This is a genomic window from Streptomyces sp. NPDC052012 (assembly GCF_040689265.1).
Classification (GTDB): domain Bacteria; phylum Actinomycetota; class Actinomycetes; order Streptomycetales; family Streptomycetaceae; genus Streptomyces.
The window spans coordinates 1-115,343 of sequence record NZ_JBFAXA010000001.1; the positions used below are offsets into that span (position 1 = coordinate 1).

Below are 115,343 nucleotides of genomic sequence, written 5' to 3' on the forward strand. Positions count from 1 at the left end.
TGCCTGCGGCGCCAGTGCGGCTTCGGTGGGGGTGCGCGTAGCGCCTACGGGTGGTGGGTGGGGCGGGGCCGGGGCGGTGGTGTCCGTCCTCGGTCCGGCGCGGAATCGGTCGACTCGAGAAGCGGGGGTGTTGACGCGCCGGCCGCTGCGGGCGGACACCACCGCCCCGTCCCCGCCCCGCCGCGTGCGAGTGCGCCACGCCTACGCCCCGTCGCGGGTGGCCCGCTGCACGCGTCTGCAACCCGTCACACCGGCCCAACTCCGTATCCCGGCAAGCCGTCGTGCCTCATCCCGCGGGCGGCCGGTGTGTCGTCGATCCCGCGGGCAGTCGTGCCGCTGGGGCGGCACGGGTGGGCGCGGACGGTGCCCTGGTGGTGCCGGGCTGCGTGAGTTGCCCCCGGGAGCGCACCTTTCTTGCGGGGTCAGTTGAAGTGTGTGCGCAGGCGGGTCTGGGCCTCTTGGGGGGCGTTCAGGTGGTCCAGGGCCAGTAGGGCCGCGCCCAGGACCGGGCTTTGGCTGACCACCTGGGGGGCCGCCTTGGGGGCCTTGTCGGTGAGGAGGGTGCGGATCCTGGTGTCCAGTTGGGGGTGCCGGGCGGCCAGGACGCTGCCGCCCAGGAGGACCGGCGTCTCCTCGGTCAGCAGGTCCAGGCGGGTCAGGGCCACCGTGACCAGGGCGACGATCTCGTCGGCCTGACGGTCGACGATCGCCCGCGCGACCGGGTCGCCGTCGGCCGCCGTGGTGAACAGGACCGGGGTCAGTTCGTGGCGGCGGGCGGGGGCGATCCGCTCCAGGTGCAGGGCCTCGATGAGGGCCGGCATGTCCGGGAGGCCGAAGTGGGCCGGCAGGGTGTGGGCCAGGGCGGTGGGGGCGCCGCGGCCGTCGTCGGAGCGGGCGGCGTGCCACAGGGCCTCCTCGGACAGGTGCCAGCCGCCGCCCCAGTCGCCGGAGATGCGGCCCAGGGCGGGGAAGCGGGCCGTGCGGCCTTCGTGCATGCCCACGCAGTTGATGCCGGCGCCGCAGACCACGGCGACTCCGCGGGGTTCGGTGACACCGGCGCGGAGGACGGCGAAGGTGTCGTTGCGGACCTCGACGGTGTCTCCCCACGCGCGTGCGGTGAGGGCTGTGGTGAGTTCCTCCTCCTCGACGGGGAGGTCCGCGTTGGCCAGGCAGGCCGAGACGTGGTCCACCGCGGTGACGCCCGCCCTGGTGAAGGCCCGGGTGACGGTCCGGGTGAGGGACTTCATGGCTCGGTCCGTGCCGACCGCGGGCGGGCGGAAGCCTTCTCCGCGGGCCGTGGCGAGGACGGCGCCGTCGGTGGTCGCCACGGCCACGTCGGTCTTGCTGTTGCCCGCGTCGATGGCGAGGATCACGCCCACGCCAGGTGCTCCCGGTTGTGGGCGATCAGCTGGTCGGTGAGGCGGTCGGCGTACGTGTACTGGCCGATCAGGGGGTGGGCCAGCAGGGCCCGGAAGACGCGGTCGCGGCCTCCGTGCAGCGCGGCGTCCAGGGCCAGGTGTTCGTACGTGGTGACGCCGGCCATCAGGCCCGCGTAGAGGGGATCGACCGACGGGACGGGGAGCGGGGTGGCGCCCTTGGGGGTGATGGTGGCCGGTACCTCGATCACCGCGTCGTCGGGGAGGAAGGGGAGCGTGCCCCGGTTGAGGGTGTTCACCACCTGGTAGGGGGAGCCGTGGCCGCCGAGGAGGGAGGCGGCCAGGTCCACGGCCGCCTCCGAGTAGTAGGCGCCGCCGCGTCGGGCGAGGAGGGGCGGCTTCTCGGCCAGGGCCGGGTCGGCGTACAGGGTCAGCAACTCGCGTTCCATCGCGGCCACTTCCGCCGCCCGGGAGGGCTTGGTGCGCTGTTCCTCCACCACCTCGTCGTGGGCGTAGAAGTAGCGCAGGTAGTAGGACGGGACCGTGCCGAGGCGGTCCAGGAGGGGGCGGGGGAGGCGGAGGTCGGCGGCGATGGTGTCGCCGTGGTCGGTGAGGAGCCGGGGGAGGACGTCCTCGCCCTCGGGGCCGTTCAGGCGGACGGCGGTCTCCCAGGTGAGGTGGTTGAGGCCCACGTGGTCGAGGTGGACGTCGGAGGGGTTCACGTCCAGGAGCGCGGCGAACTTGCGCTGGAGGCCGATGGCCACGTTGCACAGGCCGATCGCCTTGTGGCCGGCCTGCAGGAGCGCGCGGGTGACGATGCCGACCGGGTTGGTGAAGTCGATGATCCAGGCGTTCGGGGCGGCACGGCGGACGCGGTCGGCGATGTCCAGGACGACGGGAACGGTGCGCAGCGCCTTGGCCAGACCACCGGCGCCGGTGGTCTCCTGCCCCACGCAGCCGCACTCCAGGGGCCAGGTCTCGTCCTGCTCGCGGGCCGCCTGGCCGCCGACGCGGAGCTGGAGCAGGACCGCGTCCGCGCCGTCCACGGCTGCGTCCAGGTCGGTGGTCGTGACGATGCGGCCGTCGTGATCCTGTGTGGCGAAGATGCGGCGGGCCAGACCGCCGACCAGCTCCAGGCGGTCCGTCGCCGGATCGACGAGGACCAGTTCCTCCACCGGCAGCGTGTCCCGCAACCGGGCGAAGCCGTCGATGAGTTCGGGGGTGTAGGTCGAACCGCCGCCGACCACGGTGAGTTTCATCGTCATCCCTTTACTCCGGTGAGCGTGACACCCTCGACGAACGCCTTCTGGGCGAAGAAGAACACGAGGATCACGGGGGCCATGACCAGCACGGTCGCGGCCATGGTGAGGTTCCAGTCGGTGTGGTGGGCGCCCTTGAAGGACTCCAGTCCGTAGGAGAGGGTCCAGGCGCCGGGGTTCTCGGAGGCGTAGATCTGCGGGCCGAAGTAGTCGTTCCAGGCGTAGAAGAACTGGAAGAGGGCGACGGCCGCGATTCCTGGTCTGGCCATGGGGAGGACGACCTTCACCAGCGTGCGCAGTTCGCCGCAGCCGTCCACCCGGGCCGCGTCCAGGTACTCGTCGGGGATCGTGGTGAGGAACTGGCGCAGGAGGAAGATCGAGAAGGCGTCGCCGAACGCCATGGGGATGATCAGCGGCCACAGGGTGCCGGACAGGTCCAGCTGCTTCGCCCAGAACAGGTACATCGGGATGATGACCACCTGGGGCGGGAGCATCATCATCGAGATCACCAGCATGAGGGTGAGACCGCGGCCCCGGAAGCGGAACTTGGCGAGCGCGTAGGCCACGGGGATCGACGACAGCACGGTGAGCGCGGTGCCGAGGAACGCGTAGAGCAGGGTGTTCCTCCACCAGGTGAGGAAGCCGGCGGTGGACAGGACCTTGCGGTAGTTCTCCCATTCCCAGGTGTCGGGGATCAGATCGCGGGTGAGGGCCTGCTGGTCGCTCATCAGCGAGGTGAGGGCCACGAACACGAACGGCAGGGTGAAGAAGAGGGCCGCGGCCACGCCGAGGGCGTGCACCGCGATCCACTCCAGGAGGGCGCGGCGGCGGGCCGGGCGGTGGGACGCGGGGCGCGTCACGGTGGGTGAGGGCCGTTCCAGCAGCTGGGTCATCGGTCACCTGCCTGGATCAGGCCGCCCCGGCGCCGCATCAGCAGGGCCGTGAACGCCATCGAGAGGGCGAAGAGGACCAGCGCGACCACGCACGCCGAGCCGTAGTCGAAGCGCTGGAAGCCGAGGTTGTAGACGAGCTGGGGGAGGGTGAGGGTCGACTTGTCGGGGTAGCCCGGCTCGAAGGACTGGCCGGAGCCGCCGATGACGCCGGAGGCGACCTTTCCCGCGACCAGCGGCTGTGTGTAGTACTGCATCGTCTGGATCACACCGGTGACGACGGCGAACAGCACGATCGGTGAGATGCACGGGAGGGTGACGTAGCGGAAGCGCTGCCAGGAGGAGGCGCCGTCCAGCGCGGCGGCCTCGTACTGCTCCTTCGGGACGTCCAGCAGCGCGGCCATGAAGATGACCATCAGGTCGCCCACGCCCCACAGGGCGAGCGCGGTGAGGGCGGGCTTGGACCAGCCGGCGTCCGTGAACCAGCCGGGGGCCGGGAGTCCGAGGCCCTCGAGGACGGAGTTGACCGGGCCCGTGCCGGGGTTGAGGAGGAAGACGAAGGCCAGGGTGGCGGCGACCGGTGGGGCCAGGTACGGCAGGTAGAACAGGGTGCGGAAGACGTTCGTCCCGGTCTTGATCTTTGTGATGAGCAGGCCGACACCCAGGCCGAAGACCACGCGCAGGGTGACCATGACCAGGACGAGCCACAGGGTGTTGCGCAGGGCCGGCCAGAACAGCGGGTAGTCCTGGAAGACGTACGTCCAGTTCTCCAGGCCGCGGAACTCCGGGACGCCGAAGCCGTCGTACTTCATCAGGGAGAAGTACGCCGTGGAGATCAGCGGGTAGGCGAAGAAGACGCCGAAGCCGATCAGCCAGGGGGAGAGGAACGCCAGCGTGCGCAGCGCCGAGGCGCGGTGCTTGGAGCGGAGCGTGTGGCTGGTCATGGCCCGCTACTTCGCCTGCTCGATGTCGCGGTCGATCTGCGCGGCGGTCTGCTTCAGGGCGGCCTTGAGGTTCTTCACCTTGCCGGACTCGTAGCGGTAGCCGAGGTCCTGGAGGGTCAGCATGTAGCCGGCGCCGTCGACGGAGGCGGGCGGGGAGTTCGACTCCGGGTGCTGGGCGATGTCCAGGAAGGTCTCGAAGGCCGGGTCCGTCTTCAGGTCGGGGGACTTCAGGGCGGCGTAGGTGGACGGGACGTTGCGGATGGCGTTGGAGAAGGCGACGACCGCCTCGGTGTCGGTCGTCATGTACTTCACCAGCTCCCAGGCGGCGTTCTGCTTCTTGCTCCGAGGGGCGATGCCCATGATCGTGCCGGACAGGAATCCCTTGCCGTACTCGTCCGCCTCGTCGTCGGCGACGGGCAGCGGGGCGGTGCCGATCTCGAAGCCGACACCGGCGTCCTTCGCCATGCCGAGGCGCCACTCGCCGTCGAGCTGCATCGCCACCTGGCCGGTGTGGAAGGGGTGCTTGGCGCCCCACTCGTCGCCGAAGGCGGTGCGGTACTTCTCCAGCTTCGCGTAGCCGCCGAGGTCGTCGACCAGCTTCTTCTGGAAGGTGAGCATCTCGGCGAAGGCCGGGTCCTCGGCGACGGCGGACTTGCCCTCGTCGTCGAAGTAGCTGTGGTCCCACTGGGCCATGTAGTGCTCGGTGGTCGTCTCGTAGCCGTGGTAGTTCGGCATGAAGCCGAGCTGCTCGTAGCTGTTCCCCTCGGGCTCGGTCAGCTTCCTGGCGACCTCCGCGAACTCCGACCAGGTCTTGGGGGGTTGCTCGATGCCGGCCTTCTCGAAGGCGTCCTTGTTGTAGTAGAGGCCGTAGGCGTCGCCGAGGAGGGGCAGGGCGCAGCGGGTGCCCTCGAACTGGGTGTACTCCAGCATCGGCTTCGGGATGATCTTGTCGAGGTCGAGCTCCGACTTCTCTATGAAGGGCTCGAGGTCGAGGAAGGCGCCCGAGGAGCAGAACTTGCCGATGTTGGACGTGGTGAAGGAGGAGACCACGTCCGGGCCCTTCGAACCGCCCGCGCGCAGCGCCTGGTTGAGCTTGTCGTCGTTGATGTTGCCGACGACCTTCACCTTGATGTTGGGGTGGGCCTTCTCGAAGCGGTCGACGTTCTCCTGGACCGCCTTCACCTCGGCGGGGGCGCTCCAGCCGTGCCAGAAGGTGATCGTCGTCTCGGCGTTCGGGTCGTCGGTCGCTCCGCTGCCGGACTGGCCGGTGCAGGCGGTGGCGAGGAGCGTGAGGGAGACGGCCGTGGCCAGCGTGAGTGCCGCGTTTCTGGATGTTCCGGGCATGGCGGAGCTCCGTAGGGCAGGGCGGTGACGGGGAACTGGGCAGGGCGGTGGCGGGGAAGGGGCGGTGCGGGGTCAGTGGGAGGTGGTACGGGGGTCAGCGGGAGGTGTCGAAGACCTCGTCGCGTGTGGTGGCGAGGGCGCTCTCCAGGGCGCCGCGCACCACGGGGTGCTCACGGACGTCACCCAGCACCAGCCGTGGGCGGGAGGCGGCCAGCTCCTCCAGCTCGGCCTGGACGAGGGCGCGCAGCGCCTCGCCGCCGGAGGTGAGGCCGGTGCCGCTCAGGACGACGAGTTCGGGATCGAGGACGGAGACGAGGGAGGCGAGACCGGTCGCCAGGCGGGTCGCGTAGGCCGTGAGGAGTGCGCGGTGGCGCTCGTCGTCCTCCGGGGCCGCCGCGGCGCGTTCGAGGAGGGTGGCGGCCACGTGGGTGTAGTGGCCCTGCGGGATGCCGGTGATGCCCAGCTCGCGGGCCAGCTTCGGGACCGCCTGGGAGCCGGCCAGCTCCTGGTAGCCGCCGCTGTTGGCCTTGGTGACCTGGCGGACCAGGGGCGTGCCCGGCACCGGCAGGAAGCCGACCTCGCCCGCGCCGCCGGTGAAGCCGCGGTGCAGCCGCCCGCCGAGGACCAGGGCGGCACCCAGGCCCTCCTGGTTCCACAGCAGGACGAAGTCCGCGTGGCCGCGGGCCGCGCCCAGGCGCTGTTCGGCCAGGGCGACCAGATTGACGTCGTTCTCGTACTCGAACGGCATCGGCAGCGCGGCGGCGAGTTCGTCGAGCAGCGTGGGGGAGTGCCAGCCGGGCAGGTGGGAGGCGTAGCGCAGGCGGCCGGTGTTCGGGTCGAAGGCGCCCGGGGTGCCGATGACCAGGCGGTGGACGTCGGCGCGGGCCAGTCCCGCCGCCTTCACCGCGCCGTCCAGGGCGTCGGTGACCTGCTGGACGACCGGGGCGGTGGGGCGGCGGCCCGGGGTGGGCAGCTCGTACCGGCCGACCGTGCGGCCGGTGATGTCGGCGACGGCGGCCAGGATCCGCTCCGGGGTGACGTCCAGCCCGGCGGCGTACGCGGCGGCCGGGTTGACCTCGTACAGCTGGGCGCCCGGGCCGGGCCGGCCCTCGGTGGTGCCGGTGGCGAGCACCAGTCCGGCCGCTTCCAGGCGGGCCAGCAGCTGGGAGGCGGTCGGCTTGGACAGGCCGGTGAGCTTGCCGATCCGGGTGCGCGAGAGCGGGCCGTGCTCCAGCAGCAGGTCCAGGGCCGCGCGGTCGTTCATGGCGCGCAGGACGCGCGGGGTGCCCGGCGTGCCGGCGGTTCCTGCCATCGGGTGCGACACCTGCCCTTCTTCGACTGCCCAGCTTCTCAGCGGCCGGCGCGGGGCGTCCATCCGGGGGCGGAGGACGTCCGGGCGTCGGCTGCTCCGACGTCGGGCCGCGCGCTGGCGACCGATCACTGTTAGGAAAGTTTCCTATTCGCTTGCCCAGGAACGTAAGGCCGGGGCGGAGCGGGCGTCAAGAGGGATGCGAAAAGGGCGGCACCCGGAGTGTTCCGGGTGCCGCCCTGAGCGGTGCGCTACTTCGTCGTGCTCGGCGGCGTCAGCGGGGACGCGGCGACCGACTGCGGGGAGACCGAGCTGGCGTAGGCCGACGGGGGCGCGACGGCCGCCGTCGGGTCGGCGCCCGGCTCCGGGTCCTCCGGGGTGGTGGCGCCACCGACGATCCGGATGCCGGCCGCGTCGAAGGCCCGCTTGATGCGCCAGCGCAGCTCGCGCTCCACCGTCAGCGACTTGCCCGGCATCGTCTTCGCCGAGACGCGGACGACCATCGAGTCCAGCAGCACCGAGTCCAGGCCGAGGACCTCGACCGGGCTCCACAGGAGCTCGTTCCAGGGCTCCTCCTTGCCCATCTTCTCCGCGACCTCGTCGAGCGTGGCCTTGACCCGCTCCAGGTCCTCGTCGGAGCGGACCGTGACGTCCACGTTGGCCGTCGCCCAGCCCTGCGACAGGTTGCCTATCCGCTTGACCTCGCCGTTGCGGACGTACCAGATCTCGCCGTTGTCACCGCGCAGCTTGGTCACCCGCAGCCCGACCTCGATGACCTCACCGGAGGCCACGCCCGCGTCGATCGTGTCGCCGACGCCGTACTGGTCCTCCAGGATCATGAACACGCCGGACAGGAAGTCCGTCACCAGGTTGCGCGCGCCGAAACCGATGGCCACACCGGCGACACCGGCCGAGGCCAGCAGCGGGGCGAGGTTGATCTGGAAGGTGCCGAGGACCATCAGCGCGGCCGTGCCGAGGATCAGGAAGGACGCGACCGAGCGCAGCACCGAACCGATCGCCTGCGAACGCTGACGGCGCCGCTCGGCGTTGACCAGCAGGCCGCCGAGCGCGGTGCCGTCCACCGCGTCGCCGGTCCGGGACATCCGGTCGATCAGCTTGGTGATCGCCCGGCGCACCACCACGCGCAGCACCGCGGCGATCACCACGATCAGCAGCACCCGGAGCCCGATCGCCAGCCACGTCGACCAGTTCTGCTCCACCCAGCCCGCGGCGTTGGTGGCGCTCTCCTGGGCGTCCCGGAGCGAGGGCACCTTCGGTGACTCGGACTCCGAGGGCGTCGGCGAGGGGCTCGCGGCCGTCAGGACGGCGTCCGCTACGGGCAAGGACACGGCAGGTACCTCCAGGAGCACGACTCTGCCCCCGGTGCGGCGGTCACGGTCACATCAGTTCGGCAAGATCAGCCGGGTCACGAAAGGGTCACCGGTACGGGCAGAACCACACACTAACGGGGCATTGTGAAGGAACCCGCCCCTGCCGTGAAGAAGAGACGGCCCTCACCTGCGCTTGAACAGGCCATGATCCGGGGGATGACATTCCTGTGTGGTCGAAAACACTCCCAGCCCGTTACCGGGACATGGTGGCGCTTCCACCAGGCATGAGGGGAGACTGACTACGAAATCGTCCCGGCGCGAGCCACGCGCCGCCGGCGTACAAGGAGGCATCCGTGCCGCATGTCCTGGTCCTCAACGCGTCGTACGAGCCACTCGGCGTCGTACCGCTCCGCCGCGCGCTCGTCCTCGTCCTCGAGAACAAGGCCGTATGCCTCGAGGAGTCCGGCGCCTATCTGCACAGCGCAACCGTCACCGTCCCCGCACCCAGCGTGGTCCGGCTCAAGCGTTTCGTGCGGGTTCCCTACCGGGGGCCCGTTCCTCTGACACGGCGGGCGCTGTTCGCCCGTGACGGGGGCCGGTGCATGTACTGCGGTGGCGTCGCAACCAGCGTCGACCACGTCATCCCGCGCAGCCGCGGGGGCAAGCACGTCTGGGACAACGTGGTGGCCTCCTGCCGCCGCTGCAACCACGTGAAGGCCGACCGTCACCTCTTCGAGCTGGGCTGGCGGCTGCGCCACAAACCGGCTCCGCCCACCGGTCTGGCCTGGCGCATCATCGGCACGGGCCATAGGGACCCGCGCTGGCTGCCGTACCTGCAGCCGTACGGCGCGGACGACGCCCTGGCCCGGATCGACGGCATCTCCGCCTGACGACGATCCGGGCCTTCGTGTGTCCCGGCCCAGCGGCGACCGGTCCCGACAGGCCCCGGGGAACCCCCGTTCCCCCGGGGCCGGCCGTGCTCAGGCGTAGCGCAGCTCGGCGGGGTGCACCGAGCGGCGCAGCAGGGGCAGGGCCGTGGCGGCGGCCAGGAGGCAGGCCGCGTAGACCAGCACCGGGACGAGGAGCACCGCCCAGGGCGTCGGCATGCCGCCGCCGTCGTCGGACAGGGCCGCGTAGCCGAAGCCGATCACCGCGCCGCCGATGCCCGCCAGCAGCATCGCGGGAGCCAGCGGCAGCGCCGTCTCCAGCAGCAGCGCCCGGCCCAGCACCGTGCGCGGCACCCCGGCGGCCGTCTGCGCGGCGAGCCCCCGGCGCCGGGTGGCCAGCGACTCGGCGGTGCCGACGGCCAGGCCCGACAGCGCGATGGCGAGCCCGACCGCGATGGCCGCGGCCGTCAGGTCGAGGCCGGTCGTGTAGTACGAGGTGTCCTCGGCCAGGTGCTTGTCCGAGTTCAGTACGTCCAGGAAGACGTGCCGGATGCCCATGAACCCGGAGCCCACCACCGTCACCAGCAGCACCGCCGCGTGCGTACGGGCCGCCGCCCACGGGTCGTCGCGCAGCCGCTGCGCCGCGATCAGGGTCGCCGCCGAGCGGGCCCGGCCCGCCAGCACCCTCCCGGTGATCCGGGACGTCGCCCCGGCCAGCCACACCGCGCCCGCGCCGACCGCGAGCAGCGCGGCGAACACCGTCAGGGGCGTGTGCCATCCCGCCGGGCGGGACCGGGGGCCGGACAGGGAGGTCGCCGCCAGCAGCGCCAGCCCGGCCGTCAGCAGCAGCCCCACCAGGAACAACAGGCCCGCGTTCCGCCCCGGCCGGGCCCCCGCGCGCCGCACCCAGCCGAGCGGTGAGGCCACCACCCGGCGCAGCGCCAGCGCGCCGGCCGCCGAGCCCAGCACCGGCACGCCCACGGCGACCAGCGCCATCACGGCCCAGGTGAGCGCCGTCGGCCGCTCCCACAGCCGCAGCAGCGTCAGCACCGAGAAGACGGTCGCGACCGCCGAGCCCAGCAGACAGGCCAGCCCCGTCTCCAGCGCGGCGATCCGCCGCACCTGCCACGGTGACGCCCCCGCCAGCCGCAGCCCGGCCAGCCGCCGGTCCCGGTGCACCGCCCCGACGCGGGCGCACTGCCCGAGGAACCCGAGAACCGGGACCAGCAGGAGCAGCAGGGCGAGGATCACTCCCGAGCGCGTGCCGGGTTCGTCGAGCAGGCCCTCGGCGAGGGACACGCGGAAGGAGTCGCCGCGCAGCGAGGCCAGGACCCCCGCCGCCAGCGCGAAGCCCGTCGCCAGGGCCGCCCCCGTGGCGGTGAGGGTGATCCGCCACCACTCGCGCCGGTCGGAACCGCGGGTGAGCTGCCAGGCCAGACGCAGATCGGAACCCAGTGAGCTCACGCGGTCACCTCCAGCGGGGCCACGGCGCCGTCCCGCAGCTGCACCTCGCGGTCCGCGTACGCGGCCACCTGGGCGTCGTGCGTGATCAGCAGCACCGCCGTGCCTGCCTCGCGGGCCGTGTGCACCAGAGCCGTCATCACCTGCTCACCGGCGAGCGAGTCCAGCGCGCCCGTCGGCTCGTCCGCGAACACCACCTTCGGGCCGGTGACCAACGCCCGCGCCAGGGCGGCCCGCTGCGCCTGACCACCGCTCATCTCGCCGGGCCGCAGCTCCTCCTGCCCGCGCACCCCGAACCGCTCCAGCCACTCACCGGCCGCCGAACGGGCCGCCGCGCGGCCGGTGCCCGCCAGCATCAGCGGCAGCGCCACGTTGTCGAGCGCCGTCAGTTCCGGGATCAGCTGACCGAACTGGAAGACGACGCCGAACTCGGTCCGGCGCAGCTCGCTCAGCCGCTTCTCGGGGAGCCGGTCGAGCCGCTCCCCGCCGTACGTCACCGAACCGGCGTCCGGGCGGACGATCCCCGCCAGGCAGTGCAGCAGCGTCGACTTCCCGCTGCCGCTCGGGCCGGTGACGGCGAGGATCTCGCCGGCGCGCAGCTCGATCGAGGCGCCGCGCAGGGCCTCGGTCCTGCCGTGCGCCTTGACGAGGTCACGGGCCGCCAGGAGCGGCACTGGGTTGTTCATGCTGCGTCGACCTCCGCGGTCAGGGTGGTGAGCCGGGCCGCCGTGGTCGTCATCCAGCGGAGGTCGGCGTCGAGGTGGTTGAGGGCGTAGTCCGCCGAGAGCACGGTCGCCAGGTCCGCTCCCTTGGCCGACTTCACCGCGGTGAGCTCACGCATCCGCGCCATGTGCGCGGCACGCTGGGCGCGCAGGTAGGCGGCCGGGTCGCCGCCGGACAGGATGGACAGCACGACCTTGGCGAAGATCTCGTTGGTCACGAAGGGGGCGGGCGGGGCGATCTCCCCGGCCCAGCGGGACAGTTCACGCGACCCCGCCTCCGTCGAGCGGTACGTCGTCCGCTCCGGGCCGCCGTCCGCGTCGGTGCCCTCGATCTCGGCGAGACCGTCCCGGACCAGTCGCTGGAGGGTCGTGTAGACCTGCCCGTAGGCCAGCGGGCGGGCCTGCGGGAAGCGTTCGTCGTGGCGTCGCTTCAGGTCGTAGCCATGGCTCGGCCCCGAGGCGAGCAGGCCCAGCAGGATGTGGCGGGTGCTCATGGCGATCATTATGTACTGCGTACATGTACTGAGTGAATAGTGGGCGGGGAGATTCTTGCAGCCCGCGGTGCGGCGGGGAGGGGATCAGTCGGCGACCGCCTAGGCCTCCACCGCCCACAGCGAGTACCCGCAGCGTCTCCCGGCCGCCGCGGCCGTCCCGCACACGGACCGCCGTGCGCCAGCCGCGGCCCTCCTCCGAGACCTCGACGCGGTACGCACTCGGGTACGCGTCCCGCCAGTGCAGCGTGAGGCGGCCCAGCCGCACCGGCCGCCGCAGGTCGACCCGCCACCAGGCGTCGTCGTCGGCCGGGGACGACCAGCGCGTCCCCGGGTCGCCGTCGTTCGCCGCCGACGCCGGGAAGTCGGGTGTCTCGTCCGCCGAGGAGCACCCGGCCGGTGCGCGCGAGGTCCGGGCCCCCCGTACGGGGAACGGCGTGCACGGTCGGCGGGCGCCGCACCCCGCCGAAGCCGAGCCGGATCGCGTACGACCCGGCCGGAGTCCCCCCACAGGGCCTCGATCAGCGGGCGCAGATACGCCGACTCCTCGGCCCCGAGCACCGAGGACGCGGCGTTGCCGCCAGCGGACGAGGCCCGCCGCCCTTCTTCCCGCGCCGTTGCTGCACAGGCTCCTCCGGTCGCTCGACAGGGCTGTCGAGCCCACCCACCCTTGCGGTGAACGTGTCAACGAGAGTGGCCGCTGTGCCCGATGTGACCGAATGTGGGAGGAGGGAGCGGGAAGAGAATGTGAGCAGGAGCACGTTGTGCGTGTTTGTGCGTCTGGCCTCGCGCCCGCTGGGTAGGGCTGCGACATAACCCGCCCGACCTGCCAGACGACCCGCACAGCCGTGCCCGACGAGGAGGCCACCCGTGGCTGCACCCGCATACGTCCCGTCCCCGGCCCTGTCCAAACCCTGGGCGGAGCCGTCCTCCGCCGCACCCGAGGATCTGTACGCCTGCGTGTTCAGCGCGGAAGGCCCCTGCACCGAGGTCCCCCTCACCAGCGAACCCCCGCTGCCCGACGCCGAACCCCTCACCAGCGAGCCACCGCTCGCCGACGCCGCCCCGCTGACCAGCGAGTCCGACGGTTTCGTGGACTACGGCACGGACACGGACCCCTCCGGACTCGACGCCTTCCCGGCCCAGTACCGCCCGGAGCCCTAGGTGACCGCGCCGGCCGAGCCCTGTTCCGAGGACCTGTCCCGGCTCGCCGCCCTGCACGGCGTCGCCACCTCCTACAGCCCCTCCCCGGACCGTACGGTCGAGGCCTCGGCCACCGCCGTCACCCTCACCCTGGCCGCCCTCGGCGTGGACGCCGGCACCCCCGAGGCCGTACGCACGGCGCTCGCCGCCCGCGAGCGGGAGCTGGAGCAACGGCTGCTGCCGCCCACCGTGGTCGGCTGGGGCACCGCCACCCCGGCCGCGTTCGCCGCCCTCCCCACGGGCACCCGGCTGGCCATCCGCACCGAACAGGGCGAGACGCGCTCCTCCGCCGAGCAGCTCCCGCCCGGTGTGCACGAGGTGACCGCCACCGCTCCCGACGGCCGTACCGCCCGCGCCCACCTGATCGTCGCCCCGCCCCGGCTGCCCACGCCCGCCGGGCGCTCGTACGGCCTGCTCGTCCAGCTCTACTCGCTGCTGTCGCACCACTCCTGGGGCATGGGCGACCTCGGCGACCTCGGCGAGCTGGCCGCCTGGGCCGGACGCACCCTGGGCGCCGGATTCCTCCAGGTCAACCCGCTGCACGCGGCCGTGCCCGGCCCGCCGACCGATCCCTCCCCGTACCGGCCCTCCTCCCGCCGCTTCCCCGACCCCGTCCATCTGCGGATCGAGGACGTCCCGGAGTTCGCCCACGTCACCGACCACGACCGCGTGCGGTCCCTGCTCCGGCGGGCCGAGCGGCTGCGCGCCTCGGTGCTGGAGCAGGGCGCGCTGATCGACCGGGACGCCGTGTGGGAGCTCAAGCGGGAGGCGCTGGAACTGGTGCGCGAGGTGCCGCTCGGGCCCGGCCGGCGCGCCGCCTACTGCGACTTCCTCGCCGAGCAGGGCCCCGCCCTGGAGGACCACGCGACCTGGTGCGCGCTCGCCGAGGTGCACGGCTCCGACTGGCACCGCTGGCCCGCCGCCCTGCGCGACCCGCGCTCGCCGGAGACCGCACGCGCTCGCGGCGAGCTGATGGACCGCGTCGACTTCCACTGCCGTCTGGCCTGGCTCACCGACACCCAGCTCACCGCGTCCCAGCGCACCGCCCGCGAGGCCGGGATGCCGCTCGGGATCGTGCACGACCTCGCCGTCGGCGTGCACCCCGGCGGCGCCGACGCCTGGGCGCAGCAGGAGCACTTCGCCGCCGGCATGTCCATCGGCGCGCCCCCGGACGCCTTCAACGCCCGCGGCCAGGACTGGGGCCTTCCGCCGTGGCGCCCCGACCGGCTCGCCGAGTCCGGCTACGCCCCCTTCCGCGCCTTGCTGAAGGCCCTCTTCCGGTACGCCGGTGCCCTGCGCATCGACCACGTCATGGGCCTGTTCCGCCTCTGGTGGGTGCCCCACGGCCACCCGCCCACCGAGGGCACCTACGTCCGCTACGACGCCGAGGCCATGCTCGCCGTCCTCGTCCTGGAGGCCTCCCGCGCCGGTGCCATGGTGATCGGCGAGGACCTCGGCACGGTCGAGCCCGGTGTGCGGGAGGCGCTGCGCGAGCGCGGGGTCTACGGCACCTCGGTGCTGTGGTTCGAGCGGGACTGGGAGGGCGATCGCCGGCCCCTGCCGCCGGACAGCTGGCGCGCCGACTGCCTGGCCACCGCCACCACCCACGACCTGCCGCCCACCGCCGCGCGCCTCACCGGCGAGCACGTCGACCTGCGCGACCGCCTCGGCCTGCTCACCCGCCCGCTCGCCGAGGAGCGCGCGGAGGCCGCCGCCGACACCGCGGAGTGGCTGGACCTGCTGTCCCGGCTCGGCATGCTGCAGGGCTCCGGCGGCGGCGCCGACGCCTCCTCGGAGGAGGCCGAGATCCAGGCCGTCCACCGCTACCTGCTGCACACCCCCGCCCGCCTGATCGGCGTCTGGCTCCCCGACACCGTCGGCGACCGCCGCCCCCAGAACCTCCCCGGCACCTGGGACCAGTACCCCAACTGGCGCCTGCCGATCGCCGACGCGAAGGGCCGGCCGGTGACTCTGGAGGACCTGGCGGCGTCGCGGAGACTGCATGCGCTGATCGAGACCCTGAAGGCACCGGACAGCCCGCCCGGCGTCTGAGGACGAGGCCGTTCGCGCCGGAGCGGGGGCCGGGCGGGCGGCGGGCCCGGGACGCCCTCACCGGGGCAAAGCCCTCGTACGGCACCCCGGGCGCGCGGCTCTCAGCGGCGTTCGCTACCTTGTGCAGCGTGGACAAGAAGAACGCCCTGCGCGCCGGCGCCCTGGCAGCCGGTACGACGCTGATGATGCTGCTCATGACGTCCCCCGCGCTCGCGCTCACCCGCGACGACGGTGACGACCCCGGCACGGGCCTGAGCGTCATCGAGACGCTGGGCCTCTTCGTCGTGGCCCCGATCGCCCTGTTCGTGGTGATCGCCGGCCTCGTGATGGTCCTCGACCGCTCCAAGGAGGAGCACCGGGTGACCACGCGCAACATCAAGACCAAGGCCGACGCCAAGGCCTGACCCGGCGCGCCCCCGCGCCCCGCGCACCTCTGCCGAGGGCGCCGTGTCCTGCCGACCCCGGCGGAGACGGCGCCCTCGTCGCTGTCCGGGGGCCTGCGCTACCGCTCGGTGGCGAGCAGCAGGTCCCTCAGCAGGTCGGCCAGGTGCCCCGCCCGTTCCGCGCCGAGCGCCGACAGTGCCTCCGTCTGCACGGCGAGGCCCGCGCCGACCGCCTCGTCGACCAGGCGCAGCCCCTGCTCGGTGAGCGTGACCTTGAGCCCTCGGCGGTCGTGCGGGTCGGGGGAGCGGCGCAGCAGTCCGGCGCGCTCGAGCTTGTCCAGGCGGCCCGTCATCCCCCCGGTGGTGAGCATCAGCGTGGCCGACAGCCCGCGCGGGGAGAGGGCGTAGGGCTCGCCGGAGCGCCGCAGGGTGGCGAGGACGTCGAACTCGCCGCGGGAGATCCCGTAGCCGGCGTACGCCCTCTCCATGCGGTCGCCCATCGCCCGCGCGAGCCGGAAGACACGGCCGAAGACCTCCATGGCGGCGGTGTCGAGGTCGGGCCGGACGGTGGCCCACTGCTCGACGATCGCGTCGACGGGGTCCTTGCGCTGCTCGGGGCGTTCGCTCATGGCCATGAGTATCGGCAGGTGTCCGGTCGTCCGCAAGAAAGTGGCTTGACGATAAGTAGCTTGCAGCTAAGCTACTTACCACTGGCCCACTTGGAAGGGGTACGCCCCATGCCCGCCGACCGCGCCGCACACGCCGGCCTCATCGCGCTCACCGCCCTGGCCCCCGTCTCCTGGGGCACCACCTACGCCGTCACCACCGAGTTCCTCCCGGCCGACCGCCCCCTGTTCACCGGCCTGATGCGCGCCCTGCCCGCCGGACTGCTCCTGCTCGCCCTCGCCCGGGTGCTGCCGCGCGGTGCGTGGTGGGGGAAGGCGGCGGTGCTGGGCGCCCTGAACATCGGCGCCTTCTTCCCGCTGCTGTTCCTCTCCGCGTACCGGCTGCCGGGCGGTCTTGCCGCGGTCGTCGGCTCCCTCGGCCCGCTGCTCGTCGTCGCCCTGTCGGCGCTGCTCCTGGGCGAGCGGCCGAGCGCCCGGTCCGTGCTCACCGGGGCGGTGGCCGCGTTCGGCGTGAGCCTGGTCGTCCTGAGGGCGGCGGGCGCGCTGGACACCCTCGGTGTGCTGGCGGCCCTCGCCTCCACCGCGTCGATGTCCACGGGCACCGTCCTGACCAAGCGCTGGGGCCGCCCGGAAGGCGTCGGCCCGCTCGCCCTGACCGCCTGGCAGCTCACGGCCGGCGGACTGCTGATCGCCCCCGTCGCCCTGCTCGTGGAGGGCTCACCGCCCGCGCTGGACACCCCGGCGATCGGCGGCTACCTCTACCTCGCCCTGGCCAATACGGCACTCGCGTACTGGCTCTGGTTCCAGGGCATCGGCCGCCTGTCCGCCACCCAGGTCACGTTCCTCGGCCCGCTCTCCCCGCTGACGGCGGCGGTGGTCGGCTGGGCGGCGCTGGACGAGACGCTGACCCCCGTACAACTCGCGGGCATGGCGCTGGCGTTCGGGGCGACGGTGGCGGGGCAGCTCAGGCCGCGCGGCATGCGCGCCCGCGCGCGAGCGTTCAGCTCGGCTGAACAGAATCGTCGAAAAGATTCGATGGACGCGAAGGAAGCGGTGCTGCGACGGTAGAACCACCGCGATCACCGACCACCGAAAGGCCCTCTGTGCCCGCCGTCCACCACCGGACCTCCCGCACCGCCCCCGCCACCCCCGACACCCTCAGGACGACGGCCCCCGTGGCCCTCGGCATCGCCCTCGCCGCCCTCGCGACCCTCGTCTGGTCCGGCAGCTTCGTCACCTCACGCGCCCTCGGCGACACCGTGCCACCCGTCCAGCACGCCTTCTGGCGCTGGCTGATCGCCCTGGCCGCGGTCGCCCCGTTCGGCGCCCGGCAGGCCTGGCGGCAACGGGCGCTCATCCGCCGTCACCTCGGGTTCGTCGTCCTCGCCTCCCTGCTCGGCGTCGCCACGTACAACACGCTCGTGAACCAGGCCGGGGTCACCACGCCCGCCGCCAACATGGGCATGATCATGGCGGCGTCACCGGTGCTGATGGCGGTGTTCGAGCGCGCGGGAGGCGTACGCCTCGGCGCCCGCCGCGTCGTCGGGCTGCTCATCGCCTGCGCGGGCGTCCTGCTCCTGATCGGCGGCGTGGACACGGCCGGTCTCGCGGCCGGCGACCTGTGGATGATCGCCGCCGCCTGCTGCTTCGGCGGCTACAGCGCCCTGCTGCGCCGCAGGCCCGCCGAACTGACCGGCGCCGCCTTCCTCTTCACGACCTTCCTGCTCGGCACCCTCATGCTGCTGCCGGCCCAGGCCCTCAGCCTCACCGTCCAGGGCGGCTTCACCCCGGCCCCCGGCACCGTCCTGCCCCTCCTCTACGTCGGCATCGCCTCCTCGGCGCTCGCGTTCTTCGCCTGGAACAAGGCGGTCACCCTGATCGGCCCGAGCCGCGCCGGCGTCGTCTACTACCTCCAGCCCGTCTGCGTGGCCCTGCTGTCCTGGGCCCTGCTGTCCGAACCGCTCGGCTGGACGCAGGCCGCCTGCATGGCCCTGATCCTGGGCGGCGTGCTCCTCGGCGCCGGGGCTCGCAGCTGAGGCCCGGACCGGCGATTAGATTGCCGCCATGGCCGAGTGGGACATCCGGAAGCTGCACATCCTGCGGACGCTGCGGGAACGGGGGACGGTGACCGCGACGGCCGAGGCGCTCAGCATGACCCCGTCGGCGGTCTCCCAGCAGCTGACCAACCTGTCCAGGCAGCTCGGCGTGCCCCTGCTCCGGGCCCAGGGCAGACGGGTCCGGCTGACCGACGCGGCCCGGCTGGTGCTGCGGCACGCCGATGCCGTGTTCGAGCAACTGGAACGAGCCGAGACCGAATTGACGGCGTACGTCCACGGGGAGGCCGGCGAGGTCCGGGTCGGGGCCTTCTCGACCGCCGTGCCCGCGCTGGTCGTCCCGGCGGTGCGGGCCCTGCGTGCGGCACACCCGGGCGTGTCGGTGCGGGTGCGGGAGGCCGAGGCGGAGGAGGTGTACCAGCTGCTGGCGGACGGCGAGGTGGACCTCGCCCTGTCCCTGGCCGCCCAGGCGCCGACCGCGGCGGACCCGCGCTTCACGCGCGTGCCGCTTCTCGCCGACCCGCTGGACGTCGCCCTGCCCCGCGACCACCCGCTGGCGTCCGCCGAGAACCTGCGACTGGCCGATCTCGCCGCCGAACCGTGGATCTTCGGCGGCAGCGGGCCGTGGTCCGACATCACCCGCACCGCCTGCGAGGCGGCGGGCTTCCGGCCCCGGCGTGAGCACACGGCGGCCGGCTGGACGGCGATCCTCGCCATGGTCGAGGCCGGCATGGGGATCGCCCTGGTGCCCCGGACGGCGGCGGTACGGCGCGAGACACCCGGTGACGGTGACGTCGTGATGCGGGAACTGGCCGCGGACCGCCCGGTCCGGCACGTGGTGGCGGCGGTGCGCACAGGGGCGGAGGACGGCGCGGCGGTCGGCAGGGTGCTCGACGCGCTCAGGAGCGTGGCTTCTCAGCCCGCCCGATGAAACACGGGGGCGCCCGGCACGACACCGGGCGCCCCAGGTCACGCGAAGAGCTACTGGCCCGCCGCCGCGTCCGCGGCCTGGGCCCGCAGGGCGCGCTCCACACCCGCGCGGGACTCCGAGACCAGACGGCGCAGGGCCGGGGCCGGGTCCGCGGACGAGAGCCAGGCGTCCGTCTTGTCCAGGGTCTCGCGGGTCACCTGGACGGCCGGGTACAGGCCGACCACGATCTGCTGGGCGATCTCGTGCGAACGGGAGTCCCAGATGTCCTTGGCCACCTCGAAGTACCGGTCCGCGTACGGGGCGAGCAGCTCACGCTGGTCGGTCTGGACGAAGCCGGAGATGACCGCCTCCTGCACGGCGTTCGGCAGCTTGTCGGACTCCACGACCGAAGCCCACGCCTCCGCCTTGGCCTCCTCGGTCGGGCGGGCCGCGCGAGCCGTCGCCGCGTGGCGTTCGCCCGCCGCGGTCCTGTCGCGCTCGTACTCCGCCGCGATGTCCGCCTCGTCGAACCGGCCCACCGCCGCCAGCCGCTGCACGAACGCCCAGCGCAGCTCCGTGTCCACGGCCAGCCCCTCGACGGTCTGCTCACCGCTGAGCAGGCCCTCCAGCAGGTCCAGCTGCTCCGGCGTGCGGGCCGTGGCCGCGAACGCCCGCGCCCACGCCAGCTGGTGGTCGCTCGCCGGCTCGGCGGAGCGCAGGTGCGCCAGCGTCGCGTCGGTCCAGCGGGCCAGCAGCGCCTCGCGGGCCGCCGGGTCGGCGTACAGGTCGATCGCCAGCTTCACCTGACGCTGCAGCGACTGCACGACACCGATGTCCGACTCCTTGCCGATGCCCGACAGCACCAGCGACAGGTAGTCGCGCGCCGCCAGCTCCGCGTCCCGGGTCATGTCCCACGCCGACGCCCAGCACAGGGCGCGCGGCAGCGACTCCGCGAAGTCGCCGAGGTGCTCGGTGACGGCGGCCAGCGACTGCTCGTCCAGGCGGACCTTGGCGTACGACAGGTCGTCGTCGTTGAGCAGCACCACCGCCGGGCGGGCCTTGCCCACCAGCTGCGGCATGGCCGTCAGCTCGCCGTCGACGTCCAGTTCCACGCGCTCGCCGCGCACCAGGCGGCCGTCCGCGTCCAGGTCGTAGAAGCCGACCGCGATGCGGTGCGGGCGCAGGGTCGGCTCGCCCTTGGCGCCGGCGGGCAGGGCGGGGGCCTCCTGGCGGACGGCGAAGGAGGTGATCACACCCTGGGCGTCCGTCTCGATCTCCGGGCGCAGGACGTTGATGCCCGCCGTCTCCAGCCACTTCTTCGACCAGGTCTTCAGATCGCGGCCGGAGGTCTCCTCCAGCGCGCCCAGCAGGTCGGACAGACGCGTGTTGCCGTACGCGTGGCGCTTGAAGTACGCCTGCACGCCCCGGAAGAACTCGTCCTCGCCGACGTAGGCGACGAGCTGCTTCAGCACGCTCGCGCCCTTGGCGTACGTGATGCCGTCGAAGTTGACCAGCACGTCGTCCAGGTCACGGATGTCCGCCATGATCGGGTGCGTGGACGGCAACTGGTCCTGACGGTAGGCCCAGGTCTTCATCGAGTTGGCGAAGGTCGTCCACGAGTGCGGCCAGCGCGAGCCCGGCGCCGCCGCCTGGCAGGCGATCGACGTGTACGTGGCGAACGACTCGTTCAGCCACAGGTCGTTCCACCACTCCATGGTGACCAGGTCGCCGAACCACATGTGGGCCAGCTCGTGCAGGATGGTCTCCGCGCGCACCTCGTACGCCGCGTCCGTCACCTTGGACCGGAAGACGTACTGGTCGCGGATGGTCACCGCGCCCGCGTTCTCCATCGCGCCCGCGTTGAACTCCGGCACGAACAGCTGGTCGTACTTCTTGAACGGGTACGCGTAGTCGAACTTCTCCTGGAACCAGTCGAAGCCCTGCCGGGTCACCTCGAAGATCGCGTCCGCGTCGAGGTACTCGGCGAGCGAGGGCCGGCAGTAGATGCCGAGCGGCACGCTCTGCCCGTCCTTCTCGTACACGCTGTGGACGCTGTGGTACGGGCCGACGACGAGCGCCGTGATGTACGTCGAGATGCGCGGCGTCGGCTCGAAGACCCAGACGTTCTCCTCGGGCTCGGGCGTCGGCGAGTTGGAGATGACCGTCCAGCCCTCGGGCGCCTTCACGGTGAACTGGAAGGTCGCCTTCAGGTCGGGCTGCTCGAAGCTCGCGAAGACCCGGCGGGCGTCCGGCACCTCGAACTGCGTGTACAGGTAGACCTGGTCGTCGACCGGGTCGACGAACTTGTGCAGGCCCTCACCGGTGTTGGTGTAGGCGCAGTCGGCGTCGACCCGGAGCACGTTGCGGCCCTTGAGCAGGCCGGGGAGGGCGATGCGGGAGTCCTTGAAGACCTCGTCGGGGTCGAGGGAGTCCCCGTTCAGGGTCACCTCGTGCACGGTGGGAGCCACCAGGTCGATGAAGGACTCGGCGCCGTCCTCGGCGACGTCGAAGCGCACCGTGGTCACGGACCGGTAGGTCCCGCCCTCCTGCGCGCCGGAGAGATCAAGATCGATCTCGTACGAGTCAACGGTCAGCAGCTTCGCCCGCTGCTGCGCTTCTTCGCGAGTCAGGTTTGTGCCAGGCACGCGGTCATCTCCTCGTTATGTGTGCGTTGCGTCATCCTTCCACGGGACCTCGGAATAGGGCGACGACGGAGCCGGACCATGGGGATACCCCTGTGTCGGACCGGCCCGGAGGGGGGAACGCGACGTCCGGATTCCGCCGGTGTCCAGGGCCGGCGCTCGCGACTCTGGGGGCATGACGACACCGACGACCCACACCGCGCGTCCCCTCCCCGCGTCCGTCCTGAAGGAACTGCTGACCCTCGACGACGCCGGCCGCCCCGCGGTCCCCGTCACCGACGACGAGGGAGGCGCCCCGCTGCGCTGCTGCCTGCGCCGCAGCCGCCCGGGCGAGCGGATCGCCCTCGTCTCCTACGCGCCCCTGCGCCGCTGGGCGGCGGAGACGGGCGCCGACCCCGGCGCGTACGACGAGCAGGGGCCGGTGTTCGTGCACGCCGAGGAGTGCACGGGGCCGGAGAACGGCGGCCTGCCCTTCACCCATGCCCCTCGCGTCGTGCGCCGCTACTCCGCCGGCGGCCACATCCTGGGCGGCCGGCTGGTCGGGGCGCCGGACGGCTTCGAACCGGCCCTGACGGAAGCCTTCGCCGACCCCGAGGTGGCTCTGGTGCACGTGCGGGCCGTGGAGTACGGCTGCTTCCTGTACGAGGTGCGGCGGCACTGACCGGGGCGTGAGCGACGAGCCTGAGGGAGTGAGCGCAGACGCCGGGGCGGCCACCCGCACACAGGTGGCCGCCCCGGACGTCGCACGCGCGGGATCAGATCACTTCGCGGAGAGCTCCTCGGCCACCAGCTCCGCGATCTGGACCGCGTTCAGCGCGGCGCCCTTGCGGAGGTTGTCATTGGAGACGAACAGCGCCAGGCCGTTGTCCACCGTCTCGTCGCGGCGGATGCGGCCGACGTACGACGGGTCCTTGCCGGCCGCCTGGAGCGGGGTCGGGATGTCGGACAGCTCCACGCCCGGGGCGTCCGCCAGCAGCTCGGTCGCACGCTCCACGCTGATCGGGCGGGCGAAACGGGCGTTGACCTGGAGGGAGTGGCCCGAGAAGACCGGCACGCGCACGCAGGTGCCGGAGACCTTCAGCTCCGGGATCTCCAGGATCTTGCGGGACTCGTTGCGCAGCTTCTGCTCCTCGTCGGTCTCGTTCAGACCGTCGTCGACCAGGTTGCCGGCGAAGGGCAGCACGTTGAAGGCGATGGGGCGCTTGTAGACGCCGGGCTCGGGGAAGTCGACCGCCTCGCCGTCGTGCGTCAGCTTCTCGGCGTCGGCGACGACCTTCTGCACCTGGCCGTGCAGCTCCGCGACGCCCGCGAGACCGGAGCCGGACACCGCCTGGTACGTGGCGACGACCAGGGCTTCCAGGCCCGCCTCCGCGTGCAGCGGACGCAGCACCGGCATCGCGGCCATCGTGGTGCAGTTCGGGTTGGCGATGATGCCCTTCGGGCGGTTCGCGATCGCGTGCGGGTTCACCTCGGAGACGACCAGGGGGACCTCGGGGTCCTTGCGCCAGGCGGAGGAGTTGTCGATCACGACGGCGCCCTGCGAGGCGACCTTCTCGGCCAGCGCCCGGGAGGTGGCGCCGCCCGCGGAGAACAGCACGATGTCCAGGCCGGTGTAGTCGGCGGTGGACGCGTCCTCCACCGTCACGCCGTCCAGTTCCGTGCCCGCGGAGCGGGCCGAGGCGAACAGGCGCAGCTCGGTGACCGGGAAGTTCCGCTCCTTGAGGATCCTGCGCATGACCGTGCCCACCTGACCGGTGGCTCCGACGATTCCGACCCTCACGGCGACTCCCTACTGCGTCTCTTTGCGTTCCTGATGCCTGGCGGAGGCTCTTCCATCATGCGGCCGACCACGGCCCGCCTGTCCAATTCTTTGCGCTCACTGCCCGCCCAGTGGGACAGCCAGGCGATGACCGCCGATTGCGGACCTTCGGCCGCCACCCCCCTGAGCTGCAGAAATTCAGCCTCCGGGGGTCGTGGACCGCAAGGTCCCCTGCCCATCCCGACCCCCGCCACACGGAGATGTGACGTACGCCTCTGAACGTTCCGGACGCACCTGGCGTCGTAGGAGAAACAGCGTGAGGGGGTGGCCAGTGCTGCGCGGAAGGACCCGGCGCGGGCGAGGGGCGCATGCCGCCGCGGACGACGACCCGCTGGACGCGGCACAGGAACGCCGGGTGCGGGCGGTGCTCGCACTGGGCGGCGTGCCGCAGGCGGACCTGCCGGACGGGGTGCAGCAGGTCCGCCTGCGGCTGCTGGAGCGCGCCGCGAGCGGGCGGGAGGCGCCGCGGGACGTCTCCGCGTGGGCGGCCGTGGTGGCGTCCAACCTGGCCATGGACTGGCACCGGGCCAAACGCCGCCAGGAGCGCCTCGGCGAACGCCTCGCCGCGCTGCGCCCCGCGGAACTCCCCTCCGGCGAGGAGACCAGCCTGCTCTCCCTCGCTGTCGCCCAGGGCCTCGACGAGCTGCCCGACGCCCAGCGCCAGGTGGTCGTCCTGCGCTTCTACGCCGATCTGCCGGTCCGCTCCATCGCCGAACAGCTCGGCGTCCCGGAGGGCACGGTCAAGAGCAGGCTGCACACGGCGGTCCGCGCCCTGCGCGCCCGCCTGCACGAGGACGAGGTGGTGTGACATGACCGCCGAGAACCCCGGAACCACCGGGAGCCCCGAGAACCCCGGGAACACGGAGTACGACGGCATGGACGCCCTGATGGCCGCGATCCTGGACGAGCCGCTGCCCGCGGCAGCCCGCCGGGACCCGGCGTTCACGACCGCGCACGACGAGGCCGCCGCCGATGTCGCCCTCCTCAGGGAGCAGCTGGCCCTGATCGGGGACACCCTCGCCGACTCGAGTGGTGAAGCCACCACCGCTGCGGAGGCCGGTGCCCCGCCGGGGCGAGACTGGGCCGCACCGGCCGGGAACCGGCCGGAGCCCGGCACCGGTCCGGCGCTCGGCGCGGCGGCCGGACCCCGGCGCGGCGCGGATCCCGGGGGCCCTGCGCCCACCCCGGCGGTGACGCCGCTCGAGCGGCCGGGGCCGGGGAGCAGTGCGGGGGCCGGGAATCCGGCGGCCGCATCCTCGGCGGTGACGCCGCTCGAGCGGCCGGTTGCCGGGCGTTCCCGAACGCGCCGGCCCCTCAAGGTCGCCCTCGGTGCCCTTGCCGCGGCCGCTGCCGCCAGTGTCGTCGTCGGGATGGGGTGGCTCGTCGCGCAGCAGCCCATGGGCTCCTCCGACGACGCCGGGAGTAAGGCTGCTGCCGACAGTTCCGCCGGGGAGCAGGACGGGGGTGGGGTGCTCTTCGGGAGTCCCCGCTACCTCGCCTGTGCCCGTACCGTTGCCGAGGGCACCGTCTCCGCGGTGAAGCCGACGCCGTCCGGTGAGGTCGAGCGCGTCACCCTCACCGTCACTCGGTCCTACACATCCCAGGACAAGAAGACGGAGCTCTCCTTCCCGATCAAGACCGCCGATCAGCCCCGCCTCCACCCCGGTGACCTCGTGCTCGTCGGTATACCGTTGCGGCAGCAGTTCCCCGACACCGTGCTCGTCGGCGAGGAGAACATCGCCCCGGAGCGGTCCCGGCTCACCGGCTCCCTGCCCGAGTCCCGCACCCTCACCTGCGAATGACGAAGGGCGGGCGCCCACCCAGGACGCCCGCCCCTCACCTGAACTCAGCGGACGCGCTACGGCACGACCTTCTCGATCGCGACGCTGCCCACGCCCGCGACCGTCCCGCGTGCGTTGACCAGCTGCACGCGGCCGAAGAACTCACGTCCCTCGGGAGCCGCAGCCGCGGCCGTGACCTTCGCGGAGACCTCCGCGGAGTCACCCGTGCCGAGCTTCACCGGCGCCGCGTCGTCGACCGTCACCGCACCGAGCGTGGCCGCGAAGAACACGTCGCGGTAGTCGTAGTCGGTGGAGCCCGCCGGGACCGAGTAGCCCACGACCTCCACCGTGTACGTACCGGCGGCCGGCTTCGGGACGGAGACGGACTCCTCCGAGTCGCCGTCGGCGGACTGGGCGACCTCGTTGCCGTCCTTGTCGTAGACCGTGAGGTCCAGGTCGGCGGCGGTGTCGGACACGTTGCCGATGGCCACGTCGAGCGAGTCGGCGCCCTCGGGCACCTCCACCGTCGTGGTCTGCTTCTCACCCTGCTTGATCGCCGGGCGGTCCGTCTTCGCCGAGCCGAGCGGCCCGCCGACCAGCTTGCCCTCCAGCGCGGCGAACCGGTTCGTCACCTTCCAGGACGCGGCGGCCGGCGTGCCGACCTTCGCCTCCGGCACGGTCACGGTCTCCGGGTCGAAGGCCGCGCCGAGCACGGCGACGTCCAGCTTGTACGGGTTGTCGAGCAGCGGCGACGTGCGGCGCGACTCGACCTCGATCTCCCACACGCCCGGCTGCGGGTCGGCGTACGAGCGCAGGTCGGGGCGGCAGGTGTTGGCCGGGTTGGTGTAGTTCGGGTAGCAGTTGATCGTCGACGTCGGGTCCGCCGGGACGCCGTACGGGTGGATGGCGATGAACCGGGTCTGGCTCTTGTCCTTCAGCCCGCTCATCGCGACCTCCAGCGTCTTCGCGCCCTCGGGCACGGTGACGAAGTAGGAGGTGTGGCTGTTGCGCTGCACCGAACCGGACGCGGAGAAGGTGTACTTCAGCGGAGCCGAGACGACCACGGTCGTCATGATCTGGCGGTCCGTGCCCTCCGTGCGCGGGTCGTCGACCTCCAGGATCGCGCTCTTGATGCCGGCCGAGCCGGGTGCGGCCTGGACCTTCACGGTCACCGGCTTGTTCAGCGGCAGCGAGACGTCGTCGTCGCCGAGGATGCGGAAGGTGCGGCCGGCGTTGTTCTCGATCTCGAGCTCGTGCCGGATCGCGCGGTCGGGGCCGGACGTACGGGTGATGGTGATGTCGTACGTCTTCTTCTGCCCGGCCTTCAGGCCGCCCTCACGGTCGTACAGGCCCGTGCCGAAGCCCGGCGTCTTCAGGAACTGGTCGATCGCGGTGTCGACCGGCGCCTTCACCGCGTACGTGTGCGCGGAGGCGTCGTCGCGGATGGCGTCCCAGGCGTCCTCGATGTCGATGAGGCCCGCGCCCTCCTCGTAGGCCTGCACGCCCTTGATGTGCTCGGCGGTGGAGGTGAGAGCGGTGCGCAGCGTCGCGGGCGGCAGGTCGATGTCCTTCTGCTTCGCCGCCGACAGCAGCAGCGCCGCGGCGCCCGCGGCCTGCGGGGAGGCCATCGAGGTGCCCTGGAGCATGCCGTAGCCGGGCGGGAGGCTGTAGCCGGCCTCGGCGACCGGGGCGCCCGGCATCCAGCTCTGGATGGTGTTGATCGCGGCGCCGGGGGCGACCAGCGTCGGCGTGAAGCCGCCGTCCTCACGCGGACCGCGCGAGGAGAACGGCATCATGGCGTACTTCTTCTCGACCTGGGAGCCGTAGTTCGCGGCCCACGTCTCGCGGGAGACGGACGCGCCGACCGAGATGACCTTGTCGGCCAGCGACGGGTCGCCGATGGTGTTGGCGCCGGGGCCGGAGTTGCCCGCGGAGATCACCAGCTGGACGCCGTAGGTGTCGATGAGCCGGTTGTACAGCTCGGCGCGGGCGTTGTTGCCGTCGTTGAGCGCCGGCAGGCCGCCGATCGACATGTTGACGATGTCGACGCCGCGCTTGGTGACGAGGTCGATCATGCCCTCGGTGAGCGCCACGTTGGTGCAGCCGCCGGACCAGGTGCAGGCGCGGGAGGAGACCAGCTTCGCGCCGGGGGCGGCGCCGTCCATCTTCCCGCCGAACAGGCCGTTCGCGGCGGTGATGCCGGCGACGTGCGAGCCGTGCTCGGACTCCACGACGCCGATGTTGACGAAGTCGGCCTTCTTGCCGACCCAGCTGCCGCCGTAGGGGTCCATCGGGACGTCCTTGCGGATCTCCACGACGAACGGCTGGCGCTCGGCGATCTCGGTCTTCGGGTCGTCGGTGCCGAAGTACCCGATCTGGAAGCCGTCCTTGTACGGCTTCATCGCGGTGTCGTCGCCGAAGTCCTGGTTGTTGTTCAGGTCCACGCGGACGGTGCCGGCCGCCGCGTCGTAGAGGACGCCCCAGGAGTCGGTGGTGTCGCCGTCGCGGTTGGCGTCACCGGCCGCGTCGCCGCCGGTGGTGTACTCCTCGCGGAAGGTGCTGATCCGGTACTCGCCGGCCGGGGCCTGCCAGGTCTTGCCGTCGTGGGTGAAGGTGGGCCCGGTGACGGTGGAGACCATCGGGCGCCAGGTCCTGTCGTTGTCGACGATCGGGTCGGTCGCCGTCACCCAGTCGACGATCTTCCGCTCGCCGGTGGTGGTCTTCTGCAGTGCCGGGTGGCCGAGGTCCACACCGGAGTCGAGGATGCCGATGGTGACGCCGCGGCCGTCCGCCTTCGGGTTGTCCTCGACGAAGTCGACCGCGCCCGTCTCGAAGGACGGGTTGTACGGGTTCTTCGCGGGGGTGCGCTTGCCGGGGGCCGGGTAGGTGGCGGTGCCCTGGGCGCCGGCCTGCTTCGTGGTGTCCGCGCTCGGCGTCGGGTCGTCCAGCGGGATCTCCTCGCGCAGGTCGATGCCGTGCACGGAGGAGAGCTTGGCGGCGGCGGCGATGGCCGCCTCCGCCTTGCCGGTGGGAACGGTGGCGCGGACGTAGCCGAGCTTGTCGTGGGTCCGGCCGACCGATCCGCCCTTGACCGCGTCCAGCTGCCCGGCGACCTGCTCGGTCTTCCCGGGCGCGGTGGCGATCATCATGGTGACGTTCTTGACGCCCTGGGACTGGGCCTCGGCGAGCAGCTCCGCGTCGTCGGAACCGAGCTTGCCGGGCGCGGACTTCACGTCCTGGTCGGCCGGTGCTGCGGGCGGCGCGTCGGCGGCGAAGGCCATCGGTATCGGCCCGGCCGCGGACAGCGCGGCGACGAGGCCGGCGGCCACGGCGATACGGGCCACGCGTCTCGTGCCCGATATCGGGTCCTGCTGGGGGGAGTGGGTCATCGGCATCCCTTGTGCGTAAAGGAACGATCGTGGAACGACCGGAGCCGATCGGCCCTGGCCGCGACGGTCCGGATGGCGATCCCGGACGATCGCTGAGCTTTACTCAAGGGACAGGTGTTTGGGGAGGGTTGACCGAATCGCAATGGATGCATGGGGAAAACCCCCGATGCGCTTTTCCGGACAGGCCCCCGCGAAGGTGACATGTCGTCGGCCGGCTCCGCCGAACTCGCCGCCTGGCAGCCCTCGGACGCGGTCCCCGGCCTGGTCCGCGCCCGCATGGTCGACATCGCCCCGCGGCTGTGGCGGGAGCGTCCCGCGGCGGGCCGAACACGAGGTTCATGACGGAACGACTTCGTCCGGCGGGGCGTCGGCCGCGTCAGCGCGGTCGACCTGCCGCAGCGCGAGCAGCCCGCCGATGCCCGGAACGACGGCCAGAGCCCTGGCGGCGGTCGTGGCCCCGTCGAGGCGCCAGGTCGCGATCACGACGAACAGGTAGGCGCAGCCGTGGGTGGGGCCCATCAGGGACGAGACGGGTTGCAGGTGGACGGTGAACAGATTGGCCAGCAGCACGACCAACGTGACGAGTTCGGCACGGGCCGCGAGGCGCAGGCCGCCCGAAGACCTGGGATGCATGGTCACGCCCCCGTGGTGGAGCCGGGGCGGACGATCATCAGCACGGTGACCGTGGCCCACAGCAGATTGAAGATGCCGGTGAGCATGGCGAGACGGCCCGGCGACAAGGGGGCGGACGGAGACGACGAGGGCGCGCCGGAGGTCCCCGCCTCGGCCAGCGCACGGTCCTGGGCGGGCAGGATCAGCAGGGCGAGAACGCCCGCGGCGGCCGCCGTCAGCAGGATCGAGACGATCAGCCAGGTGTCGCCCAGGACGCCGAGGCTGCTGGCGGTGGCGAATCCGAACACGGGAACGGCGATACCGACACCGGCGTAGACCCGGCAGATGCGGTGCAGTGTCCGCAGGGCCGTCACGGCCGTCAGAGCGTCACCGTGGCCGGGATCGCCGAGTGCGCGGCGCAGCGTCGCGGGGAACATGCTCGCCGCGACGGTGACCGGGCCGACGGCCACGATGGCGGCCAGGACGTGCAAGGACAGAAGGAGCTTGGTCACGCCCGACGCTCCCCGATGACCTCGGAGGCCGGCAGGCGGCCGGCCCTGGACGTGCCCTGGAGGGTGTCGCAGGTTCCGGTCAGGACTCCGTGGCGCCGAGGGAGTTCGACCACGGCCTTCGTCCTGCCGATGGGTGTGGCGATGGACAGGTTCCAGGTGCCTTCGACGGGCATGCGGATGCTCTTTCTGACGAGATGTCATGGATCGAGGGAAGGGTCGGCGAAGAGCGCGTGCCGAGTTCTCAGAGGGCGGCGGGAGCCGGTCCCTGGGCGCGCCAGACGGTGCCGCGCCGCTCGTGGGCGAACAGTTCCTCGACGGCGTGCGCGATGCGGGGGCCGAGCTCGCGCTCCAGCAGGTGGAGACCCAGGTCCAGGCCGGAGGTGACGCCGGCGCCGGTGACCAGGTCGCCGTCGTCGACGACGCGGGCGCGGACCGCGTGGGCGCCGGTGGCGTCCAGCAGGTCGAGGCCCAGATGGTGGGTGGTGGCGTTGCGTCCCTCCAGCAGGCCGGCCATGGCCAGGACGAGCGAGCCGCCGCAGACGGTGGCGACCGTGACGTCCGGATCGTTCATCGCCTGCTTCAGCAGAGCGGGCAGCCCGGTGGTCAGCGTGCGCCCGAGGAGCACCGGGATGAACTCGTCCTGCTGCCACTCGCCCGCGCCCACTTCTCCGTTCGGGACCTCGCCGGGTTCACCGACGCGGCCGGAGGCGCCGGGCACCAGGACCACGTCCGCCCGCTCCAGGTCGAGGGCGGCCGTGGCGCGCAGTGTCAGCCCTCCGGTGCCACTGATCACGTCACGGGCACCCTCCGCGGACACCAGCTCCACGGTCACCGCGCCGTCCGATGCCATGCCGCCGGCGTACAGCACCTCGTAGGGGGCTATGACGTCGAGCGGGTCGAAGCCGTCGAACAGGACAACCTGGATGTGCATGCGGGGTTCCTTCGGGGTCGTTCTCTCTGCGACGCCTCGAAGTCAACCGGCTGTTGCGACGATCGCCCAGTGGCAGTAGTGACACCTTTCAACGGGATAGTGCCAACCGCCTTTGAGGGGCTGAGAGGTGCTGTGACATGGGGTTGTCCGGATATCGGTACGGATTCACGGAGCTGCTGAGCAGGTAGATTCCTGCCATGCACACCGTCGCCGTTCTCGCGTTGGACCAGGTGATCCCGTTCGACCTGTCCACCCCGATCGAGGTCTTCACCCGGACCCGCCTGCCCGACGGACGGCCCGGTTACCAGGTCCGGGTGTGCGCCGAACGCGACGAGATCGACGCCGGCGCCTTCACCCTGCGTGCCCCTTGGGGCCTGGAGTGCCTCCAGGACGCGGACACGATCATCGTGCCGGGCGTCGCCGACCCCACTGCCCCGCTCTCCTCCCCGGTACGTGACGCGCTGCGGTCGGCCGCCGCGGCGGGCACGCGGATCGCCTCCCTGTGCGTGGGCACCTTTCCGCTGGCCGCCACCGGGCTCCTCGACGGGCTGCGGGCCACCACCCACTGGCGCGCGGCCGGTCTTCTGGCCGCTGCCCACCCGGACGTCGACGTCGACCCCGATGTGCTCTACGTCGACAACGGCCAGTTCCTCACCTCGGCCGGCGCTGCCGCCGGCCTGGACCTGTGCCTGCACATGATCCGCCGTGACTACGGCTCGGCGGTCGCCGCCGACGCGGCCCGTCTGTCGGTGATGCCGCTCGAACGGGAGGGCGGACAGGCACAGTTCATCGGCTACGACCACGCCCCCACGCCCCAGGGCTCGGACTTCGAGGACCTGCTCACCTGGCTGCGCGGCAACCTGAGCCGCAACCTCACCCTCGCGGACATCGCCACCCAGGCCGGGACCAGCACCCGGACGCTCATCCGGCGGTTCCGCGACCACACCGGCGCCACCCCGCTCCAGTGGCTGCACCGGGCCCGCATCCGCCAGGCCCAGCACCTGCTGGAGACCACCGAGCACTCCGTCGAACGCATCGGCGCCCAGGTCGGCTTCGGCTCACCGACCGCCTTCCGCGACCGCTTCAAACGCACCACCGGCGTCAGCCCCCAGACCTACCGGCGCGCATTCAGCTGAGCCCCTGCCGCCGTCCCATCCGACGTCTGAAGTGAACACGGCGTGACCAGTTCCCGGCCGACGCGGGAGCGGGCGTCGACACCTCGTCGGTTGCGAGATCCACGTACGGTGATCGGCGCTGCGCGTTGCGGTCGCGTTCACACGCAGGTCATTCCCGGTGCCAAGCATCCGGTACGAGCGGGACGTCCGTCCGACGGGCGCCCCGCGACCACTGCCGACGCGTTCGCACCCGGGGAGACAAGCGCCATGTCGCGCATACGCTCAGTCGCCGGCTCCACGTCGATCCACCGTCGTTCCGTCCTCGCCGCCACCGCGGCCGTGGCCCTCTCCGCCGGCGTCGGATACACGCTGCGCCCCGAAAACACCGGCCGTGCCGCCGCCGCCACCGCCTCCGGCGCGGATACGGGCGGTACCGTCCTCGCCTCCTCCCGGCAGGCACCGGCCAGCCCGCTCGCCCCCTACACGCGCGGCACCACCCTCACCACCACCGCCGCCCCGCGCGGCACCTCCGGCTACCGGCGCCTCGGCGACGGGCCGGCCTGGGGCCGGGTGGTGCGCGGTGAGCTCGCCGAACCCAGGGCCGGCCGCGCCGGCCGCCGCACCGCGCTCACCGCCTTCGTCCAGCTCACGGACCTGCACCTGATCGACGCCCAGCACCCGCTGCGCCTCGAGTACCTGCGCGCGACCGACGTGCACGCCTGGCGCCCGCAGGAGGCGCTGACCGTTCAGGGCGCCATCGCCCTGGTGGAGCGGGTCAACGCGCTGCGCGGCGCCCCCGCCACCGGCGCCCCGCTGCACTTCGCGATGACCACCGGCGACAACACGGACAACAACGCCCGCTCCGAACTGGAGTGGTACCTGACGGTGATGAGCGGCGGCCGCATCCGCCCCAACACCGGCGACCCGCGTCACTACGAGGGCGTCCAAAACAGCGGCCTCCAGCAGTACTGGCAGCCCGACACCGCCGTCCGCGACGCCGACAAGCGACTCGGCTTCCCGCACCTCGACGGCTTCCTCGCCGCGGCCGTCCGCGAGGTGACCAGCCCCGGCCTCAACCTGCCCTGGTACTCCACCGTCGGCAACCACGACTCCATGCCGCTCGGATGCTACGCCTCCCACGGCGACTCCCGCCTCACCGACCTCGCCGTCGGCGGCCGGAAGCTGATGGACGTACCGGAGGCCGAGGCCCGCCGGCTGCAGAAGGCCATCAAGAAGGCCACCGACCCGCGGGGCGTGCAGTACGGCGACTTCCTCGAGGCCCACGCCCGCGCCATGCGCCCCGTCACACCCGACGAGCGGCGCGCCCCCTTCACCCCCACCGAGTACCTCAGCGCCCACCTGGACCCGGCCCACCACGGGCCCGGCCCGTCCGGCCACGGCTACACCACCGCCAACCTGGAGACGGGCACCCAGTACTACGCCTTCCGCATCGCCGACGAGGTGATCGGCATCAGCCTCGACACCACCGACCCCGGCGGCCACTACGAGGGTTCCATCGGCACGGCCCAACTGCGCTGGCTGGAAGCGACCCTGCGCAAGAACCGGGACTCCCACGCCATCGTCTTCAGCCACCACACCAGCACGTCGATGGACAACACCCACCCCGACCCGGCCCGCCCCGACGAGCGGCGGCACACCGGCGACGAACTGCTCGCCCTCCTCGGCCGCCACCGCAACGTGGTCGCCTGGGTCAACGGCCACATCCACCGCAACGCCGTCACCCCGCACACCGGGCCCGAGAACTCCTTCTGGGAGATCTCCACCGCCTCCCACGTCGACTTCCCCCAACTCGCCCGCGTCATCGAGCTGGTCGACAACAAGGACGGCACGCTCTCCCTGTTCACCACCCTGGTCGAGTCCTCCGCCCCCCACCGCACCGACTTCGCCGACCTCTCCCAGACGGGCCTCGCCTCCCTCTACCGCGAACTCTCCCTCAACGCCCCCGGCGCCCGCACCGACCTGGCCGGCACACCGCAGGACCGCAACACGGAGCTGCTGCTGAAGAAGAGCTGAAGAAGGAGCTGACGAAGGAGAGAGACACGAGGAGGGGCCGCCCGCCGGCGGCCCCTCCTCTCCCCTCCTTACGGCGAGCCCCGGACGGCCGCTCAGCGAGGCAGCACCACGACGTACGCCGCCGGTTCGCGGTCCGCCGCGGCCATCAGGGCCGTGCGGATCACCGCCGCCTGCTGCTCCATCGCGTCGCGGAGCTTGCGCGGGGTGACGTGGACGACCGTGATGCCGAGGCGTTCGAGGTGCTCGCGCTTGCGGGCGTACTCCGACCACAGGGCGTCGTCGTCCTGGCGCGGCGCTCGTGTGTCCAGCTCCACGGCCACCGCATGGTCCGGCCAGTAGGCGTCCAGGCCGCCGAGGTGCGGGCCGCCCGGCAGACGCAGGTCGACGTTCCACACCGGGTCCGGCAGGTCGTACTCGCGCACCATCCAGTACAGCCGGTTCTCCGCGATCGCCCGGCCCTCGGCGACCAGCGAGTCCACCGCGTCCACCATGTGCGGCCGGTTCAGCAGCCGCGCCTCGGTCAGCTCCCGCACCACCGCGGCCGCCTCGCAGTGCCCGCCGCGCACCGCCTCCGTCAGCAGCCGGCGCACCGTGCCCGCGTCCTGCAGCCGCGCCACCGCGTCGGCCAGCGCCCGCGGCACCGGTGCCACCGGCAGGCCGGTCACCTGCACGGCTGTGGGCAGCGCCGGGGTACGGACGATGCGGGCGCAGCCCGTCGACCGCAGCCGCCGCAGCCGGGGCACGAGGACGTCGAAGGCGTCCAGGGACGGCAGCGGGGGAGCGGAGGCGAAGCCGTGCAGGGTCAGCGCCGCGAGGCCGGTGATCATCGCCTCCGTGTACACGGGCGGCGGGGCGTCGTCCCGGCCGGGCTGCTCGGGGACGCCGGCGGTCCGCTCCCGCGCCGCGTACATCAGCACCGCGTGCAGCCGCTCCTCGCTGGTCGGCGGCCCGGGGTGGAGCAGGACGACCCCGGGCAGGAGCTGCTGCCAGGGGCCGCCGGGGCGGCACTGCTCGTTGACCTCCGCGGCCGGGACGCCGTGCCGGCGCAGCTGCGCGGTGCTCATGACGCGACGCCGGCCGTCGGCGAGGTGGTGCAGGGGACGGGGGGAGAGCGGGGTGTTGTGGTTCATGCCCGGCAATTTCCCGCGCCCGGCCCGCCTCCGAACCCCTGTTACAAGCCCGTCGACAAACAAGGACAAGCCCGCACTAAAGGACGCTTGTTCGGATGCCGAAAACCCCTGGTCCATTCGGGTGAGGCCCAGGGGTTACGGCTCAAAGGGCACGAATCCGGTAACGGTCGTCGAACACCTCAGGGGCGCGGGGCTGTGTTCGATGCGCGGCTCCGCCGCGGGGCGCGACAGGCCACAACGCACCCGCATCCGCCCACGGCGAAGTCGCAGCACCCCACTGGGCGCCCCGGCTCACCCCGCCGCATCACACGCCTGCCCCCGCAACGCCCGAGCAAGATCATCCCGAGCCTCCAGCACCAGCCTCCGCAACGCCGGCGCCGCATCCGCATGCGCAGCAAGCCACGCGTCGGTCGCCTCCAGCGTTGCCGGCGAATCCTCCAGCGACGGGAACAGCCCCCGCACCACATCCATCCCGATCTGGATCGACCGCTCGCTCCACACCCGCTCGATCACCGCGAAGTACTTCTGCGCGTACGGCGCCAGAAGCTCCCGCTGCGACGCCTGCGCGAAGCCCGAGATCGTCGCCTCCACCAGCGCGTTGGACAGCGCGTCGGACTCCACCACCTGCGCCCAGCACTGCGCCTTCACGGCAGCCGACGGACGGGCGGCCAGGCACCGCACCTGGTGCCGCTTGCCGGAAGCGGTGTCGTCCCGGGCGAGCTCCTCGGCCAGCGCCTTCTCGTCCGCGACCCCGTGCGCGGCCAGCGGCTCCAGGAACGCCCACCGCAGCTCCTGGTCCACCTCCAGCCCCTCGACGGTCGCCGTGCCCGACAGCAGATCCTGGAGCAGCTGGAGGTCACCGGGCGTGGACGCCACCCGCGCCAGGAACCGCGCCCACGCCAGCTGCTGCTCGCTGCCCGGCGCGGCCCCCTCCAGCTCCCGCCGGGCACCCTCGGCGAGCAGCGCGCCGCCGGCCTCCCGCCAGTCCGGCGCCACGTAGTGGACCAGCGCCGACTCGGCCCAGGCATGCAGCATCTGCAGCACCCCGATGCCGGACTCGCGCCCGGCGAAGCGCAGCACCAGGCCGATGAAGTCCCGGGCGGGCAGCAGCGCGTCCCGGGTCATGTTCCACAGCGCGGACCAGCACAGGGCGCGGGCCAGCGGATCGGTCAGGGCGCCGAGGTGCTCGCGCAGGGTCGCCAGCGAGGTGTCGTCGAGACGGGTCTTGCAGTACGTCAGGTCGTCGTCGTTGACCAGCACCAGCTCGGGCGCGTCCGCCCCCGCCAGCTCCGCCACGACCGTACGGGCCCCGTCGACGTCCGCCTCGGCGCGTGCGTACCGCTCCAGGGCACCCTCGGCCGTACGCCGGTACAGGCCCACCGCCACCCGGTGCGGGCGCAGTTCGGGGTGGGACTCGGCCGCCTCCTGCACCACCGCCAGCTCCTCGACCCGCCCGTCGGCGCCGAGCAGCACCTGCGGGGTGAGGGAGTTGACCCCGGCCGTCTCCAGCCAGGACCGCGACCAGGCGGCCATGTCCCGCCCGCTGGTCTCCTCCAGGACCGACAGCAGGTCGCCGAGCCTGGTGTTGCCGTACGCGTGCCGCTTGAAGTAGCGCCGGGCGCCCTCCAGGAAGGCGTCCTGGCCGACGTACGCCACCAGCTGCTTGAGCACGCTGGCGCCCTTGGCGTAGGTGATGCCGTCGAAGTTCAGCTTGGCGTCCTGCAGGTCGCGGATGTCCGCGGTGATCGGGTGCGTGGACGGCAGCTGGTCGGCGCGGTACGCCCAGGCCTTGCGGCGGTTGGCGAAGGTGATCCAGCCGTCGGTGAAGCGGGTGGCGCCGACCAGTGAGAACGCGCCCATGAAGTCGGCGAAGGACTCCTTCAGCCACAGGTCGTCCCACCACCGCATGGTGACCAGGTCGCCGAACCACATGTGCGCCATCTCGTGCAGGATCACGTTGGCGCGGCCCTCGTACGACGCCTGTGTCACCTTGCCGCGGAAGATGAACTCCTCGCGGAAGGTGACCAGTCCCGGGTTCTCCATCGCGCCCAGGTTGTACTCCGGCACGAAGGCCTGGTCGTACTTCCCGAAGGGGTACGGGTAGTCGAAGTGCTCGTGGAAGAAGTCCAGGCCCTGCTTGGTCACCAGGAACACGTCGTCGGCGTCGAAGTACGGTGCGAGGCCCTTGCGGCACATGGCGCCGAGCGGGATGCGCAGCCGGGTGCCGTCGGGCAGCTCGCGCTCGTAGGAGTCCGTCACGTAGTGGTACGGGCCCGCCACCACACAGGTGATGTACGTCGAGATCGGCTTGGTCTCCGCGAACCGCCACACGCCGTCGGTGAGTTCACCCGCGCCGTTGCTCCACACCGTCCAGCCCTCCGGCGCCCGCACCTCGAAACGGAAGGGGGCCTTCAGATCGGGCTGTTCGAAGCCCGCGAAGACCCGGCGGGAGTCGGCCGGCTCGTACTGGGTGTACAGGTACACCTCGCCGTCCTCGGGGTCGACGAAGCGGTGCAGGCCCTCGCCGGTGCGCGAGTAGGCGCACTGGGCGTCGACGACCAGCTCGTTGTCGGCGGCGAGGTCCTCCAGCAGGATCCGGGAGCCGTCGAACACCTCGCCCGGGTCGAGGTCGCGTCCGTTGAGGGAGACGGCCGTCACGCTCGGCGCGATCAGGTCGGCGAAGGTGCTCGCGCCCGGCTCGGCGCAGCGGAACCGGAGGGTGGTGACGGAGCGGAAGGTCCGCGGCCCGGTCCCGCCGTCCTCGCCGATCGCCGAGCGCAGGTCGAGGGACACGTCGTACCCGTCGACGGACAGCAGGGCGGCCCGCTCCCGGGCCTCGTCGCGGGTCAGATTCTCACCGGGCACGGGCGGCACTCCCTAGGCTCGTGTTCAGGATGTGGACAGCACCGATCCTGCCATGTGCCCCTGACGGCGGGCACCCGGGAATGGCCGGGGCGAGTCCCGGCGTTGACCGGACGATCGTCTGCTGTGACGCCGGTTCGCGAGGAGAGACATGTCCGACAAGACGCCCGTCGACTTCTGGTTCGACCCTCTGTGCCCCTGGGCCTGGATGACCTCCCGCTGGGTGCTGGAGGTGGAGAAGGTGCGGGACATCGAGGTCCGCTGGCATCTGATGAGCCTCGCCGTGCTGAACGAGGACAAGCTCGACGAGCTGCCCGAGGAGTACCGCGAGCTGCTCGAGACCAAGGCGTGGGGCCCGGTCCGGGTGGTCATCGCCGCCCAGCAGGAGCACGGCGCCGAGGTGCTCGGCGACCTCTACACGGCGCTCGGCACCCGCATCCACAACCGCGACGAGGGCCCCGGCAAGGAGACCGTCGCGGCCGCCCTGAAGGACGTCGGCCTGCCCGCGTCGCTCATGGAGCACTGGGACGCGACGCCCTACGAGGCGGAGCTGCGCGCCTCCCACAAGGAGGGCATCGACAAGGTCGGCCAGGAGGTCGGCACCCCGGTCATCTCGGTGCCCGGCGCCGACGGCGAGGAGGTCGCCTTCTTCGGCCCCGTCGTCACCCCGGCCCCCCAGGGTGAGGAGGCCGCCCGCCTGTGGGACGGCACCCTCGCGGTCGCCTCGGTCCCCGGCTTCTACGAGATCAAGCGCACCCGCACCAAGGGCCCGGACTTCAGCAACCTGTGACGGGCGTCACCGGAAGGACTCCGGGAGGCTGAAGCCCTTCGCCTGGTGCGCATGGGGCTGCACCCACAGGCACCGCCCCTCGGGGGTCTGGTTGGTGCAGCGCCACCAGCCGTGGCCGTCCAGCGCGCCGCGCTTGTCGTTGATGTACGCCGCCTCCTCCCGGCCGACCTTGCTGAAGCGGTGCAGCTTGCTGCCGCCGCAGTTGGGACAGTGCTTGTCGTCGAACACGCGCGCCTCCCGCACCAGCCGCCGAGAACCTTCCGCGAAGTCTGCCGGAATGGGGAGCATACGTGCGGAAACCCCCCGCGAGTCACTCCCCCAGAGGGGGGACCCCCACTCGCGGGGGGTTTCTTCTTTCCGCCTGCCGGGTGAACGGTGAGAAGACGATCACGAGGCAGGACGCTTCACGGAACGCGCCCGGTGCTCAGGGGGCGAGCAGCAGCACGTCCGTGCGGGACTTCGCGGCCGCGTAGCGCCGGGCCACGTCCTGCCAGTTGACGACCTGCCACATCGCCTCGATGAAGTCCACCTTCTGGTTGCGGTACTGGAGGTAGAACGCGTGCTCCCAGGCGTCGAAGACCAGGATCGGCGTCGCACCCTGCCCCACGTTGCCCTGGTGGTCGTAGACCTGCTCCACGATCAGCCGCCCGCTCAGCGGCTCGTACGCCAGCACGCCCCAGCCCGAGCCCTGCGTGGTCGCCGCCGCCTTGGACAGCTGCGCCTTGAAGCCGGCGAACGAGCCGAAGGACTCCCTGATCGCCTCGGCCAGCTCGCCCACACCGTCCTGCGCCAGCGGCTCACCGCCCCCGTCCTTCGGGCCGGTCATGTTCTGCCAGTAGATGCTGTGCAGGATGTGCCCGGACAGGTGGAACGCCAGGTTCTTCTCCAGCCCGTTGACCGAGCCCCACTGCTCCTTGTCCCGCGCCTCGGCGAGCTGCTCCAGCGTGTCGTTGGCGCCCTTCACATAGGCCGCGTGGTGCTTGTCGTGGTGCAGCTCGATGATCTCGGGGCTGATCACCGGGGCGAGCGCGGAGTAGTCGTAGGGCAGGTCGGGCAACGTGTAGACGGGCATGGCGGGGTCCCCTCCGAACCTCTTATTGCAAAGAACTTGCAACTGCACGCTAGCAGCAGGAAGGCTCGCACGGGTGCCGGGGGCATGCAAAAAGGCCCCCGCGTGTCGTCCACGCGAGGGCCTTCGCCGAGGCCGAAAGAAGATCAGCGCCGGGCGCGCACCCGCTGCCAGGCGTAGCCCACGGCCGCCAGGACCAGCGTCATCCCGCCCGTCGAGTACAGCTGCACGCGCGTGTCCGGCTCCCGCGCCATGAGCACGAACACCGCCGCCATGCCGGCCAGCGCCACCCACGTCAGATACGGGAACGCCCACATCCGCACGACCAGCCTCGAAGGCGCCTCCCGCTCCATCCGGCGGCGCAGCCTCAGCTGCGAGACCGCGATGAAGATCCAGACGACCAGGATCACCGCGCCGATCATGTTCAGCAGCCACGAGAAGACGTCGTCGGGCCGCCAGTAGCTCAGCAGCACACACCCGAACCCGAAGACGGACGAGGCCAGGACGGCGACCCGCGGCACCCCGCCCGACACCCGGCCCAGCGCCTTCGGCCCCTGCCCGCGCTCCACCAGCGAGTAGCCGATGCGCGAGGCGCCGTAGATGTTGGCGTTCATCGCCGACAGCAGCGCCACCAGCACCACCACGTTCATCAGCTGGCCGGCGCCCGGGATACCGAGCTCGTCCAGCGCGGCGACGTACGGGCCGCTCTCCACCACGGCCGGGGAGTCCCACGGCACGAGGGTCACGATCACCGCCATGGACCCGATGTAGAACACCGCGATCCGCCACATCGCCGTACGGACCGCGCTCGCCACACCCTTGACCGGGTTCTCCGACTCGGCCGCCGCGATCGTCACCGTCTCCAGACCGCCGTACGCGAAGACGGAGGCGAGCAGTCCGATCACCAGCCCCTCGCCGCCGTTGGGGAGGAAGTCACCGAGGTGCGAGGTCCCCGGGGAGTCCGTGCCCGGCAGTACACCGGCGATGGCCAGCCCGCCGAGCACCAGGAACAGGGTGATCGCGCCGACCTTCAGGGCCGCGAACCAGAACTCGAACTCGCCGAAGTTCTTCACCGCCGCGAGGTTCGTGCCGCAGAACACCACCATGAACAGCGCCACCCACGCCCACTCGGGCGTGCCCGGCAGCCAGCCGGTGACGATCTTCGCGGCGCCGATGCCCTCCAGGCCGACCGCCGTGCACAGCAGCACCCAGAACGACCAGCCCGCGGTGAACCCCGCCCACGGCCCGATCGCCCGCTCGGCGTGCGCCGAGAACGAACCCGACGACGGATACGCGGCCGACATCTCGCCGAGCATCCGCATCACCAGCATCACCAGAACACCGGAGAGGGCGTAGGCGACGACGATCGACGGACCGGCCGCGGCGATACCCGCGCCGGAGCCGACGAACAGACCGGCGCCGATCACCCCGCCGAGGGCGATCATCGACAGATGGCGCTGCTTGAGACCGTGGGAGAGGGAGACGCCGTCCTGCTGCGGAGGCGTTTCGACAGAGGTGCTGGGCATGTGGCGCGGCTCGTCCAATGCGTGGGGGGCGTGGGGCGGGCAAAACGACGCCAGTCTGGGCGGCCGGACCAGCCGCGGGCGGGGGCGGCTCACCATACGGACACCGGGCCGACGCACAGTGTCCGGTCCCTGACCGGCGGTGCGGGACGCGTCGACGCCGACCGCGAACCCGATTGGTGAAACCCTACAGTCCGCTCCAAGGTGGCCCAAGTGAGCGAAGCCTCCCCAGCTCAGTGACCCGGGTCACTTCCCCCTCGGTGTAGCCACCACTGTTTGTCCGAAGCCCACCAATCGCGCGTTCCAGCCTTTGTCGAGCACTGACGGTGATCGGCACGAGCACACCGGGATAGCGTCACCGTGTCCCGAACTGTCCTCACCCCGCGGAGTCCCCATGAGCACCGTCGCCGCCACACCCGCCCGCACCGGTCTGGTCCTCGCCGACCTGCTCCCGGCCTCCCGAGTCCGGGACGCGGCCCTCGTGCTCGGTGGCGCCGCGCTCACCGGTCTCGCCGCCCAGCTCGCCGTGCCCGTGCCCGGCTCCCCGGTGCCGGTGACCGGCCAGACGTTCGCCGCGCTGCTGGTCGGCACCACCCTCGGTGCGCGCCGCGGCCTGCTCTCCCTCGCCGTGTACGCGCTGGCCGGCATCGCCGGTGTGCCGTGGTTCGCCGAGGGCAAGTCCGGCATCGCGATGCCGTCCTTCGGCTACATCCTCGGCATGCTGCTGGCCGCCGTCGTCGTGGGCGCCCTGGCCCGCCGCGGCGCCGACCGCTCGGCCTGGCGGATGGCGGGCACCATGGTGCTCGGCGAGGCGATCATCTACGCCGTCGGCGTGCCCTACCTCGCCCTCGCCACCGGCATGTCCGCCTCCGCCGCGATCGCGGCCGGCCTGACCCCGTTCCTCGTCGGCGACGCCCTGAAGGCCGCCCTGGCGATGGGTGTGCTGCCCACGGCCTGGAAGCTCGTCGACAAGCGCTGAGCGCACGACCGCGAGCAGAGGCTCGCCGGGCCGTACGGGCGTACGGACCGGCGAGCCTCTCGCATGTGTCAGCCGGCCTGCCGTCCGGGCCGCCGCTGCGCGGACCACCACAGTCCCGCCGCGCCCGCCGCGAGCAGCGCGGCACCGGCCGTGCCCAGCGGCAGCAGCTCACGCACCGGGCCCGTCCTCGGCAGCTCGTCCGCGCCCGGGTTCACCGGCTCGTTGTCGGTCCCGAGGAGCAGGGGAGTGGCCGGGGCGTCGGGCGAGGGGTTGGTCGTGCCGAACGGCACCGGCCCCTGCTGCCAGAACGTCTTCTTCCCGTCCCCCGACTGGACGGGCAGACAGATCTTCCCCTTCTTGCTCAGGTCGTACGTCGCGTCCACGGCGTACGACTTGGACGCACCGGCGGCGAGATTGCCGACCGGGCAACTGAAACCGCTGTTCGAACCTTCCGGAAGACTTCCCTCGGCAATACGAGTACAGCCCGGGACGTTCTTGACGGTCAGTCCGTCGAACCCGACGACCAAAAGGCTGATCTTCCCGCTGTCCGCGCTCCCCTCATTCTTCACCGTCGCCGTAATCGCCGTTTTTTTCGAGCTGTTGTCGACGGAGATCTTCTCGGGCAGCAGCGTGGTCAGCTCGACCCCCGCCGGCGCCTCGTCGACGGCCTTTCCCCCCTTGCTGCTCCCGGGTCCCTGATCCTCCGCCACGGCCGTTCCGGAAAAGATCAGAACCGCCGAGAAAGATGCTGCCACCAGCGATCCGGTGACGTTCGTCGTCCGACGAGAACTCATGTTCGTCCCCCTTGCCTGCGCCTGAATTCGCAGTACTCGAAGAGGTACCACAAGATTTGTCCGCACTATGCTGGGACCGCCTGAAGTGTGACCGTCGTGTTTCACTCGGTGCCATGCGGAGGGGGTGCAGCGGATTGCCGGGGAATATCAACAGTGCCGGGATTCCAGGGACATTGGTGGCCGGTCGCTACCGGTTGGGCGAGAGTATCGGCCAGGGGGGAATGGGGCGGGTGTGGCGAGCCGCCGACGAAATACTCGACCGTCAGGTCGCGGTCAAGGAAATGCGCCTGGACGGCATCGACGCGGAGGACTCCCGGACGCGCCGCGAACGCACCCTGCGCGAGGCACGGGCGACCGCGCGGATCGACCATCCCAACGTCGTCCGGGTCTACGACGTGGTCGACGAGGGCGAACGCCTGTGGATCGTCATGGAGTTGGTGGCCGGCCGCTCACTGGAGCGCATCATCACCGAGGACGGCCCGCTGAGCCCGCGCGACACGGCCCGCATCGGCCTGGGCCTGGTGGCCGCACTCCGTGAGGTGCACGCACGCGGTGTCCTGCACCGCGACATCAAACCGGGCAACGTGCTGGTGGACCGCGACGGCAGGGTCGTGCTCACCGACTTCGGCATCGCCGCGATCCAGGACGCCAAGGCCCTCACGATGGTCGGCATGCTCGTCGGCTCCCCCGACTACATGGCCCCCGAACGCGTCTCCGGCCGCCCCCAGGGCCCACCGTCCGACGTCTTCTCCCTCGGCGCCACCCTCTGCGCGGCCCTCTCCGGCACGTCCCCCTTCACCCGCGCCACCACCCTGGCGACCCTGCACGCCGTCCTCTACGAGGACCCCGAACTCCCGCCGACACCCGACGAGTTGAGGGTCACCCTGCAGACGACCCTGCACAAGGACCCAACGCTCCGCCCCACCCTGACCACCCTCGCCTCCACCCTCCACCCCATAGCCCACCCACCCCCACACCCAACCCGCGAGGAACACCCCGTCCCTCCCACGGTCGGCTCACCCGCAGACCCTGCCCACCCCTTTGGTCCCGCGCATCCCGTCGATCCCGCGGTCGGCCCGCCCACGGAGCCCGGCCACCGCGTTGGTCCCGCGCATCCCGTCGACCCCGCGGTCGGCCCGCCCACCGAGCCTGCCCACCGCGTTGGTCCGGCCCATCCCGTCGATCCCGTCCATCCCGCGGGCAGTCGTGCCGCTGGGGCGATGGGGGTCCCCCCGCTCGAGCGAAGCCGAGAGCGGGGGAGGGCGGGCGCGGACGGCACCCCGTCAGCGCCGGGCAGCGCGACCCACCCCCGGCCCGCCCCCACCAAGCCGCACCGCCGCCGCGCCCTGCTCGCCACCGCCGCAGCCGCAGCCGTCGCCGGGACCACCGTCCTCGCCGTCCTCCTCGCGGACACCTCCCGCTCCCCCGAGGGCAACAACAAGACGACAGCCACCCCCACCCCCACCGTCAACGGCACCTCAAGGCCCCCGACCCTCCCACCCGGCACCCGCCAAGAAGCCGGCGGTTTCGCCTGGGCACCCCCCACCGGCTGGCGCCGCGACGTCCAGACCGGCGCCGAGGTCCACTACACCTCCCCCGACGGCCGCCAGGAACTCGTCGCCAAGTCCGCCCTCGCCCGCGGCGACCTCCTCCAGACCTGGCAGGCCTCCGAACGCAACGCCCACCAGGGCCAGAACTACCGGAAGATCCGCCTGGAGGAGACCACCTTCCGGGGCCACCCGGCCGTCGTCTGGGAGTACACGTTCACCCTCAAGGGCACCCCCTGGCACGCCCGCCTCCTCGGCTTCAACCAGGACGGCAAGTCGTACCAGATCAACACCTGGTACCAGCCCCCCATCGAGGACGAGGCCCTGCGCACCTACGAGAAGACGAAGAAGAGCTTCACCGTGCTCTGACCGCGACACACCGAAGGGGCCCGCAACACACGTCACGGGCCCCTTCAGAGAGCGTCAGTCAAACCTTCAGCCGACGGAGACGTCGTCCCGCTCCACGGCGCCGCGCTCCGCGGCGGCCCGCCCCGCGACCCGCTGCTTCACCACGGCGATGACCAGCACGACCGCCGCCACCAGCAGCGACAGCAGCATCGTCGTCCGCCCATTGTGCTCCGTGTCGGTCAGCATGTACCCCAGCACGAACACGATCAGCGCGGCACTCGCCCACGTCAGATACGGGTACAGCCACATCTTCACGACCAGCTTCTCCGGCGCCTCGGCCTGGATGATCTTCCGCATCCGCAGCTGCGAGAAGCAGATCACCAGCCAGACGAACAGCGCGACCGCACCGGAGGAGTTGACCAGGAACAGGAAGACGGAGTCCGGGAACTTGTAGTTGAAGAACACGGCGACGAAGCCGAACACCACCGAGACGAGGATCGCCGTCCGCGGCACACCCCGCTCCGTGGTCCTGGCGAACGACTTCGGCGCGTCCCCGCGCTGCCCGAGCGAGAAGGCCATCCGGGAGGCCGTGTAGAGCCCGGAGTTCAGGCAGGACAGCACCGACGTCAGCACGATGAAGTTCATGATCTGACCGGCGTGCGCGATACCGAGGGTGTCCAGCGCGGCCACGTAGGAGCCGTGCTCGGTGATCGACTTGCTGTCCCACGGCAGCAGACAGACGACCACGAAGATCGAGCCGAGGTAGAAGACACCGATACGCCAGATGATGCTGTTGGTCGCCTTGGTGACCGCCCGCTGCGGGTCCTCCGACTCGCCGGCCGCCAGGGTCGCGATCTCACTGCCCATGAAGGAGAAGACCACGAGCAGGATGCCGGTGAGGATGGCGCCGGCGCCGTTGGGCAGGAAGCCGCCGTGCTCGGTGAGGTTGGCCAGGCCCGCCTGCTCGCTGTCGACACCGGGCAGAAGGCCGAAGACGGCCAGTCCGCCGACGACGATGAACGCCGCGATCGCGACGACCTTGATCCCGGCGAACCAGAACTCGAACTCGCCGTAGGAGCCGACGGACACGAGGTTGGTGGCGGTCAGCACGACCATCACGATGAGCGCCCAGCCCCACTGCGGGACGGCCGGTATCCACCCTTCGAGGATCGCCGCACCGGCGGTCGCCTCCACCGCCAGCACGACCACCCAGAAGAACCAGTACAGCCAGCCGATGGAGAACCCGGCCCAGGGTCCGAGTGCCCGGTCGGCGTGCGCGGAGAAGGACCCGGAGGTCGGGTTGGCCGCGGACATCTCGCCGAGCATGCGCATCACCAGCACCACGAGCGTGCCGACGAGGGCGTACGAGAGCAGGATGCCGGGGCCGGCGGTCGCGATGCCGGAGCTGGATCCGACGAACAGGCCGGCGCCGATGACACCACCGATGGCGATCATCGACAGATGGCGGTTCTTGAGTCCGGCCTGCAGGCCGGAGCCTCCGGGTTCGCCGGGGCCTCCGTGGCCGCTTCCGGCCTTTGTCAGGGTCGGCTGCGAAGTCATGGAACGGATTTCCTTTGCGCCGGGGGAGCTGGAGCCCGCACACGGTGGTGTACGAGCTGGACCAGTGAAACGGAGGCTGTCGAATCGGGGAACCTTCGAAAGCAAATCGTTACTTGAGGTTTTCCTGAGGTTCTGTAATTCTCCTCACGTTTTCGGGCGCGACACCCGGCGCGCCTGCCCGCAAACCCCCGTGTCACACTCGGACCATGCGCGTGTACCTCGGTTCCGACCATGCCGGCTACGAACTCAAGAACCACCTCGTCGAGTGGCTCAAAGAGGCGGGTCACGACCCCGTCGACTGCGGCCCGCACATCTACGACGCCCAGGACGACTACCCGCCCTTCTGCCTCCGCGCCGCCGAGCGGACCGCCGCGGACCCCGACGCCCTCGGCATCGTGATCGGCGGCTCGGGCAACGGCGAGCAGATCGCCGCGAACAAGGTGAAGGGCGTGCGGGCGGCCCTGGCCTGGAGCGAGGAGACGGCGGCACTCGGCCGCCAGCACAACAACGCCAACGTGGTCGCGGTCGGCGCGCGCATGCACACGCAGGACGAGGCGACGAAGTTCGTGGAGACCTTCCTGAACACCCCGTTCTCGAAGGACGAGCGCCACATCCGCCGCATCGACATGCTCACCGCCTACGAGACCACCGGCGACCTCCCCCCGATCCCCCCGCACCACCCCCAGCAGTAACAGCCCCCGCCCGCCCCTCAGCGCACCGAGCCGGGCGGGCAGGCAGACCCACCGCACCACTTCAGAGCACGGACAGCGCCCGACCCGCCCGCCGATCAGCGAACCGAGCCGGGCGGGCAGGCGGGCCCGCCGCACGACCTCAGAGCACTGACAGCGCCCCGACCGCCCGCCTCTCGTCCCACCGAGTCGGGCGGGTGGGTGGGCGAGAGGAAAGGGAGAGAAGGGGACCCATGCCCGAGGGGCACACCATCCACCGGCTGGCCAAGGACTACGCCGCGGCCTTCGCGACCGGCGCCCCCCTCCGCGTCACCAGCCCCCAGGGCAAGTTCTCCGACGCCGCCGCCCTCCTCGACCGCACGCCCCTCCACACCACCGACGCCCACGGCAAACACCTCTTCCTCGGCTTCCGCGACGCCGACTGGATCCACATCCACCTCGGCCTCTTCGGCAAGGTCACCTTCGGCCCGGCCCCGGCACCGCCCCCCACGGACACCGTCCGCCTCCGCCTCGCCGGCGACACCGCGTACGTCGACCTCCGCGGCCCCACCACCTGCGCCCTGATCACCGACCCCGAGAAGCAGGCGATCCACGACCGCCTCGGCCCCGACCCGCTCCGCCCGGACGCCGACCCGGCTACCGCCTACCGCCGCATCAGCCGCAGCCGTACGACGATCGCCGCGCTCCTCATGGACCAGAAGGTCATCGCCGGCGTCGGCAACGTCTACCGCGCCGAGGTCCTCTTCCGGCACCGCATCGACCCGTACCGCGCGGGGCGCGACATCACCCCCGCCGAGTGGGACGCCCTGTGGACCGACCTGGTCGAGCTCATGCGCGAGGGCGTCCGCCACAACCGCATCGACACGGTCCGCCCCGAACACACCCCGGAGGCGATGGGCCGGCCGCCCCGCGTCGACGACCACGGCGGCGAGGTGTACGTCTACCGGCGGGCGAACCAGCCCTGCCACCTGTGCGGCGAGCCGATCCGCACCGCGGACCTCGCCGCCCGCAACCTCTTCTGGTGCCCGTCCTGCCAGCGCCGCCCCTGAGCCACCCTCAGAAACCGAACGGTAGCCACGGCGCCACCCCGCCGACTGCGCCGAACCCGACGGCTGCCTCCGCCAGCGCCCCGCGCCGCACCTCCCGCACCCGTCCGGCCGCCCCCAGCGCCGCGAGGCTCACCCCGCCCAGATACGCCGCACCCAACTCCCGTACCGACAAGGCCAGATCCGCGGCGTCCGTGGTCCGCTCGCAGGACGCGCCCTTCGTGTCCCCGCTCAGCCGCCAACGCCCGGTGTTCCAGGGGCAGAACGCGTCCTCCACCTCGAACACCACGTCCACCGGCGCCTGATACGTCCGCGCCTGCAGCGCCGCCCCCACATCCACCACCCGGAGGAACAGCGAGTCCCGCAGCGACGGACGGCACCGCCGGATGTCGGACACCAGGTGCTGCCACGCCTCGTCCACCGGCCGCCTGCGCGCCACCAGCGTCGACGTCAGATCGATGCCGAACAGGAACCGCCACAGCGCCGCGTCCGCCGCCGGATCCAGTGCGGCCAGGTCGCTGAGGACCACCGTGCCGTCGTGCCCGGCCGGCCCCCACCCCGGCCTCACCCGGAACCGCGCGTAGCCCACCGTCTCGCCGTCCCGCCGCCCGACGACGCACTGCAGCGGCGACGCCCCGTCCCGGTCGCTCTCCGGATCGAGCAGCGGCACCCGCTCCCAGCCGGGCAGCGTCGTCAGCATGCCCGGCCGCCGGGGCACGAGCCGGTCGTACACCGCCTGGCACTCCTCGGCGACGTCGGCGGGCGCCGCGTACCGCACCCGTACGTCATCCGTGCCGTCGGGTGTCGACAGGGTCACCCGGCTGGTGTCGATCTCGGCGTCCAGCTGGAAGGCCGCCGCCCCGTACCCGAACCGGCCGTAGATCGCCGGCTCGGACGCGGTCAGCACCGCCAGCGGCTCGCCCCAGGACCGCACGTCGTCCAACTGCCGTCGCATCATGGACGTCAGCACACCCCGCCGCCGGTGCGTGGCGGCCACGCCGACCATGGTGACGCCCGCCGCGGGCACGGCAGCGCCGCCGGGCACGGTCAGCCGGAACGTGAACGCACCCGCCGTCCCCACGCAGTCGTCCCCGTCCCAGAACCCGACAGAACGGTCGAACTCGGTCAGGGAGTTCCACAGTTCCCGCTCCTCGTCCGATTCCGGAACTCCACCGAAGGCGCGTATCAGCGTCCCGTACCACTTGTCCCAGTCGTCCCGGGTCAATACCCGAAGTCCGTTTGCCGAGACCGTCCGCTCATTCCCCATGGGCCCATGCCTATCAGGGCAATGCGGGACGAGCGAGGGAATTTCTCCCGGCCGGCCACGGGACGGCGTTCCGTGAAGTTCACTGTGAAGTCGGTCCCCGGACGGGGGACAACCAGGGCCTCCCGTGCCAAGCGGCCGGTCCGATGGATAGGGTCCCGAACTAATGGCAGCAGGACGACAGCGGCGCGCGGAAGCCGAGACGTTCACGGCCCGGTTGAAGAAGCAGTGGCACCGGGCCCGCGTCGGCGTGCGCCGGGCCGCCGTGGACTACTTCCGCGGGGACGGCTCGGACTGGATCGCGCTCGCCGGTCTCTTCCTCACCATCCCGCTGATCATGGCCGGGACACTCGTCAACTCCGTGTGGTTCTCACCGGCCGCGCTGGTCCTGCCGATCGTCGCCGGCGGACTGCTGCTGCGCCCGGCCAGCCTGCTCGGCCTGTACGCGGCGGCGGCCACCGCGCTGATCGTGGAGTCCGTCCAGCTCGGCCCGTACACCGAGGGCGCCTCCCGGGTCACCCCGGGCGTGGTGCTGGTGGTGGCGGCCTGCGGGTTCTTCGGCCTGGTCGTCGCCCAGTTCCGCAGCCGGGTCGGCGTGCCCTGGCGGCGCGGCGGCACCATGCTGTTCGACCTGCGCGAACGCATCCGGGTGCAGAGCAAACTGCCCAAACTGCCCGTCGGCTGGCACCACGAGATGGCGCTGCGCCCGGCGGGCGGCCAGTCCTTCTCGGGCGACTTCGTGGTCGCGGCCCGCACCAACGGCGGGCGCACCCTCGAGGTCGTCCTGACGGACGTCTCGGGCAAGGGCATGGACGCCGGCTCGCGTGCCCTGCTGCTGTCCGGCGCGTTCGGCGGCCTGCTCGGCAGCCTGCCCCCGCACGCCTTCCTCCCGGCCGCCAACGGCTATCTGCTCCGCCAGGAGTGGGAGGAGGGCTTCGCCACCTCCATCCACCTCGTCCTCGACCTGGACTCCGGCGACTACGAGCTCTACTCCGCGGGCCATCCGCCGGGCCTCCAGCTCAGCGCGGGCAGCGGCCGCTGGGAGGAGAAGGCCGCCGACGGCCCGCTGCTGGGGGTGTACGACGGCGCCCAGTTCGACCCGGTGAAGGGCTCCCTGCGCCCCGGTGACGTGCTGATGCTGTTCACCGACGGCCTGGTGGAGACCTCCGACCGGGACATCGTCGAGGGCATCGACCGCCTCACCGGCGAGGCCGACCGCTATGTCGCCGGCGGCTTCCACGGAGCGGCCTGGCATCTGATCGAGTCGGTCGCCAAGGACGTCAACGACGACCGCGCCCTGCTCCTGATCTGCCGCGAGGGCCCCACGGCCAACGGTCCCCGCTGACCTAGGCGGACACCCCCTGGGCCCGCACTCCGGGAGAGACTGTACGGGTGACGGACACACCGATGACCCCGATGACGCCGGCCGAGGTCGAGGCCACCGCCCGCGCCGCGCACGCCGGCCAGACCGACAAGGCGGGCCGGCCGTACGCCGAGCATCTGCGGGCCGTCGCCGAGGGCGTACGGGCGCGCGGCGGCGACGCGGACCAGATCGCCGCGGCCTGGCTGCACGACGCGGTCGAGGACGGCAAGCTGTCGCACCGGTGGCTCGAGGAGGCGGCGCTGACCCGGCGGACCAAGGACATCGTCCTCGCGGTCACCAAGCGCGCGGGGGAGCCGCCGGAGGCGTACGCGGCCCGCATCCTCGCCACCCCGGGCGCGCTGCTGGTGAAGCAGGCGGACCTGGCGCACAACGCCGACCCGGCGCGTCTGGCCGCCCTGGACGAGGCGACGCGCACACGCCTGACCGAGAAGTACGCGCGCATGCACACACTCCTCGGCCTGGTGTCGGGGGACGAACGCGCCTAGGGCCTGGGAGGCTCCGCGTCAGGCGGAGACCTTCTCCCGGGGCTGCCGCTGCTCGCTCCGCTCGCGTTCGCGGGCCAGCTCGGCGGCGTCCCGCTTGAACGCCCACTCCATCTTCGGCTCCATCGCGAACCGGAAGACCCGCTGTACGGGCCCGGTGCACAGCAGCGTCACCAGCGCGGCCGCGAGGACGGTCACGGCGATCGCGCCGAGCGGCCCCTGCAACGCGGAGTGCTCGAACCAGCCCTCGTAGTCGCCGGCCTTCACCACGAAGCCGTGCAGCAGGTAGCCGTACAGCGTGCCCGCGCCGAGCGCGGTGAACCACATGTGGCGGCGCGGCACCCAGGCGAAGAAGCAGGCGGTCAGCAGCAGCGAGCAGCCGAACATCGCCAGGACCATGACCGGCCCGGCCCACCAGGGCGCGCCCAGCTCCTGAGCGGCGTCACGGTGGTAGAACCACGCGGTGTTCATCCGCGGCACCGCCCACCAGCCGACGGCCAGCGCCGCCGCGAACACCGGCACCGAGGCGATCCGCACGGAGCGGCGGCGCACCATGTGGAAGTGCTCGGGCTTCATGCACAGACCGAGCACGAAGTACGGCAGGAACTGCAGCACGCGCTGCAGATCGAGGTCGTCACCGATCTCCGGGGTGACGCTGGCCAGCATGGCGAGGCCGAGGGCCAGCGGCAGCGGGTGCCGGACCGCCTTCCAGATCGGCGTGGTCAGCCGCCAGACGAACAGCGCGCACAGGAACCAGGTCAGGTACCAGGGGTCGAGGAGGCTGACCTCCTGCTGCGGGTCGTCGTCGATGAACCGCTTGAACAGCGGATATGCCGTCTCGAAGAGGATGTACGGCACGGCGACACCGGTGATCAGCCGCCGCAGCCGGTCGGGGCGCATGTCGAAGCTGCGCGAGAAGAAGCCGGAGATGATGATGAAGGCCGGCATGTGGAACGTGTACACGACCGTGTACGCGGCTTCGAGGGTGCGGCTGTCGCCCTTCAGGGGCTCCCAGGCGTGACCGATGGCCACCAGCACGATCGCCAGGTACTTCGCGTTGTCGAAGAACGCGTCGCGCTGCTTGCCGGAGGGTGCGGCCCGGTCGCTGCGGTGGGCCCGGGTACTCGAGCCCGGGGTACTCGAGCCCGGGGTGCGCGGGCTCGGCACTCCGGGCGCCGGCGACTGCGCCGGGGGGAGCGGCGTTCTGCGGTTGCCGTACGGTCGCAGCGAGTTCGTCACCGGCCCTCCCACATCGAACCGGGGGAGGGGAACGGAGAGCTCGCTGCGCTTGCGGGGGACGAGGCAGCGTGGAACATCTGAGGCACCCTAGCGTCGTGTTCGGGTATTCGTAAAACGCCCGACGTCATTACTGGTTATTCGGCTCGGGTACCCCTGATTGAGGAAAGTCGGCGGCCCTGTCGGCGTGATGGCCGACACACGCCGACGCGCGCCAACGCACAGGGAACACAAGGCGGCTGAGCCCTCCGGTACCGCCCGATGACGCCACGCTTGTCGTGATTCATCCGGACTAAACCGCGCATAAGTCCAGCAGGCGACTCCGACGGAATGTCCCCTTCCGTCGCCTTCACGGCCCGTCGGCGGGCCCGTTGAGGGGTCGGCGGCGGCAATTCGAAATACCTGCGAACGCGTTGTGTTGATACGGAAACGATCCGGTCGAATTCCCTGTGCGGGTGGCGCTTCGAATTGCCGTGCGAGACAGCGGTGTTGCCCCGAACGCGCGGGCTCCCGTACACGGGACCGGCCACCTCGGGTCGAACGATGCGTCACCCGCCGCATGAGGCGGCCCTGTTGGTGGCACGATGGTTCTGGCGGGGTGCGCGGGGTCGCGTCCCCGGGCCGGGAGAGCGGACCGACCGAGGGTGTGATCAGTTGTGGCCATTTCACTGTCTGTGGTGCTGCTGTTGGCGATCATCCTTGTGGTGCTCCTGAGGGGCGGATCCATCAAGGCGGGCCCCGCGATCGTCGCGGTCCTCTTCGGCTTCTTCCTCGCCTCCACCGGCATGGCCGACGACATCCAGCGCTTCCTGAACTCGATAGCCGAGACGATCAACTCGATCCAGTTCTGAAAACGATCAGGGCCGGGTCGAAGGAGTGATCTTCGACCCGGCCCTGAGCCGTTCAGAGCGGGCGACGGGAATCGAACCCGCGTAGCTAGTTTGGAAGACTAGGGCTCTACCATTGAGCTACGCCCGCACAGCGCGCGCCGCGGGTCGTACGACCGCGGCACTGACAGGCATCGTAGCGGGTCGCCCCCGCTCCACGCACACCCCGTTTCCCGGCCGCCGGCGACACCCCCGGTACGCCCCGGAAATGCGGCGGCCCCGCCGCCCGGCGGCATGTACCCTACGTGTCGCACCAGACGGGGTGTGGCGCAGCTTGGTAGCGCGTCCGCTTTGGGAGCGGAAGGCCGTGGGTTCAAATCCCGCCACCCCGACCACTCAGCCGATCACCCTCGGTGATCCTTCCGGTCACGCACCGGTGATCGCCTTTTGGGCGCCGTAGTCGCTGCCGTTACTATGCAAGCTGCACGCCCGTGTGTCTCAGCGTCTGAAGTCCTCCGGGCGGCGAATCCGCCGGACCGTTCTGGTCCCGGCAGAAACCGAGAAGTCAGCCACAAGGAGACCGAACCGTGAAGAGCGCCGTGGAGACCCTGAACCCGACCCGGGTTCGGCTCACTGTCGAGGTGCCCTTCGAGGAGCTCAAGGACAGCCTCGACGCGGCGTACAAGAAGATCAACCAGCAGGTCACGGTGAAGGGCTTCCGCAAGGGCAAGGTCCCGGCCCGGGTCATCGACCAGCGCTTCGGCCGCGGTGCGGTCCTGGAGGAGGCCGTCAACGACGCCCTCCCGAAGTTCTACACCGACGCGGTCAACGAGGCCGAGCTGAGCCCCCTGGGCCAGCCCGAGGTCGACATCACGGAGCTGAAGGACGGCGAGACGCTGAACTTCACCGCCGAGGTCGACATCCGCCCGGCCATCGAGATCCCGGACTACTCCGGCATCGAGGTCGAGGTCGACGCCGTCGAGGTCACCGACGAGGACGTCGAGAAGTCGGTCGAGCAGCTCCGCGAGCGCTTCGCCTCCACCTCCCCGGTCGAGCGCGCCGCCGAGGACGGCGACGTGGTCACCATCGACCTTCAGGCCAAGGTCGACGGAGAGGTCCTCGAGGACGGCGTCGCCAGCGGCGTCTCCTACACGATCGGCTCCGGCGAGCTCCTCGACGGCATCGACGACGCCGTCAAGGGCCTGTCCGCCGGTGAGGAGGCCACCTTCACCTCCGAGCTCAAGGGCGGCTCCGCGGCCGGCAAGGAGGCCGAGGTCACCGTCAAGGTCACCCAGGTCGCCAAGCGCGAGCTGCCCGAGCTGGACGACGAGTTCGCGCAGCTCGCCTCCGAGTTCGACACCCTCGAGGAGCTGAAGGCCGACAGCCGCAAGCGCCTGGAGAACATGAAGCAGTACGACCAGGCCACGCAGGCCCAGGAGCGCGTCCTGGAGAAGCTGCTCGAGCTGGTCGAGGTCCCGGTCCCCGAGAAGCTGCTCGAGGACGAGATCAACACCCGTAAGCACAACCTCGAGCACCACCAGCTCGGCCAGATGGGCCTCACCCTCGACAAGTACCTGGAGATCCAGGGCAAGACCGCCGAGGAGTTCGACAACGAGACCCGCGAGGCCGCGATCAAGGGCATCAAGACCCAGTTCGTGCTCGACGAGCTCGTCAAGCAGGAGAAGCTCAACGTCAACCAGGAGGAGCTCACCGAGCACCTCATGCGGCGCGCGGCCTCCTCCGGCATGTCCCCCGACCAGTTCGCCCAGGCCGTCGTCGAGCAGGGCCAGGTCCCGCTCCTCGTCGGTGAGGTCGCCCGCGGCAAGGCCCTGGCCGTCGTGGTCGAGAAGGCCACGGTCAAGGACACCAACGGCGAGATCGTCGACCTGGAGGACGAGGAGGAGACGGAGGAGGCCGAGACGGCCGAGGCCGCCGCTGAGTCCGCCGACTCCGACGAGTCCGCCGAGGAGAAGACCGAGGGCTGAGCCCCCGGCATCTGCCAGGTCGTAGGAAGGGCCCCGGGGGATTCCCCGGGGCCCTTTCGACGTACGCGAGCCGCAGCACCCCCCGGGGGCGCGGGGAACTGCGCGACCAGCCCCGACGAACCCGCACTCACCCACGCACCGCACCCCCGCGGCGAGACCGCCCCGGCGCTACGCCCCCGGCGAACACCCACAGAACCGGGATGGCACCACCCACCCAGAGCGTTAGGGTCCTTGAATACGGGGCCCGAGCACCAGGCGGCCAAACCGCCGGAGGCCCCCGCAGGGAACACGTGAGACGGCCCGGCGCCGTCGTAAGACGAGCAGGTGGATACGTGACGAATCTGATGCCCTCCGCCGCCGGCGAGCCCTCCATCGGTGGTGGCCTCGGCGACCAGGTCTACAGCCGGCTGCTCAACGAGCGGATCATCTTCCTCGGCCAGCCGGTCGACGACGACATTGCGAACCGGATCACCGCACAGCTGCTGCTCCTTGCCGCGGACCCGGACAAGGACATCTACCTCTACATCAACAGCCCCGGCGGCTCCATCACGGCCGGCATGGCGATCTACGACACCATGCAGTACATCAAGAACGACGTGGTGACGATCGCCATGGGCCTGGCGGCCTCCATGGGCCAGTTCCTGCTGAGCGCCGGTACGCCCGGCAAGCGCTTCGCGCTGCCGAACGCCGAGATCCTGATCCACCAGCCCTCCGCCGGCCTGGCCGGCTCGGCCTCGGACATCAAGATCCACGCCGAGCGGCTGCTGCACACCAAGAAGCGCATGGCCGAGCTCACGGCCCAGCACACCGGCCAGACGGTCGAGCAGATCACCCGTGACTCCGACCGTGACCGCTGGTTCGACGCCTTCGAGGCCAAGGACTACGGCCTGATCGACGACGTGATCGCCACGGCCGCCGGCATGCCGGGCGGCGGCGGCACCGGGGCCTGAGCGGCCCGACGGAGCCCGTGCGGCCCCGTGGACGCCTCCGGGCCCTGACAGGGCCCGGTGAACCGCCCCAGCAGCCTCAGCCGACCGCCTCAGCCCCTTTCCAGGAGACACCGTGAACGACTTCCCCGGCCGCGGCCTGTACGACCGCATGGACGCCGTGCAGGACATGCGCGCCTCTCAGTCCCGGTACACCGGCCCCACGGCCGAGTCCCGCTACGTCATCCCGCGCTTCGTCGAGCGCACCTCCCAGGGCATCCGCGAGTACGACCCGTACGCGAAGCTCTTCGAGGAGCGCGTGATCTTCCTCGGCGTCCAGATCGACGACGCCTCCGCCAACGACGTCATGGCGCAGCTGCTGTGCCTGGAGTCGATGGACCCCGACCGGGACATCTCGGTCTACATCAACAGCCCCGGTGGCTCCTTCACCGCGCTGACGGCGATCTACGACACGATGCAGTACGTCAAGCCGGACATCCAGACGGTCTGCATGGGCCAGGCGGCCTCCGCCGCCGCCGTCCTGCTGGCCGCCGGCACGCCCGGCAAGCGCATGGCCCTGCCCAACGCACGCGTGCTGATCCACCAGCCGTACAGCGAGACGGGCCGCGGCCAGGTCTCCGACCTGGAGATCGCCGCCAACGAGATCCTGCGGATGCGGACGCAGCTGGAGGAGATGCTGGCCAAGCACTCCACCCAGACGATCGAGAAGATCCGCGAGGACATCGAGCGCGACAAGATCCTCACGGCCGAGGACGCGCTGCAGTACGGCCTGATCGACCAGATCATCACCACCCGCAAGATGGACAACTCCAGCCTGCGCTGACGCGGGAGGCTGAGACGTCTGCCGCCCCTTGGCACGGTTTGGCACGGTCCACGTCAAAGCGAACCGCGCCAAGGGGGGCCCGAACGGGGGGCCCGGCAAGGTACCGTCGGACATAAGGCAGCACCAGGAGCCGCTGGACGTTGACGTCCAGGCGTCTCCCAGGCGAAGGGGAAGCACACCGTGGCACGCATCGGTGACGGCGGCGATCTGCTCAAGTGCTCGTTCTGCGGAAAGAGCCAGAAGCAGGTCAAGAAGCTCATCGCAGGGCCCGGTGTGTACATCTGCGACGAGTGCATCGATCTCTGCAACGAGATCATCGAGGAGGAGCTCGCCGAGACCAGCGAGGTGCGCTGGGAGGAACTGCCCAAGCCTCGCGAGATCTACGAGTTCCTCGAGGGGTACGTCGTCGGGCAGGAGGCGGCCAAGAAGGCCCTCTCCGTCGCGGTGTACAACCACTACAAGCGGGTGCAGGCCGGCGAGAACGGCGGCGCCCAGGGCCGTGACGACGCCATCGAGTTGGCGAAGTCCAACATCCTGCTGCTGGGTCCCACGGGCTCCGGCAAGACCCTCCTCGCGCAGACCCTGGCCCGTATGCTGAACGTCCCGTTCGCGATCGCCGACGCCACGGCGCTGACCGAGGCGGGCTATGTGGGCGAGGACGTCGAGAACATCCTGCTGAAGCTGATCCAGGCCGCCGACTACGACGTCAAGAAGGCCGAGACCGGCATCATCTACATCGACGAGATCGACAAGGTCGCGCGGAAGAGTGAAAACCCCTCCATCACGCGCGACGTCTCGGGCGAGGGCGTCCAGCAGGCCCTGCTGAAGATCCTGGAGGGCACCACGGCCTCGGTCCCGCCTCAGGGCGGCCGCAAGCACCCGCACCAGGAGTTCATCCAGATCGACACGACGAACGTCCTGTTCATCGTGGGCGGCGCCTTCGCCGGCCTGGAGAAGATCATCGAGGGCCGGGCGGGTGCCAAGGGCATCGGCTTCGGTGCGACGATCCGCTCCAAGCGCGAGCTGGAGAACAAGGACCAGTTCGAGGAGGTCATGCCGGAGGACCTGGTCAAGTTCGGCATGATCCCGGAATTCATCGGCCGCCTCCCGGTGATCACGAGCGTGCACAACCTGGACCGCGAGGCACTGCTGAAGATCCTGGTCGAACCCCGCAACGCGCTCGTGAAGCAGTACCAGCGCCTCTTCGAACTCGACGGCGTGGAACTCGACTTCGAACGCGAGGCCCTCGAAGCCATCGCCGACCAGGCCATCCTCCGCCAGACCGGCGCGCGGGGCCTGCGCGCCATCATGGAGGAAGTCCTCCAGGGCGTGATGTACGAGGTCCCGTCCCGCAAGGACGTGGCCCGCGTGGTCATCACGGCGGACGTGGTCCTCTCCAACGTCAACCCGACCCTGATCCCGAGGGACGCCCGCGGCCGGGGCCCGGGCGAGCAGAAGACGGCGTAGCAACGCACGGCATACGAAAGGGCCCCGGTCGAGCGACCGGGGCCCTTTCGGCGTACGTCGCCGTCAGGCCTTGACGCGGACTTCCTTGCGGAGCTTGGTCGTGATGTCCGCTGCCACGTCCTTGCTCACGCCCTTCGTCGTATCACCGGGCGACACCAGAGCAATGGTGCTGTAGTCGGCCCAGACACAGAACCAGTCGGTCTTCTCCTGCTGGGTCGTCGGGTCCTGTCCCTTTGCGGCCTGGCACCTCATGGCCGCACCCTCGAGCTCGACGTCCTCAGGCTCGCCCACCAACTCGGCCTTGGTGCCGCTGGACGAGTCCTCCTGCGACGACTTCTTGAAGTTCTTGAAGAAGGTGTCGAGGGCCTTCTCCGGGTCGGCGATCTCTCCATAGGCGCCGGCGAACGTGATGCCCTTGGCCGAAGCCAGCTCCGACGGGTCCGGTGCGGTGGAGGGATCGCTGGGGTCGTAGCCGCTCAAGTCGGCCGTAGAGTAGACGCCGAGAACCGTCTTGCCGTTCTTGACGCCGCTCTTCTCCAGGTCGTCCGCCGAGTCGTCGCCGCTGGCCTGCCCGTCCTTCGAGAACCGGGTGTACTCGCCGAGCACCTTCTGAGGAGTGGCGAGCTTGTGCGCGCCGTCGTCCTCGATGCCGCCGGCGCCGCCGCCCCCGCCGATCACGAAGTACGCGCCCACGCCGATCGCCGCCACGACCGCCACCGCGCCGATGATGATGCCCGCCTTCTTGCCGCCGCCGCCGGAGGCGGGGGGCTGCGGGGGCATGCCGTACGGGGCCTGGCCGTAGGGAGGCTGCTGGCCGTACGGGGGCTGCTGCGGGGGGACGCCGGGCTGGCCGGGCTGCTGGGGGTAGCCGTAGCCGGGCTGGCCGGGCGGCGGGGCCTGCTGGGGGTAGCCGTAGCCGGGCTGCGGAGCCTGCGGCTGCTGGCCGTAAGGACCCGGCTGGCCGTACGGTCCGGGCTGCTGGGGCTGCCCGCCGTACGGGCCCGGCTGGTTGTAGCTCATTTCTGGGTTCCCCTCCAGATGCTTATGTGTCGTCCACATCCTGGCGCAGACGTGATGTGTTCAGGCCAGCGGGGGTCGCACCGTTACAAAGGAATCGCGTTTCGGGACTGGGCCGTGACACCCGTAAACTCATGCCCGTGACCGAGAACACTCAGCAGCCGCAATCAGCGCCCATCACCGAACTGCCGACCCAGTACGCGCCGGCCGACGTAGAGGGGCCGCTGTACGAGCGCTGGGTAGAACGGGGCTACTTCGAGGCGGACGAGAAGAGCGACAAGCCGCCGTACACCATCGTCATCCCGCCGCCGAACGTCACTGGCAGCCTGCACCTCGGGCACGCCTTCGAGCACACCCTGATCGACGCCCTGACCCGACGCAAGCGCATGCAGGGCTTCGAGACGCTGTGGCAGCCCGGCATGGACCACGCCGGTATCGCCACCCAGAACGTCGTCGAGCGGGAGCTCGCGAAGGAGGGCAGGTCCCGGCACGACCTCGGCCGTGAGGCGTTCGTCGAGCGGGTCTGGCAGTGGAAGGGCGAGTCCGGCGGGCAGATCAGCGGGCAGATGCGGCGGCTCGGTGACGGTGTCGCCTGGTCGCGTGAGCGCTTCACCATGGATGAAGGGCTGTCGCAGGCCGTCCAGACGATCTTCAAGCGGCTCTACGACGACGAGCTGATCTACCGCGCCGAGCGCATCATCAACTGGTGCCCGCGCTGCCTGACCGCCATCTCCGACATCGAGGTCGAGTACCAGGACGACGACGGCGAGCTCGTCTCCATCCGCTACGGCGAGGGCGACGACTCCATCGTCGTGGCCACCACCCGCGCCGAGACGATGCTCGGTGACACCGCCGTCGCCGTCCACCCCGAGGACGAGCGCTACCGGCACCTCGTCGGCCGCGAGATCGAGCTGCCGCTCACCGGCCGCCGTATCCCGGTCGTCGCCGACGAGCACGTCGACCCGGAGTTCGGCACGGGCGCCGTCAAGGTCACCCCGGCCCACGACCCGAACGACTTCGAGATCGGCCAGCGGCACGGCCTGCCCGCCATCGCCGTGATGGACGAGCACGCCGTCATCACCGCCCACGGCCCCTTCCAGGGCCTGGACCGCCTCGAGGCCCGCTCGACCATCGTCGCCGCCCTGCGCGCCGAGGGCCGGATCGTCGCCGAGAAGCGCCCGTACGTCCACTCCGTCGGCCACTGCTCGCGCTGCAAGACCACCATCGAGCCGCGCCTGTCCATGCAGTGGTGGGTCAAGGTCGGCCCGCTCGCCAAGGCCGCCGGTGACGCGGTCCGCGACGGCCGCGTCAAGATCCACCCGCAGGAGATGGAGAAGCGCTACTTCGACTGGGTCGACAACCTCCACGACTGGTGCATCTCGCGGCAGTTGTGGTGGGGCCACCGCATCCCGGTCTGGTACGGCCCGAACGGCGAGGTCGTCTGCGTCGGCCCCGACGAGGAGCCGCCCACCGGCGAGGGCTGGCACCAGGACACCGACGTCCTGGACACCTGGTTCTCCTCCGGCCTGTGGCCGTTCTCCACGCTCGGCTGGCCCGAACAGACCGAGTCGCTCGCGAAGTTCTACCCGAACTCCGTCCTGGTCACCGGCTACGACATCCTCTTCTTCTGGGTCGCCCGCATGATGATGTTCGGCCTGTACGCGATGGACGGCACCCCGCCGTTCCACACCATCGCCCTGCACGGCATGGTCCGCGACCAGTTCGGCAAGAAGATGTCGAAGTCCTTCGGCAACGCGGTCAACCCGCTGGACTGGATGGACAAGTACGGCTCCGACGCGCTCCGGTTCACGCTGGCCCGTGGCGCCAACCCCGGTGTCGACGTCCCGATCGGCGAGGACTGGGTCCAGGGCTCGCGCAACTTCGCCAACAAGATCTGGAACGCGACCCGCTTCGCGCTGATGAACGGCGCGACGGTGGACGGGCCCCTGCCGGATCCCTCGGCGATGTCGTCCACGGACCGCTGGATCCTCTCCCGCCTGAACTCGGTCGTCGCCGAAGTCGACGCGTACTACGACGACTTCCAGTTCGCCAAGCTGTCGGACGCGCTGTTCCACTTCGCGTGGGACGAGGTCTTCGACTGGTACGTCGAGCTGTCCAAGACCACGTTCCAGGCGGGCGGCGAGCCGGCCGAGGTCAGCAAGCGCGTCCTCGGCGAGGTCCTCGACGTCACGCTCAAGCTGCTCCACCCGGTCGTCCCGTTCGTGACGGAGACCCTGTGGACCACGCTCACCGGCGGCGAGTCGATCGTCATCGCCGACTGGCCGAAGGACAGCGGCTTCCGGGACGCGGCGGCCGAGCAGGAGATCTCCACGCTCCAGTCGGTCATCACCGAGGTCCGCCGCTTCCGCGCCGACCAGGGCCTCCAGCCCGGCCAGCGGGTCCCGGCCCGCCTGACCCTCGACGGTACGGCCCTCGCCCCGCACGAGGCGGCCATCCGCCAGCTGCTGCGCCTCCAGCCGGAGGGCGACTCCTTCACGGCGACGGCGACCCTCCCGGTCGCGGGCGTCGAGGTCGCGCTGGACCTCTCCGGCGTGATCGACGTGGCGGCGGAGCGCAAGCGTCTGGCGAAGGACCTCGCCGCCGCCGAGAAGGAGAAGTCCCAGGCCACGGCCAAGCTCGGCAACGAGGCGTTCCTGTCCAAGGCCCCGGACCACGTGGTCGACAAGATCCGCACCCGCCTGGCGAAGGCGGAGGAGGACATCGCCCGCATCACGGCCCAGCTGGAGAAGCTGCCGCCGGCGTAACTCCCTGTCGCGCGTCCAGGCCCCCCGGTGCCCTTGCAGGCGCCGGGGGCACCGACGTCCCTAAAGGGGCGCGGGGAACTGCGCGACCAGCCACAACCGACCCGCACTCGCCCGACAGGCCACGCCACCCCACTCCGTAGGCACCCTGTCAGTCCGGCTCCGTAGACTGGCCCCGTGAGTGACCAGAACGAGCCCGACCCCCTCGACTCCTTCGAAGAGATCATCGCCGCGGAGACCGACCGCGACCCCGATCTCGCCGTCATCGAGGCCGGCAGCCGCACCCTGCGCACCCAGGGCGGCCCCCCTCAGGCGGACATCCCCGCGCGCCCCGAGGACCCCGAGGTCGACAAGGCCCTGCGCGAGGTCGAGGGGGAGCTGGCCACCCGCTGGGGCGAGACCAAGCTCGAACCCTCCGTCAGCCGTATCTCCGCCCTGATGGACGTCCTCGGCGAGCCCCAGCGCTCGTACCCCTCCATCCACATCACCGGCACCAACGGCAAGACCTCCACCGCCCGCATGATCGAGGCCCTCCTCGGCGCCTTCGAGCTGCGCACCGGCCGGTACACCTCCCCGCACGTGCAGTCGATCACCGAGCGCATCAGCCTCGACGGCGCGCCGATCTCCGCCGAGCGGTTCATCGAGACGTACCGGGACATCCAGCCGTACGTCGAGATGGTCGACTCCCAGCAGGAGTACCGGCTGTCGTTCTTCGAGGTGCTGACCGGCATGGCGTACGCCGCCTTCGCCGACGCGCCGGTGGACGTCGCCGTCGTCGAGGTCGGCATGGGCGGCAGCTGGGACGCCACGAACGTGATCGACGGGGACGTCGCCGTCGTCACGCCCATCGACCTCGACCACACGGACCGCCTCGGCACCACGCCCGCGGAGATCGCCACCGAGAAGGCGGGCATCATCAAGCGGGACGCCACCGTGATCATGGCCCAGCAGCCGGTGGACGCGGCGCAGGTGCTGCTGAAGAAGGCCGTCGAGGTGGACGCGACCGTGGCCCGGGAGGGCCTGGAGTTCGGCGTGGTCGACCGGCAGGTCGCCGTCGGCGGTCAGCTGCTCACCCTGCGCGGGCTGGGCGGCGAGTACACGGAGGTGTACATCCCTCTGCACGGCGCGCACCAGGCGCACAACGCGGCCGTGGCGCTCGCCGCGGTGGAGGCGTTCTTCGGCGTCGGCGCGCAGCGCGCCGAACCGCTCGACATCGACACCGTGCGCCGCGCCTTCGCCGCCGTCGCCTCACCGGGCCGGCTGGAGGTCGTACGGCGTTCGCCCACGGTCGTGCTGGACGCCGCGCACAATCCGGCGGGCGCGCGGGCGGCGGCCGAGGCGATCGGGGAGGCGTTCCAGTTCAGCCGGCTCATCGGTGTCGTCGGCGCGAGCGGCGACAAGAACGCCCGCGGGCTGCTGGAGGCCTTCGAGCCGGTCTTCGCGGAGGTCGTCGTCACGCAGAATTCCAGCCACCGCGCGATGGACGCCGACGAACTGGCGGGAATCGCCGTCGAGGTGTTCGGCGAGGACCGCGTCCAGGTCGAGCCCCGGCTGCCCGACGCGCTGGAGGCCGCGATCACGCTGGCCGAGGAGGAGGGCGAGTTCGCGGGCGGCGGTGTGCTCGTCACCGGTTCCGTCATCACCGTCGGCGAGGCCCGACTGCTCCTCGGGAGGGGCTGAACCCACGATGCGTACGCTCTGTTCTTCCACTCTGATCGGCGAGTTCTTCGTCATCGGCTTCGCCGGGCTGGTCGCGATGAAGGACCCGGACCTCGCGACGGGCACGGTGTGGACCGTGTGCGGCATCGCCATGTTCCTGTCCGTGGCGCTGTGCGGGATGGTGACCCGGCCCGGCGGCGTGGCCCTCGGCTGGGCGCTGCAGATCGCCCTCATCGCCTCCGGTGTGTTCGTCCCGACGATGTTCTTCATGGGGGTCGTCTTCGCCGCCCTGTGGTGGGCTTCGGTGCATTTCGGTCGAAAGGTGGACGAGGCGAAGGCCCGGTTCGCCGCGCAGGCCGACCAGCCTGACGCTGCGTGACAACCGCGGGGACACGCCCGGTAATCTCGTCACCCCGCACACATCTGCTGCACACAAGGAGCTCCGCCGTGACCCAGCGCACCCTCGTCCTCCTCAAGCCCGACGCCGTCCGTCGAGGCCTGACCGGCGAGATCATCAGCCGCATCGAGCGCAAGGCCGGCTGGCAGATCACCGCGCTGGAGCTGCGCACCCTGGACCAGGACACGCTGGAGCAGCACTACGGCGAGCACAAGGGCAAGCCCTTCTACGAGCCGCTGGTGGAGTTCATGGCCTCCGGTCCCGTCGTGGCGATGATCGTCGAGGGTGAGCGGGTCATCGAGGGGCTGCGCCAGCTGGCCGGCCCGACCGACCCGATCGCCGCCGCCCCCGGGTCGATCCGCGGCGACTTCGGGGTCATCGTCCGGGAGAACCTGATCCACGCCTCGGACTCCGAGGAGTCCGCCGAGCGCGAGGTGAAGATCTTCTTCCCGGGCCGCGCGTAAGGACGCGGGCGGCGGGAGAGCGCCGCATAACGATCTCGTCGCGGCCGGCTCGGCCCGTTCACGCACCTGCCGGAGGGTCTGGGGGCTTTGCCCCCGGACCTTCCTGGCATATGCGCGGCGTTCGGGGGAACGGATGCCCCCGATGGACCGTCTCCACAAGCAACGGGAGACGCCATCTGATGACAATGGCGAAGACCCTCGCGCAGTGTTCGCGAAGGCGCGTCTACCATGGAAGCCTTCACGTCACAGCACCCACCTCGCCGACCTGAAAAGCCCTCAAAAGCTCGTGGGAAGGCCAGACGAATCCTGATGGGGAACTCAATGTCGTTCATCGGCCGTGACATGGCTGTCGACCTCGGGACCGCCAACACGCTGGTGTACGTCAGGGGTCGCGGGATCGTACTCAACGAGCCGTCCGTCGTCGCGATCAACACCAACACCGGTGGCATCCTCGCGGTCGGCGCCGAAGCGAAGAAGATGATCGGGCGCACGCCCGGCAACATCGTTGCCGTACGCCCGTTGAAGGACGGCGTCATCGCCGACTTCGAGATCACCGAGCGGATGCTCCGCTACTTCATCCTGAAGATCCACAAGCGGCGGTATCTGGCTCGTCCGCGGGTCGTCGTCTGTGTGCCCTCGGGCATCACCGGCGTCGAGCGCCGCGCCGTCATCGAGGCGTCGTCCCAGGCCGGCGCCCGTCAGGTGCACATCATCGAGGAGCCCATGGCGGCGGCCATCGGCTCCGGACTGCCGGTCCACGAGGCCACCGGCAACATGGTGGTGGACATCGGCGGCGGCACCACGGAGGTCGCGGTCATCTCCCTCGGCGGCATCGTCACCGCCCAGTCCATCCGTGTCGCGGGCGACGAACTGGACAACGCCATCATCCAGCACATCAAGAAGGAGTACTCCCTGCTGCTGGGTGAGCGGACGGCCGAACAGATCAAGATCACGATCGGTTCGGCGTACGACCTCGACACCGACGAGCACACCGAAATCCGCGGCCGGGACCTCGTCTCCGGGCTGCCCAAGACCGTCGTCATCTCGGCCGCCGAAGTCCGCAAGGCCATCGAGGAACCCGTCAACGCCATCGTGGACGCCGTCAAGACGACCCTCGACAAGTGCCCGCCGGAGCTGTCCGGCGACATCATGGACCGGGGAATCGTTCTGACCGGCGGCGGAGCCCTGCTGCGCGGTCTGGACGAGCGGCTGCGCCGGGAGACGGGCATGCCGATCCACATCGCCGAGGACCCGCTGGACAGCGTGGCGCTCGGCTCCGGCAAGTGCGTCGAGGAGTTCGAGGCGCTGCAGCAGGTGCTGGACGCCCAGCCGCGCAGATGACACAACTCTTCGATTCCGCCGTACGGGACGATCACCTCTCGTACGGCGGATCGTTGATATAGAGGCATAAGCTCACAAAAATCCCTGTCTCATACCCGTTCTCGACGAGGAAGGCACGGCCGCCGCACGTGAGGGACACGAAAGAGAGCCGGCTGCTCCTGGTGCTGCTGATCGCCATCGCGTTCGCGCTGATCACGGTGGACATCCGCGGCGGGGAGGATTCGCCGGTCGACGGTGCCCGACAGGCCGCGGCGACCGTCTTCGGCCCGATCGAGAGCGGTGTGTCGAGCGCGGTGGACCCCATCGGCAACGCCGTCTCCGCCGTCCGCGAATCCGGCGACCGGCACGACCGGCTGGCCGAACTGGAGCGGGAGAACGCCGCGCTCAAGGCCGAACTCGGCAGCGACGACCGCAGCCGCAGCAGGCTCAAGCAGCTCGACAAGATGCTCGGCACCGCCGGCAAGGGCCAGTACGGCATCAAGGGCGCCCAGGTCATCGCCATCGGAGCCGCGCAGGGCTTCTCCTGGACCATCACCATCGACGTCGGCGCGAACGACGGCATCAAACGCGACATGACCGTCCTCAACGGCGACGGACTCGTCGGCCGGGTCACCACCGTCGGCCCGAACACCGCCACCGTGCTGCTCGCCAGCGACCCCGACTTCACCGTCGGCACACGCATGGAAGGCAGCGACGAACTCGGCTTCGCCTCCGGACAGGGCGACCGCCCCCTGCGCGTCGAACTCCTCAACGGCAAGGCCGAGGTCAAGAAGGGCGACCGCCTCGTCACCTTCGGCTCCCAGGCCGACAAGCCGTTCGTGCCCGGCGTGCCCGTCGGTGTCGTCTCCCGCGTCGACCCCTCCGGCGGCGACCTGACCCGCACCCTCTACGTCACGCCGTACGTCAGCTTCAGCAAGCTCGACGTCGTCGGCGTCGTCGTCCAGGCGCCCGAGAAGGACCCGCGCGACACGGTGCTGCCGAAGAAGCCGAAGCCGACCCCCACGCCGACCGTGACGGTGACCGTCACCCCGTCCGCCCCGGCCGACGGCCAGGACCAGCAAGAGCAGTAGGAGCTGTCACCATGCGCGTCAACCGGATCCTGCTCTCCAGCTCACTGATCGTCGTCGCCCTGGTGATCCAGGTCAGCGTCCTCGCCCGGCTCCACCTCCCGGGCGCCGTGCCCGACCTGCTGCTCCTCACCGTCCTCGGCCTCGCCCTGGTCTACGGCCACGTCGGCGGCGCCCTCGTAGGCTTCTTCGCCGGGCTCCTCGCCGACCTCGCACCGCCCGCCGACCACGCGGCCGGCCGCTACGCCCTGGTGCTGTGCGTCATCGGCTACCTCGCCGGACTCGTCAAACCCGAGACCGGCCAGGTGAAGTCGGCCACCGGCCCGATGGTCGTGGTCGTCGCCGCCGCCCTCGGCTCCACCCTGCTCTACGCCGGTGTCGGCGCCCTCGTCGGCGACACCGCCGCCCGCCATGTGGGCCTCGGCAGCCTGCTGTTCACCGCCGCCCTGTACGACCTGCTGCTCGCGCCGTTCGTCGTCCCCGGCGTCATGGCCCTGGCCAGACGCGCGGAGAACGACCCCCTCGCCGAGACCAACTCCACCAAGGCCGGCGACATCTCCTCGGGCTGGCTCGCCGGCGGCACCGGGCTGCGCATCGGCGGCCAGCGGGGCAGCAGCCTGCGGGTGAAGGCGGCCCGGGCGCGGGTCGCGCGCGCCGGACGCATCAAGGGGGTCAAGCGCCTGTGACCCCGGCGAAGTTCACCCGGACGAGTGGGCGGGAGCGGAACCCCGCCGTGCGGGCCCGCCGTTCATCACTCGTACGCACACAGCCGTCAGCGGGACAGCCATCGGTGGCACGACCGTCCAGGGCATCGAGAGGGGGAGAAGCCGCGTGACCAACATTCCCGAGACCGGGCGCAGCCCACGGGTCCAGATCCGGCTCGTCGTCATCCAGGTCCTCGTCCTCTCCCTGCTCGGCACCCTCGGCGGCCGCCTGTGGTACCTCCAGATCCGCGAAGGCGACCAGTACGCCAAGGAGGCGTCCGGCAACCACGTCCAGCAGGTCGTCCAGCCCGCGGTGCGCGGCTCCATCCTCGACGCCCGCGGAGTGGCCCTCGCCGACAACGAGACCCGGCTGGTCGTCTCCGCCTCCCGCACCGACCTGCTGAAGATGAAGGACGACGGCAAGGCGGTCCTGACCAAACTCGCCGGAGTCCTCGGCATGACCCCCAAGGAGGTCATGGAGAAGGTCCGCCTCTGCGACGCGAAGACCCCCCAACCCTGCTGGAACGGCTCGCCGTACCAGCCCATCCCCATCACCGACGAGGCCACCCCCAAGCAGGCCCTGCAGATCCGCGAACGCGCCGAGGACTTCCCCGGCATCACCGCCGAACCCCAGGCCGTGCGCCGCTACGCCGGCCCCGGCAAGGCCAACACCGCCCAGGTCCTCGGCTACCTCTCGCCCGTCACCGACGAGGAGATCCAGCAGGCCCAGGACACCGAGTCGCCCTACCTGCGCTCCGACATGGTCGGCCGCTCCGGACTGGAGCGGCAGTACGACAAGCAGCTGCGCGGCAAGGCCGGCGTCACGCGCTACGAGGTCGACAACCTCGGCCGCGTCATCGGCAAGGCCCAGTCCGACCCCGCCGAGCCCGGCGCCAACCTCGTCACCAGCATCGACGCCCGCGTCCAGCGCGTCGCCGAGTACCAGCTCGACTGGGCGATGAAGGAAGCCCGCAAGCAGCACGACCGCAACACCGGCACCAACTACAAGGCCGACTCCGGCGCCGTCGTGGTGATGGAGTCCAAGACCGGCCGCGTCGTCGCCATGGCGTCCAACCCGACCTACGACCCCAACGCCTGGGTCGGCGGCATCTCCGCCAAGGACTACGCCAAACTCACCGGCAAGAAGTCCAACTACCCGCTGCTCAACCGCGCCATCCAGGGACAGTCGGCACCCGGCTCCGTCTTCAAGGTCATCCCGACGGCCGCCGCCATCAACGCCGGCTACTCCTTCGAGGGCCCCTACAACTGCTCCAGCTCGTACTCCATCGGCGGGCAGGTCTTCAAGAACTTCGAGTCCCAGAACCACGGCCCGATCAGCCTCGGCCGCGCCCTCGAGGTCTCCTGCGACACCGTCTTCTACCGCCTCTCCCACGAGGAGTGGAAGCGCGACGGCGGCAACAAGCCGAAGAAGAACGCCAACGACTGGTTCTACAAGACCGCCCACCAGTTCGGCCTCGGCAAGGAGACCGGCATCGACCTGCCCAACGAGGTCACCGGCCGCGTTCCCGACCGCCAGTGGAAGCAGGACTACTGGAAGGCCAACAAGGACGCCTGGTGCAAGACCGGCAAGAAGGGCGGCAGCTACGCCGAGCGCATCGCCTACGAGAACTGCCTCGAAGGCAACCGCCTGCGCGCCGGTGACTCCGTCAACTACTCCATCGGCCAGGGCGACACCCTCGTCACCCCCATCCAGATGGCCACCATCTACGCCGCCATCTCCAACGGCGGCACCATGTACGACCCCACCGTCGGCAAGGCCGTCATCAGCCCCGACGGCAAGACCGTCACGGAGATCGAGCCCAAGGCGCACGGCAAGCTGCCGATGTCGAAGAAGACCCTCGCCGCCATAGACGAAGCCCTCGAAGGCGTCGCCACCCGCGGTACGGCCGCCTGGCGCTTCGGCGGCTGGCCGCAGGACAAGATCCCGATGCACGCCAAGACCGGTACGGCCGAGGTCTACGGCAAGCAGACCACCTCCTGGTTCACCACCTACACCGAGGACTACACGGTCGTCATGACGATCTCCCAGGGTGGTACGGGCTCCGGTGCCTCGGGCCCCGCCGTGCGCAACATCTACAACGCGCTGTACGGCGTCTCCGAGGACGGCGAGATCGACAAGAAGAAGGCGCTGCTGCCCGAGCCGCAGAAGAGCCTGCCGAAGGTCCAGACGGACGGCACCATCAAGTCCCCGAAGATCCCCAAGGACCCCGCCAAGACGGCGAGCCCCTCGCCCGACGCCTCGGCCACCACACCGCAGGACGGCCAGGACCCCGCCGACCAGCAGCAGGCGGGCACCGTCCCCTCACCGGAGGCCGGCAACCGCGACACCCGGCGCCGCGACCGGCGCCGCGGTGACGGGCGCCCGCGCCGCCACGCACGCCGGCGACGCGGCACCGGAACCCGGAGGGCCGTGACATGACCGGCGGTGTGAACAGCTTCCAGGTCTCCGGCTACGGACCCGAACGGGCCGGCTGGACGCGGCTCTTCGCCCGCGACTCCCTGGCCCGGCGCCTCGACTGGCCGATACTGCTCTGTGCGATCGCCCTGTCGCTGCTCGGCTCCCTCCTGGTGTTCTCGGCCACCCGCAACCGCACCGAGCTCAACCAGGGCGACCCGTACTACTTCCTGGTCCGGCACCTGCTCAACACCGGCATCGGACTGGCCCTGATGATCGGCGCGCTCTGGCTCGGCCACCGCGCCCTGCGCACCGCCGTGCCGATCCTGTACGGCGCGTCCGTCTTCCTGATCCTGCTGGTGCTCACCCCGCTGGGCTCCACCATCAACGGCGCCCACTCCTGGATCAAGCTCCCCGGCGGCTTCTCCCTCCAGCCCTCGGAGTTCGTCAAGCTCACGATCATCCTGGGCATGGCGATGCTGCTGGCCACCCGCGTCGACGCGGGCGACAAGCAGTACCCCGACCACCGCACGGTCCTCCAGGCCCTCGGGCTGGCCGTCGTGCCCATGCTGATCGTGATGCTGATGCCCGACCTCGGGTCGGTCATGGTCATGGTGGTCATCGTGCTCGGCGTGCTGCTCGCCTCCGGCGCCTCCAACCGCTGGGTCTTCGGCCTCATCGGAGCGGGCGCCATCGGCGCGGTCACCGTCTGGCAGCTCGGGGTCCTCGACGACTACCAGATCAACCGCTTCGCCGCCTTCGCCAACCCCGAGCTCGACCCGGCAGGCGTCGGCTACAACACCAACCAGGCCCGCATCGCCATCGGCTCCGGCGGACTGACCGGCGCGGGCCTCTTCAACGGCCACCAGACCACCGGCCAGTTCGTCCCCGAGCAGCAGACCGACTTCGTCTTCACCGTCGCCGGTGAGGAACTCGGCTTCGTCGGCGGCGGCCTGATCATCCTCCTGCTCGGCATCATCCTGTGGCGCGCCTGCCGCATCGCCCGCGACACCACCGACCTGTACGGCACGGTCGTCGCCGCCGGCATCGTCGCCTGGTTCGCCTTCCAGTCCTTCGAGAACATCGGCATGACCCTCGGCATCATGCCGGTGACCGGCCTGCCCCTGCCGTTCGTGTCCTACGGCGGCTCGTCGATGTTCGCCGTGTGGCTGGCGGTGGGCCTGCTGCAGTCCATCCGCCTGCAGAGACCCCTGTCCGCCTAGCCGTCCGTCACCGCGGGTACGGAGCGGTCCTCTGCCGCTCCGTACCCGGGCCGACTAGATTCGGTCCATGGCGGACACCAAGCGCGAGATCGAGCGGAAGTACGAGACCCGGGACGGCGCACTGCCCGAGCTGACCGGCGTCCCAGGCGTCGCGTCCGTCCTCGACAAGGGCGTCGCCCACCTCGACGCCACCTACTACGACACCGCCGACCAACGGCTGACCTCCGCCGCCCTCACCCTGCGCCGCCGCACCGGCGGGACGGACGCCGGCTGGCACCTGAAGTTCCCGGTCGCCCCCGGCGTACGGGACGAGATCCGCGCCCCGCTCTCCGACGACCTCCCCGACAGCCTCGCCCGCCTCGTCCGCTCCCGCGTGCGCGAGCACGAACTGCGGCCCGTGATCCGGCTGCGCTCCGACCGCGACGTACGCCACCTCCTCGACGCCGCCGGCCGGCTCCTCGCCGAGGTCAGCCTCGACGCCGTGCACGCCGAACGTCTCACCGGCGACGGCGGCACGGCCCGGTGGACCGAGATCGAGGTCGAACTCGCCGACGGCGGGGATCCCGCGTTCCTCGACAAGGTGGAGAAACGTCTGCGCAAGGCAGGGGCGAGCCCCTCGACGTCCGCGTCGAAGCTGGCGCGGGCACTGGCGGAGACGGCCGGCGGCGACTCACCCGCATCCGCATCCACATCGGCACCCGCACCGGCACCCGCACCGGCATCCGCACCGGCTTCGGGACCGGCTGTGGCACCGGCGGGATCGGCTGGGGCAACGGCAACCGGGCCTGCCTCGAAGGCGGGGAAGCGCAAGCGGCGGAAGACCGGCGAGCCCGTCACCGCCGGGGACCACGTCCTCGCCTACGTCCGCGAACAGCGCGACGCCCTCGTCGGGCTCGACCCCGCGGTCCGCCAGGACGTCCCCGACGCCGTGCACCGCATGCGGGTGGCCACCCGCCGCCTGCGCAGCACCTTCCGCACCTTCGGCACCGTCCTCGACCGCGAGGTGACCGACCCCATCGCCACCGACCTGAAGTGGCTCGCCGCCGAGCTGGGCCTCGACCGCGACCAGGAGGTACTCGCCGAGCGCCTGCGCACGGCCCTCGACGACCTGCCCGGCACCCTCGTCCACGGCCCCGTGCGCGACAGGCTCACCGCCTGGTCCCGGGCCGGCCACAGCGGAGCCCACAGCCAGGTCACCGCCATCCTCGACTCCCGCCGCTACCTCACCCTCCTCGACACCCTCGACGCCCTGCTCACCGACCCGCCCCTGCGCAAGAAGGCCGCGGCGAAACCCGGCAAGGTGCTCGCCGACGCCGTGCGCAAGGACCTCGACAAGCTCTCCGGCCTCATCACCCAGGCCCTCGACCTGCCCCCCGGCCAGGACCGCGACCTGGCCCTGCACGAGGCCCGCAAGAAGACCAAGCGCACCCGGTACGCCGCCGAGGCCGCCGCGCCGGCACTCGGCGCCCCGGCGACCGACCTGGTCAAGGCGATGAAAACCCTCCAGGGCCTGCTCGGCGACCACCAGGACAGCGTCATGGCCCGCCAGACCCTCAGCGAGCTCGCCGCCGTCGCCCACGCGGCGGGCGAGAGCGGCTTCACCTACGGCGTGCTGTACGGCCGCGAGGAGCGGCGCGCGGAGATCGCCGAGACGGAGCTGCCGGGGGCATGGGCGTCGATGAGCAAGGCGATCGGGAAGCCGTTCAGAGAGCCGTTCGAAAAGCCGATCGAAAAGCCGATCGGAAAGCCGTGAAAGAGGGAGCTGCCTTCTGATCGTGCGGGGAACCGTCGCGACCGCGTTAGGCTTGATGGTCACCCGTCCCCAGCCGCCGGCCGGGGTCCCCCAGCCAGCACACGAAGGTTAGCGAGATGCCTGCCGAAGCCGCCGAGTCTGTGAAGTCTGTGTTTCCGCAGCTCGAAGCTCTCCTCCCGCATGTGCAGAAGCCGATCCAGTACGTCGGCGGAGAGCTCAACTCCACGGTCAAGGACTGGGACAGCTGCGACGTTCGCTGGGCGCTCATGTACCCCGACGCCTACGAGGTCGGACTGCCCAACCAGGGCGTCATGATCCTCTACGAGGTGCTCAACGAACAGGACGGCGTCCTCGCCGAGCGCACCTACAGCGTGTGGCCCGACCTGGAGGCGCTGATGCGTGAGCACGGCGTCCCGCAGTTCACGGTCGACAGCCACCGCCCGGTCAAGGCCTTCGACGTGCTCGGCCTGAGCTTCTCCACCGAGCTCGGCTACACGAACATGCTCACGGCCCTGGACCTGTCCGGCATCCCGCTGGAGTCCAAGGACCGCACGCTGGACGACCCGATCGTGATGGCCGGCGGCCATGCCGCCTTCAACCCCGAGCCGATCGCCGACTTCATCGACTGCGCGGTCATCGGCGACGGCGAGCAGGCGGTCCTCGAGGTCACGCGGATCATCCGCGCCTGGAAGGAGGAGGGCCGCCCCGGCGGCCGCGAGGAACTCCTCCTCCGCCTGGCGAAGACCGGCGGCGTGTACGTCCCCGGCTTCTACGACGTCGAGTACCTCCCCGACGGCCGTATCGCCCGCGTCGTACCGAACCGCAGCGGCGTCCCGTGGCGTGTGTCGAAGCACACGGTCATGGACCTCGACGAGTGGCCCTACCCCAAGCAGCCCCTGGTCCCGCTCGCCGAGACGGTCCACGAGCGCATGTCGGTGGAGATCTTCCGCGGCTGCACCCGCGGCTGCCGCTTCTGCCAGGCCGGCATGATCACCCGCCCGGTGCGGGAACGTTCGATCACCGGCATCGGCGACATGGTGGAGAAGGGCCTGAAGGCGACCGGCTTCGAGGAGGTGGGCCTGCTGTCCCTGTCCTCGGCCGACCACTCGGAGATCGGCGACATCGCCAAGGGCCTGGCCGACCGCTACGAGGACGACAAGATCGGCCTCTCCCTCCCCTCCACCCGAGTCGACGCCTTCAACATCGACCTGGCGAACGAGCTGACCCGCAACGGCCGCCGCTCCGGTCTGACCTTCGCCCCCGAGGGCGGCTCGGAACGCATCCGCAAGGTCATCAACAAGATGGTCTCGGAGGAGGACCTGATCAGGACCGTCGCCACGGCCTACGGCAACGGCTGGCGCCAGGTGAAGCTGTACTTCATGTGCGGCCTGCCCACCGAGACCGACGACGACGTCCTCCAGATCGCCGACATGGCGACGAAGGTCATCGCCAAGGGCCGCGAGGTGTCGAACTCCAACGACATCCGCTGCACGGTCTCCATCGGCGGCTTCGTCCCGAAGCCCCACACCCCGTTCCAGTGGGCCCCCCAGCTCTCCGCGGAGCAGACCGACGAGCGCCTCGCCAAGCTCCGCGACAAGATCCGCGGTGACAAGAAGTACGGCCGCTCCATCGGCTTCCGCTACCACGACGGCAAGCCCGGCATCGTCGAGGGTCTGCTGTCCCGCGGTGACCGCCGCATCGGCGCGGTCATCCGCGCGGTCTACGACGACGGCGGCCGCTTCGACGGCTGGCGCGAGCACTTCTCCTACGACCGCTGGATGCAGTGCGCGGAGAAGGCGCTTGAGCCCTTCGGCGTGGACGTCGACTGGTACACGACCCGCGAGCGCACCTACGAGGAGGTCCTCCCCTGGGACCACCTGGACTCGGGCCTGGACAAGGACTGGCTCTGGGAGGACTGGCAGGACGCCCTCGACGAGACCGAGGTCGAGGACTGCCGCTGGACCCCGTGCTTCGACTGTGGCGTGTGCCCGCAGATGGACACCCAGATCCAGATCGGCCCGACGGGGAAGAAGCTGCTGCCGCTGACGGTCAAGAACGCGGCCCCGGCGCCCAGCGGGACCGGGCACGCGCACTGAGGTGGCTGGTGTGTCGGCTGCCGGGGCGTCGGGTTCCGGCAGCCGGCGGAAGCTCTAGCGGCGCACCTTGTAGCTCAGGTGCAGCACGCGGTCGCCCTGGACGACCACGTGGGGGTCCTCCAGCAGCAGTTGCCCGTCGATGCTGCCGAAGTAGCGTTTGCCCGATCCGAACACCACCGGCACCACGTCCATCGCCACCTCGTCCACGAGGCCGGCGGCGAGGATCTGGCCGCCCACCTCACCGGCGTTCACCGCGATGACGCGGTCCCCGGCGAGCTCCTGGGCCTTGTCGATCGCGGCCGTCACCGAATCGACGAAGTGGTACGACGCCTCGGGGTGCCAGCCCTCGGGTTTGGGCCGGTGGGACACCACGACCACGTGGTCGCCCGCGGGCGGGCGACCCTCCCAGCCGTTCACCAGGTCGAACAGGTGGCGGCCCATCACCGTCGTGCCGATCGCCGCCCACGCCGGCCGGACGTACTCCGCCGACGCACGTGAGACCTTGAAGGGGCTGCCGGCGCCGGAATGGTCGTACTCCGGGTCGGCGTCCCCGGTGATCGGGGTGTCCCCGCTGAAATACCAGTCGTGCAGGGGCCCGACGTCGTCGTTCTTGTCGGCGATGAAGCCGTCCACCGACACCACGCTGTGCATGATCACTGTGCCCACCGGTACTCCTCGGATCGCCCTGCGCCTTCAGCGCGTTCACCTCCGATCCTGCCGCCCGACCGTGCGACCGCGCTTGTAGAAAATCAATCGGCCGGCATCGGGCCGTTGTCCGGCGGGAAGTCCCGCTCGGCGGGGAAGCGCTGCCGCAGTGCCAGGTACTCCGTCGGCGTGTGGCCGGTGAAGTCCTTGAACTCCTTGCTGAAATGGGCCTGGTCGAAGTAGCCCGCGGCGTGAGCGAGGTCCGCCCAGTCGACCGGGTGCAGGGGGTCCACCGACAGGAGCAGCCGGGCGAAGCGGTAGATCCGCGCCACTCGCTTGGGGGTCACCCCCACATGCGACTTGAACTGCGTCGCCAGGTGAGTGCCGCTCACCCCGGCGGCCTCGCTCAGCGCCCCGACCGGGACCGCGCCGTGGGACGTCTCCAGACGCCTGCCCGTGTGCAGGACCAGGTCGAGACCGCGCGCCGATGTCCCGGTGAGCCGCGATCGCAACTCCTGCTCCATCACCCGCAGTGACTCGGTGGCCGACGCGGTGTCGCCGAGCCGGTTGCGCATCCGTTCCAGAGCGCGTTGCCAGACGGCGCCGAACGGCACCCATCGGTTGTGCAGCTCGGCTGCCGGGATGCCGAGGAACGGCGAGAGCCCCCAGGGCTTGAAATGCACTCCGACGAGCCGCACCCGCGTGGGCTGCTCGAAGAGGAAACGCCTGGTCCATACGCCCATGAACCACCCGTCCCCCTGGTTGAACACCACCGGCGGCACGGACGGATCGGAATCCCACAGACGGGCGGGCCCGCCCAGGTTGACGAACAGATGCGCCGACGGCATCGGCGGAACACTCACCCTGCGGTGCCGCGGCACCCCGGTCAGGCAGTAGATGTCGTCGATGAACAGCCCGAGCGGCGGCACGGGCACCCGTCCGACGTATTCCATCGACTCAGTGTGGTCGACGAGGTCCGCGCACGCGAGGGCGGTGGCCGACCATCTCCCGGGCGGGGGGAGCGGGGCCGGTGACCTGCCTGAACGATTGATTCTGATCGCTTTGGCAACTTGATATTCAGGACGGCGATTGCTGGATACAGTCGTTTTGTTACTCCTGGTTGTGGGGGCAACCAGTGCTTGGTCGGCTGTGCCGACGTCCTGGGGAGGGCCTGTAGCGCATGAGTCGTCGCTCTGCTGGTTTTGTCGGTGCGTGGGCTGAGATTCAGCGGCAGCAACAACGTCAGGTGGAAGCCGAGGCGAGACGGCGTCGGGAGGAGGCACGGCAGGCGCGGGCGCACCAGCGGCTTGCCGCGCAGGGCCACCGGGAGTACTGCCAGGCGGAGGCCAGATGGCGTACGGAGGAGTTAGAGGCGCAGGTTGCGGCCCTGCGAGGTCTGCTGACCACGGGATGTGGGGCGCCGGCTTTCAGGGCATCATCTCTGATGCGCACGGAGGACATCCCGCCGTTCGACCCGGGGCCACTTGCGTGGCCGGTGCGTATGCCCGACCCGAGCCAGTACCAGGCACAGGGGGGCTGGACCGCCAACAGGCGAGCACAGGCACAGGCCGAGGCGCGGGCCCGGTTCGAGCGCGACTGGCATGCCGCGCAGGTTGCCGAGGCGCAGCGGCAGCAGCAGTTGGCCGCGTTGCAGCGGGACCACGAGCAGAGGGCAGAGGCTCAGCGGGCCGAGGTGCGGCGGCACAACGCCGGGGTCGGGGAGACGACTGACAGGGTCAGGCGGGGCGATCCAGATTCCGTGGTCGAGTACTTCTCCGCCGCGCTCTACGCGTCGACGGCTTGGCCGGAGGGGTTTCCTCGGCAGGTGGCGGCGGCCTATGACGTGGCGGGGCGGCAGCTGGTGCTGGATTGGGAGCTGCCCACGTACGACGTGGTCCCGGAAGCGAAGTCCGTGAGGTACCTGTCCCGGGAGGATCAGTACAGGGAAGCGGCACGTCCGGTGAGTCAGCGTCGGGCGCTGTACCGCGAGGTGCTGGGGCAGAGCATGCTGCTGGTGCTGCATCAGCTCTTCGCTGCTGACGAGTACGGCATTCTCGACTCGGTGGCCTTGAACGGCTTCGTGGATGCCCACGACCCGGCGACGGGAAGGCAGACGCACATCTTCCTGGCGACCGTCATGGCCTCGCGGACGGTCTTCACGGACCTGCATCTGGAGCAGGTGGACTCGGTCAGCTGTCTGACCGACGCGCTGAGGGGGCAGCTTGCGACGCGGCCCGACCAGCTCACCTCCGTGCGGCCGAGCCGACGGCCCCAGGACGTCGGAAGCCCCGTGGCCGCTCATGGCGGCGATCACGAGCCGGACCTGTACGACATGGATCCGATCGCCTTCGAGTCCCTCGTCGCCGATCTGTTCCGGGCCATGGGGATGCAGGCCGTGACCACGCAGCGCTCGAACGACGGTGGCGTCGACGTGGATGCGATGGATCCGACTCCCATACGTGGCGGCAAGATCGTCGTCCAGGTGAAGCGCTACCGGAACACCGTGCCGCCCACGGCGGTGCGCGACCTGTACGGCACGGTCCAGGACGTCGGCGCCAACAAGGGCGTGCTGGTCACCACGTCGGGCTTCGGCCCTGGCTCGCACACCTTCGCTCGGGGCAAGCCCTTGGAGCTCATATCCGGCGGTGAACTCGTCGACCTGCTGCACCGGCATGGGCTTCGTGGACGTCTGGGGGAGGGGCGACCAGCTGCCTCGGCGCAGCCGGCGCCGTCCGGCCCTGCGGCTTCGCCCGATGACTACAACGTGCTGGGCATGACGTGGTCCGGCCGCGTCGCGCTCGACGTGTGCGCGCTGGTCTGCCGTGGCAGCCGCGTCCTCAGCGAAGATCACTTCGTCTTCTTCAACAATCCGCAGACACCGGACGGCTCGGTACGCGCGGTACCTGCGGCGGGGCCGGACAAGGCAGCCATGCGTGTCGCCTTCGACGCGCTGCCGGAGGCCGCTGATCGACTGGTGCTGGTGGCTGCGGTGGATCCGGAGGTGAATCCGGATGCCGACCTCTCTGGATTCACCGATGCCTGCATCCGGCTGCTGGACCCGGCGATGACCGAGCTCGGCCGGCTCGAGGTGTCCGACGGGCGCGTCCGAGAGACCGCCCTGGTACTGGGTTCTTTCCGGCGCAGGTCCAACGGTGATTGGGACTTCGTGCTGGGCGGGAAGGGCTACACGGGTGGCCTGGAGCAACTCGTCCAGGACTACGGCATCGACGTGGAGTAGTGGCCGGCGCAGTGGCAGGCCCGGTCGGTGGCGACTCGGGGTCGTCGGTGACCGGGCCTGTCGTTGGGTGCCGGGTTACGGGACGTCGCGTCTGTACGGGCGGACTCGGTGGCGTGGTGCTGTGCGCCGGGGTGGGCGGGTCAGGGTGATCTGGCGGACGAGTTGCTGGAAGCAGGCCAGTGCCGCGACTCCGGGCAGGGCGGCCGCGGCTGTGTCGGCGATGGTCCGGGGGGCCTGGATCACGCAGAGCATCACGGCCACGGAGGAGAACAGCAGCACGATGAACCAGGAGTGCAGGGCGCGGCGTTGGTGGAGGGCGGCGCGCAGGATGGAGAGTGAGCCGGCGAGCCAGGGCCCGTACACGAGCACCGGCCACCAGGCGGACGAACTGCCGCTGTTGCGTGCGGTGGTGACCATCAGGAGTGGTTGGTAGGTGACCACCCCGCTGAACACGCTCACCATGGACACGATGACGGCGGCGAGGGCGGCGATGACGTAGCTGGCGAGCCGGATGGCGTCAGGGCGTTTGCGCGGGGTGAGCTTTCGGTGGCCTCGCGGGGCGGCGCGCAGCGGGGGCAGCTCGGCCGTGATCTCGTGGAGGTTCCCCATGGGGCTGCCGGCGGGGGGAGCGGTGACGGACGTTTCCTCCCGGGGGTGGGGCACGGTGCGGCCGTATTCTTCCGCGCGGGCTTCCTGGAGGAGGTAGGCCAGTTCCTCGGCGGGGTCCCAGGGCGGGACCGTGGGGTCCATCGTCTCCGGGTAGACGGCCGCCGTCTGGTGCCGGCCGGTGCCCGGCGCCTCGTACTGATCCGGAAATTCGGTGCTGTACCAGAGAGGGTCGAATCGTTCTTCATTCATTGTGTGATGGATTCATCGGCTCGGCACGCGGAGCGGCTGGCGGCCGAGCCGACCCATCGGGCGGCAAGGTCGGATTCCAGTTGGTGGACAACGGCGAAGAAATGTGCCAGGAGCGGTTCGGTGACCTGTAGGACGACAGATTCACCGTTGACGCTGAGTGTGCCCTTGGGGTCGGGCGAGGGGGAGGGGGAGGCGGAGGCCGGGGTGTAGAGGTATGGGCCGGCGGCCTGTCCGTGGACGTCCGCGAGGTCGTGCGGCTCCTCGTCGGACCCGGGCGTCCCGGGCGTACGTGCCTTCGTCATGCACCGAATAACGTCGGCGGCTTTCACTTGGATGCGCGGCGATTGAGTGAACGGCCGCATAGAAAATTGTTTTATATCGTCCTTGTGGATCTTGATTTCCGGCGTTGAAGAGAAAGGGTTCTTCTGGCTTATACTGAGGCTTTCGGAGCCGGTGCCGCGGTTTTTGTCATTCCTTATCCTCGTACGGCGTTGAGCATATGAGGTGCACCAGGGCGGGCGGCCCTGGATCCGGACCGGCCGATCCGGCGTCTGTGTCGGTATGGATCTGGAGAAGTCGGCTGCCGCACCGCACGGTGACGTTCCCGCGGCGAAGGACAGGGACACGCCCGACGCAGAGGGGTGCCTCGTCGTGGCTCTGCGCATCCCCCTGCGCATCGTGGTCCTCGTGCTGGTGGTGCCGGTGCGCATGGTGTGGGACGCGCTCGTCGTCGCCGGGCGGTTCCTGAACGACACCGTGTTCCGGCCGCTCGGCCGTGCGGCGCTGTGGGTCGGGCGGGCGCTGTTCGTGTGGCCGTTCGTCGGGTTGTGGCGGTATCTGCTCCTGCCGCTGGGACGCGGGCTGGTCTGGCTCGGGAAGGTGCTGGTCGTCGTCCCCGCCGGGTGGGCGTACCGGAATCTGCTGACGCCGCTCGGGCATGCGCTGCTGTGGGTGTACGCGCGCGTGCTGACGCCGGTCGGGCACGGCGTGCTGTGGGTGCTCCGCGGGGTGGGGGCCGTGCTCGCCGCCCTCGGGCTCGGGACGTACACCGCCCTCGCCTGGCTCGCCCGGTACCTCGTCGTCGTGCCGGCCGTGTGGCTGTACGCCTGGGTGCTCACGCCGGTCGGACACGCGATCGCCTGGTGCGCCAGGGGAGTCGTGTGGGTGGTGAGCACGGTCGTCACGGGGGTGGGCCTGGCGCTGTACTGGATCACGCGGGTGCTGTTCGTGCTGCCCGCGCTCGCCGTGTGGCGGTGGGTGCTCGTGCCCGTCGGGCGGGTTCTCGCCGTGGTCGGGCAGGAGATCCTCGACGCTCTCGGGCACGCCTGGCGGATCGCCGGGCACATCTCCCTCGCCGTCGGGCGCTTCCTCGGCACCCTCTTCCGCTGGATCTTCGTGGAGCCGGTGCGGTGGGTGTACCGGAGCGTGCTGACGCCGGTCGGGCACGCCGTGCGCAGCGCCGTGCTGCGGCCCGCCGCGCAGGCCGCGCGCAGCGTGGGACGGGCCACGCGGCAGGCGCTCGCCTCGGCCCGCGAGTCCGTGCGGCAGGCCCGCGCCGACTTCCGCCGGATGCTGTTCGGGGAGCCCCGGCAGCCGCAGCTCGCGAACCGGCGGGAACCTCCCGCGCGTGAGGCACGTACTCTTGGTAGCAGTACGACCGCTCTCACGAAGGACTGAACGACACTGGGCAAGCGACAGCCCGTAGGCCCGCCGCCCGCACCCGCGGTGCAGCGCATCCGACTGCGCTACACCAAGCGCGGCCGCCTCCGGTTCACCAGCCACCGTGACTTCCAGCGCGCCTTCGAGCGTGCGCTGCGCCGTGCCGAGGTGCCGATGGCGTACTCGGCGGGGTTCACGCCGCACCCGAAGGTGTCGTACGCCAATGCCGCACCCACCGGCACGGGCAGTGAGGCGGAGTATCTGGAGATCGCCCTGACCGAGCCGCGCGACCCCGAGCGGCTCCGGATCCTCCTCGACGAGTCGCTGCCCGCCGGGCTCGACATCGTCGAGGCGGTCGAGGCCCGCACATCGGGGCTCGCCGACCGGCTCACGGCCTCCGTGTGGGAGCTGCGACTGGACGGCGTCGCCCCCGAGGACGCCCGCCGCGCGGTGGACGCCTTCGAGGCGGCCGAGACCGTCGAGGTCCAGCGGCTCACCAAGAACGGCGTACGTACCTTCGACGCCCGTTCCGCGGTCGCCGGTCTGGAATGCGTGGGGACGCCCTCCGCGCACTCCTCGCAGGCTGATAGGCCGACCGACCAGCCCTGTGCGATACTGCGGCTGGTTGTTCGGCACGTGACGCCTGCCGTACGACCCGACGACGTCCTGTCCGGTCTTCGCGCCGTGGCCGACCTGGCGCCGCCGGTCCCCGCAGCGGTGACCAGGCTGGCGCAGGGGCTGTTCGATGAAGAGACCGGCACGGTGACCGACCCGCTCGCGCCCGACCGCGAGGCAGCGACGGCCCGCACAACGGCCGATCCGACTGCCACCGCGACGGCGCCGGCGTAAGGAAGGTTCCGCGAAGGGACGAACGTCGTAGCGCCGCCCTCGAACTCGGGAGCCACCTGGGTCGGGCAGCGCACCGACCAGAAGACTTTCGCCAGGCCGTACGCATTCGGCGTACGGAACCGGCGAGACAGGACACAGAGAGCTCCCGAGCGGCGCCCGCGCCCCGGACGGCGGCACCGCGCATCGCGCGAGCCGCGGACGTCACCGGCCCTGCCGGACCAGGTGCGGCGCCCGGGAGCCTGACGGGAGAAACGCCCGCATGCTCGAACCGACCGAACCCACTCAGGGTTCCGAACTCAACACTCCCAGCGACACCCTGCCGCCGCGCAGGCGCCGGCGGGCCGCTTCCCGCCCGGCCGGGCCGCCCGCCGGGGCCTCCGACACGACGGCCGAGACGGCCGAAGTGGTCACGTCGGCCATACCGGCCGCGGAGTCCGCCGAGCTCGCGGAGACGGCGGAGGAGGAGAGCGCCGAGGCCGCCGCCGCGGCCGAAGAGGCTCAGGTGCCTGCCGAGTCCGAAGCGGCCAAGGAGCCGGAAGAGACCGAGGCTGCTGCGGAGGAGGCCGCTCCGCGCCGGCGCCGTCGTGTGGTCCGCCGTGCCGCCGCACCCGCCGGGGCACCGGCGTCCGCGGAGGCGGCGGAGACCGTCGTACCGGCCACGACCGCGGCGCCTGCCGAGACGGTGGCCTCGTCGGCCGCCGACGAGGCGGACGAGGCCGCTGAGTCCGTCGCGTCCCCGCAGTCCTCGCAGGAGGCCGCGCCCCGTCGTGCCCGCCGCCGGGCGACGCGCAGCGTGACCTCGCCGGAGGCCGCGGCGCCCGCAGAGCCCGTCGCGGCCGCTGAGCCCGCCGAGGCCGTCGCCGAGACCGCAGTGACCACCGAGGCTGCGGAGACGAGCGAGGCCGCCGAGTCCGTCGAGGCCGTCGCGTCCGCCGAGGACGCCGCTCCCCGCCGCACGCGGCGCCGCGCCTCCCGCCGCGCGTCCGCCCCCGCCGAGGAGGCCAAGGTCACCGAGGACACTGAGGTCACCGAGGCCGCCGCAGAGAGCACCGGGGTGCCCGCAGCGCAGGCCACCGAGACGGCCGAGGCGGCGCAGGCCCCGAACGCCGCGGACGAGACGCCCGCCGCGCAGCCCGCCGCCCAGAGCTCCGAGGCCGAGGCCGAAGCCGGTGACACCGCCCCCCGCAGGCGCCGTCGGGTCGTCCGCAAGCCGGCCGCCGGATTCGCCGAGCCGGCACAGTCCGCCCCGGCCGGGGCTTCCACCGCCGCCGCTCCCACGGCCTCCACCGCCGCCGCCGCGCAGCCCGCCGCCGAGGCCGAGGGCACCGGCAGCGGTGGCAAGGCGCCGAAGCGCCCCGTGCGGCCCGCCGTCGCGGTGTTCCAGCCGCCGGTGTTCACCGAGCCGAAGTTCCAGACGCCGGAGCGGGCCGCCGCCGAGGCGGCCGCCGAGGCCGCCGAGCCGGAGGAGCCCGAGGAGACCGAGGAGTACCCGGAGGAGCAGCCGGCCGCCTCGCGCCGCCGGCGCCGTCGCCGGGGTGCGTCCGAGGAGCCCGAGGCCGCACCGGCCGCCGAGACCCCGGCCGTGACCCTTGGCGAGGACGAGACCGAGGCCGAGGAGACCGACGAGTCCGCCGAGGACCAGGCGGACACCGAGGACCAGGATGACAGCGAGGCCGCCGGTTCGCGCCGTCGCCGTCGCCGCGGCGGTCGTCGCCGCAGGCGGGGCGAGTCCGCCGAGGGCGAGGGCGGCGAGGCCGGGGACACCGACACCGAGCGGGTCTCCGCCGTGCAGGCCGCCCAGGACGCCGAGGACACCGCCGAGCAGGCCGAGGAGGACGCGGAGGACGCCGCCGAGTCGGCCGAGGACCGCGAGGACCGTGAGGACTCGGGTGCCGGGGGCGGCTCCAGCAGCAGCCGGCGCCGTCGCCGTCGCCGTCGCCGGGCCGGTGACAGCGGCGTCGAGGCCGAGCCGGCCGCCGACGACCCGGAGCGCACGGTCGTCAAGGTCCGTGAGCCCCGTCCCCCGCGGGAGAAGGGTGCCGAGCCGTCCGACGAGGTGCAGTCCATCAAGGGCTCGACCCGTCTGGAGGCCAAGAAGCAGCGCCGCCGCGAGGGCCGCGAGCAGGGCCGGCGCCGGGTGCCGATCATCACCGAGGCGGAGTTCCTGGCCCGCCGCGAGGCCGTCGAGCGCGTCATGGTCGTACGGCAGCACGGCGACCGTACGCAGATCGGCGTCCTCGAGGACAACGTGCTCGTGGAGCACTACGTCAACAAGGAGCAGTCGACCTCGTACGTCGGCAACGTCTACCTCGGCAAGGTGCAGAACGTGCTGCCGTCGATGGAGGCCGCCTTCATCGACATCGGCAAGGGCCGCAACGCCGTGCTCTACGCCGGTGAGGTCAACTTCGAGGCGCTCGGCATGGCCAACGGGCCGCGCCGTATCGAGTCCGCGCTGAAGTCCGGCCAGTCGGTGCTCGTCCAGGTGACGAAGGACCCGATCGGCCACAAGGGCGCGCGTCTGACCAGCCAGGTCTCCCTCCCCGGGCGTTACCTCGTGTACGTGCCCGAGGGCTCGATGACCGGCATCAGCCGCAAGCTGCCCGACACCGAGCGGTCCCGGCTGAAGACCATCCTCAAGAAGATCGTCCCCGAGGACGCGGGCGTCATCGTGCGCACCGCCGCCGAGGGCGCGAGCGAGGACGAGCTGCGCCGGGACGTCGAGCGGCTGCAGGCGCAGTGGGAGGACATCCAGAAGAAGTCCAAGAACGGCAACGCCCCGACGCTGCTGTACGGCGAGCCGGACATGACCGTCCGGGTCGTGCGGGACATCTTCAACGAGGACTTCTCCAAGGTCATCGTCAGCGGTGACGACGCGTGGCAGACCATCCACGGATACGTCGCGCACGTGGCGCCGGACCTCGCCGACCGGCTGCAGAAGTGGACCAGCGAGGTCGACGTCTTCGCCACGTACCGGATCGACGAGCAGCTCGCCAAGGCGCTGGACCGCAAGGTCTGGCTGCCGAGCGGCGGTTCGCTGGTGATCGACCGGACCGAGGCGATGGTCGTCATCGACGTCAACACCGGCAAGTTCACCGGCCAGGGCGGCAACCTGGAGGAGACGGTCACCAGGAACAACCTGGAGGCGGCCGAGGAGATCGTGCGCCAGCTGCGGCTGCGCGACCTCGGCGGCATCATCGTGATCGACTTCATCGACATGGTGCTGGAGTCCAACCGGGACCTGGTGCTGCGGCGCCTCCTGGAGTGCCTGGGCCGGGACCGTACGAAGCACCAGGTGGCCGAGGTGACCTCGCTGGGCCTGGTCCAGATGACCCGTAAGCGGGTCGGCCAGGGTCTGCTGGAGTCGTTCTCGGAGACCTGCGTCCACTGCAACGGCCGCGGTGTCATCGTGCACCTGGACCAGCCGACGTCCGCCGGTGGCGGCGGCAAGCGCCGCAAGCGGGCGCGGGCCGGTGCCGCCGAGCAGCCGCTGGAGGCCGAGGCGGCCGTGGCCGTCGAGACGGCCGAGCAGGAGGCGGAGTCGGAGACGGAGGCCGAGGTCGCTGCGGAGGCCGCCGAGCCGGTCGCCCTTCCGGCGCCCGCCTTCACCCCGGACGAGGAGCTGTACAGCAGCGCCGCCGAGGCGGAGGCCGCGGCCACGCGCGGCCGGGGCCGTCGCCGGGCGAGCCGGCGTGCGTCGGCGCCGGCGGGTGCGCCGAAGCGCGGCGAGGCCAAGCGGGACGAGGCGCAGGCCGAGGCCGCGCAGGCCGAGGTGCCGACGGCGCAGGACGTGACGGCCGCCGAGGAGGCGGAACGTCCCGTGCAGCCGGAGACGGCCGCCGAGGCGCTGGCCGAACCGACGGCCGTGGAGGACGCGGTGGTGGCCGCCGAACCGGAGACCGAGGCTCCGGCCCCGGCCGCCGAGGAGGCCGCGCCCAAGGGCCGTACGCGCCGCCGGGCCACCCGCAAGGTGTCCGCGCCGGCCGGTTCGCCGGCGGGAGCGGAGGCCGCGGTGGTGACGGTCGCCGAGACCGCACCCGCCGCCGCGGAGGCTCCGGAGCCGCAGGTGGAGGAGCCGCAGGCGGAGGAGCCCCCGGCGGCCGAGGCGCCCGCCGAGCCCGCCGCCCCGGCCCGCCCGCGCCGCCGCGCGGTCCGCAAGCCGACCACGCCCACGGCGCCCGAGGAGGCGGCCGTCGTGGTCGTCCCGTCGGCCCCGGCGGAGGAGCCGGCCCCCTCCGAGGCACCTGCCGAGGCAGCCGCCGCTGACGAGGAGACCGCTCCGGCCAAGAAGACCGCCCGCAAGGCGGCCAAGAAGGCCACGGCGAAGAAGGCCGCCACGAAGAAGACGGCGGCGAAGAAGACCGCCGCCAAGAAGACGACGGCCAAGAAGGCGGCCAAGACCACCAAGACGGCGGCGAAGAAGACGACGTCGAAGAAGACCGCGGCCGCGACCCAGCAGCCGTCGTCCTCGGTCACGGCCACCACGGAGGACTGATCGCACCGCGCCCCTGGGCGCAGCGGGGCCCGGTTTGACCCCTCAAGCCGGGCCCCGTAACCTTGAGCGTCGGCGTGTCCATCGGGGCCGCCACATCCCCGTAAACCTCTTCCTTCCGGGTGCCACGGTGACGTGTCACAGCGTCCGGGAGAGGCCGTTCGTGTTCGATGCCGGGCGGCTGGCCTGCGGGGGTGCCGTTCTTCGAGCGAAAGAGAGATCCGCGTGTACGCCATCGTGCGCAGCGGTGGTCGCCAGCACAAGGTTGCTGTCGGCGACATCGTTGAGGTTGACAAGATTTCCACCGCCAAGGTTGGCGACACGGTCGAGCTCTCGACCCTGCTCGTTGTCGACGGCGACTCCGTGACCAGCGACCCGTGGGTGCTGGCCGGGATCAAGGTCCAGGCCGAGGTCGTGGACCACCACAAGGGCCAGAAGATCGACATTCTGCGCTACAAGAACAAGACCGGCTACCGCCGTCGTCAGGGCCACCGCCAGCAGTACACGGCGATCAAGGTCACTGAGATCCCCGCGGCTGCGAAGTAAGGGACTGAGGAGAGATGGCACACAAGAAGGGCGCATCGTCCACCCGTAACGGTCGTGACTCCAACGCTCAGCGCCTCGGCGTGAAGCGCTTCGGCGGTCAGGTCGTCAACGCGGGCGAGATCCTGGTCCGTCAGCGCGGCACCCACTTCCACCCCGGTGCCGGCGTCGGCCGTGGCGGCGACGACACGCTGTTCGCGCTGCAGTCCGGTGCGGTGCAGTTCGGCACCCACCGTGGCCGCAAGGTCGTGAACATCGTTCCGGTCGCCTGAATCGTCTGAATCACCTGATTCAGCGCCGGTCGCTTTCGCGAGGCGGACCTCACTTCCCGGGTGGGAAGGCGGGTCCGCCTTTCGCGTGTTGACAAGGCAACACCCTCGTACGTCTCTGGAGGCACCCCACCATGACCACCTTCGTGGACCGCGTCGAGCTGCACGTCGCCGCGGGTAACGGAGGCCACGGCTGTGCCTCCGTCCACCGTGAGAAGTTCAAGCCGCTCGGCGGCCCCGACGGCGGCAACGGCGGGCGCGGCGGCGATGTGATCCTCACCGTCGACCAGTCCGTGACCACGCTCCTCGAGTACCACCACTCCCCGCACCGCAAGGCCACCAACGGCAAGCCCGGGGAGGGCGGCAACCGCAGTGGCAAGGACGGGCAGGATCTGATCCTGGCCGTGCCGGACGGGACCGTCGTCCTCGACAAGGCGGGCAACGTGCTCGCCGACCTTGTCGGGCACGGCACGTCCTACGTCGCCGCCCAGGGCGGTCGCGGCGGGCTCGGCAACGCCGCTCTCGCGTCCGCGCGGCGCAAGGCGCCCGGATTCGCGCTGCTCGGCGAGCCGGGGGACCTGCGGGACATCGTCCTGGAGCTGAAGACCGTCGCCGACGTGGCGCTGGTCGGCTACCCCAGCGCCGGGAAGTCGTCCCTGATCTCCGTGCTCTCCGCCGCCAAGCCGAAGATCGCGGACTATCCCTTCACCACGCTCGTGCCGAACCTCGGTGTGGTCACCGCCGGATCGACCGTCTACACCATCGCCGACGTCCCCGGGCTGATCCCCGGCGCCAGCCAGGGCCGGGGGCTCGGGCTCGAGTTCCTGCGGCACGTCGAGCGGTGCAGTGTGCTGGTGCACGTCCTCGACACCGCCACCCTCGAGTCCGACCGCGACCCCGTCTCCGACCTCGACGTCATCGAGGAGGAGCTGCGCCAGTACGGCGGCCTCGACAACCGCCCCCGCATCGTCGTCCTCAACAAGATCGACGTCCCGGACGGCAAGGACCTCGCCGAGATGGTGCGGCCGGACCTGGAGGCACGCGGATACCGCGTCTTCGAGGTGTCCGCCGTCGCGCACACCGGGCTGAAGGAACTGTCGTACGCCCTCGCCGAGCTCGTCGCCCAGGCGCGGGCCGCCAAGCCCAAGGAGGAGGCGACCCGCATCGTCATCCGGCCCAAGGCCGTGGACGACGCGGGCTTCACCGTCACCCGCGAGGCCGACGGGCTCTTCCGGGTGCGCGGCGAGAAGCCCGAACGCTGGGTCCGCCAGACCGACTTCAACAACGACGAGGCCGTCGGTTATCTGGCTGACAGGCTCAACCGCCTGGGTGTCGAGGAGCAGTTGGTGAAGGCCGGGGCCCGCTCCGGTGACGGCGTGGCCATCGGGCCCGAGGAGAACGCGGTCGTCTTCGACTGGGAGCCGTCCGTCACCGCCGGTGCGGAGATGCTCGGCCGGCGTGGCGAGGACCACCGCTTCGAGGCGCCCCGCCCGGCCGCCCAGCGACGCCGCGACCGGCAGGCCGAACGGGACGAGGCGGAGCAGGAGTACGACGACTTCGAGCCGTTCTAGGCAAGAAGTCCGGGTGAACCGCGGGGCAACCAACGGGCGTTCCGGCGTGTCGTAGTGATCGTCAACTGCTCGGTCCTACGACTCCCACGACTCCCACGACAGGAACTCCCCCATGGCAGTCCCTTCCCCCCACCGCACACCCCTCACCCGCCCCGCGCGCCTCGCCCTGGCCACCGGCGTCGCCCTCGTCGCCGGTGCGCTCGCCGTGCCGACCGCGTACGCCGCTCCCGCCGCGGGGGCGGCGGCGACCGGCACCACCCGGCCGCACGACGACTTCAACGGCGACGGCTACGCGGACCTGGCGGTGGCCGCGCCCACCGCGACCGTCGGTGGCAGCAAGGGCGCCGGGTACGTCGCCGTGCTGTACGGGTCGGCGAACGGGCTGCGCACCGCGACCAAGCAGCTGCTCAGCCAGAACACCGCCGGTGTGCCGGGCAGCGCGGAGCCGGACGACGCCTTCGGCAGCGCCCTCGCGACCGCCGACCTGGACCGGGACGGCTACGCCGATCTCGTCGTCGGCGTCAGCGGTGAGGACACCGCGGACGGGGGAGCCGGCTCCGGGCTGGTGGAAGTGGTGTGGGGCGGGCCCGAGGGCCTGTCCGGCGGGGCCGCACTCGCGTCCGGCAGGAACGTCCTCGACGGTCTCGGCGCCGAGGGCCGCCTGACCACCGGGGACATCGACGGCGACGGCGACCTGGACGTGGTGACGGTGGAGCGCCTGCACGATCCGCGGGTCCTCAAGGGGCCGTTCGGCCGGGACGGCGCTGCGGCGCAGGGCGAGCAGGTGGTCAAGGACGAGTTCGACAGCCGCGTCCTCGACCTCGCCACGGGTGACGTGAACGGCGACGGCATCACCGACCTCGCCGCGGCCCAGAACGACAACGAGGAGTTCGACGCCCGCCGTGTCGTGTACTGGCTGGGCAGCCGCGACGGGCTCACGCCGTACCGCGATGTGGAGGGCACCGACGGCTACCGCCTCAAGGGCGGGGAGAACCTCGACGTCGGGGACGTCGACGCCGACGGCATCGACGACATCGTGACGGGCCGCGCCGTGGACGGCTACGACAGCGACCTCGACACGCCGCTGCCCAGGGGCGGCCGGGTCACCTGGATCCCCGGCACCGAGGCCGGGCCCGACGGCACCCGGGCCGTCCACCTCAACCAGGACAGCGCGGGGGTTCCCGGCAGCGCCGAGCGCGGCGACGGCTTCGGCACCGACGTCCGGATCGCCGACGTCGACGGTGACGATCACCCGGACGTCGTCACCGGGCTGCCCGGCGAGGACCTCGGTGCCGTGAAGGACGCGGGCGCGGTCGTCGTCCTGCACGGCACCGCCGCCGGGCTCACCGGGGCCGGAGCCCAGGCGGTGACCCAGAGGACCGCGAACGTGCCGGGCACTGCGGAGACGACCGACGCCTTCGGCCGGGCCGTCCACCTCGGCGACGCCGACGGTGACGGTCTCGCGGACCTCGCCGCCGGCGCGCCGGGTGAGAACAGCGGGGCTGGCTCGGTCTGGTACTTCCGCTCCTCCCCGGAGACGGTCGTCACCCCGAACGGCACCACCACCTTCGGCGCGGGCACCCTCGGCACGGACCCGACGAACGCCCGCCTGGGCACGACCCTGGCCGACTGAACGGCCCGCGAAGGCCGGCGACGGCCGAACTGACGGCCTGCGAAGGCCCGCCACGGCCGACTGACCGCCCACGAAGACCCCGCGGTCATCCGGCTGACGGCCACGACAGCCGGGTGACCCGTCGTCAGCCCCCGCTCACCTCGGTGACCCGTCACGGCAACGGCCCGTTCCCGTGCTGTGGCGGGTTTTCTGTTGTCTGTCTTCTTGTCATGGACGCGAACCGTGGAGTTCAGCGCGCGGACCGTCCGGAAGGCGAGCTTCCCACTGTCCAAGAGGCCAGTGAGACAGGGGAGTTCGCTGATGACCGAGGCAGTTTCGCCCGACCGCCGACGCGTACTGACCGCCGGGGCCGCCGTGCTCGGCGCCGCGGCCTCCGCCCAGTTGTGGCTGCCGGCCACCGCACGTGCCGCGGTGCACAAACCCTTGCCCGACGGAGTGTTCAGCCTCGGGGTGGCCTCCGGCGACCCGCTCCCGGACGGCGTCGTGCTGTGGACCCGGCTCGCCCCGGACCCGCTGAACGGCGGCGGCATGCCGAACCTCCCGGTGCCGGTGGAGTGGCAGGTCGCCCAGGACTCCCGGTTCAGAAGGATCGTGCGCCAGGGCACCGCCCAAGCCCGGCCCCAGTACGGGCACAGCGTCCACGTCGACGTACGCGGGCTGCGCCCCGACACCACGTACTGGTTCCGCTTCCGCGCCGGCGGGCAGCTCTCGCGCACCGGCCGTACCCGTACCGCCCCCGCCCCGCACAGCGCCGGCGGCAGCCTGCGGGTCGCGCTCGCCTCCTGCCAGAACTGGCAGCACGGCTACTTCACGCCGTACGCCGACATGCTGGACCAGGACCCGGACATCGTGGTGTTCGTCGGCGACTACATCTACGAATCGGTCCCGTCGGCGACCGGCGTACGGCGGCACGAGGGCACGGGGGAGCCGTACAGCCTGACCCAGTACCGCAACCGGTACGCCCAGTACCGCTCCGACCCGGACCTCGCGGAGATGCACGCGAACGCCCCCTTCGTGGTCACCTTCGACGACCACGAGGTCGACAACGACTTCGCGGGCGAGATCCCGCAGGATCCCGACAAGCAGACGCACGACGCCTTCGTGGCCCGGCTCACCGCCGCCTACCAGGCGTACTACGAGCACATGCCGGTACGGGCGAGCGCCGTTCCGAACGGTCCGCACATCCGGATGTACCGCCGGCTGGAGTTCGGCCGCCTCGCCCGCCTGAACGTGCTGGACACCCGGCAGTACCGCAGCGACCAGGCCACCAGCCAGGAAGGCGCCAAGGACCCGTCGCTGACGATGCTCGGCGCCGCGCAGAAGCGCTGGCTGGTCGACGGGCTGCGTCACTCGCCAGCCCGCTGGAACCTGATCGCCTCGCAGATCATGATGGCCGAGACGGACCTCCAGGTCGGCCCCGGCAAGCTCTGGTTCTACGACGCCTGGGACGGCTACCAGGCCGAACGAAGCGCACTCCTCGAGGAGTTCCGCCGGGTCAGCAACCCCGTCGTGCTCACCGGCGACCGCCATCTGACGATGATCAGCGACCTGAAGGCGGACTTCGCCGACCCGGACTCCGCGGTCGTGGGCGCCGAGTTCGTCGGCACGTCCATCTCCAGCAACGGCGACCAGGACCAGGCGGCGTTCCGTGCGCAGTGGGACCCGCGCCGCCCGGACAACCCGCACTGGAAGCTGCTCGACGCGCACCGCGGCTACCACCTGTTCGACATCCGCCGCGACGGCATCGACGCTCGCGTACGGGTCGTCGACACCGTGGTGAAGCCGCAGGCGACCCCCCGCACGCTGGCCGCGCTGCGGGTCGACGCGGGCCGGCCGGGAGTCCGGCTCGCCTGACCACCGGGCACAGGGGCGACAACCGAAGCTGCGGAATTCCTGTGAGGATTCCGCAGCTTTTCGGTCTCGGCGCCGGGGCCTGCCGCCGCACAGGTGAAGACGCACCGGTGGCACCGGGCTTCACCGGCGTCACGCAGTGCAATGGCTAAACTCCTGTGGAGTTACTCACAGCAATTCACAGGCCGCCCAGGGAACCGTCACCAATCACCAGGAGTCCAAGGTGAATGACAGGTTGCGCGCACATATGCGGCGGAGGACGCTCACCTTGCACTGCGGTAACCATGAGTGGGACCATTTCGAAGTTCCCTGTCGCCCCAAGGTAGGTCACCTGTGTCCCAGCGCATAGCCAAGCCCCGTACCACCGCAGTGATCCTGGCCGGCGGTACCGGCCAGCGGGTGGGTCTGTCGATCCCCAAGCAGCTGCTGAAGATCGCCGGCAAGGCAGTCATCGAGCACACCCTGACCACCTTCGAGAAGGCCGACTCGATCGACGAGATCATCGTGCTGATGGCGCCGGGCTACGTGCCCGACGTCGAGAAGATCGTCGCCAAGGCCGGGTTCACGAAGGTCACGAAGATCATCGAGGGCGGCTCGACGCGGAACGAGACGACCGAGCGGGCCATCGCCGCGCTCGGCGAGGGCCTGGCCGACGGCGAGGACCTCAACGTCCTCTTCCACGACGCCGTACGCCCCCTGCTGTCGCAGCGCGTCATCGACGACTGCGTGACCGCCCTGGAGCGTTACCAGGCCGTCGACGTGGCCATCCCCTCGGCGGACACCATCATCGTCACGCGCACGCACGGCGAGGACGGCGAGTTCATCACCGAGATCCCGGACCGCTCCCGGCTGCGCCGCGGCCAGACGCCGCAGGCCTTCAAGCTGTCCACCATCAAGAAGGCCTACGAGGTCGCCGCCGGCGACCCCAACTTCCAGGCCACGGACGACTGCTCGGTCGTGCTCAAGTACCTGCCCGACGTGCCGATCCACGTCGTCGCGGGTGACGAGTACAACATGAAGGTCACCCAGCCGGTCGACGTCTTCATCGCCGACAAGCTCTTCCAGCTCGCCTCCACCGCCGCGCCCGAGCAGAAGGGCGAGGAGGTCTACCGGGAGCTGCTCACCGGCAAGACGGTCGTCGTCTTCGGCGGTTCCTACGGCATCGGCAAGGACATCGCGGAACTCGCCGAGTCCTACGGCGCCTCGGTGTACGCGCTGGGCCGCTCCACCACCGGCACCCACGTGGAGAACCCGGAGGAGGTCGACGACGCGCTGTCCAAGGCGTACGCCGAGACCGGCCGGATCGACTACGTGGTCAACACCGCGGGTGTGCTGCGCATCGGCAAGCTCGCCGAGACTGACAACGCCACCATCGAGGAGGCGCTGAAGGTCAACTACCTGGCCCCGGTGCAGATCGCCCGGTCCGCGTACAAGTACCTGGCGGAGACCAAGGGCCAGCTGCTGCTCTACACCTCCAGCAGCTACACCCGCGGACGCGCCGAGTACAGCCTGTACTCCTCGACCAAGGCCGCCATGGTGAACCTCACCCAGGCCCTGTCCGACGAGTGGGCCGGCGACGGCGTCCGCGTGAACTGCATCAACCCGGAGCGCACCGCCACCCCCATGCGCACCAAGGCCTTCGGCCAGGAACCCGCGGGCACGCTGCTGTCCTCCGAGGCGGTGGCCCGTACGTCGCTGGACGTGCTGCTGTCGGAGCTGACCGGTCACGTCATCGACGTGCGCCAGCAGGACCCGACGGCGGGCGCGGCCAAGGCCTCCGGCTTCGAGGCGGCGCTGGCCTCGGTGCTGGACCGTCAGGACGGCGTGTAATAATTGATCGCAATTAGACTCCGGTAATTCAGGCCTTCGCGGCCTCCCGTTAACGCAGTTGGTTCAACGGGGTTCGCGGGGGCCTGAATCCGTACCTCCCGAAATTCCTACAGGCACAAAACCGGCACTCCCCCTCCAAGAGCAGGTTTCTCCGTGATAACCACCGCTATTCGCGTCGCCCGGGTGGGCAGCGCGGCAGAACTGGCCGCGGCGGTCCTCATGATGCTGGGCTTCCCCTGCCTCATGCTGGCCGCGCTCGTCCCGAGCGTGCCCGCCTTCGCGGCAGCCGCCGCCGTGACGTACCTGGCGGACCACTATCTGCACCGCAAGGGCAGCTATCTGATCAACCGCCTCAGCAAGGTGCGCGCCGGCCTGTCGATCCGCTTCCTGATCCGGCAGCTGCTGCTGATCCTGCTGCTGGCGCGCCTCTCCCTCGCGGACAACCTGATCTACTACGGGGCGATCGCCTGCTTCATCGCCTTCTACGGCCTCCAGGCCCCGCACGGCGCGCTCACCACGCTGATCCGCAACCGCCGCAAGATGCCGGTCGCCACCCGCAACGTCGACCTGGCCTCGCGCATCCGCATCCCCGACGCCCCGCCGCGTGCCCTGCTGCACCGCGCGGCCGAGAAGATGCTGCACCTGGACCTCGCGGCGGTCGCCGGGATACTCCTCGCCGCGGCGACCGAGTCGGCCGTGCCCGGCTTCGTCGGCATCGGCATCACCATAATCCTGAGCACGTCGTACGTGCTGGGTCTGATGCCGTACGTCCGCGGCCGGAAGATCCCGCCGAACGCCGAGAAGGTGCTGGACGCCGTCGACGGCTGGCTGCGCGAGTACCGGCCGGAGACCGTGCTGTACTTCTCCGGCTCCAAGGACTCCGCCTACCAGGTCAACATGTGGCTGGAGACGATGGAGCAGCTGGACACCCGTCCGCTGATCATCCTGCGCGAGCGGGTCATCCTGCAGAACCTGGCGCCCACCACGGTCCCCGTCATCTGCGTGCCCGGAGGGGTGCACCTGATGAACATGGACCTGTCCACGGTGCGTGTCGCGCTCTACGCGGCGAACGTCGGCAAGAACATCCACCTGCTGCGCGTGCCCACCATGAAGCACGTCTTCATCGGCCACGGCGACAGCGACAAGCTCGCCAGCGTCAACCCGTTCAGCAAGGTCTACGACGAGGTGTGGACGGCCGGCCGCGCGGGCCGCGACCGCTACGCCATCGCCGACGTCGGCGTGCGCGACGACGACATCGTCGAGGTCGGCCGCCCGCAGCTGGCCCCGATCCAGACCTGGCAGGGCGTGCCCGGCGACCGCATGCCGACGATCCTGTACGCCCCCACCTGGGAGGGCTGGGACGACAACCCGGGCAACACCTCGATCCTGCTGGCCGGCGAGAACATCGTGAAGAAGCTCGTCGCTGCCGACCCGGCGGTGCGCGTGCTGTACAAGCCGCACCCCTTCACCGGCACCCGCAGCCCGCAGGCCAAGGCCGCCCACCAGCGGATCACCGCGCTGATCGAGAAGGCCGCCGCCGAGCGCGCCGCGGACCTGCGCTTCACCGCCGACGCCGACGTCCAGGCGCAGGCCAAGGCGGAGCTGGTCCGGATCGAGGCGCGGCTGGCGGAGCTGGCCGGCGGCACCGAGAAGGGCGACGAGGCGGAGGCCACCCGCGACGGACTGGTCGACGTGGCCCGGCACGAGGAGATCGCCCGGCTGCGCGCCGAGTGGAACGCCGCGTACTGGCGCTCCTTCCCCGACTGGGAGCACCGCGTGATCACGGGCGCCGAGCCGCGTCTGTACGACTGCTTCAACGTCTCCGACGCGATGGTCTCCGACATCTCCAGCGTCGTCTCCGACTTCATCGCGAGCGGCAAGCCGTACGCGGTGACGGACTCCGCGGAGCTGGGCGTGGAGGAGTTCAAGCGGCAGAACACCGCGGTGCGTGCGGCGGTGATCCTGTCCAACAGCGCCGCCGAGCTGGGCGAGCTGCTGGACGCCGTCCGCTCGCCGGACACCGACCCGCTGGCCGAGGACCGGCGGGAGCTCAAGCGCTATCTGCTCGGTCCGGACGAGCCGAAGTCCATCGACCAGTTCAACAGCGCCGTGAAGCAGCTCGCGCTGAAGGCCGAGACGCGCAATCTGGGCCAGACCGCCCGGGTCGCGGTCGGCGGGCCGGACGTCGAGCTGGCGGACGCGGTCCCGGGCCAGCGGGCGACGGCGGCCGGTGACGAGGGCGGCATAAACGCGGGCTGACCCGCACAGGACGCCCGGCACGCGACTCGGCCCCCGAGGAGTTGATCCTCGGGGGCCGAGCTCTTTCCTGTGACCTCAACCACTAAGGCAATAGTTCGGGGCAACCGCCTAGATCGAACATCCGTCTAACCAACAGTGAATGAGGCGATTCGGGGGAAATATGCCATTGACGAGGGGGAAATGTGACCGTGGCGCACGCTGATGTCACTGTGATCATCGGGGCGTACGAAGCGATGCCGTACCTGGTCGAGTGCCTGGACTCCGTGGCCGCACAGACCATCGACCCGGAGCGCATCGAGGTCATCGCCGTCGACGACGGTTCGTCGGACGGCACGGGGGAGTATCTGGAGGAGTTCGCGGACCGGGCGCCGATGCCGGTGACCGTGATCCGGCAGGAGAACTCGGGCGGACCCAGCGGGCCGCGCAATGTGGGTCTGGCCAAGGCGGCCGGGCGGTACGTCTTCTTCCTGGACGCCGACGACCGGCTGGGCCCCGAGGCGCTGGAGCGCATGGTCGCCATGGCCGACCGGGCCGGCACCGACGTCGTGCTCGGCCGGGTGGAGGGCGTCAACCGCAGTGCGCCGAAGTCGATGTGGGGGCAGACGCTGGAGCGCACCGACGTCTACTCGTCGAACATCAAGTTCACCCTCAGCGCGCAGAAGCTGTTCCGCCGTGAGCTGCTCGACCGGCACGGCATGCGGTTCGACGAGTCCCTGTTCACCGGGGAGGACGCGCTGTTCACCATGGAGGCGTACCTGCGGGCGAACGGCGTGTCCGTGATCGCCGACCACACCTGCTACTACCTGGTGGGCCGCGAGGACGGCAAGCACGTGACCAGGAGCGGCGGTTACACCCTGCGCTTCGACTCCGCCCGCGCGCTGATGAACCTGATCGCCGGCCTCGTGCCCGAGGGCCCGCGGCGCGACCAGCTCATGGTGCGGCCGTTCACGGTGACCCTGCTGCCGCAGTTCGGCCCGCGCTTCCTCAAGGACCGCGACGAGGTGCGGCGGCACAAGCTTCAGCTGGCGCAGCCGCTGATGGACGCCTACTGGACCGAGGGCGTCGCCCGGCTGCTGAAGGTCGAGGAGCGGCTGCGGCTGCACCTGGTGGCCGAGCAGCGGCTCGAACCCCTCACCGACGTCGTGGAGTTCCTCCGGGCGAAGAAGCAGGCGGCGGCCCTGCTGGAGAAGCGCGGCCGCCGCGTGTACCTCGCCTACCCGCACTTCCGGGACAGCGCGGTGGGCATCCCCGACTCCGTGTACCTGGCCTCGCCCCGCGAGGCGCGTGCCTTTCCCGGCTACCGGGAGGGCGGCACCGATTCGGTGCTGCGCCGCGCCGCCCGCAGGGCTCGCCGGATGCTGACCTCCTCCGGCAAGGTCACACCGGGCGGGACGGCCGCGGCGGCGTGAGCGAGGCCGCCTGGGCGGTGTCGCGACGCTGACCGGGCAGCTCCGCCGCGAGCCGCCGGGTGCGCGCCCTGTGCTCCAGCGCGGCCGTGCACAGAGCGCGCACGGCCGCGTTGAAACGCTGCTGCGACGACGGCTCGGCGGGGCCCAGCAGCCGCTGCTTCAACTGCGCGCGCGCCTCGGCCAGTTCGTCCTTCTCCGGGTGCCGCACCGACTCCAGCAGCGCGGGCACCCCGGCCGCGTCCGGGGTCAGTACGGTCGCCGCCGCCACCGTCGGGAACGCCGCGCGGAACGCCTCCTCGGACAGACCGCTGGTGTTGGCCACCGCGTAGGGCTTCTCGCTCGCCAGGAAGTCGCTGATCACGCTCGACACATCGCTGATCAGCAGATCGGCCACGTTGAAGCAGGCGTACAGCGTCGGCCGGGCGTCGGTGACGATCTGGTGCTCCCACTCGGGCAGCGCCGCCCAGTACGCCTCCTCCCAGGCGGCGGTCGTCCGCGTCACCGCCTCGGCCCGGCCGGGCTCGGGCGCGGACTGCACCAGCATCCGCTCGACCTGATCGGCACCCGGCCGGAACACAGCCGTGGTGAGCCGGTCCAACTCGGCGGTCAGCCGCTCCAGTTCCGCCGACGGCGCCGGACGCGGCCCCGACCGCTCCCGGTTCGCCGCCCGGATCAGCTCCCGGATGCGCTGATCGGCGGCGCCCGCCCGCGGATCCACGGAGCCGGTCAGCGGATGCGGCTTGTACAGCAGCCGCACCCCCGGGTCCGCGAGCAGCGCCCGCACGAGGTTCTCCCCGGCCGCGATCACCGAGGTGTTGCCCGGATTGCCGTCCCAGCCCTCCCAGGTCGGCGCGTACAGCACGGTCGTGTGCGGACCGGCCGGCGGGCCCGAGTACGGCCGTACGGTGTCCAGTTGCGGGCGGCCGATCTCCACCACGTCCTTGTCCTCGACGCCCACCTCGGCCAGCGCGTACCGCTCCCGCGCGGCGGGGCCGGCCACCCACACCTCGTCGTACGCCTTCGCGTACGGGTTGCAGGAGGACAGCTTGTCGCTCTCGCCATGGTTGACGAAGGTGTGCTTGATCGTGGGGATGCGCAGCACCTGCGAGGTCTTGCCCGAGTTCGACGGGTGGATGAGCACCTGGAGGGTGGAGTGCTCCAGCCGCATCAGCGTGGACACCTTCGGCAGGCACACGATCGGGATGTCGGTCGGCGCGATCTTCGGCACCATGAAGCGCTCACGCAGGACGATCACCGGCCGGCCGTCGAGCCCGGCCAGCGGCTCCAGCCACATGTTGGCCTGGTAGGCGGACGACACACCGCCGGAGAAGTACAGGCCGACCGTCGGCCGGTACTCGGCCAGCCACGCGTCGAACCACTCCAGGACCTCCTGCTCGCCCGCCGGACGCCGCCCGGGCAGCAGCCGCAGCAGCAGCGCGCAGAGACCGGCCGACGCGAGCACCAGCGACAGGGCGACACCGGCCGCCGCCGGCCGGTGGTCACCGCTCACCGCCGTCACGGCCAGCCCGGCCGACGCGGGCAGGCCGAACACCAGCAGGCGGTGGCCGGGGCGGCGCAGCAGGGCGGCCGGTGCGGGGGACAGCCGCAGCGCCGAGGCGTCGATGTTCCGGGTCACCACGGGCAGCGTGCGGGTGCGGCGGACCAGCACGGACACCGCCTGGATCGCGCAGTGCAGCGCGTAGAAGGCGAGCAGACCGGCGACGAGGGGCGCGTACCGGGTCTCCTGGTGCTGCTCCCCGAGCCGCAGCAGAGCCACCACCAGCAGCAGGTCCCGCAGCACATGCCGCACGGTGACGTCCGCGTGCGACTTGGCGAACACCGACAGCACACCGGGCTGCCACCGGTACAGCACCGCCTCCACCGCCAGGGAGACGGCGGTGGAGGCGAGCAGCAACGGCACGAGCGGCAGCAGCGCGGCGACGGTCTGGGCCACGAAGGCGGCCGCCAGGACGAACGCCACCAGAGCCTTGGCGGCGGTGGGACGGCTGGGCCGGCGGAGCGAGGAGCGGCGGGGGCGGATCCTCGCCGGGAACCGTCGGCGGGGCAGGGGTTCGGGCACTGCGGTCACTCCAGGTTCGTCGCGGGACGGGCGCCCGGGTTAACGCGCGGCGACCTCCGGACGACACGCGTGTGTCCGCGACGAGGGGAGTGACCTCGGGATGCTATGACGGCGGGCCGAGCCGGGCGTGGGGCCGCCCGGCGGACCTGCCGGACCGCTCCTAGCCGTGCCGCCCGCCCTGCAGGGCCCGGCGCAGGGGAGCACCCACCACGCGGCGGGCGCGGCGGTAGACGGAGCCGGGCGCCGGGGCGCCCACGGACTTGCGTGAACCGGCCTTGGCGCGCGCCAGTTCCCGCTTCAACCGCGCGTTGTCCTCGGCCAGTTCGCTCACCTGGTTGCTGAGCCAGCCCAGGCGGGTCGCGAGGGAGGCGAGGTCGCCGTCGAGCCACGGGCGGACGCCGGCCGGGAAGGTGAGCGAGCGCATCCGCTTCTCGAAGGCGGCTCCGCCGTCGCCGTGCGTGAACGTGTTCTCCAGGCCGTTCTTGTCCAGGAACGCCGTGAACCGTTCGAAGCGCTCGTGGTGATGACCCGTCAGCGCGGCGAAGTCGGCCTCCTCGTACAGCCGCGCCGGGTCGACGTCCTCGGGCAGCTGGTCGATCCGGCGGTGCGGGATCTCGAAGTAGCGGCACAGCTCCAGCGTCCGCGAGTCCGCGCACAGCACGGTCGCGGGCGTGCCGGCCAGCAGGGCCGCGATGTTGCCGTGGATGCGCGAGCCGAAGGAGAAGTCGAAGTCCCGCAGGTCGTCGATCCAGGTGATCGGGTCGACGTAGACGCGGACCTTGTCCTCCCGGTACATCGGGTGGTCGGGATGCGTCGGCATCGCCTTGACCTTCCCGTTCGGGTCGGACAGGTCACGCCAGTGCAGCTGCTTGGCGTCGCTGAGGTTCTGGCCGATGAAGCGCAGGTGCGGGTAGCGCTCGTGGGTGCGCTTGATGACCTTGCCCATGCCGAGCCGGCGCACGGCGCTGTGCGAGCCGTTGATCGCGATGCGCGAGTCGGCGGTCAGCTCCGGGACGCGCTTGTGCACGGCGAGCTCCTTGCCGTACATGAACAGCGACGGACAGCCGATCACCTCGACGTCACGGAAGCCCATGTCCTTGAGGTACTGCTCGGTGAACTCGCCGCGCACGCCGATCGAGGCGCTGTGGTCGAGCACCGCGGAGACGAAGTCGCGCACGGAGGGCTCGATCGGCTTCAGCCGTGCCGGGTCGTAGCCGAGCCCCGTCTGTGCGCCGACGCCGAGGACGACCACGGGTATCTTCAGCCGTCTGATCAGCCGGGTCAGCCGCTTCAGGCCCGGCTCGAACGACGGGCGGAAGGCGTTGGCCAGCGGGACCACGAAGGCGTCGTACTCCTCGTTGATCTGTGCCGCGGCGGCCACCTCGGTCCGCATGTTGTTGGACACCACTTCGGTCCCGGGCGTCTCCAGGATCTTGTGGGCGGCATCACTGAAGATCAGATTGCCCGAGTTGGTGGCGATGACGTCGCGCTGGAGGGCTTCCTCCACCGACAGGACGTCATAGGGGCTCTTCCCCGATCTGAGGAGGATGCGCTTGATGCTGCGAACGTTGTGCGACACAGCATTCAAAATACGTTTGCGGAATGTTTGATTTCTACCGGGAACCAATACAACCTTTTTGTCGTACGCGACATGTGAGCAAATCGTTACCCGTGCGCGTCCGGGGACTGGACCGCTGCGCGCCCCCCCGCCCCGCTTCGCGTAGATTGCCAGGCGAGCGGCCGAATGACGTGACGTGAGGGGACGGGCGGCAAGGTGGCAGGGGCAAGGCAGGGTGTGGGCGAGGCGCGCAGGATCGTCGTCAAGGTCGGGTCCTCCTCGCTGACCACCGCGGCCGGCGGCCTGGACGCCGACCGCGTCGACGCGCTCGTCGACGTGCTCGCCAAGGTGCGCAGCGGGGGAGAGCGGGAGATCGTGCTCGTCTCCTCCGGCGCCATCGCCGCCGGTCTCGCCCCGCTGGGCCTGCGCCGCCGCCCCAAGGACCTCGCCCGCCAGCAGGCCGCCGCGAGCGTCGGCCAGGGGCTCCTCGTCGCCCGCTACACCGCCTCCTTCGCCCGCTACGGCGTCCGCGTCGGCCAGGTGCTCCTCACCAGCGACGACATGAGCCGCCGCGCCCACCACCGCAACGCCTCCCGCACCCTGGACAAGCTGCTCGCCATGGGCGCGTTCCCGATCGTCAACGAGAACGACACGGTCGCCACCGACGAGATCCGCTTCGGCGACAACGATCGCCTCGCCGCCCTCGTCGCCCACCTGGTCCGCGCCGACCTGCTGGTGCTGCTCTCCGACGTCGACGGCGTGTACGACGGCGACCCGGGCAAGCCGGGCACCTCCCGGATAGCTCAGGTGCGGGCCCCCGAGGACCTCGCCCACGTCGACATCGGCAGCGCCGGGAAGGCCGGTGTCGGCACCGGCGGCATGGTCACCAAGGTCGAGGCCGCGCGGATCGCCGCAGCCGCCGGCATTCCGGTGGTGCTGACCAGCGCCGTCCACGCGGCCGACGCCCTCGCCGGCCAGGACACCGGCACCTACTTCCACCCCACCGGCCGCCGCTCAGCCGACCGGCTGCTGTGGCTCCAGCACGCCTCCACCCCGCAGGGCTCGCTCACCCTCGACGACGGCGCCGTGCGCGCGGTCGTGCAGGGCCGCAAGTCGCTGCTGCCGGCCGGCATCGCGGCCGTCGAGGGCGATTTCAGCGCCGGCGATCCGGTCGAGCTGCGGGACGGCCAGGGCCGGGCGGTGGCCCGCGGGCTGGTCAACTTCGACGCCAAGGAGATCCCCCTCCTGATCGGCCGCTCCACCCGCGAACTCGCCCGGGAGCTCGGACCCGGGTACGAACGCGAGGTCGTACACAGGGACGATCTGGTGGTCCTGCTTCCGTAATGTGCCGAAACGCCCGACCCTGGTGGTGGACGTTCCGCAAAACCGCCCCACGATCCCCGGCGGCCTGCTCCACTTTGTCTCAAGGATGTGTCCGCACAGACACGAGCGAGCGGGAGAAGGAGGCCGTCGTGAGACGAGTACGCCCTGGGACGACGGCGTCCCGCGGTGGTGCCGGCTCCCGCGCGGTCGGCGAGGAACGCGCCCTGACCAGCGTCGCGACCGGCGACACCGTCCAGGGCGGCGAGCCCGTGGACCTGCCCCGCCTGTGGCACGTCACCCTCAGCGTCTCCGGCGGACAGGCCCCCCTCGAGGAGGTCCGCCGCGCCCTGGAACAGCTCGCCCACGACCACCCCTTCCTGCTGACCAGCCGCTACGCCGACGACCACGCGGAGATCCGCTACTGGGAGGAGGCCCGCGACCTGCACGACGCGGCGGCCGTGGCCCTGCGCCTGTGGGGCGAGCACCGGCAGTCGGCCGGCCTGCCGCCCTGGGAGATCGTCGGCCTGGAGGTCATCGACCGGGCCACCTACCACCAGCGCATCGCCGAGGGCTACGGACCGCCGCCGGCGAGCCCGGTGGGCGTGCACCCGTTCTGAGCGCGTCCGCGCCCGTCTCGTGGTCTGGGACGACCGTCATCACCCCCGCCGCCCGCACTACCCTTCCCTCATGACCACGCTCTCGCCTTACGACTCGATGTCCCCGGTCGACCAGGCCGCCTACCGGGCCAAGGCCGCCGCCGCGACCCTCGCGCCGCTGCCGCGCGCGGCGAAGGACGACGCACTGCTCGCCATCGCCGACGCGCTGGAGGTCCGTACCGCCGAGATCGTCGAGGCCAACGCGCAGGACGTGGCCAAGGCGCGCGAGGCCGGTATCAGCGAGGGCATGATCGACCGGCTCACCCTCACCCCCGAGCGGGTCCGCGCCATCGCCTCCGACGTGCGGGACGTCGCCGCCCTGCCCGACCCCGTGGGCGAGGTCGTACGCGGCTCCACGCTGCCCAACGGCATCGACCTGCGCCAGGTCAGGGTGCCGCTCGGCGTCGTCGGGATCATCTACGAGGGCCGCCCCAACGTCACCGTCGACGCCGCCGCCCTGTGCCTGAAGTCCGGCAACGCGGTCCTGCTGCGCGGCTCGTCCTCGGCGTACCGGTCGAACACCGCCCTGGTGCGGGTGCTGCGCGACGCCATCAGCGGGGTGTCGCGCAGCGACTCCGACAAGGGTGGTGGTGGGCGACGGGTGGGCGGGGCCGGGCTGCCCGCCGACGCCGTGCAGCTGGTGCCGGGCGAGAGCCGTGAGAGCGTGCGCGAGCTGATGCGCGCCCGCGGCCTGGTCGACGTGCTCATCCCGCGCGGAGGCGCCTCCCTGATCAACACGGTCGTACAGGAGTCGATCGTCCCGGTCATCGAGACCGGCACCGGCAACTGCCACGTCTACGTCGACGCCCAGGCCGACCTCGACACGGCCGTGGAGATCCTGGTCAACTCCAAGGCCCAGCGGGTCGGCGTCTGCAACGCCGCCGAGACCCTCCTGGTCCACCAGGACATCGCCGCCGACTTCCTGCCGCGCGCCCTGGACGCCCTGGCCGACGCGGGCGTCACGGTGCACGCCGACGAGCGCGTGATGGCGTACGCCAAGGACTCCCGGGCGACGGTCGTGGAGGCCACGACGGAGGACTGGGAGACCGAGTACCTGTCGTACGACATCGCCGCCGCCGTCGTCGACTCGCTCGACAAGGCCGTGGAGCACATCCGGCTGTGGACCTCCGGGCACACCGAGGCCATCGTCACCACCTCGCAGGCCGCTGCCCGCCGGTTCACCCAGTTGGTGGACTCCACCACGGTCGCGGTGAACGCCTCCACCCGCTTCACCGACGGCGGCCAGTTCGGCTTCGGCGCGGAGATCGGCATCTCCACGCAGAAGCTGCACGCCCGCGGCCCGATGGGCCTGCCGGAGCTGACCAGCACCAAGTACATCGTGACGGGCGACGGGCACATCCGGCGCTGAGTCACCCCGCGGCGTCACCCCGCCGGGCCACCGGACGAATTTCCATACCGTCTGCCCAAATTGACCCCCCAGGTCTACTCTGGATCCGTGCCGGAGGACGTGGGGGGCACGCCGTTCCCTGACGGCTGGGAGCCCGACGACGACCACGACCGCGGGGTGTCGGACGAAGAGTTCGCCTCCGTGGTCTTCGACGAGGCCTTCGTACGCGCGGCCGTGGTGCACGAGCCGACCGCCGTCGAACGCCTCCTGGCCGCCGCCCAGGCCAGAGCCGAGGCCTCCGAGGCGGAGGCCCACCGCGCCCGCGCCGGAGGCGAGCACTACGACGACGGCTACGGCCGGTATCGCGGCGATCCCGACCTCGACGACGAGGACGACGACCTGGACGTCCTGGAGGACGGCTACGGCCACCCCGGCCCCTACGGCCGGCAGGTCCGCTGGCACCGTCCCGTCGCCTGGATGCTCGCCCTGGTGATGGGCATCGGCATGGTCGCGCTCGCCTTCTCTGCCGTCTACCGGGGCGCCTCCTCTGGCCGCGAGGACAAGGTGCCGCCGCCCGCCTCGACCGAGCCGGCCCAGGGCGGCGCTGCCACGCCGTCCGCGTCCGCCGACCACTCCCCGCCGACCGTCCCGGTCATCCCGCGCAGCCCCTGACAGCGGGCGCCGTTCCTGGTGAGAACCTGTCAGAACTTGGCGACGGCGGGGCGTTTACCCGAGGGCCCGCAGACCTACCCTGAAGATATGGGAGGGCCTGCGGACCCACCCGAGGGGACCCCTGAGGGCGCCCCCGGAGGTGGCGAGGACGAGTACCGGTCCGTCGTCTTCGACGAGTCCTTCGTCCGTGCTGCCCGCCTCCAGGAGTACTCCGCCCAGGAGCGCATCACCGACCACGCGCCCGCCGTGCGCCGCCGTCCGCCGCTGCGCCGGGCCGGACTGTCCCGGCAGGCACTGGTCCTCGTGGTGCTGATCGCCCTCGCCTTCGGCACCGCCATCTACATGGGCGTGCGCCACCCGTACCAGACCCCGGCCGCCCGCGAGCCCGCCGACCCCCTGCGCATGACGGTCATCCCGCTCGCCCCCGAGGGCAAGGTGCCCGGCGCGACCGACGTCGAACAGCTGTACGCGAGCAGTCCGGCGGCGCAGTTCCGCATCGGCGCCGAGGGCATCCCGCTGCCCGCCTCCCGGCGCACCGCGCACTTCTCGGACGGCCAGGTCGTGACCGCGCTGATCACCGCCAAGGATTACATCGTCCGCTCCTCGCTCGACCCCGAGGTGCTCACCGGCGGCGAGACGCGCTCCGTGCGGGTGCTGCTCGATCCCGACCAGCTGGACCAGTTCGACCAGAGCTTCACCCGGCCCACCGCCGACGGGCGCCACGCACCCACCGGGTGGCTGGTGCGCTTCGACCCCGCCCGCGCGCAGCTGGCCGACCGCCAGATCCGCGTCCAGGGCACCCTGCAGGCCGCCGAGACCGACTCCTCCACCCTCGAGGTCACCTCGGACCACACGTTCGTGTACGCGCTGCGGCCGGCCGGCGCGGACCGGGAGGCCAAGGCGTCGCTGTTCACGGTCCGGCGCGAGCTGCACTTCCGCTTCGACCGCGAGGACCTGCGACTGCACCAGGCGCAGCTGGTCGTCTCCTACGTCCAGGCCGGGCCGCTGTCCTGCGCCGAGGACTCCGCGACGCATCTGCGCCCGCTGCTCGCGGGCCAGACCGCCAAGGAGGGCGGCCCGGCCGGCACCGACCCCTACGCCACCGGCAGCACCCCGGCGCTGTGCGGCGCACTGGCCCCGGGGGCGCAACCGAAGCTCTGAGGCACCCGAGCGGCCTCAGTCACCGTCGCGCGGCGGACGCTCACCCTCCGCAGGCGGCGGCTTGGGCGACGTGAACCCGCCGAAGCCGCGCCGGACCCGGTCGCCCAGGTCGCCGGCACCGCCCGCGATGTCGCTGACCAGCTTCATCAGCGGATCCTTGGACGTCCTCACGTCACCGGCGTACGAGCTCGCCGACTCCCGCCAGGAGTCGCGCACCGAGGTGTCCTTGTCCTCGTCGCGGCGCGGGTAGTGGCCGTCCATGATCCGCTGGTAGTCGCGGGACGCCTCCCACTTCTTCAGCTCCGCCGCCCGCACGGTGGTGAAGGGGTGCGAACGGGGCAGCACGTTGAGGATCTTCAGCACGGAGTCGCGCAGATCGCCCCCGGCCTCGTACTCCTCGGCCTGCTCCAGGAACGCGTCCACGTTCATCTCGTGCAGATGGTTGCCGCCGGCGATCTTCATCAGGCCGCGCATGGAGGCCTGCAGATCCTGCCCGACCAGCAGCCCCGCGCGGTCCGCCGACAGCTCTGACTTGCGGAACCACTCCCGCAGCGCGGTCACGATCGCCATGATCGCGAAGTTGCCCAGCGGGATCCAGGCCACCCGGACCGCGAGCGAGGTGAGGAACAGCAGGATCGTGCGGTACACCGCGTGGCCGGACAGCGCGTGCCCGACCTCGTGGCCGATGACCGCCCGCATCTCCTCCTCGTCGAGCAGCTCCACCAGACCCGTGGTGACCACGATGATCGGCTCGTCCAGGCCGATGCACATCGCGTTCGGGTTCGGGTCCTGGTTGACGTACATCGGCGGGACCTTCTCCAGGTCCAGGATGTAGCAGGCGTCCCGCAGCATGTCGTTCAGATGTGCGAACTGGCGGTCCGAGACGCGCACCGAGTCGGACAGGAACAGCAGCCTCAGGCTGCGCTCGGGCAGCAGACCGCTGAGCGCCTTGAAGACCGTGTCGAAGCCGCTCAGCTTGCGCAGCGCCACCAGGGCGGAGCGGTCGGCCGGATGTTCGTACGCACGCGAGGAGATTCCGGGGAAGCGCCTGCGCTGCCTGCTCGGCACGCTCTCGTGCCCGTTGTGCTGATGGCCGTCGGACATGTTTCCCCCATGTGCGTCTGAGTGACCCTGCGGTCCCTTGTGCGGCCCTGCTCCCCCGAGGCGAAGCCCAGCCTAGGCGGAGTTACCGTGGACGGGCAGTACGGCAGCCCGTTCGGCCCAGGAGAGCGCACGTGATCAGGATCGCCCTCGTCGTGATGGTGGTGGGCTGTGTGCTCACCGCGTGGTTCCTGCTGCGCGGCTACAGGCAGAAGGACGACTGAGAGCGCGCGAAGGTTGCCAGGGCCTAGCGCGGAGTCGGCGTGATCGGCGCGAAGGCGCCCGCTTACGATGAGCCGACGTCCTTTGTTCCGCCCACACGCGATAGGTCCTGCCGAAGATGAGCTTCCACAGCACCGCTGCCCAGTTGGTCACCCTCGCCTCCGAGGGCGGAGAGCACGGCGGCAACCACGAGAGCCTCAGCCCCTACCTCACGGGCGGCGCAGCCCTGTTCATCCTGCTGCTCCTGCTGTGGATCACCACCCGCTTCAACCGCGACCGCTGAGCCCGCCGGCGTCCGCCGGGGGAACTGGTGACCGGGTCCCACAGGCCGGGCCGGTAGGGTCTGCACGCATGGGAGAGCAGGACAGGCCTACCGGCCCCGGCAGCGGCCCCGCGAGGTCGGGCAAGCGCCGCCTCGGCGTCATGGGCGGCACCTTCGACCCGATCCACCACGGGCACCTGGTGGCGGCCAGCGAGGTCGCCGCCCAGTTCCACCTGGACGAAGTGGTCTTCGTCCCCACCGGCCAGCCGTGGCAGAAGAGCCACCGCACGGTCTCAGCGGCCGAGGACCGCTATCTGATGACGGTCATCGCGACCGCCGAGAACCCGCAGTTCTCGGTGAGCCGCATCGACATCGACCGGGGCGGCCCCACCTACACCGTGGACACCCTGCGCGACCTGCGCGCGCTCAACCCGGACACGGACCTGTTCTTCATCACCGGCGCCGACGCCCTCGCCCAGATCCTCACCTGGCGCGACAGCGAGGAGCTGTTCTCCCTGGCGCACTTCATCGGCGTCACCCGTCCCGGCCACCACCTCAGCGACGCCGGCCTGCCCGAGGGCGGTGTCTCGCTCGTCGAGGTGCCCGCCCTCGCCATCTCCTCGACGGACTGCCGTGCGAGAGTCGCCAAGGGAGACCCCGTCTGGTATCTGGTGCCGGACGGAGTCGTGCGCTACATCGCCAAACGAGAGCTGTACCGCGGCGAGTGAGCCGAGAGGGGCACCGGTGAACGACCGATACGACGCGGGATACGGGACCGACGGGTCCGCCCCGTACGAGCTCGTCGGCTACGACGAGTACGGCCGGCCTGTGTACCGCCAGGCGCCGCCCCAGCCGCCGGCCTACGACCCCTACCAGCAGCAACCTCAGCAGGGGCAGCAGGGCTACGGCTACGACCCGTACGCGACCGGAGCCGGGCAGCCGGCGCCCTCGTACGACGGCTACGCCCCCTCGTACCCCTCCTACGACCCGTACGGCACCGCACAGCAGCCGCCGCAGCCGCAGGCCCCCGCCCAGGCCCCGCACGCCCCGTACGACCCCTACGGCGGCCCGCAGACCGCGCACATCCCGCACCAGGCCGGCCCCGTCGACGACGGGCCGGCCGCCCCCGCGCCCGCCTCCGCTACCCCTTCCGCTTCCGCCTCCGCCTCGGTGGAGCCGGAGCGGGACTACCGCACGGGGCAGTTCGCGTTCGTGGAGGAGCCGGACGACGACTCCGAGGACGTCATCGACTGGCTGAAGTTCACCGAGAACCGGACCGAGCGCCGCGAGGAGGCCCGCCGCCGCGCCCGCGGCCGGCTGGTCGCCCTCGTCGTCGTGCTCGCCCTGGTCGCGACGGGCGGCGTCGGATACCTCTGGTACGCCGGGAAGCTGCCCGGCCTGTCCGACTCCGGAACCGGCACGGGCACCACGACCGCCGCCGGCGCGCAGAAACGCGATGTGATCGTCGTCCATCTGCACGACACCAAGAAGGGCGGCACCGCCACCGCGCTGCTGGTGGACAACACCACCACCAAGCAGGGCACCACCGTGCTGCTGCCCAACTCCCTCGCGCTGACCGCCGACGACGGCACCACCACCACGCTCGCCAAGTCCGTCGAGGACGACGGCTCCGAGGCCACCCGCACCGCCCTCGACACGGTCCTCGGCACCGACATCGAGGGCACCTGGCGCCTGGACACCCCCTTCCTGCTCACCCTCGTCGACCTGGTCGGCAACATCGAGGTCGACACCGACACCGATGTGCCCGACCCGGCCGCCAAGAAGAAGGGCGAGGCGCCGCTGGTCAACAAGGGGGAGAAGCAGACCCTCAGCGGCAAGATGGCCGTCGCCTACGCCACGTACCGCGCCCCCGGCGAGTCCTCCGACGCCCAGCTGAAGCGCTTCGGGCAGGTCCTGCACGGGGTGCTGCGCAAGATGACCTCCGACCCGGACGCCGCGACCACCACCGTGCAGACCCTGGGGCAGATCATCGAGCCGCCCCTGACCGACGCCGACCTCGGCTCCTTCCTCGCCCGCCTCTCCGACCTCGCCAAGGGCGGCGACCACCGGACGACCCTGCTGCCCGTGCAGCAGGACGGCACGCTCAGCGCGCAGGCGAGCGACAGCGTGGTCAAGGAGATCCTCGGCGGCACCGCCAAGAGCCCCGACAAGGACGCGGCCGTCAGCGTCTCCGTGCGCAACGCCACCGGTGTGAAGGACAACACGGAGAAGGCCCGCGTCACGCTCCTCAACGGCGGCTTCACCTTCCTGGAGGGCGGCACCACCGGCGCCGCGGCGACGTCGAAGGTCGTCTACGCGAACGCCGCCGACAAGGAGAACGCCACCGAGGTCGCCAAGACCCTGGGGCTGCCCGAGAGCTCCGTCACCAAGGGTGACGTCTCCGCGGGCGCACGCGTGTCGGTCGTCCTCGGCCAGGACTACGACCCCGGGTCGTAGCCACGCAACCGGCGTGCTCGGTATTTCGTGGGGTGTGGTCGGCGGTCCGTGAGACCCTTGAGGACAAGTGACCGCCGACCGAAAGCCTTGTAGTGACCGCAACCGACCGTTCCCTCGAGCTCGTCACCACCGCCGCCCAGGCGGCCGCCGACAAGCTCGCGCACGACATCGTCGCCTACGACGTCAGTGACGTGCTGTCCATCACCGACGCCTTCCTGCTGGCCTCCGCGCCCAACGACCGCCAGGTCAAGTCCATCGTCGACGAGATCGAGGAGCGGCTGAACAAGGAGCTCGGCGCCAAGCCGGTGCGCCGCGAGGGCGACCGCGAGGCCCGCTGGGTGCTGCTCGACTACGTCGACATCGTCGTCCACGTCCAGCACAGCGAGGAGCGCGTCTTCTACGCCCTGGAGCGGCTGTGGAAGGACTGCCCCGAGCTGGAGCTGCCCGCCGACGCCAAGGCGACCCGCGGCAAGGCCGCCGAGCACGCCCGGCTGCAGGAGGCCGAGGGGGCGACGGAACCGGGCGGTGAGTGGCGGTGAGCGCCACCGGTGAGGTGAGCGGCTCCGGGACCCGGGGCCGCCGCGTCATCCTGTGGCGGCACGGCCAGACCTCCTGGAACGTGGAGCGCCGCTTCCAGGGCACCACGGACGTGGAGCTCACCGAGACGGGCCGGTCCCAGGCCCGGCGCGCCGCCCGCCTCCTCGCGGGCCTGCGTCCGGACGCGATCGTCGCCTCCGACCTGAAGCGGGCCGCCGGGACAGCCGCGGAGCTCGCCGCGCTCACCGGCCTGGAGGTCACCCTCGACGAGGCCCTGCGGGAGACCTACGCGGGCGTCTGGCAGGGCCTGACGCACGACGAGATCATCGCCCGCCACGGCGAGGAGTACGCCGCGTGGAAGCGCGGCGAGCCGGTGCGCCGGGGCGGCGGCGAGCTGGAGACGGAGGTCGCCGACCGCGCCGCCCCCGTGGTGCTCCGGCACGCCGAGAAGCTCCCCGAGGGCGGCACGCTCGTGGTCGTCAGCCACGGCGGCACGATCCGCACCACCATCGGCCGCCTGCTGGGTCTCGCCCCGCACAACTGGGAGAGCCTCGGCGGTCTCACCAACTGCTGCTGGTCCGTCCTCGGCGAGGGCGCCAGGGGCTGGCGCCTGCTGGAGCACAACGCCGGCACCCTGCCGGAACCGGTGCTGGGCGACGACGACTGAGCAGGTCGCGTCGGGCCCGGACCCGGATTTCACTTTCCGGCAGGTCACAGGCTAAAGTTCTTCTTGTTCGCCCGGCCGAGCGGCAGGGAGAGCACGGGGCTATAGCTCAGTTGGTAGAGCGCCTGCATGGCATGCAGGAGGTCAGGAGTTCAATTCTCCTTAGCTCCACAGCTCCACACGACGAAGATCCCGCCCCCCGCAGGGGGCGGGATTTTTCGTTCTTCCGGTTGAGCAGACCGCCTCCGACAGGCGTATACCTCTACGAGGCGTCCAGCCGTGTCCCGACCGGTACCACGGCGTCGCTGACCGTATTGGCCCGGTCGTGGCAGAATCAAACGGCCGGAAGGGGGCGCGGCCCGACGGGAGGGAGTTGCGATGCCTGCGAGCATCCGCGAGGAGGTCGATCACCTCCTTGGAGCGGCGTTGACGCTACGGACCTCGACCCGCATCAGCTGCCCTTCCTGTGGTTCCGCCCATGTCGCCCAGGTGCTCGGTGACAACGGCGGGGTCTCCTACGTGTGCACGGCCTGCGGCCACAGCTGGAGCTGATCGATGGGTGCACACAGGCGGAAGTGTGACTGGTGCGGCAGCGGGACGCCGATCGTGCGGGACATGGAGCCGATCAATCCCGACTACCAGTACTGGTGCGAGGAATGCGCGCGGGCGCTGATCATAAAAGGCGACCCCATCGAGACGTACCGGGAACTCGAGGGGGAGCCGATCTACGGCCGGCTCCTGGAGGAGCACTGCACGCTCAAGCGGTTCTATTCCTTCGTGACGGCCTAGCCCGAGGAGACAAGGCGCCCAAATCGGGCACACCGGAAACGATTTGGTGTTGGGCCCGGTGGACCGTGTAATGTTGGCGTCGCCGCCGGGGAAACCCGGACGGCACACAGCAAGGGGCTATAGCTCAGTTGGTAGAGCGCCTGCATGGCATGCAGGAGGTCAGGAGTTCAATTCTCCTTAGCTCCACAGAAAGATCCCCCCGGTCCTGACGGACCGGGGGGATCGTCGTTGTACGGGCTTTTCCCTCAGCGGCCGAGGGCGCGCCGTCCGCGCCCCTGGGACAGCACCGGCAGGTTCCGGGACGGCGCCTTGGCCTGCGGCCCCTCCTCCTCGATGCGCAGCGCCAGTGCGGGGCAGCGGCGCACCGCGCGCAGGGCCTTCGCCTCGGCGTAGCGCGGCACCTGGGCCTGAGCGACCGTCGGAAAGCCGTCCGCGCCGAGCTGGAAGACCTCCGGGAGGATGTCCGCGCACAGGCCGTGGCCCCGGCACAGCGTCCAGTCGACGTAGATCTTCTGCCGGCTGGGGCCGTTCTCCTCGCCTCCGCCGCCCGGGATGCCCGTGGGGGCCCTGCCCCCCTCGAACAGCGGCAGGACGCCCGCCACGGGTCGTCCGCAGCCGTTGCCGAGGACATGGGCGGCGAGGTCGTCGGTGAACGCCTTGACGGTCGACTCCAGGAACATCGCGGAGCCGTCGGGATGCGAACAGGCGCCGCGGCGCTTGACGTTCTTGGCGACCTGCTTGAGCGCCTCCAGCGCGGCCGGGCCGCCGCCGTTGAGGATGTCCTCCAGGCCGCGTGCCGCGGCCGGCAGACCGAGATAGCAGGGGCCGCACTGGCCCGCGCTCTCCTCCGCCAGCCACTGCGCCACCTTCAGCGACTCGCCCAGCGGGCACACGTCCTGACTGATCGGCAGGATCGCGCCCGCGCCGAGCGAACCGCCCACCGCGTCCAGGGAGTTGCGGGAGACGATCGCCTCGTTGACGGTCGCCGCGTCGATCCACTTGCCGTGGTAGCCGCCGGTCAGCACGCCCTGCGGCACCGGCGGCGCCCCGGCGAGCTGGAGCACGTAACGCAGCGGCACGCCCGTGGGGACCTCGATCACCATGGGTCGCGCGACCGCGCCGGACACCGTGAGCATCACGGTTCCCGGCTCGTCGTACAGACCCGTGTTGCCGTAGCGCTCCGGGCCGATGCGGGCGGCGATGGCGAGCTGCGCAAACGTCTCGGCGTTGGACAGCAGCGTGGGCGCGCCGCCGACGCCGCTCCTCGAGGCGCTGACCTTGCGGCCGGGCGGGATCGCCGGACCGCCGTCGATGGAGCGGATCAGGGAGGCCGCGGCGCCGGTGACCATGCGGACGGGGTTGCGCTGCACACGGGCGCGCAGCGCCGAGCGGCGGCCGTTGCTCAGGCCGCGCTCGGCGAGCGCCTGTTCCATCGAGCGCTGGGTGGACTCCCGGGTGACCCCCACCACGAGCGTGCGGGCACCGAGGGCCTCGGCGCACAGCAGCGCACCGTCCAGGATGAGATGCGGGGCACGGTTGATGAGCACCGTGTCCTTGCGGCAGGCCGGTTCGTCCTCACTGCCGTTGACGACGACGACCGGCCGGACGCCGCGCTTGATCGCCGATTCGGCGACCGAGCGCAGCTTCTTGTGGAAGGGGAAGCCCGCGCCGCCGCGGCCCCT

General features: G+C 71.2%; 94 protein-coding genes, 4 tRNA genes and 2 pseudogenes (1 of these 100 running past the window's edge). 63 read left to right on the top strand and 37 right to left on the bottom strand.

Going from position 1 to position 115,343, the window contains the following annotated elements:
* Window positions 1-422 precede the first annotated feature (422 nt).
* The 7 genes from AB0412_RS00005 to AB0412_RS00035 form a co-directional block, all read right to left on the bottom strand.
* Window positions 423-1,379, bottom strand: coding sequence for a BadF/BadG/BcrA/BcrD ATPase family protein (locus tag AB0412_RS00005; protein ID WP_366400138.1), 957 nt, complete (start codon window positions 1,377-1,379; stop codon window positions 423-425).
* Window positions 1,370-2,635, bottom strand: coding sequence for a 6-phospho-beta-glucosidase (locus tag AB0412_RS00010; protein WP_366400784.1), 1,266 nt, complete (start codon window positions 2,633-2,635; stop codon window positions 1,370-1,372). The genes AB0412_RS00005 and AB0412_RS00010 overlap by 10 nt, the downstream gene beginning before the upstream one ends.
* 2 nt (window positions 2,636-2,637) lie before the next feature.
* Complete coding sequence (locus AB0412_RS00015; protein ID WP_366400139.1) at window positions 2,638-3,528, bottom strand: carbohydrate ABC transporter permease; 891 nt, start codon at window positions 3,526-3,528, stop codon at window positions 2,638-2,640.
* Window positions 3,525-4,469 carry a sugar ABC transporter permease gene (locus AB0412_RS00020; RefSeq protein ID WP_366400140.1) on the bottom strand — a complete coding sequence of 315 codons (945 nt, stop codon included), beginning with the start codon at window positions 4,467-4,469 and terminating at the stop codon, window positions 3,525-3,527. Before AB0412_RS00020 ends, AB0412_RS00015 begins: the two co-directional genes overlap by 4 nt.
* Before the next feature lie 6 nt (window positions 4,470-4,475).
* Window positions 4,476-5,813, bottom strand: coding sequence for an ABC transporter substrate-binding protein (locus AB0412_RS00025; RefSeq protein ID WP_366400141.1), 1,338 nt, complete (start codon window positions 5,811-5,813; stop codon window positions 4,476-4,478).
* A gap of 94 nt (window positions 5,814-5,907) precedes the next feature.
* Window positions 5,908-7,125, bottom strand: coding sequence for an ROK family transcriptional regulator (locus tag AB0412_RS00030; protein ID WP_366400142.1), 1,218 nt, complete (start codon window positions 7,123-7,125; stop codon window positions 5,908-5,910).
* A 248-nt stretch (window positions 7,126-7,373) separates the two neighbouring features.
* Window positions 7,374-8,471 (bottom strand): mechanosensitive ion channel family protein, encoded by a 1,098-nt coding sequence (locus AB0412_RS00035; RefSeq protein ID WP_366400143.1) that lies wholly within the window; start codon window positions 8,469-8,471, stop codon window positions 7,374-7,376.
* A 335-nt stretch (window positions 8,472-8,806) separates the two neighbouring features.
* Between AB0412_RS00035 and AB0412_RS00040 the strand changes: the two genes are divergently transcribed.
* Window positions 8,807-9,343, top strand: a complete 537-nt coding sequence (locus tag AB0412_RS00040; RefSeq protein ID WP_081237222.1) for an HNH endonuclease — start codon at window positions 8,807-8,809, stop codon at window positions 9,341-9,343.
* A 90-nt stretch (window positions 9,344-9,433) separates the two neighbouring features.
* Here AB0412_RS00040 and AB0412_RS00045 read toward each other — a convergent pair whose 3' ends face one another.
* The 4 genes and pseudogenes from AB0412_RS00045 to AB0412_RS00060 all read right to left on the bottom strand — a co-directional run.
* Window positions 9,434-10,804, bottom strand: coding sequence for an FtsX-like permease family protein (locus tag AB0412_RS00045; protein WP_366400144.1), 1,371 nt, complete (start codon window positions 10,802-10,804; stop codon window positions 9,434-9,436).
* On the bottom strand, window positions 10,801-11,487 hold the full coding sequence (locus AB0412_RS00050) for an ABC transporter ATP-binding protein (RefSeq protein WP_366400145.1): 687 nt from the start codon (window positions 11,485-11,487) through the stop codon (window positions 10,801-10,803). Before AB0412_RS00050 ends, AB0412_RS00045 begins: the two co-directional genes overlap by 4 nt.
* Window positions 11,484-12,017, bottom strand: a complete 534-nt coding sequence (locus AB0412_RS00055) for a PadR family transcriptional regulator (RefSeq protein WP_366400146.1) — start codon at window positions 12,015-12,017, stop codon at window positions 11,484-11,486. The genes AB0412_RS00050 and AB0412_RS00055 overlap by 4 nt, the downstream gene beginning before the upstream one ends.
* A gap of 99 nt (window positions 12,018-12,116) precedes the next feature.
* A pseudogene (locus tag AB0412_RS00060) lies at window positions 12,117-12,517 on the bottom strand (discoidin domain-containing protein); the annotation flags it as partial.
* A 367-nt stretch (window positions 12,518-12,884) separates the two neighbouring features.
* Here AB0412_RS00060 and AB0412_RS00065 point away from each other — a divergent pair.
* The 3 genes from AB0412_RS00065 (at window position 12,885) to AB0412_RS00075 (ending at window position 15,673) form a co-directional block, all read left to right on the top strand.
* Window positions 12,885-13,178: a hypothetical protein gene (locus tag AB0412_RS00065; RefSeq protein ID WP_366400147.1), complete on the top strand. Its 294-nt coding sequence runs from the start codon at window positions 12,885-12,887 to the stop codon at window positions 13,176-13,178.
* A complete protein-coding gene (gene malQ / locus AB0412_RS00070; RefSeq protein WP_366400148.1) occupies window positions 13,179-15,269 on the top strand; it encodes a 4-alpha-glucanotransferase in 2,091 nt (696 codons plus the stop codon).
* Between the two features lie 128 nt (window positions 15,270-15,397).
* Entirely contained in the window at window positions 15,398-15,673 is a 276-nt protein-coding gene (locus AB0412_RS00075) for a hypothetical protein (protein ID WP_366400149.1), read from the top strand.
* A 98-nt stretch (window positions 15,674-15,771) separates the two neighbouring features.
* On the opposite strand, the gene AB0412_RS00080 is transcribed toward AB0412_RS00075, so the two are convergent.
* Window positions 15,772-16,281, bottom strand: a complete 510-nt coding sequence (locus AB0412_RS00080; protein ID WP_366400150.1) for a MarR family transcriptional regulator — start codon at window positions 16,279-16,281, stop codon at window positions 15,772-15,774.
* 108 nt (window positions 16,282-16,389) lie between these two features.
* Between AB0412_RS00080 and AB0412_RS00085 the strand changes: the two genes are divergently transcribed.
* The 3 genes from AB0412_RS00085 to AB0412_RS00095 all read left to right on the top strand — a co-directional run bounded on the left by AB0412_RS00085 (window position 16,390) and on the right by AB0412_RS00095 (window position 19,263).
* Entirely contained in the window at window positions 16,390-17,346 is a 957-nt protein-coding gene (locus AB0412_RS00085) for an EamA family transporter (RefSeq protein WP_366400151.1), read from the top strand.
* Window positions 17,347-17,453: 107 nt separating this feature from the next.
* Window positions 17,454-18,314 (top strand): DMT family transporter, encoded by an 861-nt coding sequence (locus tag AB0412_RS00090; RefSeq protein WP_366400785.1) that lies wholly within the window; start codon window positions 17,454-17,456, stop codon window positions 18,312-18,314.
* 28 nt (window positions 18,315-18,342) lie between these two features.
* Window positions 18,343-19,263: a LysR family transcriptional regulator gene (locus tag AB0412_RS00095; RefSeq protein ID WP_366400152.1), complete on the top strand. Its 921-nt coding sequence runs from the start codon at window positions 18,343-18,345 to the stop codon at window positions 19,261-19,263.
* Between the two features lie 50 nt (window positions 19,264-19,313).
* Here AB0412_RS00095 and pepN (AB0412_RS00100) read toward each other — a convergent pair whose 3' ends face one another.
* Window positions 19,314-21,887, bottom strand: coding sequence for an aminopeptidase N (pepN, locus tag AB0412_RS00100; protein WP_366400153.1), 2,574 nt, complete (start codon window positions 21,885-21,887; stop codon window positions 19,314-19,316).
* Between the two features lie 172 nt (window positions 21,888-22,059).
* On the opposite strand from pepN (AB0412_RS00100), the gene AB0412_RS00105 reads away from it, so the two are divergent.
* A complete protein-coding gene (locus AB0412_RS00105) occupies window positions 22,060-22,545 on the top strand; it encodes a DUF1203 domain-containing protein (protein ID WP_366400154.1) in 486 nt (161 codons plus the stop codon).
* Window positions 22,546-22,644: 99 nt separating this feature from the next.
* Here AB0412_RS00105 and AB0412_RS00110 read toward each other — a convergent pair whose 3' ends face one another.
* Window positions 22,645-23,664 carry an aspartate-semialdehyde dehydrogenase gene (locus tag AB0412_RS00110; protein WP_366400155.1) on the bottom strand — a complete coding sequence of 340 codons (1,020 nt, stop codon included), beginning with the start codon at window positions 23,662-23,664 and terminating at the stop codon, window positions 22,645-22,647.
* 310 nt (window positions 23,665-23,974) lie between these two features.
* Here AB0412_RS00110 and AB0412_RS00115 point away from each other — a divergent pair, with 310 nt between their 5' ends.
* Entirely contained in the window at window positions 23,975-24,511 is a 537-nt protein-coding gene (locus tag AB0412_RS00115) for a sigma-70 family RNA polymerase sigma factor (RefSeq protein ID WP_366400786.1), read from the top strand.
* A gap of 1 nt (window position 24,512) precedes the next feature.
* Window positions 24,513-25,505, top strand: a complete 993-nt coding sequence (locus tag AB0412_RS00120) for a hypothetical protein (RefSeq protein ID WP_366400156.1) — start codon at window positions 24,513-24,515, stop codon at window positions 25,503-25,505.
* Between the two features lie 56 nt (window positions 25,506-25,561).
* Here AB0412_RS00120 and AB0412_RS00125 read toward each other — a convergent pair whose 3' ends face one another.
* Window positions 25,562-28,873 (bottom strand): S8 family serine peptidase, encoded by a 3,312-nt coding sequence (locus AB0412_RS00125; RefSeq protein ID WP_366400157.1) that lies wholly within the window; start codon window positions 28,871-28,873, stop codon window positions 25,562-25,564.
* Window positions 28,874-29,086: 213 nt separating this feature from the next.
* Here AB0412_RS00125 and AB0412_RS00130 point away from each other — a divergent pair.
* A pseudogene (locus AB0412_RS00130) lies at window positions 29,087-29,215 on the top strand (NUDIX hydrolase); the annotation flags it as partial.
* Here the strand turns inward: AB0412_RS00130 and AB0412_RS00135 are convergent.
* The 4 genes from AB0412_RS00135 to AB0412_RS00150 form a co-directional block, all read right to left on the bottom strand.
* Window positions 29,210-29,506: a DUF3817 domain-containing protein gene (locus AB0412_RS00135; RefSeq protein WP_366400158.1), complete on the bottom strand. Its 297-nt coding sequence runs from the start codon at window positions 29,504-29,506 to the stop codon at window positions 29,210-29,212. The pseudogene AB0412_RS00130 and the gene AB0412_RS00135 sit on opposite strands and share 6 nt — an antisense overlap.
* Before the next feature lie 2 nt (window positions 29,507-29,508).
* The gene (locus AB0412_RS00140; RefSeq protein ID WP_366400159.1) at window positions 29,509-29,997 is read right to left on the bottom strand and encodes a DUF2269 family protein; all 489 of its coding nucleotides are present in this window, start codon (window positions 29,995-29,997) and stop codon (window positions 29,509-29,511) included.
* Window positions 29,994-30,170, bottom strand: coding sequence for a hypothetical protein (locus AB0412_RS00145; RefSeq protein WP_366400160.1), 177 nt, complete (start codon window positions 30,168-30,170; stop codon window positions 29,994-29,996). The genes AB0412_RS00140 and AB0412_RS00145 overlap by 4 nt, the downstream gene beginning before the upstream one ends.
* A gap of 68 nt (window positions 30,171-30,238) precedes the next feature.
* Window positions 30,239-30,928: a DJ-1/PfpI family protein gene (locus tag AB0412_RS00150; protein ID WP_366400161.1), complete on the bottom strand. Its 690-nt coding sequence runs from the start codon at window positions 30,926-30,928 to the stop codon at window positions 30,239-30,241.
* Between the two features lie 197 nt (window positions 30,929-31,125).
* Here AB0412_RS00150 and AB0412_RS00155 point away from each other — a divergent pair, with 197 nt between their 5' ends.
* Both AB0412_RS00155 and AB0412_RS00160 read left to right on the top strand, forming a co-directional pair.
* Entirely contained in the window at window positions 31,126-32,064 is a 939-nt protein-coding gene (locus AB0412_RS00155; protein WP_366400162.1) for a helix-turn-helix domain-containing protein, read from the top strand.
* A 246-nt stretch (window positions 32,065-32,310) separates the two neighbouring features.
* A complete protein-coding gene (locus tag AB0412_RS00160) occupies window positions 32,311-34,077 on the top strand; it encodes a TIGR03767 family metallophosphoesterase (protein WP_366400163.1) in 1,767 nt (588 codons plus the stop codon).
* A gap of 92 nt (window positions 34,078-34,169) precedes the next feature.
* On the opposite strand, the gene AB0412_RS00165 is transcribed toward AB0412_RS00160, so the two are convergent.
* Window positions 34,170-35,207, bottom strand: coding sequence for a hypothetical protein (locus AB0412_RS00165; protein ID WP_366400164.1), 1,038 nt, complete (start codon window positions 35,205-35,207; stop codon window positions 34,170-34,172).
* A gap of 291 nt (window positions 35,208-35,498) precedes the next feature.
* Window positions 35,499-38,072 carry an aminopeptidase N gene (gene pepN / locus AB0412_RS00170; RefSeq protein ID WP_366400165.1) on the bottom strand — a complete coding sequence of 858 codons (2,574 nt, stop codon included), beginning with the start codon at window positions 38,070-38,072 and terminating at the stop codon, window positions 35,499-35,501.
* Between the two features lie 148 nt (window positions 38,073-38,220).
* Between pepN (AB0412_RS00170) and AB0412_RS00175 the strand changes: the two genes are divergently transcribed.
* Complete coding sequence (locus AB0412_RS00175; protein ID WP_366400166.1) at window positions 38,221-38,859, top strand: DsbA family protein; 639 nt, start codon at window positions 38,221-38,223, stop codon at window positions 38,857-38,859.
* A gap of 6 nt (window positions 38,860-38,865) precedes the next feature.
* Here the strand turns inward: AB0412_RS00175 and AB0412_RS00180 are convergent, their stop codons facing one another.
* The 3 genes from AB0412_RS00180 to AB0412_RS00190 form a co-directional block, all read right to left on the bottom strand.
* Window positions 38,866-39,087: a hypothetical protein gene (locus tag AB0412_RS00180; protein ID WP_366400167.1), complete on the bottom strand. Its 222-nt coding sequence runs from the start codon at window positions 39,085-39,087 to the stop codon at window positions 38,866-38,868.
* 196 nt (window positions 39,088-39,283) lie between these two features.
* Complete coding sequence (locus AB0412_RS00185; RefSeq protein WP_366400168.1) at window positions 39,284-39,931, bottom strand: superoxide dismutase; 648 nt, start codon at window positions 39,929-39,931, stop codon at window positions 39,284-39,286.
* 143 nt (window positions 39,932-40,074) lie between these two features.
* A complete protein-coding gene (locus tag AB0412_RS00190; RefSeq protein ID WP_366400169.1) occupies window positions 40,075-41,454 on the bottom strand; it encodes an amino acid permease in 1,380 nt (459 codons plus the stop codon).
* Between the two features lie 391 nt (window positions 41,455-41,845).
* On the opposite strand from AB0412_RS00190, the gene AB0412_RS00195 reads away from it, so the two are divergent.
* Complete coding sequence (locus tag AB0412_RS00195) at window positions 41,846-42,430, top strand: biotin transporter BioY (protein WP_366400170.1); 585 nt, start codon at window positions 41,846-41,848, stop codon at window positions 42,428-42,430.
* A gap of 68 nt (window positions 42,431-42,498) precedes the next feature.
* On the opposite strand, the gene AB0412_RS00200 is transcribed toward AB0412_RS00195, so the two are convergent.
* Window positions 42,499-43,224 (bottom strand): hypothetical protein, encoded by a 726-nt coding sequence (locus tag AB0412_RS00200; RefSeq protein ID WP_366400171.1) that lies wholly within the window; start codon window positions 43,222-43,224, stop codon window positions 42,499-42,501.
* 113 nt (window positions 43,225-43,337) lie between these two features.
* Between AB0412_RS00200 and AB0412_RS00205 the strand changes: the two genes are divergently transcribed.
* Window positions 43,338-45,140, top strand: a complete 1,803-nt coding sequence (locus AB0412_RS00205; RefSeq protein ID WP_366400172.1) for a protein kinase — start codon at window positions 43,338-43,340, stop codon at window positions 45,138-45,140.
* A gap of 66 nt (window positions 45,141-45,206) precedes the next feature.
* On the opposite strand, the gene AB0412_RS00210 is transcribed toward AB0412_RS00205, so the two are convergent.
* Complete coding sequence (locus AB0412_RS00210) at window positions 45,207-46,679, bottom strand: amino acid permease (protein ID WP_366400173.1); 1,473 nt, start codon at window positions 46,677-46,679, stop codon at window positions 45,207-45,209.
* 206 nt (window positions 46,680-46,885) lie between these two features.
* On the opposite strand from AB0412_RS00210, the gene AB0412_RS00215 reads away from it, so the two are divergent.
* On the top strand, window positions 46,886-47,371 hold the full coding sequence (locus AB0412_RS00215) for a ribose-5-phosphate isomerase (protein WP_366400174.1): 486 nt from the start codon (window positions 46,886-46,888) through the stop codon (window positions 47,369-47,371).
* A 230-nt stretch (window positions 47,372-47,601) separates the two neighbouring features.
* Window positions 47,602-48,417: a DNA-formamidopyrimidine glycosylase family protein gene (locus tag AB0412_RS00220; RefSeq protein ID WP_366400175.1), complete on the top strand. Its 816-nt coding sequence runs from the start codon at window positions 47,602-47,604 to the stop codon at window positions 48,415-48,417.
* 7 nt (window positions 48,418-48,424) lie between these two features.
* Here the strand turns inward: AB0412_RS00220 and AB0412_RS00225 are convergent, their stop codons facing one another.
* Complete coding sequence (locus AB0412_RS00225) at window positions 48,425-49,681, bottom strand: GNAT family N-acetyltransferase (protein WP_366400176.1); 1,257 nt, start codon at window positions 49,679-49,681, stop codon at window positions 48,425-48,427.
* A 163-nt stretch (window positions 49,682-49,844) separates the two neighbouring features.
* Here AB0412_RS00225 and AB0412_RS00230 point away from each other — a divergent pair, with 163 nt between their 5' ends.
* Entirely contained in the window at window positions 49,845-51,023 is a 1,179-nt protein-coding gene (locus tag AB0412_RS00230; protein WP_366400177.1) for a PP2C family protein-serine/threonine phosphatase, read from the top strand.
* Window positions 51,024-51,085: 62 nt separating this feature from the next.
* Entirely contained in the window at window positions 51,086-51,547 is a 462-nt protein-coding gene (locus AB0412_RS00235; protein WP_366400787.1) for an HD domain-containing protein, read from the top strand.
* Between the two features lie 18 nt (window positions 51,548-51,565).
* Here AB0412_RS00235 and AB0412_RS00240 read toward each other — a convergent pair whose 3' ends face one another.
* Complete coding sequence (locus AB0412_RS00240) at window positions 51,566-52,783, bottom strand: acyltransferase family protein (RefSeq protein ID WP_366400178.1); 1,218 nt, start codon at window positions 52,781-52,783, stop codon at window positions 51,566-51,568.
* Window positions 52,784-53,436: 653 nt separating this feature from the next.
* Between AB0412_RS00240 and AB0412_RS00245 the strand changes: the two genes are divergently transcribed.
* Window positions 53,437-53,631, top strand: a complete 195-nt coding sequence (locus tag AB0412_RS00245) for a hypothetical protein (protein ID WP_123999966.1) — start codon at window positions 53,437-53,439, stop codon at window positions 53,629-53,631.
* Window positions 53,632-53,687: 56 nt separating this feature from the next.
* Here the strand turns inward: AB0412_RS00245 and AB0412_RS00250 are convergent.
* Window positions 53,688-53,758 (bottom strand) — tRNA-Gly (locus tag AB0412_RS00250).
* Between the two features lie 167 nt (window positions 53,759-53,925).
* Between AB0412_RS00250 and AB0412_RS00255 the strand changes: the two genes are divergently transcribed.
* The 5 genes from AB0412_RS00255 (at window position 53,926) to clpX (ending at window position 58,829) form a co-directional block, all read left to right on the top strand.
* Window positions 53,926-54,002 (top strand) — tRNA-Pro (locus AB0412_RS00255).
* A 192-nt stretch (window positions 54,003-54,194) separates the two neighbouring features.
* The gene (gene tig / locus AB0412_RS00260) at window positions 54,195-55,592 is read left to right on the top strand and encodes a trigger factor (protein WP_366400179.1); all 1,398 of its coding nucleotides are present in this window, start codon (window positions 54,195-54,197) and stop codon (window positions 55,590-55,592) included.
* A 344-nt stretch (window positions 55,593-55,936) separates the two neighbouring features.
* On the top strand, window positions 55,937-56,542 hold the full coding sequence (locus tag AB0412_RS00265; RefSeq protein ID WP_366400788.1) for an ATP-dependent Clp protease proteolytic subunit: 606 nt from the start codon (window positions 55,937-55,939) through the stop codon (window positions 56,540-56,542).
* Window positions 56,543-56,654: 112 nt separating this feature from the next.
* Window positions 56,655-57,362: an ATP-dependent Clp protease proteolytic subunit gene (locus AB0412_RS00270; protein WP_313904518.1), complete on the top strand. Its 708-nt coding sequence runs from the start codon at window positions 56,655-56,657 to the stop codon at window positions 57,360-57,362.
* A gap of 180 nt (window positions 57,363-57,542) precedes the next feature.
* Entirely contained in the window at window positions 57,543-58,829 is a 1,287-nt protein-coding gene (clpX, locus tag AB0412_RS00275) for an ATP-dependent Clp protease ATP-binding subunit ClpX (protein ID WP_366400180.1), read from the top strand.
* Window positions 58,830-58,892: 63 nt separating this feature from the next.
* Here the strand turns inward: clpX and AB0412_RS00280 are convergent, their stop codons facing one another.
* The gene (locus tag AB0412_RS00280) at window positions 58,893-59,849 is read right to left on the bottom strand and encodes a hypothetical protein (RefSeq protein WP_366400181.1); all 957 of its coding nucleotides are present in this window, start codon (window positions 59,847-59,849) and stop codon (window positions 58,893-58,895) included.
* Window positions 59,850-59,986: 137 nt separating this feature from the next.
* Between AB0412_RS00280 and AB0412_RS00285 the strand changes: the two genes are divergently transcribed.
* The 11 genes from AB0412_RS00285 (at window position 59,987) to AB0412_RS00335 (ending at window position 75,728) form a co-directional block, all read left to right on the top strand.
* On the top strand, window positions 59,987-62,611 hold the full coding sequence (locus AB0412_RS00285) for a valine--tRNA ligase (RefSeq protein ID WP_366400182.1): 2,625 nt from the start codon (window positions 59,987-59,989) through the stop codon (window positions 62,609-62,611).
* A gap of 174 nt (window positions 62,612-62,785) precedes the next feature.
* Window positions 62,786-64,288, top strand: a complete 1,503-nt coding sequence (locus AB0412_RS00290) for a folylpolyglutamate synthase/dihydrofolate synthase family protein (protein WP_366400183.1) — start codon at window positions 62,786-62,788, stop codon at window positions 64,286-64,288.
* Window positions 64,289-64,295: 7 nt separating this feature from the next.
* Window positions 64,296-64,646 carry a DUF4233 domain-containing protein gene (locus AB0412_RS00295; protein WP_366400184.1) on the top strand — a complete coding sequence of 117 codons (351 nt, stop codon included), beginning with the start codon at window positions 64,296-64,298 and terminating at the stop codon, window positions 64,644-64,646.
* Window positions 64,647-64,714: 68 nt separating this feature from the next.
* The gene (gene ndk, locus AB0412_RS00300) at window positions 64,715-65,128 is read left to right on the top strand and encodes a nucleoside-diphosphate kinase (protein WP_142195371.1); all 414 of its coding nucleotides are present in this window, start codon (window positions 64,715-64,717) and stop codon (window positions 65,126-65,128) included.
* Window positions 65,129-65,449: 321 nt separating this feature from the next.
* Window positions 65,450-66,469 (top strand): rod shape-determining protein, encoded by a 1,020-nt coding sequence (locus tag AB0412_RS00305; protein ID WP_006133575.1) that lies wholly within the window; start codon window positions 65,450-65,452, stop codon window positions 66,467-66,469.
* Between the two features lie 128 nt (window positions 66,470-66,597).
* Entirely contained in the window at window positions 66,598-67,539 is a 942-nt protein-coding gene (gene mreC, locus AB0412_RS00310; protein WP_366400185.1) for a rod shape-determining protein MreC, read from the top strand.
* Window positions 67,540-67,550: 11 nt separating this feature from the next.
* On the top strand, window positions 67,551-68,222 hold the full coding sequence (mreD, locus tag AB0412_RS00315; protein WP_366400186.1) for a rod shape-determining protein MreD: 672 nt from the start codon (window positions 67,551-67,553) through the stop codon (window positions 68,220-68,222).
* 145 nt (window positions 68,223-68,367) lie between these two features.
* Window positions 68,368-70,680: a penicillin-binding protein 2 gene (mrdA, locus tag AB0412_RS00320; protein ID WP_366400187.1), complete on the top strand. Its 2,313-nt coding sequence runs from the start codon at window positions 68,368-68,370 to the stop codon at window positions 70,678-70,680.
* Complete coding sequence (gene rodA / locus AB0412_RS00325) at window positions 70,677-71,879, top strand: rod shape-determining protein RodA (RefSeq protein ID WP_366400188.1); 1,203 nt, start codon at window positions 70,677-70,679, stop codon at window positions 71,877-71,879. The genes mrdA and rodA overlap by 4 nt, the downstream gene beginning before the upstream one ends.
* 67 nt (window positions 71,880-71,946) lie before the next feature.
* Window positions 71,947-73,632 (top strand): CYTH and CHAD domain-containing protein, encoded by a 1,686-nt coding sequence (locus AB0412_RS00330; RefSeq protein WP_366400189.1) that lies wholly within the window; start codon window positions 71,947-71,949, stop codon window positions 73,630-73,632.
* Between the two features lie 116 nt (window positions 73,633-73,748).
* A complete protein-coding gene (locus tag AB0412_RS00335) occupies window positions 73,749-75,728 on the top strand; it encodes a TIGR03960 family B12-binding radical SAM protein (protein ID WP_366400190.1) in 1,980 nt (659 codons plus the stop codon).
* 54 nt (window positions 75,729-75,782) lie between these two features.
* Here the strand turns inward: AB0412_RS00335 and AB0412_RS00340 are convergent, their stop codons facing one another.
* Entirely contained in the window at window positions 75,783-76,394 is a 612-nt protein-coding gene (locus AB0412_RS00340; protein ID WP_366400191.1) for a dihydrofolate reductase family protein, read from the bottom strand.
* Between the two features lie 83 nt (window positions 76,395-76,477).
* Window positions 76,478-77,326, bottom strand: a complete 849-nt coding sequence (locus AB0412_RS00345; protein WP_366400192.1) for a helix-turn-helix domain-containing protein — start codon at window positions 77,324-77,326, stop codon at window positions 76,478-76,480.
* A 227-nt stretch (window positions 77,327-77,553) separates the two neighbouring features.
* On the opposite strand from AB0412_RS00345, the gene AB0412_RS00350 reads away from it, so the two are divergent.
* On the top strand, window positions 77,554-79,611 hold the full coding sequence (locus tag AB0412_RS00350) for a restriction endonuclease (RefSeq protein WP_366400193.1): 2,058 nt from the start codon (window positions 77,554-77,556) through the stop codon (window positions 79,609-79,611).
* Between the two features lie 75 nt (window positions 79,612-79,686).
* Here AB0412_RS00350 and AB0412_RS00355 read toward each other — a convergent pair whose 3' ends face one another.
* Window positions 79,687-80,469: a DUF2637 domain-containing protein gene (locus AB0412_RS00355; protein WP_366400194.1), complete on the bottom strand. Its 783-nt coding sequence runs from the start codon at window positions 80,467-80,469 to the stop codon at window positions 79,687-79,689.
* A gap of 561 nt (window positions 80,470-81,030) precedes the next feature.
* Between AB0412_RS00355 and AB0412_RS00360 the strand changes: the two genes are divergently transcribed.
* From AB0412_RS00360 to AB0412_RS00410, 11 genes are all read left to right on the top strand, one after another.
* The gene (locus AB0412_RS00360) at window positions 81,031-82,146 is read left to right on the top strand and encodes a hypothetical protein (protein WP_366400195.1); all 1,116 of its coding nucleotides are present in this window, start codon (window positions 81,031-81,033) and stop codon (window positions 82,144-82,146) included.
* 48 nt (window positions 82,147-82,194) lie between these two features.
* Window positions 82,195-82,977 (top strand): TIGR03936 family radical SAM-associated protein, encoded by a 783-nt coding sequence (locus AB0412_RS00365; RefSeq protein ID WP_366400196.1) that lies wholly within the window; start codon window positions 82,195-82,197, stop codon window positions 82,975-82,977.
* Window positions 82,978-83,236: 259 nt separating this feature from the next.
* Window positions 83,237-87,469: an Rne/Rng family ribonuclease gene (locus AB0412_RS00370; protein WP_366400197.1), complete on the top strand. Its 4,233-nt coding sequence runs from the start codon at window positions 83,237-83,239 to the stop codon at window positions 87,467-87,469.
* A 222-nt stretch (window positions 87,470-87,691) separates the two neighbouring features.
* A complete protein-coding gene (gene rplU, locus AB0412_RS00375) occupies window positions 87,692-88,012 on the top strand; it encodes a 50S ribosomal protein L21 (RefSeq protein WP_006132815.1) in 321 nt (106 codons plus the stop codon).
* Between the two features lie 14 nt (window positions 88,013-88,026).
* Window positions 88,027-88,281 carry a 50S ribosomal protein L27 gene (rpmA, locus tag AB0412_RS00380; protein ID WP_366400198.1) on the top strand — a complete coding sequence of 85 codons (255 nt, stop codon included), beginning with the start codon at window positions 88,027-88,029 and terminating at the stop codon, window positions 88,279-88,281.
* 131 nt (window positions 88,282-88,412) lie between these two features.
* Window positions 88,413-89,849 carry a GTPase ObgE gene (gene obgE / locus AB0412_RS00385; protein WP_366400199.1) on the top strand — a complete coding sequence of 479 codons (1,437 nt, stop codon included), beginning with the start codon at window positions 88,413-88,415 and terminating at the stop codon, window positions 89,847-89,849.
* A gap of 112 nt (window positions 89,850-89,961) precedes the next feature.
* Window positions 89,962-91,482 (top strand): FG-GAP-like repeat-containing protein, encoded by a 1,521-nt coding sequence (locus AB0412_RS00390; RefSeq protein WP_366400200.1) that lies wholly within the window; start codon window positions 89,962-89,964, stop codon window positions 91,480-91,482.
* Between the two features lie 300 nt (window positions 91,483-91,782).
* Entirely contained in the window at window positions 91,783-93,336 is a 1,554-nt protein-coding gene (locus AB0412_RS00395) for an alkaline phosphatase D family protein (RefSeq protein WP_366400201.1), read from the top strand.
* 330 nt (window positions 93,337-93,666) lie between these two features.
* Window positions 93,667-95,163: a bifunctional cytidylyltransferase/SDR family oxidoreductase gene (locus AB0412_RS00400; RefSeq protein WP_366400202.1), complete on the top strand. Its 1,497-nt coding sequence runs from the start codon at window positions 93,667-93,669 to the stop codon at window positions 95,161-95,163.
* A 183-nt stretch (window positions 95,164-95,346) separates the two neighbouring features.
* On the top strand, window positions 95,347-97,422 hold the full coding sequence (locus AB0412_RS00405; RefSeq protein ID WP_366400789.1) for a hypothetical protein: 2,076 nt from the start codon (window positions 95,347-95,349) through the stop codon (window positions 97,420-97,422).
* A gap of 182 nt (window positions 97,423-97,604) precedes the next feature.
* The gene (locus tag AB0412_RS00410) at window positions 97,605-98,831 is read left to right on the top strand and encodes a glycosyltransferase family 2 protein (protein WP_366400203.1); all 1,227 of its coding nucleotides are present in this window, start codon (window positions 97,605-97,607) and stop codon (window positions 98,829-98,831) included.
* Here AB0412_RS00410 and AB0412_RS00415 read toward each other — a convergent pair.
* Together AB0412_RS00415 and AB0412_RS00420 are read right to left on the bottom strand one after the other, a co-directional pair.
* Window positions 98,800-100,812 (bottom strand): hypothetical protein, encoded by a 2,013-nt coding sequence (locus AB0412_RS00415; protein WP_366400790.1) that lies wholly within the window; start codon window positions 100,810-100,812, stop codon window positions 98,800-98,802. The two genes, AB0412_RS00410 and AB0412_RS00415, sit on opposite strands and share 32 nt — an antisense overlap.
* Before the next feature lie 259 nt (window positions 100,813-101,071).
* Entirely contained in the window at window positions 101,072-102,490 is a 1,419-nt protein-coding gene (locus AB0412_RS00420; protein WP_366400204.1) for a polysaccharide pyruvyl transferase family protein, read from the bottom strand.
* Window positions 102,491-102,685: 195 nt separating this feature from the next.
* Between AB0412_RS00420 and proB the strand changes: the two genes are divergently transcribed.
* The 5 genes from proB (at window position 102,686) to AB0412_RS00445 (ending at window position 107,629) form a co-directional block, all read left to right on the top strand.
* A complete protein-coding gene (gene proB, locus AB0412_RS00425; RefSeq protein ID WP_366400205.1) occupies window positions 102,686-103,813 on the top strand; it encodes a glutamate 5-kinase in 1,128 nt (375 codons plus the stop codon).
* Between the two features lie 128 nt (window positions 103,814-103,941).
* The gene (locus AB0412_RS00430) at window positions 103,942-104,409 is read left to right on the top strand and encodes a hypothetical protein (RefSeq protein WP_366400206.1); all 468 of its coding nucleotides are present in this window, start codon (window positions 103,942-103,944) and stop codon (window positions 104,407-104,409) included.
* A gap of 70 nt (window positions 104,410-104,479) precedes the next feature.
* The gene (locus AB0412_RS00435; protein WP_366400207.1) at window positions 104,480-105,817 is read left to right on the top strand and encodes a glutamate-5-semialdehyde dehydrogenase; all 1,338 of its coding nucleotides are present in this window, start codon (window positions 104,480-104,482) and stop codon (window positions 105,815-105,817) included.
* A gap of 60 nt (window positions 105,818-105,877) precedes the next feature.
* Window positions 105,878-106,468 carry a hypothetical protein gene (locus AB0412_RS00440; RefSeq protein WP_366400208.1) on the top strand — a complete coding sequence of 197 codons (591 nt, stop codon included), beginning with the start codon at window positions 105,878-105,880 and terminating at the stop codon, window positions 106,466-106,468.
* 87 nt (window positions 106,469-106,555) lie between these two features.
* Entirely contained in the window at window positions 106,556-107,629 is a 1,074-nt protein-coding gene (locus AB0412_RS00445; RefSeq protein WP_366400209.1) for a hypothetical protein, read from the top strand.
* A gap of 15 nt (window positions 107,630-107,644) precedes the next feature.
* Here the strand turns inward: AB0412_RS00445 and AB0412_RS00450 are convergent, their stop codons facing one another.
* On the bottom strand, window positions 107,645-108,733 hold the full coding sequence (locus AB0412_RS00450; RefSeq protein ID WP_366400210.1) for a M48 family metallopeptidase: 1,089 nt from the start codon (window positions 108,731-108,733) through the stop codon (window positions 107,645-107,647).
* A 337-nt stretch (window positions 108,734-109,070) separates the two neighbouring features.
* Here AB0412_RS00450 and AB0412_RS00455 point away from each other — a divergent pair, with 337 nt between their 5' ends.
* From AB0412_RS00455 to AB0412_RS00495, 9 genes are all read left to right on the top strand, one after another.
* On the top strand, window positions 109,071-109,235 hold the full coding sequence (locus AB0412_RS00455) for a hypothetical protein (RefSeq protein ID WP_366400211.1): 165 nt from the start codon (window positions 109,071-109,073) through the stop codon (window positions 109,233-109,235).
* A gap of 68 nt (window positions 109,236-109,303) precedes the next feature.
* The gene (gene nadD, locus AB0412_RS00460; protein WP_260825841.1) at window positions 109,304-109,942 is read left to right on the top strand and encodes a nicotinate-nucleotide adenylyltransferase; all 639 of its coding nucleotides are present in this window, start codon (window positions 109,304-109,306) and stop codon (window positions 109,940-109,942) included.
* A 16-nt stretch (window positions 109,943-109,958) separates the two neighbouring features.
* On the top strand, window positions 109,959-111,671 hold the full coding sequence (locus tag AB0412_RS00465) for an LCP family protein (RefSeq protein WP_366400212.1): 1,713 nt from the start codon (window positions 109,959-109,961) through the stop codon (window positions 111,669-111,671).
* 92 nt (window positions 111,672-111,763) lie between these two features.
* Window positions 111,764-112,210 (top strand): ribosome silencing factor, encoded by a 447-nt coding sequence (rsfS, locus tag AB0412_RS00470; RefSeq protein WP_260825843.1) that lies wholly within the window; start codon window positions 111,764-111,766, stop codon window positions 112,208-112,210.
* The gene (locus AB0412_RS00475; protein ID WP_366400213.1) at window positions 112,201-112,875 is read left to right on the top strand and encodes a histidine phosphatase family protein; all 675 of its coding nucleotides are present in this window, start codon (window positions 112,201-112,203) and stop codon (window positions 112,873-112,875) included. The genes rsfS and AB0412_RS00475 overlap by 10 nt, the downstream gene beginning before the upstream one ends.
* A 95-nt stretch (window positions 112,876-112,970) precedes the next feature.
* Window positions 112,971-113,043 (top strand) — tRNA-Ala (locus AB0412_RS00480).
* A gap of 207 nt (window positions 113,044-113,250) precedes the next feature.
* Window positions 113,251-113,424: a hypothetical protein gene (locus AB0412_RS00485; protein ID WP_366400214.1), complete on the top strand. Its 174-nt coding sequence runs from the start codon at window positions 113,251-113,253 to the stop codon at window positions 113,422-113,424.
* Between the two features lie 3 nt (window positions 113,425-113,427).
* Window positions 113,428-113,661 carry a hypothetical protein gene (locus AB0412_RS00490; RefSeq protein WP_006136074.1) on the top strand — a complete coding sequence of 78 codons (234 nt, stop codon included), beginning with the start codon at window positions 113,428-113,430 and terminating at the stop codon, window positions 113,659-113,661.
* A gap of 113 nt (window positions 113,662-113,774) precedes the next feature.
* A tRNA-Ala gene (locus tag AB0412_RS00495) sits at window positions 113,775-113,847 on the top strand.
* A 59-nt stretch (window positions 113,848-113,906) separates the two neighbouring features.
* Here AB0412_RS00495 and AB0412_RS00500 read toward each other — a convergent pair.
* Window positions 113,907-115,343: the 3' portion of an NADH-ubiquinone oxidoreductase-F iron-sulfur binding region domain-containing protein gene (locus AB0412_RS00500; RefSeq protein ID WP_366400215.1), read on the bottom strand. It continues 174 nt past the right edge of the window; the window shows 1,437 of its 1,611 coding nt (coding positions 175-1,611); its start codon lies beyond the right edge, outside the window; its stop codon occupies window positions 113,907-113,909.

Coding starts and splice junctions, on each gene's coding strand:
- AB0412_RS00010 (WP_366400784.1), bottom strand. CDS start 2,635: ATGAAACTCACCGTGGTCGGCGGCGGTTCGACCTACACCCCCGAACTC.
- AB0412_RS00015 (WP_366400139.1), bottom strand. CDS start 3,528: ATGACCCAGCTGCTGGAACGGCCCTCACCCACCGTGACGCGCCCCGCG.
- AB0412_RS00020 (WP_366400140.1), bottom strand. CDS start 4,469: ATGACCAGCCACACGCTCCGCTCCAAGCACCGCGCCTCGGCGCTGCGC.
- AB0412_RS00025 (WP_366400141.1), bottom strand. CDS start 5,813: ATGCCCGGAACATCCAGAAACGCGGCACTCACGCTGGCCACGGCCGTC.
- AB0412_RS00030 (WP_366400142.1), bottom strand. CDS start 7,125: ATGGCAGGAACCGCCGGCACGCCGGGCACCCCGCGCGTCCTGCGCGCC.
- AB0412_RS00050 (WP_366400145.1), bottom strand. CDS start 11,487: ATGAACAACCCAGTGCCGCTCCTGGCGGCCCGTGACCTCGTCAAGGCG.
- AB0412_RS00055 (WP_366400146.1), bottom strand. CDS start 12,017: ATGAGCACCCGCCACATCCTGCTGGGCCTGCTCGCCTCGGGGCCGAGC.
- AB0412_RS00080 (WP_366400150.1), bottom strand. CDS start 16,281: ATGAGCGAACGCCCCGAGCAGCGCAAGGACCCCGTCGACGCGATCGTC.
- AB0412_RS00085 (WP_366400151.1), top strand. CDS start 16,390: ATGCCCGCCGACCGCGCCGCACACGCCGGCCTCATCGCGCTCACCGCC.
- AB0412_RS00095 (WP_366400152.1), top strand. CDS start 18,343: ATGGCCGAGTGGGACATCCGGAAGCTGCACATCCTGCGGACGCTGCGG.
- AB0412_RS00105 (WP_366400154.1), top strand. CDS start 22,060: ATGACGACACCGACGACCCACACCGCGCGTCCCCTCCCCGCGTCCGTC.
- AB0412_RS00120 (WP_366400156.1), top strand. CDS start 24,513: ATGACCGCCGAGAACCCCGGAACCACCGGGAGCCCCGAGAACCCCGGG.
- AB0412_RS00125 (WP_366400157.1), bottom strand. CDS start 28,873: ATGACCCACTCCCCCCAGCAGGACCCGATATCGGGCACGAGACGCGTG.
- AB0412_RS00135 (WP_366400158.1), bottom strand. CDS start 29,506: ATGCATCCCAGGTCTTCGGGCGGCCTGCGCCTCGCGGCCCGTGCCGAA.
- AB0412_RS00145 (WP_366400160.1), bottom strand. CDS start 30,170: ATGCCCGTCGAAGGCACCTGGAACCTGTCCATCGCCACACCCATCGGC.
- AB0412_RS00150 (WP_366400161.1), bottom strand. CDS start 30,928: ATGCACATCCAGGTTGTCCTGTTCGACGGCTTCGACCCGCTCGACGTC.
- AB0412_RS00155 (WP_366400162.1), top strand. CDS start 31,126: ATGCACACCGTCGCCGTTCTCGCGTTGGACCAGGTGATCCCGTTCGAC.
- AB0412_RS00160 (WP_366400163.1), top strand. CDS start 32,311: ATGTCGCGCATACGCTCAGTCGCCGGCTCCACGTCGATCCACCGTCGT.
- AB0412_RS00165 (WP_366400164.1), bottom strand. CDS start 35,207: ATGAACCACAACACCCCGCTCTCCCCCCGTCCCCTGCACCACCTCGCC.
- AB0412_RS00175 (WP_366400166.1), top strand. CDS start 38,221: ATGTCCGACAAGACGCCCGTCGACTTCTGGTTCGACCCTCTGTGCCCC.
- AB0412_RS00185 (WP_366400168.1), bottom strand. CDS start 39,931: ATGCCCGTCTACACGTTGCCCGACCTGCCCTACGACTACTCCGCGCTC.
- AB0412_RS00190 (WP_366400169.1), bottom strand. CDS start 41,454: ATGCCCAGCACCTCTGTCGAAACGCCTCCGCAGCAGGACGGCGTCTCC.
- AB0412_RS00195 (WP_366400170.1), top strand. CDS start 41,846: ATGAGCACCGTCGCCGCCACACCCGCCCGCACCGGTCTGGTCCTCGCC.
- AB0412_RS00200 (WP_366400171.1), bottom strand. CDS start 43,224: ATGAGTTCTCGTCGGACGACGAACGTCACCGGATCGCTGGTGGCAGCA.
- AB0412_RS00205 (WP_366400172.1), top strand. CDS start 43,338: ATGCGGAGGGGGTGCAGCGGATTGCCGGGGAATATCAACAGTGCCGGG.
- AB0412_RS00210 (WP_366400173.1), bottom strand. CDS start 46,679: ATGACTTCGCAGCCGACCCTGACAAAGGCCGGAAGCGGCCACGGAGGC.
- AB0412_RS00215 (WP_366400174.1), top strand. CDS start 46,886: ATGCGCGTGTACCTCGGTTCCGACCATGCCGGCTACGAACTCAAGAAC.
- AB0412_RS00220 (WP_366400175.1), top strand. CDS start 47,602: ATGCCCGAGGGGCACACCATCCACCGGCTGGCCAAGGACTACGCCGCG.
- AB0412_RS00225 (WP_366400176.1), bottom strand. CDS start 49,681: ATGGGGAATGAGCGGACGGTCTCGGCAAACGGACTTCGGGTATTGACC.
- AB0412_RS00230 (WP_366400177.1), top strand. CDS start 49,845: ATGGCAGCAGGACGACAGCGGCGCGCGGAAGCCGAGACGTTCACGGCC.
- AB0412_RS00235 (WP_366400787.1), top strand. CDS start 51,086: ATGACCCCGATGACGCCGGCCGAGGTCGAGGCCACCGCCCGCGCCGCG.
- AB0412_RS00265 (WP_366400788.1), top strand. CDS start 55,937: ATGCCCTCCGCCGCCGGCGAGCCCTCCATCGGTGGTGGCCTCGGCGAC.
- AB0412_RS00280 (WP_366400181.1), bottom strand. CDS start 59,849: ATGAGCTACAACCAGCCGGGCCCGTACGGCGGGCAGCCCCAGCAGCCC.
- AB0412_RS00295 (WP_366400184.1), top strand. CDS start 64,296: ATGCGTACGCTCTGTTCTTCCACTCTGATCGGCGAGTTCTTCGTCATC.
- AB0412_RS00305 (WP_006133575.1), top strand. CDS start 65,450: ATGTCGTTCATCGGCCGTGACATGGCTGTCGACCTCGGGACCGCCAAC.
- mreD (WP_366400186.1), top strand. CDS start 67,551: ATGCGCGTCAACCGGATCCTGCTCTCCAGCTCACTGATCGTCGTCGCC.
- rodA (WP_366400188.1), top strand. CDS start 70,677: ATGACCGGCGGTGTGAACAGCTTCCAGGTCTCCGGCTACGGACCCGAA.
- AB0412_RS00330 (WP_366400189.1), top strand. CDS start 71,947: ATGGCGGACACCAAGCGCGAGATCGAGCGGAAGTACGAGACCCGGGAC.
- AB0412_RS00335 (WP_366400190.1), top strand. CDS start 73,749: ATGCCTGCCGAAGCCGCCGAGTCTGTGAAGTCTGTGTTTCCGCAGCTC.
- AB0412_RS00345 (WP_366400192.1), bottom strand. CDS start 77,326: ATGGAATACGTCGGACGGGTGCCCGTGCCGCCGCTCGGGCTGTTCATC.
- AB0412_RS00350 (WP_366400193.1), top strand. CDS start 77,554: ATGAGTCGTCGCTCTGCTGGTTTTGTCGGTGCGTGGGCTGAGATTCAG.
- AB0412_RS00355 (WP_366400194.1), bottom strand. CDS start 80,469: ATGAATGAAGAACGATTCGACCCTCTCTGGTACAGCACCGAATTTCCG.
- AB0412_RS00360 (WP_366400195.1), top strand. CDS start 81,031: ATGGATCTGGAGAAGTCGGCTGCCGCACCGCACGGTGACGTTCCCGCG.
- AB0412_RS00370 (WP_366400197.1), top strand. CDS start 83,237: ATGCTCGAACCGACCGAACCCACTCAGGGTTCCGAACTCAACACTCCC.
- rpmA (WP_366400198.1), top strand. CDS start 88,027: ATGGCACACAAGAAGGGCGCATCGTCCACCCGTAACGGTCGTGACTCC.
- obgE (WP_366400199.1), top strand. CDS start 88,413: ATGACCACCTTCGTGGACCGCGTCGAGCTGCACGTCGCCGCGGGTAAC.
- AB0412_RS00390 (WP_366400200.1), top strand. CDS start 89,962: ATGGCAGTCCCTTCCCCCCACCGCACACCCCTCACCCGCCCCGCGCGC.
- AB0412_RS00395 (WP_366400201.1), top strand. CDS start 91,783: ATGACCGAGGCAGTTTCGCCCGACCGCCGACGCGTACTGACCGCCGGG.
- AB0412_RS00435 (WP_366400207.1), top strand. CDS start 104,480: ATGACCACGCTCTCGCCTTACGACTCGATGTCCCCGGTCGACCAGGCC.
- AB0412_RS00445 (WP_366400209.1), top strand. CDS start 106,556: ATGGGAGGGCCTGCGGACCCACCCGAGGGGACCCCTGAGGGCGCCCCC.
- AB0412_RS00450 (WP_366400210.1), bottom strand. CDS start 108,733: ATGTCCGACGGCCATCAGCACAACGGGCACGAGAGCGTGCCGAGCAGG.
- AB0412_RS00455 (WP_366400211.1), top strand. CDS start 109,071: ATGAGCTTCCACAGCACCGCTGCCCAGTTGGTCACCCTCGCCTCCGAG.
- nadD (WP_260825841.1), top strand. CDS start 109,304: ATGGGAGAGCAGGACAGGCCTACCGGCCCCGGCAGCGGCCCCGCGAGG.
- AB0412_RS00485 (WP_366400214.1), top strand. CDS start 113,251: ATGCCTGCGAGCATCCGCGAGGAGGTCGATCACCTCCTTGGAGCGGCG.
- AB0412_RS00490 (WP_006136074.1), top strand. CDS start 113,428: ATGGGTGCACACAGGCGGAAGTGTGACTGGTGCGGCAGCGGGACGCCG.